Here is a 115343-nt window from a genome sequence, read left to right as displayed (position 1 = left end):
ATTACCATACGGGATTATTAATCGTATCAGCTGTTGTTATCGCTTACACATTATTCGGAGGGTTTTTAGCAGTAAGTTATACTGACTTTGTTCAGGGAGTCATCATGTTCTTGGCGTTAATTTTAGTGCCAGTTGTCGGTCTGTTCATCGTTGGTGGACTCGATGGTGCCACTGAAAGTATTCGTGAAGTGGATCCATCACGTTTAAGTATGCTTGAAGGTGCATCAGTATTAGGTGTATTATCAGCTGTTGCATGGGGACTTGGCTATTTCGGTCAACCTCATATTATTGTTCGTTTTATGGCTATATCTTCTGTTAAAGAAACGAAACATGCTCGCCGTATTGGTATCGGCTGGATGGTTTTAAGTCTATTTGGAGCATTAGCGACTGCCTTAATTGGTATTGCTTATTTCCAACAAAATCCTGGAAAAGAATTAGGGGATCCTGAAACGGTATTCATCACTTTAGGACAATTCCTATTCCATCCGTTCATTGCAGGGATTATGTTAGCGGCTGTATTGGCAGCTATAATGAGTACGATATCTTCACAATTAATCGTTACATCATCTGCATTGATTGAAGATATTTATAAAGTTGTAATTAAAAAAGGGTCAACAGATAAACAATATGTAACGCTTGGGCGAATTGCGGTATTGGCGATTTCCTTAATTGCGATGTTCATTGCATGGGAGAAAAACGCAACAATTTTAGAATTAGTTGCATATGCATGGGCTGGCTTCGGTGGAGCATTTGGTCCGATTATCTTACTTTCATTGTTCTGGAGAAAGCTAACTTCTTGGGGAGCTTTATCAGGGATGATTGTTGGAGCCATTACTGTTGTTATTTGGGGAAATAATGAAGAACTCAAAGGCTTAATGTATGAAATCGTTCCAGGGTTTATTCTATGTTTAATCGTTGCCGTAGTGGTGAGTTTAGTTACTTACCGACGCAATGAAGAAATTGAAAAAGAATTCGAAGAAACGATGGTTCTACTTAAGAGAGACAGCTAAAGATGGAAGACTGATTTAATGTGTTTCGCACATTAAATCAGTCTTTTTTTATTCCCTATTGACCGATTGGTCAGTGGGGCATATAGTATAGGAAATGAATGGTAATAGTAAACTATTTTTAGGGGGGATTTTGTGTGAATGTTATTGAAATTACTCAATTGTCAAAGAGTTATGGGAAAGCAAGAGGGATAGAAGATGTCAGTTTTGAAGTGCATGAAGGTGAGATATTTGGTTTTATAGGACCGAATGGAGCTGGGAAAAGCACGGCCATACGAACGTTATTGAACTTTTTATACCCGAGTAGTGGTTCCGCAAAAATTCTCGGTATGGATATTGTGAAAGACGCTAAAAAAATTAGACAAAGCATTGGTTACTTACCTTCCGAAGTTCACTATTATGACGATATGAAAGTGGAGGAATTATTTCGATTTTCAGCAGGCTTTTATAAAGATGATGCATTGAAGAATGCTATCAAGTTAGCAGAAAGATTTCAGCTTGATACAAGTCGGAAAATTGAAGATTTATCTTTTGGAAATAAGAAAAAAGTTGGAATCATTCAAGCGTTAATGCATCAACCAAAACTATTAATACTCGATGAGCCTACGACGGGATTAGATCCGCTCATGCAATCTATTTTTTTCGATGTATTAAAAGAGTTACAGCAGGTAGGAACGACCATTTTCTTTTCTTCACATTATTTAAGTGAGGTGCAAAAATTGTGTAATCGTGTGGCGATTATTAAAGAAGGTCGAGTCATTAAAATTGAGAATATGGATGATATGCACGCCAATCATTTCAAAAAAGTTCATCTCCATTTTAAGAATAAAGATGAAAACAAGATTCGAGTTGAAGGCGTTTTACAAGAACACATCACCGATACGACGTATGAATTTATTTTCAATGGGAATACAAAAGCCTTGTTGGAGCAACTTCGGACAGTTCCTTTTGACGATGTGACCATAGCTGAACCAACATTAGAAGAGGTTTTCATGCATTATTACGAGAGCAAGGAAGGTGAACAAAATGGTCTTTAAACGAGAATGGAGAAGAGCGCAAAAAGCACTGTGGATATGGGTATTAGCAATAGGTGGAATGTCTTTTCTAATTATGAGCATTTACCCACAATTCGCGGAAAATAAAGATCAGTTACAAGATTTATTAAAACTTTATCCTGAGGCTATGCTGAAAGCATTTAATATTGATCAACTTGGATTTGAAACTGCCCTTGGATTTTATGCAATTGAAGGCTATTTATTTGTTACGTTATTTGGTAGTATATATGCCGCGTTGTTAGCGGGAGGAATTTTAGTAAAGGAAGAAAGTGATCGGACAATCGAGTTTTTATTAGCCAAACCTATTTCTCGTATTCAAGTCGTTTTACAAAAAGCTGCTGGAGTTCTTGCTGTTCTACTTGTATTTAATGTAATGATTACAATCATTAATTATGTCGGGTTTCGTGTAGCAGGGGATGATCAAGTTGATACACAAACATTTTTAATGATTTCTCTCGCTCCTTTCATGTTACATGTAACCTTTGCGGCTATTGCATTTGGCGTATCTGCGTTTTTCCGTAAACAGCGATTGGTTACGTCCATTGCTTTAGGTATTGTATTAGGAAGTTATTTCTTAAGTATAGTGGCAAGTATTTCAGATAAACTTTCAGGATTAAAGTGGATGACACCATTTGAATATGTAACTTCTGCTTATATTATCGAACATGCAGCTATAAACCCGGTTTACATTCTTATTATGTTGACCGTCATTATAATTTCAGTAGCAGTCGCCATAATGAAATATCACAAAAAGGATTTAATTGTGTAATGAATATAGAGATTGATGATAAGCAACTAAAAATTTTCCATGCCGCAAAGCAACATTTCGTGGACCATGGATTCCATCAGACTTCTACCCAACAAATTGCAGCTGCTGCAGGTGTTTCAAAAGGTTTACTGTTTCACCATTATCAATCCAAGAAAAAATTGTATTTGTTACTTATAGAGAGTTCCATTCATTTATTAGCTACCGAAGTAGAAAATGAATGGACTTCAAGTGAAGATGATTTTTTTGTTCAATTAAAGCGATTCATTCAAACAAAAATAAAAGCTGCTATAAAATATCCATTGGAATATCAATTGTTAATACAAGCATTTAGTAACGCACCAAAATCATTAAACGACGAAATCCATCAACTAATTATGAAAAAATCTCAAGAAATGAAACCTTTAAGTGATCAGGCTATATATGGATTACTTAAAACTTATCGTTTACGAGATGGCATCGACAATTCATTGGTGGAGGATGTCATACGGACAGTACTAGACAGTTTTGCTCAACGTCTAATTTCACAATATGCTGGAAAATATAACGAATTAATTCTCAACAAAGAATCCGTTTTACTAGAGCTGGATGCTATTATTGATTTACTAAAACATGGCGTTAGTCGGGCGTAGAGAGAGGAAGAGGGTGCAAGATTTGCTCTTTTAAGTGTCGAGCTTGCTCTTTCGTAAAGGAATCTTGCGCTTTCAGCGACAGAACTTTCACTCGAAATCGAATTCTATGCACGAAAGCCCAGGAGTTTCCAACAGAAAAGGCTGTTTAGCTTTTCGCTTCGCTTTTCAGTGTGGAGGTTGGAGTGGGTTTGACACATATCTTAAGAGTTGTCACTATTTTAACGGGTATGGTACGATAGTTTTACTTTAAGGAACGGAGGTTTTCCAAATGATTGACTATAAATTCCGATGGAACACTTTGCGATGAAACTGAATAATGCAAAGAACTGCTGAGCAGTTTAATCGGGATAGGTCTGTCCATTTTGAAAACCAAACATAATTTTCAAAGAAAGAGAGCGACTCATCTGCTCTCTTTTTCTATACTTATTTATTGGTAAAAAAAGGGTTAACGATTTTCTCTCAGCAGATTATGAGGAGGACGAATGAATGGATGAGTTAAACGAACGCGCCATTATTGTTGGTGTTAATTTAAAAAAAGACGAGCATTTTGAATATGGGTTAGAGGAATTGCACAATTTAGCTGAAGCATTAAATGTCGAGGTTGTTGGAGAAGTGACTCAAAACTTAGATCGAGTGAATCCTACAACGTATGTAGGGAAAGGGAAAATGGAAGAAATTCAAGCATTTTTTGAAGAGGCTGATGCTAATTTAGTTATTTTCAATGATGAGCTTTCTCCATCTCAAATTCGAAACTTAGAGGCAACGCTTGAGTGCAAAGTGATTGATCGAACGATGTTGATACTCGATATATTTGCGCGGAGGGCTAAGTCAAAAGAAGCTCAAATGCAGGTAGAGTTAGCTCAATTACAGTACATGCTTCCACGATTAGTCGGATTACGGGCATCTTTAGGTCGACAAGGTGGAGGCACAGGTGGCGGATTTAAAAACAGAGGTGCTGGTGAAACAAAACTAGAACTCGATCGCCGAAAAATTGAAGATCAAATCGCCAAACTTCGTCGTGATTTAGAACATGTAAAAGATCAGCGAGACACTCAGCGAAAGCAACGTAAGAAAAATGAAGTACCAGTCGTTTCAATTGTTGGTTATACAAATGCAGGGAAATCAACGATAATGAATCGTTTGCTAACAAAAACAGGTCAAATTGATGACAAGCAAGTATTTGAAAAAGATATGCTTTTTGCAACACTTGAAACATCTGTGCGCCAAATTCGTTTACCAGATCAAAAGGAATTCTTGTTAACAGATACAGTAGGATTCGTTAGTAAGCTTCCAACCCATCTTGTGAAGGCATTCCGCTCCACACTGGAAGAAGCAAGAGAAGCTGACTTGTTGCTCCATGTTGTAGACGTTTCAAATGAAGAACATCGCTACATGATGCAAGTAACGAACGAAACTCTTCAAGCGGTGGGTGTTGAAAATGTACCTACACTTGATGTGTTTAATAAATCGGATTTAGCAGGTTTAAATTACCCTCATGTAAGCGGAAATAATATTTGGATTTCTGCTAAAGAGAGTGTGGGATTAGACGAATTACTCGATATGATTCGTGCGAATATTTTTGGTGATTATAAGACATGTCGAATGTTAATTCCTTATGAACGCGGTGATGTAGTGTCCTATCTTAATGACCAAGCATCTGTTCAATCCTCTGAATATGAGGAAGATGGGACGTTAATGAAAGTGGAATTAAAACAAGCCGATTATGATCGCTACCAAGAATTTGTATTAGGTAAGTAAATAAACGCATGGCCGATTTCATTGGCCATGCGTTTTTGTATGCATTGCTTTTAAATTTGTTCAAACTGGATATTATGAAGACGAGCGAATATACCATCTGCTTCTACTAAGTCTGAGTAAGATCCATCTTCAACGATGCCTTCTTTTGTAACGACGATGACTCGATCCGCATTTCGGATAGTAGCTAATCGATGAGCGATTATGAGTGTCGTTCGATTTTCTGCAAGTTCCGTTAGAGATTGCTGAATAATTTTCTCTGTCTCAGTATCGAGAGCAGAGGTTGCCTCATCCAAAATTAATATTGGTGGGTTTTTCAGGAACATTCGTGCAATAGCTAATCGTTGTTTTTGTCCACCTGAAAGTTTTAAGCCTCGCTCACCAATTTGAGTTTCATATCCGTCAGGAAGTTCAGAAATGAATTCTTCTAAATGCGCTTTTCTTGCTGCTTCCATAATTTCTTCAGGTGAAGCATCTTTTTTACCATAGGCAATATTTTCTTGTATGGTGCCTGTAAATAGAAAGACGTCTTGCTGAACTATTCCAATCTGAGAGCGAAGGGAATGCTTGGTCATATCGCGAATATCAAGACCATCAATGCTGATGGATCCTTCATTGACATCATAAAAACGCGGGATTAATGAACAAATGGTCGTCTTTCCTGCTCCTGAAGGACCTACAAATGCAACCGTTTCTCCTGCTTTTACTTGTAGGTTAATGTCAGAAAGGACAGTTTGGTGCTGATCATAACTAAAATGCACATCGTCAAAGGTAATATTACCTTGCAAATGATTCACTTTGTGAGCATGAGGACGATCCACAATTTCAGGATCTTGATCAATTAAATCCAGGAACCGTCTGAATCCAGCCATTCCTTTTGGGTAAAGTTCAAGTAACGCACTAATTTTATCCACTGGTTTTATTAATACATTAATAAATAGAACAAAACTAACAAGTTCGCCGTAAGATAAACGGTCATTCACTAAGAACCATGCGCCAACGACCAAAACTACGAGCGTCATTAGACGGGTCATCATGAAAATACTCGAATGAGTGCCAGCCATTACTTTATAAGCAACTAACTTGGCCAATCTAAATTGACCATTATCTTTTCGAAAGCGTTGAATTTCAAATTCTTCGTTTGTAAAAGACTGAACAACACGAACTCCGGAAACACTATCTTCAACTCGCCCATTTACATCTGCAATTTTTATGTACATATTCTTCCATGCATTATTCATTTTAATGTTACTGAATGTAACCAATAGAATTAGGAAAGGAATCATAATAATTGCGATAATGGCAAGCTCGGGATTGATATTGTACATAATCGCGAAGGCACCGATAAAGGTCATGATGGCGATGAAAAAGTCTTCAGGACCATGGTGTGCTAGTTCGCCAATATCAAATAAATCATTGGTGATCCGACTCATGACATGCCCAGTTTTTGTATTGTCAAAAAAGCGGAATGATTGTCTTTGTACATGAGTGAACAACTGCTCTCTCATATCGGTTTCGATATTGATGCCTAGCTTGTGACCAAGATAACTGACGATATATTGTAAAAACGTGCTGATTAAATAAACGAGAAGTAGTAGCACACTGACAGTAACAATAGTTCCCCAATCTTTAGTTGGAAGAAGTGTATCAATAAACCACTGGACAGCTAATGGAAAAGCGAGCTCCAAAATGGCTACGATAATAGCGCTGGTAAAATCGATGATAAATAACCTTCGATGGGGACGATAGTAAGAAAAGAATTTCGTAATCATGAGAGTTCTCCTTGGTGATTTGATACAAAGAATTATAACTGAAAAATAAATATAAAACGAATAGAAGCTTCTAAACACGAAAGAAAGTGAGTTATTTCAAGGCTCGAAGGTTTTTTGACAAATAAAAAAGGGAAGTATACACTGTTAAAGTTATTCTAAAATAGAGGAAAGAAGGATGTAACATGATAACAAAACAAGATATCGTCCAATCAGTTCCTCAAAAAGGATTTTTTGGACATCCTAAAGGCTTGCTTAGTTTATTCTTTACGGAATTTTGGGAGCGTTTTTCGTACTACGGTATGCGTGCGATCTTGCTCTACTATATGTACTATGAGCTAAATCAAGGCGGTTTAAATTTAGAGCAATCTACTGCAAACTCCATTATGGCGGTATATGGTTCACTCGTTTACATGTCTGGGATTATTGGCGGATGGATTGCAGACCGATTATTCGGTACAACGAAAACCGTATTTTATGGTGGTATTGCAATTATGCTTGGACATGCTGTATTAGCATTACCAGGCGGATTGACCACGCTCTTTATCTCAATGGCATTAATCATTATCGGTACAGGTTTATTAAAGCCTAATATCTCTAGTATTGTTGGTGATTTATATTCTGATAACGATGTTCGTCGTGATTCAGGGTTCAGTATTTTCTACATGGGTATCAACATGGGGGCATTTCTTGCGCCATTAATTGTCGGAACAATTGGATTAAACTATAACTTCCATCTTGGATTTGGACTTGCTGCTATTGGTATGTTCTTTGGATTAGTTGTCTTTATGGTAACGAAAAAGAAATATCTTGGTTTGGCAGGATCATATGTACCGAATCCTCTTGCTAAGGAAGATAGAAAGAAAGTATTTTCTAGAATTTTAATCGGTTTTGCAATTGTGATGCTAATTGGTTATTTCTTAATTCAACAAGGCATCATGACAATTGATTTGTTTACAATGATTGTATCGATTTTAGGTATTGTCATTCCAACGATCTTCTTCATTGTTATGTACCGTAGTTCTAAAACGAATGCAGATGAGAAATCTCGTGTTCTTGCGTACATTCCATTATTTATTTCAGCTATGGTCTTTTGGGCAATTGCTGAGCAAGGATCCATTATTTTGGCTCAATATGCAGACCAACGTACAGATTTAACAATTGGTTCTTGGGAGATTTCACCTGCCTGGTTCCAATCATTGAATCCATTATTCATCATTGCATTTGCTCCACTATTTGCATGGCTATGGGTTCGTCTAGGTGAAAGACAACCATCTACACCTAAAAAGTTTGCACTAGGACTATTCTTTGCCGGATCTTCATTCTTAGTTATGATTATTCCTGCATACTTAAACGGAACGGATACATTGGTTAGTCCGTATTGGTTAGTATTAAGCTTCTTCCTAGTAGTTATGGGTGAATTATTACTATCTCCAGTTGGATTATCTGCAACAACGAAACTTGCACCTGGAGCGTTTGCAGCTCAAACGATGAGTCTGTGGTTCTTAACGAGTGCTGCTGCGCAAGCAATCAATGCACAGGTAGTTAAGTTGTACAATCCTGAAACTGAAATTATGTACTTTGGTGTAATTGGTGCCATTGCAATTGTTCTGGCATTGGTTCTATTCTTATCAGCTCCAATCATTCAACGTTACATGCGTGGAGTTAGATAATTAATATAAAAAGAGGCTTTCCGGTTAGTCATTGAAATCTGACTAATTGGAAGCCTCTTTTTTACGACCTATGAGTTCATTCGATTCTTCACGTTTTTTTCTTTATATCTAAACAAATTTACCTATAACCGGTAAGTAATTATTGCCTAAAAATTCCCTTTCCTCCATAAAAAAATTCCAATTGAAACCTTTTCAATGTAAACTCGTAAACATAAGAACATGAATTGAAAGGATCGGTGGCTATCGTGATGAAAAAATGGTCGATGCTTCTAGCTGTCACAACTTTATCATTCGGTTTAGTGGCATGTAATGATACAGCAACCCCCACTCCGGGCACAAAAACGGAACAAACGAGTAATTTAACTCTACAAGATGTCTTTAAGAAATCTATGGAGCAATCTGAAAGTATCAAAAGTTTAAGCGCAAACATCGATATGACACAACTAATTGAAGTGCCATCACAAGAAATTTCGATGGAAACGACTTCCAAAATGGATATGGATATGGTGATTGAACCTTTAAGTTTGTATCAAAAAGGTACAACATCGATGACTATGCCAGGCATGCCATCATCTGAACAAGCGGATGATATGGAAATGGAAAGCTATATGACAGAGCAAGGATTCTATATGTTTGATAGCATGTCAAACCAATGGACGAAGTTGCCTTCAGATATGTATGAGCAAATTATGTCTATGTCACAAAAACAAGCAGATCCTGCCAAACAATTAAAAGATTTAGAAGCATTCAAAGATGACTTTACATTTGAACAAACTGATTCATCCTATGTGTTAAAGCTTGCAGCTTCAGGTGATAAATTTAATGAATTAATTCAAAAGCAGTTAGCCGATACAATGCCTGACATGATGGTAGAAGAACAAGAACTTTTAAAAGAGATGAATATCGAAAAAGTAAATTATGAAATATTTATCGATAAAGAAACATTTAATACAACAGCTTTAAATATGATAATGGATATGACGATGGTGGTTGAAGGGGAAGAGATGAAGTTGGCTCAAAATCTAAAATCTACCTATAGTAAGTACAATGAAGTTGAGAAAATAGAAATTCCGCAAGCAATCATCGATAATGCGCAGGAAATGTAATAAAACAGGCCGTCTAAGAATATCTTAGACGGCCTAATCTTTATTATTCATACTTGTTATATTAACTTTTAATAAGTAAATCCAGCAGGTGAGTTTTTAACGACTACCACTACTTTGTTTTGATCTAGTTTTTGTTCCAACTGTTCTGATTCGGGTTTAGAAAATCCTAACTCCTCGAATTGTGCACGAAGTTCGTCACCTTTTTTACGGAAAACGTTAGCAATCGAAGTACCTAACCCTTGCTCAGTAATACCAACCGTGTTCGCATCGGCCATTTCTGCAACTTGACTTGTTCGGTGATCTTCATGAGTAAGGACATAAATATCGTCTTCTAGTACACCTTTAGCTTTAATTTCTTGAATTCCGCGAATCGCTTCTTCATCCGTTAAATACTCTTTATAGGTAACACTCATTTTAAATTCCTCCTTCAAATCATTTGCTCTGACACGTTACTACTTTACCTCTCTGTACAGAATTTAAACGGAATTAGTTGAATTTCGAACGAAAGTCACATGTTTTAGACCTAGTATCAAATTGAATTTATAAAAATATGCTAAAATAATTGAACGTAAGGAGGTTGATTCGATTGAAAAAATGGTTTTTTTCTTTAGGGATTATCATGTTTATTGGCTTTGTCCTCTTGTTTTTTAATTTCACACATGAAGAAATGGTTGAATTTGATCAAGAACTTAGTGAAGCCTTCATTGGTAATGAATTCGTTCGGTTTTTCCATCATATTGGAGAACCTTATTGGATTGCATCAGCGACTCTGTTGTTAGTACTTTTTCTGCTGTTTCGACGTGAAAATTATCGTGGCATGCTCTTTGTTTTGTTTTCTGTAGGTGGAGGCAACCTTTTAAATCATTTATTAAAAGAATGGATTCAACGTGTTCGACCAGATATGCCTCATCAGTTGACAAGTTTTAGTTTTCCATCTAATCACGCGATGGTTGGATTATTATATTTATTTACATATGCGTATTTTATGACAGAAAATCACGCTTCTTTAAAATGGCGAATTGGCGTATGGATAAGTGCCATCACGCTCACATTATTGGTAGGACTTTCTCGTATAGCAGGGAATAATCATTATGGTACGGATGTTTTGGCAGGTTGGATGGTAGGTTATTCATTCTTCATTATCGTTGTCATGTGGTATGAATGGCGTACTCGAATGATGAATAAACGAAAACCACTAGCAGATTAATCAAGTCTTACGTTGAATTTTGACGTAAGGCTTTTTTTTTCTCTATTTTGGGGTATAGATTGAATGGATACCGAATTCGTTGAAAGGGTGTGGATTACATGATTTCGATTACGGACGAACTTGAAGAACTTGGTAGACAACGAATAAATGGGTTTGATGTGCAAGGCTTTGTTCGAAGTTATGGTCCTTACAACCCTTCCTTAATGTTAATAGGAGAAGCACCTGGAGAAAACGAAATAGAAACAGGAATTCCGTTTACAGGCCGTGCTGGAAAAGAGTTAATGAAATCTTTGGCTAGTATCGGTTTAAGTCGGGAAGATGTATATATCACGTCAAGTGTGAGAAGTCGGCCGTTTAAATGGGGAACTAAAAAAGAACGAGATGGAACTCTTGTTAAAAGAACGTATAATCGCGCACCTAAAGCACCTGAAATATTAGCACATGCACCATTGTTAGATTATGAAATCAAACATGTCCAACCTCGACTTATTGTCACTTTAGGAACAATCGGTCTACAACGATTACTTGGAAAGCAAGCCAAGGTTACAGAATTACATGGACAAAAATTAGAGAGATCGATTCAATATTTAGAAAAACTTGATGATGAAGGTTATAGTTGGACACAAGAAGACTATGCTATTGTTCCAACGTTCCACCCCGCTTCAATATTTTACAGACCATCATTAAGGGATTTACTTGAAGAAGATTGGCAACAAATCGGTGAGTATTTAAAGGAAATCGACGATAAGAAGTCATAGTGATTATTCCCCAAACGAAAATAAGTTGTGTTAAGGAAACTTTTCTCATACAATAAGTCCAATAGATATTATAGAAAGTAGTGGGATTATGGACGGGAATGTATTATTTGCACTTGCCTTGACGTTGTTTGCTGGACTAGCAACTGGTATAGGAAGTCTGCTTGCATTTGTAACGAAGCGAACGAACACAAAATTTCTATCTTTAGCACTTGGTTTTTCAGCAGGTGTGATGATTTATGTGTCAATGATTGAAATATTTGTGAAAGCAAAAGACTCATTAGTAGATGAGCTTGGCTCTACTCAAGGATATTGGTTGACCGTTATTGGATTCTTTAGTGGGATATTAGTCATCGCATTAATTGATAAATTATTACCTAAATCTACGAATCCTCATGAAGTGAAGGGCGTAGAAGAAATGGATATTAAGCCTACCAATGATGAATATACGAAACTCATGCGGATGGGTTTATTCACAGCTTTGGCCATTGGAATTCACAATTTTCCAGAAGGCATCGCGACTTTTATTTCTGCTATGCAAGATCCTAACTTAGGAATTGCCATTGCAGTAGCTGTTGCTATACATAATATTCCGGAAGGCATTGCAGTAGCTATCCCTATTTATTACGCAACAGGCAATCGAAAGAAAGCATTTAAGTGGTCGTTCTTATCAGGGTTAGCAGAACCTGTAGGAGCGATTGTCGCCTTTTTGATATTGATGCCTTTCCTCAATCCAATCATGTTTGGGATGATTTTTGCTGCTGTTGCTGGAATTATGGTTTTCATTTCATTAGATGAGTTATTGCCAGCGGCGCAAAAGTATGACGAAGCCCACCTTTCAATTTACGGTGTAGTTGGTGGGATGGCTGTTATGGCTTTGAGTTTATTATTATTAGCATAAGGGAAAAGTGTGTTTCTAAGAGTTCATTTAGAAACACATTTTTTTATTTACAGGAAAGTTTAAGCAATTGGATTTCAATTAAGAAAGTGCTTATCGTGTTTGCAAGCTTCTTCTTTCTCTATTGCTAGAACGATCCTATACAACTATACTGATGTGTAAAGACAAATGATGACATGTGTCAAGACAAGGGGAATGAGTATGACAACGATTAATGAAACTGAAGTGAAGTCAATTTCTCGAAATAAATTACTAGGTATAGCAGGTTTAGGCTGGATGTTCGATGCAATGGATGTGGGGATTTTATCCTTCGTAATTGCTGCACTTGCAATCGAGTGGTCTTTAACTCCTGAACAAATGGGCTGGATAGGTAGTGTGAATTCCATTGGGATGGCAGTCGGGGCATTCGTATTTGGAATCTTTGCTGACCGCGTGGGACGTAAGAAGATATTTATTATAACGCTTGTGTTATTTTCCGTCGCTAGTGGTCTTTCGGCATTGGCATGGTCTGTTGGTGTATTTATGTTCTTAAGATTTTTTGTAGGAATGGGTTTAGGTGGAGAATTACCTGTAGCATCTACTTTGGTTGCTGAAAGTGTTGAAGCAAAAGAACGTGGACGCGTTGTTGTATTACTTGAAAGCTTTTGGGCTGCTGGATGGTTAATCGCTGCTTTAATTTCTTACTTCATCATTCCAAAGTATGGTTGGCAAATAGCTTTGATTATTACAGCATTACCAGCTTTTTACGCAATCTACTTGCGTTTGAATTTACCTGATTCACCTCAATTTACAGCGAAAAGAGTAAGAGATCGTACGTTTATACAAAATATTAAAGAAGTGTGGTCTAAACCTTATGTGAAACCTACGATTATGCTTTGGATATTATGGTTTACAGTTGTCTTTTCTTATTATGGCATGTTTTTATGGTTGCCGAGTGTCATGGTAATGAAAGGATTTAGTTTGATTAAGAGTTTTGAGTATGTTTTAATCATGACGATTGCCCAGCTACCAGGTTATTTCACAGCCGCTTGGTTAATTGAAAAAGTGGGGCGCAAATTTGTCTTGGTAACCTATTTGCTGGGGACAGCCGCGAGTGCATTTGTTTTTGGAAATGCCGAAACAACAACGCTATTGATCGTTTCAGGTGCATTTTTGTCATTCTTTAATTTGGGGGCTTGGGGTGCTTTGTATGCTTATTCTCCTGAACAATATCCTGCTGTCATTCGTGCTACGGGAACTGGGATGGCCGCAGCCATTGGACGAATCGGTGGAATTTTAGGACCATTAATGGTCGGTACTTTAGTTATGAGAAATTATGATATTGGTTGGATTTTTGGCGTATTCTGTATTGCCATCGTCATTGGTGTATTAGCTGTCATTTTCTTAGGAAAAGAAACAAAACAATTAGAACTTGAATAATTTTTCTGGGACTGTCTCCTAGGTCATTTAGTGACTGAGAGATGGTTCCTTTTTCTATGTGATTAGTACCGTTACAGACGGACGCGTTCCGCGGGCATGGCTTCAGTCTCCTCGTCGCTACGCTTCTGCGGGGCCTTCAGCTCATGCTATTCCCGCTGGAGTCGCCGTCTTCCACTACTGATAATAACAAAGTGAAATTAGAAATTTGCTCATAGTATAGAAAAAAATAGTTAGAACAATTTTTTCTTATGCGCAAGTTTGATCACAAGAGATGCAAGAACTGAAAGAGACCACCTCATTTCTCCTTCAACGTAAAAGATAAGAATTCGATTTTTATTCTGAACAGTATTTAAAAATTTAGAAACTTTTCCCATATTCATCTCGTATAGTATAGAAAGGGGGATTACATATGAGTGTTAGAGAATTTAACGTTAAGATTAGTCCGAGTGAAGCGATGAATATGATTAATAATGGATTTACTAGAGGAAGCATTTCAGGAAAGTTAATTGACTACTACAAAAGATCTTTAGGCGATAATGAAGTTATTGTGTTTGTATTAGAAAAATATTTCATGAGAACGTCCAATCGAGCTTCCATGACTGTGACGATTGATAATTTTGATGGTACGACTAAGTTTCATGCGGTTGCATCAGGTGGTGGGGAAGGCGTGTTTTTCCGTTTTGACTGGGGAGCGGGAGACAGTTTTGCGAATAGTATCGAGAAGACGCTAGCAGAACACATCATAAGTTGATAGAATAAAGCTACTAAATATGCACTGCGAGGGAGAGACGGCCATGTTCAAGAGGATTGACACCGTATTTTTACCTGTGCAAGACACGTATCGTTCGATTAAATGGTTTGAAGAAAAGTGTGGCTTTACATTAAGATGGCATGATGAAGAAAATGGGTACGCAGCAATGAATATTGGTAGTGGTGATACAGCGTTTACACTCGTACGTATTTCACAGATGGGCTCTACCAAGCCTGAAAACCATGAGTGGTTCAATTTATATACAACAGATATTCATGCTACACATCAACATATGCTGAATTCAGGTGTGGAAGCTTCTCCCGTACAAAGTGGGGGGAATGTGGAGTTTTTCCAATTTAAAGATTTGGATGGCAATACGATAGGAGTCTGTTCATTTGAAGAAGATGCAGCCTGAATTTAAACGTATTTTAATCGTAGGTTCTGGAGGAGCGGGGAAGTCTACCTTATCCACTAAACTTGGAGAATTGTGGAGTTTACCCGTTATCCACTTGGATTCCCTTTTTTGGAAACCGGGATGGACACCTTCTCCAAAACCAGAGTTTATTGAACAAGTTAAAACCGAGATGGCTAAACCTAAATGGATTATTGATGGCAATTATGATTCGACTTTAGCCATGAGAGCTGAATATGCAGATCTTATTATTTTCCTCGATTTCTCAAATGTTCTTTGTGTATATCGAGCATGTAAACGAGCATGGACCTATCGTGGGACTACTAGACCGGATATGGGAACAGACTGTCCAGAAAAAATCGATTGGGAATTTGTGCGCTGGATTTGGCGATTTCCAAAGGATGCAAAACCTGAAATTGTAAAAACCTTATCTAAAACACCAGCAAAAGTATTAACACTTAAATCACCGAGGGAAGTTAATCAATGGCTTTCTTTACAATCGGCAACAGAAAAAAGAGTGAATCATCCTGTATAAAGGACGACTCACTCTTTTCAAGTTGTTTTTAAGGTCGTATAAACGACTAGACGATCCTCATAAAATGAACCTTCTTTGTTATATTCTCCAGTACAGGTAATCAAATTCAGACGACTACCGTTACTAAAGCCAAAGATTTCTCTTAAAGGAGAATCATCAACTGGGTAAATCTCTACTCGTTCAACAACGAACGTTAGCTCCTGTCCTTCATCACCAGTAACGAGCACTTCATCCCCAATTTCTAATTTTCCTATATCGTAAAATACAGCAGGTCCATTTTTGCCATCGACATGACCGGCAATTACGGAGTTACCTGGTTCACCAGGCATATATCCATTTTCAAACCATCCAGTAGATACAATATCATTCGGTACATCCATTTCACCGTTATCAAGTAGGCCAGTAGCGTCTACTGGAGCATCTACATTGATAGCAGGAATCCGTAATCGAGAAGGAGAAATCCCTTGACGTTCGTCTTTTATAAGTTTAGAAGCAGTTAGTTGGCTGTCATTTAATGTTAAAGCTATTTTTGTAGAAGAAGAGGCTTCCGTGTTGGAAACCTCTTGTTTTTCTACGGTTTGTTCCGGAGCTGCTTCTTCTGCTTGGCTAGCCGTGAGAAGAAGACTAAGTCCGAGAATTCCACCATACCATTTCTTCATATTTTTACGCCTCGTTTGAACGTCTGCGTAATGTAAATGCGCCACCTAAAGCTGCTGCTAATAAACCACCAAGTAGGAACCACTCATAAGGCATACCATCTTGGTCCGCTGTACCACCCATCCCCGTTTTAGGCATTCCGTCTGGCATAGATTGTCCACTGAATTTGTCTGGGAACTGATCAACAATTGTTTGTGATAATCCTGCTGAAGGCATTAGCATATGTGCATAAGCTTCACGCATAGAAGCATAAGAAGCTTCATAGTCACCAGCCACATATTGATCAAAAGCTGCTAATAATTGGTCTACGTGTTCAGTCAATCCTGCTTCTAAGTCTGCAGCTGGTAAACGATCTTCCGTAGCAGTAGCTAAGAATGCAGCTTGTTCAACGATATAACCATCTAATTCTTCCATTGCTTTATCTTTACCTGCTTGGTCATCATTTGCTGTAGCAGTTACATAGTCAACAAAGTATCCAATATGTGATTTCCAAATCTCTTCAAAAGCTGCTCCGCCTTCTTCACCATATACAGAAGCAACAGCTGCCGATAAGTCATCCGCGTTTGCTAATAAAGCTGCTGCTGAAGCATCGAAATCCGGGTCGCCATCCACACCATTTTGCATAGCCATTACTGCTAAACCAGCATGCTCAGTAAATACTTGGTCAAGAGCTGAACGTAAATCTGCTGCAGGAGTTACGGCCATTGAATTTTCGAATTTGTCCGGGAATTGATCAGTAATAGCTGTTGACAGACCAGCTGCTACCATTGTCATATGACCGATTGCTTCGCGTTCGTTCTTGTATGAAGTTTCATAATCGCCAGCAACATAACTATCAAATGCCCATACTAGTTGGTCAACGTGCATTTTAAGTCCAGCTTCTAGATCTGCTGCTTTTAAACGACCTTCCGTTGCTGTTTCCAAGAAAGCTGCTTGTTCAACAATGTATTCACCAAGTTGTTCAACTGCTTTATCTTTCCCAGCTTGGTCGTTAGCTCCAGTAGCTGTTGCATAATCTACGAAATAACCAATGTGAGAACTCCAAATTTCTTTGAATTGAGCTCCAGCTTCTTCTCCATATACAGAAGAAACAGCTGCTGTTAAGTTATCCGTATTTTGTCCAAGTGCGCCAGCTAAAGCATCAAAGTCTTCTGTGCCGTCAGCCCCTTTTTTCAATGTTTCAATTGCTAAAAATGCATGTTCGGTAAATAAGTGACCTAACGCTGATCGAAGTTCAGAAGCTGGAGTAGAAACACTCGTGTCTGCATTTCCTCCATTTGCTTTTGATCCGTGATCTTCTGCCATAACCGCTGTTGGAATTAATAAACTCATTGATAATGGAACTGCTAATAATCTACGTTTTTTCATTTTGAAATCTCTCCCTTTGTTTTAGTTTTTATTTGGTTTCGAATAGCTAACGAAGCTAATTTCACTTTGGATCACTTTTTTAAAAAGAATATTTAAAAATTTTATTTCTACATATAAAAAGACATCGCTTTTATTCCTTAACAGAGCAAACCGGAAAGTGAAAGAAATAGCTGACCACCTTCATATTTAGTGGAGAGCAATAGATAAGTCTGCGACAGTATTTTTACATGACAATAGAATGGGAACGAATAAAAATTATTGTGATAAGTGATACAAATGTACAAAGAAAAGAGGCTGTACAAAGTCCATCTTCACTGACTTTGTATAGCCTCAATGTATTTTATTTAAAATCAGAAGCCATTAACACATTACCTAGTGGTGTTTCACTTTCTGAATTCGGTTCATGTGAAACAGCTACTTGCGTCCAATCCTGATTCATATCTTCAGGAATAGTGAATACCACTGCACCTTCTTGTGAGTCTGATTTAAATGTGCCTGCACGTTCTGGTCCATCTTCTCCAATTAACCAAACTTGATAGACTTCATCATTGGATAGTGCCGGGAGAGAACTTGCTTGAACAACTACACGCGTTTCATCGCCATGCTTCACAATCGAAGCAGTACCTGTGGCATTACCCGCAACAGGAGTTAAATTCACATAAGCGAGTAACTGATCTACAGCTTCTCCTTGTGCGACGATATCTTCTTGCTGGTTTTTTACGATGGAAGCTAAAAAGATATTGGCACCAATTGATAACATAAGAGCCGCTGCTACTGCAGGGAACCATGAAATTACGCGCTTTTTATTAACTGGTAATAAAACCTCATCTGGCACACTTGGCTTTTCGTGTATTTCATTTGGTACTGATGTTTCACCTAATATATTACCTAATACGCGTTCCTTCATTCCTTCAGGGGGAGTTATGGAATCCGATACATAAGGCAAGTCTTCCGTTAATAATTGCCACTCAGCTAGTTCTTCTTGGCAATCCGGACAAGCTGCTAAATGCTTTTCAAAAGCATGTTGTTCAACTTCACTTAATTGGCCGTTAAAATAGTCAACGAGTCGATCACACATCTGACGTTCCATTTGGTGACATCCCCCTTTCATTCTCTAAGTGTTTTCGTAAATGTTGTAAGGCTAAACGTATTCGGCTTTTCACTGTTCCGAGCGGTATGTCGAGTTTAGTTGATATGGATTCTTGAGACAATCCATGGAAATAGAAAAGTTCAACGATGGTTCGTTGTTCTTCTTTTAAACGTGTCATTGCTTTTTTTAACACCGATCCTTTTTCTTTCCACTCTAGCATTTGTTCAGGTAACTCTTCTATAGGTACTTTCATTTGCTCTACATCTTTATCAAGTAAGCCAACTTCTTGTTGTCGCGTCTTTTTCCTCAAGGCATCTAAGGAAGTATTACGTGTCATTGTTAGAAGCCATGAAGAAAATTTGCCTTTATCTTCTGTATAAGGTGCATGTTCTTTCCAAAGCTTCATGAAGACATCTTGAACAGTATCTTCAGCAAGCTGAGCATTCTGTGTCATACGATAGGCGAAGGAGTAAACGAGTCGCTCGTAGCGGTTATATAATTCTTCGAGTGCGGATTGATCTTTATTCCTGAGATTTTCATAGAGCTGTGCATCCGTGTGCGTATTCATTTTTACCCCCCTCTGATAGAATCCTTACTTCATCATACCGAAGGCATAAAGTCTATACAACTTCTACTCTTCTAGATAACGAATGATAACTGGAAAAAGATCACTTTTTAAAAAAATAAGTTTGTTAATTCTATAAAATTATTAGTGACAATTAATGTAAGAATGTGTACCATTTGATAAAAGAAAAAGGGGATACGTATATGAATTTTAACGTACATCAAAATCCAGAAGATTTTGCAACAATTGCTGAACCTTATTTATTGAAACATGAGGATATCTACAGTTTGTTTTATGGCGTTCTGCAAGGCATAAAAAATGGGAGATACCAAGAATATTTTATGGTCTCTATTGTAGAGGATGGTAAACTTCTAGCTTTACTTCAAATGACTCCACCACATCCACTAAACTTAATCGTTATCGATGAACAGGACAAAGACAGAGTAATCGATTTTGTCGTAGATGAATTATTCAGCCGACAAATTCAAGTACCTTCAGTAGTTGGAATAAAGACGGTGATTCTTGCTTTCACAGAAAAGTGGAAATTAAAAACGGATAAAAACTCAAAAGTCTTAATGGATCAAGGCTTATACCGATTAGATCAAGTCACGCCATCTCTTGAGGGTACAACAGGTAGTTGGAGGTACTCAAACATAGAGGATGCGCCACTTATTGAACAATGGTATCAAGATTTCGAAAATGATACGGGGATTACAAAAACGCCAATTGCTCAGATTAAGGAGAGAGTGCTTCAATTTATTAAAGAAAATGAAGTATTTTTATGGGAAGATGAAGGACAAATTGTATCGATGATGAAAAAATCTAGACCATCGGAACATGGAGTTACCGTATCCTTTGTTTTCACACCTAAAGAACAACGCAAAAAGGGCTATGCAAGAACTATGGTTGCTGCAGGCAGTCAAGAATTATTAAAGACGTACGATTTCTGTGTACTTTATACGGATATGTTAAACCCAACATCCAATAAAATCTACCAAGAAATAGGCTATCGAAAAATTGCCGATTCGATTCACATCGAATTTGTTGAGAAAGAAGGAAACTAAATGGAACTAACTCAACTAAAAACGCTGTGTCAAGAGCATCCTGGTAGTACATTTGATTTCCAAGAAGATTGGCAAGCTGACCGATATATGGTCGGCGGAAAAATGTTTGCTATGATTGGCGAAAATAAAGAAGGAACGCCTATTATATCTTTGAAATGTGATCCCAATCGTTCTGAAGTTTTACGATCAGAATACAATGATATAAACCCAGGTTACTATATGAACAAAACACATTGGATTTCAATTTCACTAAACGGAGAAATATCGACTGATATGTATAAAGAATTAATTGCTCATTCTTATCAATTAGTGTTTTCTGGACTAACGAAGAAAATGCAAAGAGACATTTTAGAGGAATGCTAGGGAATGACAAGTCAACTTAAAATGAATTTGTTATAATTGGTTTAATGACTTTGAAGGGATGATGGGTGAACAATGGATAAATAATCTTATTTCTTAGCAAATAAATAAATTTGCGTAAATCGGAAATAGGATTAGTCTGCCCATTTTTCACACAACCATTGTTACTCTTCATCACTTGAGTATTATTAATGATGGTCTATTTGGGTACGTAAAATCCTTCCGAATTTAATGGAGGATTTTTTTTATTCTCCAAAATAGGGGGAATTAGAATGACTGTATTAGGTAAAATTCAGCAAGTGAAAATAGAGTACGGAGACCGGGTTATTGTAAAAAATGTCGTGTTAGATATAAAGCAAGGCAGCTGCATTGGCATTGTTGGTGGAAACGGGGAAGGTAAATCTACGATATTATCCTTGCTTGCTGGCGATCTTGAAGCAACTGAAGGAAATGTCCATTGGTATGGCAATAAACCATCAACATATTATCTTAAACAAGAAGTGGAGTCTGAATCATCCAAACCATTCGATGTGCTAAGTGGTGGTGAACAGATGAAGAGAAGATTGTCCAAAGCCTTTTCACAACATGTTCAAGTGTTGCTCTTAGATGAACCAACCAATCACTTGGATCAACAAAGTTTAGTTGAGTTGGTTAAGCAAATACGTCATTATGCAGGAACAATCTTAGTCGTTTCCCATAATCGTTCTTTTTTAGATGAAGTAGCAACAACCATCTGGGAAGTAGGACATCAACAAATAACTGCGTACGAAGGAAATTATTCTGCTTATCGGAAAGAAAAAGAAGAAAGAAAAAAAGTGCAATCGAGACTTTATGAGGAACAGCAAAAAAAGATTGCCCGAATTGATGAACAAATTGCTGCTCTTCAAAATTGGTCTTCAAAAGCACATGCTGATTCGACCAAACAAGATGGATATAAAGAGTATTTTCGTGTAAAGGCTAAAAAAATGAATGTACAAATTCGCTCCAAGCGAAAACGTTTAGAGGGAGAATTAGAGAAAGAGACAATCGAGAAACCTCTAGAAGAACATGATGTGACATTTTCCATGGAAGGTAATCGAAAACAAGGTCATCGAATAATTGAATCCAAAAACGTATCGAAGGCTTTTGGAGGCCGAATTTTATGGTCTAACTCTTCTTTTACCATCAGACAAGGAGAAAAAGTAGCCCTTATTGGACCAAATGGTAGTGGCAAAACAACTTGGCTGAAAATGCTTATGGGAGAGGAACCATTTGAAGGAGAGTTGTGGAAAACAGCTAGTCAAAATATTGGATACTTGCGCCAAACAATCGAAGACCTCCCCCTTGAGCGATCACCTGCTGAGTGGTTTCAGCCGAAAGATTATAGAGAAAGAGGACAAATTCAAACTTTAATGAAAAACTTAGGCTTTACGAAAGATCATTGGCAATTACCAATCGGCTCAATGAGCATGGGAGAGCGCTTGAAAATCAAATTAATGGCCTTCATGCTTGAGAAAAAAGACGTCTTGATTTTAGACGAACCAACGAATCATTTAGATTTACCTTCAACAGAACAGTTGGAGAATACGTTGTTAAGTTATCCAGGAACCGTTCTATTGGTTACGCATGATCGACATATGATTGAGAAGCTTTGTACTAAACTTCTTATATTTGAAGGTGAACAACTCAGAAAAATTGAAATGGGTTATCAAGATTGGTTGAGTCATAAGGAAGAATCTAAAAAAGATTTGGAATTGATGAGGCTCGAAACAGAAAGACAAGCGATTTTAGGAGAATTAAGTTTTTTGAAGAATAAGGATAGTCATTATGAAGAATTAGACCAAAAGTTTAAAGATTTAACACAGAAAATCAGATCATTAAAAGATTAGTATGAGTACGCTTTCTCTAAACTCTTAGAGAAGACGTACTTATTTTTGTAAAGCGGTAGGTATTCGTGCATAATTCTATAGTAATAAGGGTAATAAAAAAATGATATACATACGAAGCTTATAAAGGAGCTGAGGCTGTGATTCGATTCGATCAAGTAACAAAGAAGTTCCCCGATGGTACAGAAGCTTTAAAAAATGTATCATTAACGATTCCAACTGGAGAATTGACAGCAATTATTGGACCTAGTGGGTGTGGGAAAACAACATTAATGAAAATGATTAATCGTTTAGAAATCCCTACAAACGGCGATATTTTAATTGACGAAAAATCGATAAAAGAGACAGACCAGGTCGAACTAAGAAGATCAATTGGGTATGTGATTCAGCGAATTGGTTTACTCCCTCATATGACGATCGAAAAAAATGCAGGACTCGTCCCGAAATTAAAAGGGTGGTCAGATGAAAAAACACAACTTCGTGTTAGAGAGTTAATGACCACGGTTGGACTTGAACCGGATATTTACTTGCCAAGATACCCGCTTGAATTAAGTGGTGGTCAACAGCAACGAATCGGAGTAGTTCGTGCACTAGCGGGAGATCCCAATATTGTGCTAATGGATGAGCCATTCAGTGCTCTAGATCCGATTAGTCGTGAGCAACTTCAAAAAGAACTCCGAAGTCTTCAACAACGTATTCAAAAAACAATCGTTTTCGTTACTCACGATATGGATGAAGCACTTAAAATTGCAGATAACATTATTGTGATGCGAGAAGGTGAAGTCGAACAAATTGGTTCACCTGACGACCTAATTAATGAACCTGCAAATGACTTTGTTCGAGACTTTATTGGCCAAGAACGAATTAATCGTCAAAGAACTTTCGCACAACGTAAGATTCACGAACTAACTAGTTTCTTCTCACAAGCAAGAACGAGTGAACAGATCGCAGAGATTAGTTCAACCGATTCGATCGAAATTGCTATATCCATGTTAGAGAAGCCTAATGTGAATTTGCTGGCTATTCGACACAAGGATGAATTCGTTGGATATATTGATCAAACTTCATTATTAAGAGCTGTTATTGCCAAGGAAGAAGGTGGCAACCATGCTGACTAATTTTATCGAAACAATTCAAAGTCGGTCGGACTTAATTCAACAAGCATTTGTTGAACACATTTATCTTTCTTTTATTGCATTAGCTATAGGGATTGCCATTGCACTCCCACTCGGAATTTTAATCGCTAGATATCGAAAATATGCAGAGCCAGTCATTGGTGTTACAGCTATTTTTCAAACGATTCCTAGTTTAGCTTTATTTGGATTTCTTGTTCCTTTGATGGGAATAGGTTCGAATACGGCATTAATCGCACTTATAATTTATGCACTATTGCCGATTTTGCGAAACACTTATACAGGCATTATTAGTGTGGATTCTTCTATTACTGAAGCAGGACGAGGCATGGGGATGACACGGTCACAAATATTAACACAAATTGAATTCCCATTAGCTCTCCCGTTCATTATGGCCGGCATTCGAACAGCCACTGTCTTAACGGTTGGTATTGCCACATTGGCTACTTTTGTGGGTGCGGGTGGTCTTGGGGATGTCATTTACCGAGGTTTGCAATCGTATAACAATTCGCTCGTACTTGCCGGGGCGTTACCTGTAGCCCTGCTCGCAATCTCTTTTGATTTATTATTAAAATGGGTTGAAAAGAAAGCTACACCAAAAGGAATGAAAACCACTTAGGAGGAACAATGAATGAAAAAAAGACTCGTAGGATTAGTATTAGTAGCATCAATCGCTTTAGTTGGCTGTAATTCAGACAGTGGCAATGGAGATTCAGCAGAACCGATTATCGTGAGTGGTAAACCGTGGACAGAGCAATTCATATTACCTCAAATCATTGGGCAGTATATTGAAGCAAATACCGACTATATGGTTGAATATGAAGAAGGTTTAGGAGAAGTAGCTATCTTGACGCCTGCGTTAGAAAAAGGCGACATAGACGTATACGTTGAATATACAGGTACTGGTTTACAATCAGTCCTTGGAGAAAAGCTTGAGCAAGGAGAAAGTTCAGAGAAAGTGTTAGAACGCGTTCGAAAAGGATACGAAGAGAAATATGGCGTGACATGGTTAGAGCCACTTGGCTTTGAAAATACGTATACATTAGCTTATACAAAGGACAAACCATATAATGCTAAAACTTATTCGGATTTAGTGGAAGCATCAAAAAATGAAGAAATGGTATTTGGTGCACCTCATGCTTTTTATGAACGACCAGGAGATGGCTATGATGCTATGGTCGAAGTATATCCTTTTGAATTTGCTGAAACCGAAAGTTTAGATCCGAACGTGATGTACGAAGCTGTTAAACAAGGTGATGTGGATGTAATTCCTGCCTTCACTACAGACGGACGCATTGAGCGTTTTGATTTAGCGATTACAGAAGATGATTTAGGATTCTTCCCGAAATATGATGCAGCTCCAATTGTGCGTCAAGAAACGTTAGAGCAATATCCAGAACTAGAAGAAGCTTTAAATGGATTAGCAGGAAAAATTTCAGTTGAAGACATGCAAAAAATGAATGCTCGCGTAGATATTGACGGAGAAAAAGCAGAAGACGTTGCTCGTGATTTCTTAATTGAAGCGGGTTTAATTGAAGAATAAGTAAACAAAAGGCTACCCTCGGTATATCGGATTTTGTTTTAGAGTACAATTAATTAAATAGGAAAAAGGATATCAAATCGCTCTGATTTCGGTATCCTTTTTTTGTTGATTAATAGCCGGTTTTGTTCCCAAGACAAGTTTTTCTGCATATAAATTTGCACCTAAAAAGAACTTGATGTACGCAACTTTTTTATCCGTTATTCAATCCTATTTATATCAAATAATAATTTATTTAGGAATAGGGATGATTGGGGGAATGTGGTAAAATCGTAATCAAAGAAAGTGGAAAAATCTGAGAGGAGTAATATTTTGAATATCTTGAGGATGGGAGTAAATATATTAATTCCTTTACTAATTTTGTTTTTGGCTTTTGCTACTTGGATGGGTTATATTGCGGAAAACACAAGAGATTTTTATAATTATAAGTGGGTTGCAATCGCACTTTTGATAGTAGGATACATTCTACAATTTAATAAGAGGATGGTTGGATTAATACTCGTAGGATTAAGTATTTTGATGTGGTTTTTACTTTAGTTAGTTGTAGTCAAGAATCGTGTACTTATAAAAGGAAGACTTAATAAAAGAAAATGCTCAGGATTCAATCTCTGAGCATTTTTACGTTCTCATTCACATTAGGTAGACTTTTGCATGAATGTCCATAATACTTGACCCCATATTTTGTACCCGCGGTCATTTGGGTGAATGCCGTCCTTTAAAGTTGATGGTCTTGTGATATTATGAGCATTCATTTGTTCTGTCATTGCACCATGTGTATCAAAATAGGACCAGCCTTTATCCTGAATATAAGCAGCTGTCTTTTCTACATAGTCAGTAAACGTTAACCCCAATTGATTGATGGGAGGACCGAATTTATTTTCTGTACAAGGATTTGGCGAAAGGAATAATATTCGCACATCTGGCAGCGCTGTTGTGTAAAGCGAGTAAAGCTCGTCCAACGAGGCGAAAGTGTCTTCAAGCGTAACGTTTTTGTTGTGATTATTTATGACCGAGGTTTCAATAAATAACACATCCGGTTCTTCTAATAGAATCGGATCTTTCACATGATCTTCAAGTAATCGAACGGACGTATATCCCGAATGACCATGATTACTGACAGTCAAATTCTTTAGGACAGGATGCGTTTGACGTAAATTTTTTTCAATTATTCCTCGCCACGTCTTCGATTGATGGCTAGAACCAGAACCTCTGGTTACACTACTTCCTGTAACCGCCATTCTTGCTTCACCACTTATCATAGATCTGAATATTAGGTAGTCAATCATCGTTTGATCAGGATTATATTTTGGATCGTACGTTTTGATTAAGGTTTCATTTGCACTTGCTTGGTCTTGTCTTGTATCTGTTCGGGTATAGAAGAGTAAAAGTGTCCCCGCAGCAATCCAAATTAACCATTTCCATTTTTTCATGGGGGTCACTCCTTGCTTAGTTGTTTCATTAATATAATATTCAGACAATAATTAAGCAATAGGAAAATGGAAACAAACTCAATTTTTCGTTTAGGTTGTCACATTGATAGGGTATTTAATAGCATTCTTTTTCATCTTTTCCCGAGCTGCATGAACTAAATCTTCACCTAGCACATCTGAAAGTTGTAACAAGTAGATATACACATCAGCCATTTCATCGATGATGGCTTGTTTATCTTTAGCAATCGAATCTTCTGCCGATTGCCACTGAAAACATTCGAGTAATTCATTTGCTTCTAAAGAGATAGAGATGGCCAAGTTTCTTGCGTCATGATTACGACCCCAGCCGCGATCAGTGTTAAATTGATTAATTTCATTTATCAGTTCTTTCATGGAACTCCATCTCCTTCAACTAAAGTAATTACTTTCTTTTAGTATAATAAAAACAGGAGGGATAAACATGCATTTTCGACCGGTACATCCAGAATTCTTTGAAAAACCCACTCTCGAATTAGCTGAGGATCTTCTTGGCCAATATGTTGTGCATGAACATCCGGAAGGTGTTATTGCTGCAAAAATTATCGAAACAGAAGCTTACATGGGTGCTGAAGATCGTGCAGCACATAGTTTTGGCAATCGAAAAACAAAGAGAACAGAGATCATGTTTGGAAAAGCGGGTCTTGTTTATACATATCAAATGCATACACACACACTAATGAATGTTGTAAGTGGCCCAATTGGTATCCCTCAAGCGATTCTGATTCGGGCGGGCGAACCAGTTGCAGGCGAAAAATTGATGCAGAAATTCCGTGGAAACATCTCGCGTAAAAATTGGTCAAATGGACCAGGGAAATTAGCGAAAGCTCTAGGTGTGACGATGAACTATTATGGACACCATTGGTCTGAACAACCGCTCTTTATTGCGGAAGGTCCCGGAATTTCTGAAGTGGAAATCGGACCTAGAGTAGGGATACAAAATACAGGTGAAGCTGTCCATTACCCATATCGTTTTTCTGAAAAAGGACATCCGATGGTTTCCAAATACCGCTAATTACGTTTAGGAATTCAATTAGGTGGAATAGTAGGAAAGTACAAACTTTAAGGAGTGATTGGAAATGGCAAAGATTGCAACGTTAATCACAAATATGTTTGAAGACTCGGAATATATTGAGCCGTCTACAGCTTTTAATAATGCTGGTCATGAGGTTTTCACGATTGAGAAAAAAGCTGGAAACGAAATAAAAGGAAAACAAGGCGAAGCAAATGTCACGATTGATTACGGCATTGATGATGTGAAGCCAGAAGATTTTGATGCGTTATTTCTTCCAGGTGGGTTTTCACCGGATCAGTTACGAGCTGACGAACGCTTTGTCGAATTTTCTAAAGCGTTTATGGATGCGAAAAAACCAGTTTTCGCCATCTGTCATGGACCGCAATTATTAATAAGTGCAAAAGCACTTGAAGGTCGAGACGCAACTGGATTTAAATCGATTGCTCAAGACATGAAGTATGCTGGTGCTAAGTATGCGGATAAAGAAGTAGTGGTTTGTCAAAATCAACTCGTGACAAGTAGAACACCAGAAGATTTACCTGCATTTAATCGAGAATCATTAAAGTTATTAGAACAAGTATAATGATGAACAGTCCTGCTAACGCAGGGCTGTTTTTTTAAAAAGAAAAACTAAGTTTGTAAAGTGAACGGCATGTAATTCAAATAGAAAATATTGTTATCATGATTTATTTCAAAAAGACTTTAATTATTTCTTCTGCATACGATAAGCTAAGTAGATAGAGAAAATTTTGGGGTGGAAAGAATGAATGACATACTGTTAACAAACAAACAAAAGTTGGATGAAGTTTTTCGTTATTTACATACGCATCCGGAAGCAAGTTGGCAGGAAATTGAAACAACAGCTTATTTGAAAAAGTTACTTGAACAAGAAGGATTTACTGTGAAAACCTTTGATGATTGTACCGGGTTATATGTGGAAATCGGTGAAGGACCTACATGCATTGGGGTTAGAGCAGACATTGATGCTTTATGGCAAGAGGTAGATGGAGTGTTTCAAGCCAATCACTCCTGCGGACATGATGCCCATATGACAATGGCTTTTGGAGCATTGCTCCATTTAAAAGAAAAAGGCTTTCCTAAAAACGTTCGCTTTAAATGGATTTTCCAACCCGCTGAGGAAAAAGGAAAAGGTGCCGAAAAATTAGTAAGTAAAGGCATTATCGATGATATTGATTATTTATTTGGTGTGCATTTAAGACCGATTCAAGAAATTGGCGATGGTACTGCTTCTCCAGCCATTCACCACGGAGCTGCTTCTATTTTACAAGGGACAATTATTGGCCAAGATGCACATGCAGCGAGACCCCATTTAGGGGTAAATGCAATTGAAGTCAGTTCAGCAATCGTCCAAGGTCTTCAAGGGATACGCTTAGATTCAATGATTCCATATTCAGCGAAAATGACAAAACTGCATGCTGGTAGCGAGACCGGAAATATTATTCCAGGGAATGCGTCATTTAGCATCGATTTACGTGCTCAAACCAATGACATGATGACGCTTTTAAATGAAAGAGTGCACCATGTTCTCAAACAAGTGGAAGAATTATACGGTGTTGTCATTGATGTAACGGTTCACTCGAACTTGGTAGCGGCAATTGTAGATGATGATGCATGTGAGTTAATGGAAAGAGCGATTGCTGGTGTATTAGGTGAAGAATATGTGCAACCGCCGATTGTCACACCAGGCGGAGAGGATTTCCATTTTTATTCAGCTCATGTACCAACATTGAAAGCGACCATGCTAGGACTTGGGTGTGATTTATCTCCAGGGTTACATCATCCTAAAATGAAGTTTAACGAGGAATGTATTCATACAGGAAGTGACATCCTTGCACGTGTAGTGTTGTTAACAGCTGAAGAAATAAAGAAATGAGATACATTTTAACCACCTTAAACTCTCTGTTCAAGGTGGTGTTTTCATGAGAGGGCTATATAGAATACCGAATATAGATTTAGTGGAAAACATAGTTTGCACGATTTTAAGTGCATGCTGTGTTTTTTTGTTTTGGAAAATAAAGAAACTGGAAACTCCTTGGTTTTCGCTCGTAGAACGCCAGATTGAGTGAAATGTTTGTTTTTGAAAGAGCAAGGTACCCTTGTGAAAGAACAAGATTAACAAGTGAAAGAACAAGGTTTACAAACTTTAAGAAAATCACACAAAACATTAAACAATTCACTATTGATTTCATAAGTGGATGCTTATATAATGAAAATGAATATAACACATAAGGAGATGCTTATGGATTATTTAGAGCTTGAACAGTATCTAAAAGGTATTGGAGATCAAAATCGATTGCGAATTTTAACTCATCTCATGCATCAGTCGTTATGTGTGTGTGAGTTAACGGAGTTGCTTCATATGACGCAACCGGCAATTAGTCAGCATATGAAAAAGTTAAAAGAAGCGGGGATCGTTTCAGAAGAAAAAAGAGGAAGATGGACGATTTGGTCACTTCAAGTCAGACATCCCCAGTATCCTGTTTTGATTCATTTGTTGAGTTTACTTCCATCGCCTGAACGTACCGTGGATGATTTGATTAAAGAAGGAAAAAAAGTAATGTGTGAAGCATAGATGGGAGCGAAATAATGGATGTTTGGTTAGCTAGTCTTGTATTTTTGGTCACGTTGGTATTTGTCATTTGGCAACCACGTGGATTGTCAATCGGTTGGTCAGCGATGGCAGGAGCTGCAGTAGCTCTATTAGTTGGGGTTGTTAACTTTCAAGATGTGATTGACGTAACGGGTATTGTTTGGAATGCGACATTAACTTTTATTGCGTTAATTATTATTTCTCTCATATTAGATGAGATCGGATTCTTTGAATGGGCTGCTTTACATATGGCTCGATTCGCTAAAGGAAGCGGAATCCGTATGTTTTTATTAGTTACTTTATTGGGTGCAGGAGTAGCGGCTTTATTCGCCAATGATGGCGCTGCACTAATTCTTACACCGATTGTATTGGCAATGGTTCGCGCATTAGATTTTAAAGAGAAAATGATTTTACCATTTATTATGGCTTCCGGTTTTATCGCAGATACCACTTCGTTGCCATTCGTTATTAGTAACTTGGTGAATATCGTATCAGCAGACTTTTTTGGAATTGGCTTTATTGAATATGCATCTCGCATGTTCGTTCCAAATCTATTTAGTTTAGCTGCAAGTATGTTGGTGTTGTATTTGTATTTTGGAAAATCAATTCCGAAACATTTCGATGAAAAAATGGTGAAAGAACCTAAAACAGCTCTAAAAGATATACAAATGTTCCATGTGTCTTGGTATGTTCTAGGTGTGTTGTTAATTGGCTATTTCTTAAGCGAAACAATCGAAATCCCAGTTTCAATCATCGCTTCAATTGTCGCGATATTATTCTTATTAATTGCTAGACGTAGTCATGCTGTTCATACAGCTGCAGTTATTAAGGGTGCACCGTGGGCGATTGTGTTCTTTTCAATTGGTATGTATGTTGTCGTTTATGGACTTCGTAATGTTGGATTGACTTCTATTTTAGCAGTGGTGATTGAATGGTCAGCTAGTCATGGCTTATATGCAGCTACGCTAGGGATGGGCTTTATCGCAGCCATCTTATCTTCGATTATGAACAATATGCCTACAGTTATGATTGATGCATTGGCAATTGCTGAAACGAATACGACAGGCGTTACGAGAGAAGCATTGATTTATGCGAATATTATTGGATCAGATTTAGGTCCGAAAATGACGCCAATTGGATCACTTGCAACACTGCTTTGGTTACATGTGTTAAGTCAAAAAGGAGTAAAAATCTCGTGGGGTTATTACTTTAAGGTAGGGGTTATCTTAACAGTACCAACCTTATTCATTACATTAACTGGTCTTTACCTTTGGTTAACAATAATTCATTAGAAAAGGATGATTTTAAATGGAGAAAAAGATTTTGTATTTCTTATGTACAGGTAATTCATGTCGTTCACAAATGGCGGAAGCCTTAGGTCATAAACATTTGAGTGATCAATTTGATGTTTATTCAGCTGGAATTGAAGCGCATGGCCTAAATCCAAATGCGATCAAAGCAATGGATGAAGTGGGAATCGATATTCGCAATCAAACATCAGATACGATTGATACTGAGTTATTAAACCGTGCAGACTATGTTGTGACGTTATGTGGGGATGCGAATGACAAATGTCCGATTACACCTCCACATGTGACAAGATGGCACTGGGGATTTGATGACCCTGCTCGCGCAGAGGGTACGGAAGAAGAAAAGCGGGCAGTGTTCCAACGAGTTCGTGACGAAATCAGTGCACGCATCGAAGAGTTCGGAAAAACTGGTAAATAAGAAAAAGCGGCATGGAGGAGAAAATTCCACCATGTCGCTTTTTAAATAATTTTACCCATATAAAGCTCGTTAACAAATTGATCATCAATTTTTAAGGAATGAGGACGAGTTCCTTCTATGTTATAGCCCATTTTCTTATATAAGGCTATTGCACGTTCGTTGTTTTCAACAACTGTTAGTTCAATCCGTTGAATCTCGACTTCGTGAGCAAAACTCTCGGCTTTTTTCATGAGGGATGTACCCACATTCTTCCCGTAGTAAGCTGACAATACACCAATTACGAGTGCAGCTCGATGTTTTGAGCGAGGAGCAGTTCCGCCGTTAAGGACAACAAATCCAGCGAACTCACCATTTAAAATTGCGACAAACATGCCGGAATTTAGAGACCTTTTCCATTCTCCAATTCGTTTTCGAATCCCTTGAACGGTCATTTTTCGTTCATCTTTACCGAACATCATAAAATTGGATTCAGCATCAATTGCTGAATGAAGATTGATAATGGAACGAGCATCTTCAAGATCCACTGGGCGAATAATCAAAATTTCTTCGGTTTTATTTCCGGAGTGGACTTCAAATAAAGAATCTGATGTTTTCGCGAACGTAACTGAGCGTCCTAATTCAATCTCTTTTACATGATAGTCTGACTCAGTCCATGCTTGAAAATGTAAGGCAGGTGGTTTTGTTTTCTTCCACCAGCTACTATTTAAATAGGCTGCGTTCGGTAATTGTTGTCCGATAATATTTTCCATGGCTGTATATGTAAGTGTCAGTTCATTAATTGTCGATGCTGCAAAAAACGTGGCTAGAGGAATATACTTTTTTTCCATTTTTTTAGACATATTAAACCTTCTTTCTAAATTGATGCGAGTGACATCAACGGTATTATTTTACCATATATATATAACTAATGCACTACTTTATACTCATTTATTTTTGGGATTGGAAAATTATTTCCTGTAAATGATATGATACACTTTAAAATAGGGAATGTGAACTTAATATTCCAAATATTATGTAATTTAAGAGAAATAATTAATGGAAAAAACTAAGACGAAAGTCACGTGAAGGGAATTTGGAAATATGATTAGAAAACTAGTAGAGCAAGATCGTACATTAACAATGAGCTTTGTATCAGCAAAACCAGCTGAGAATTTATTCATTATCGGTGATATTGAAGGTTACGGATTTCACTCTGATATACAAACACTGTGGGGAGATTTCTCCGAATCTGGAGAACTGCGAGCAGTTTTATTAAAGTATGATCAGAACTTTATTTTGTATGCCCCTGCATCGTTTGATCACGAAGGTGTTGCTTCAGTTATTAATCAAGATTCAAACTTTACTTATTTATCAGGAATCGAAGAAATGGTGAATAAAATCACTCCATATATAAAGCGAGAACCTAAAAAACCACGTGTCATGTATTACGCTAAGTGTGAAACAGCCGATTATTTGCCTGCAATTCCAGCTGACATGTTGATTGAAAAAGCTGTGCCAGAAGATGCAGGAGCTATTATTGCTCAAATGAAGGCGATTCCTGAATTTGCTGAAGGTAATTATAGTGTTGAAAATAAGAGAATGAGCTTAGAAAAAGGCTTAGCCCGTGCATACTTTATAAAAGAAGACGATGTCATCGTTAGTTCTGCTTCTAGCACAGCTGAAAACAGTCAATCAGCGATGATTGTTGGTGTAGGTACATTAGAAAGTCATCAAAATAAAGGATTAGCTTCATACTGTATGTCGAAGCTTTGCAGGGAACTTTTAGCGGAAGGGAAAATGTTGTGTCTGTTTTATGACAACCCCGCTGCGGGCTCTATTTACAAGCGTATTGGCTTTGTTGACATCGGAAAATGGAGCATGTGGACATATTAATCTGATCGAAACTGTTGAACCCTCTACGTATACGTTGTTTAATAGAAGAAAGAGATTGATAGAGGAGTTTGAGGATAGTGCTTCACTACAAAACATATATCACATCAGAATCAGCCCCTTGGGTTTCTTTCGTTCACGGAGCAGGAGGAAGTTCATCTATTTGGTACAAACAAATACGTGAATTTAGAAAAGACCATAATGTCTTATTAATCGATCTAAGAGGTCACGGTAAATCTGCTCGTGGTCGTTGGAAAAAAGGCGACTCATTTGCGCATATTGCAGATGAAGTTAAAGACGTATTGAATGAACTAAATATAGAACAAACACACGTAATTGGTATGTCCCTAGGAACAATTGTTGCGCAAACAATGGCAGAACGTTTTCCAGAAAGAATTTCTTCGTTAATATTAGGTGGAGCAATTATTCGACTGGATATCCGTACAAAGTTACTCTTATGGACAGGGCGTATGACAAAGCGTTTTATTCCCTATATGTTGCTATACAAATTGTTCGCTTGGATTATCATGCCGAAGAAACGTCATGAAGAATCCCGAATGGTTTTTGTGAATCAAGCGAAGAAAATGTGTCAAAAAGAGTTTATTAAATGGTTTTCATTAACTAAGTTAATTAATCCATATTTATCTCGACTACAAATGAAAACAAATTCTATCCCCACTTTATTTTTAATGGGGGAAGAAGACTACTTATTTATGCCACCAGTGGAAGAATTGGTCCGTCGAAATGAAGAATTTAAATTAATTAAAATTAAAGATTCAGGTCATGTGTGTAACATCGATCAGCCTGACATGTTTAATGAGCTGTCGATTGATTTTATTTCCATGATTCAAAACAAGAAAGCTATCGCCTTTTAAGGTGATAGCTTTTTTTCAATAAATGTAGACAAAAGAGTTACAGTTTGTATAAATACCTTGAAAATTCGACTTTTGAACGTGATAAAAAAATGTTGGTTGGCTATTTCTTTCGCTTTCCGCGGACGAAACGCTAGCCTCCTCGGCTGTTAAAAACCTATGCTCCTGCGGTTACTCGTCGCAAACGAATTGTGCACAATTCGTTGCCTGTGGGGTCTAGCGTATTTCGTTTTTCCGCAGGAGTCTTCAGAAATAGCCAACCGCATTCCTAGTGAACAGTTTGCATAATTATGATTACAGTTTATAAGACATGCAGAAGAAATTCCCTAAGCAGCAGGCATAAAAATTAAAAGTTATTATCTTAAATATAAATGTATTTTTATGCCTGTTGCTTGGAATGGAGACGGCGACTCCGTGGGGAATAGCGTGAGCTTTAGACCCTGGACTGAGCTCGCGAGGGAAGCGGCTAAAGCCATGCCCCCCGGAAAGCGACCGTTGCAATGGAAAGCAATACTGTTTATTTGTCCACAGTCTGGAAATAGCAAGCACTCAATGTGGTGCTTGCTATTCTTTTTTTAAAATTTAAACTGTTGCAGGTTCAAGTGAAACAGCAGGACCGAAGAACTCAAAATGAACGCGATCAGCTGCAAAACCTAATTCATAAAGAGTGTTAATCATTGCTTTCATAAATGGTACAGGTCCACAAACATAGATATCACTAGTTGGAAGTACGTTTTCTGCTAATAACTCTTTAGTCAGCATTCGGTTTTCATCAGAATATAGAGTTAACATGGTTGTGTCTTCCATAGTTGACATCAACTTGCGAACATCTTCGTCAAATGCGTGCAAGGCTTTATTTCGTGCGCCATGTAAAAAGGCTACAGGTCGAGTTGGTGTCGTTTTGAAAATTGTTTCTAACATGCTCATCATTGGAGTAACGCCTACACCACCGCTAATTAATGTAACCGGACGAGTACTCTCGACATCTAAGAAGAAATCCCCTGCAGGTGCAGTTACTTCAATCGAATCACCAATTTGAGTGGCTTCGTGAAGATAGACTGAAACCTTCCCATTTGGATTCATTTCATTTTCTTTTTTCACAGAAATTCGATACGTGTCTTGGCCAGGTGATTGTGACAAGCTATATTGGCGATTAAATAGATACGTTTCACCAGGAATGCTAAGACGAATCGTAATGTATTGACCTGGTTTAAAGCTTGGTAGGCCAGCTCCGTCAGCTGGTTTTAAATAAAATGATGTGATGACATCTGATTCTTCAACTTTATTAACAATCGTAAAGTCTTTAAATCCATCCCATCCATTTGTTTGAGTTGCCGCTTCATTGTACATGTCTTTTTCTACTTGGATAAATACATCTGCAATTACGCCATATGCTTCTCCCCAAGCTTGAATAATGTCATCCGTTGCAGCATCACCTAGAACTTCTTTTATAGCTCCAAGCAAATGTTTGCCAACGATTGGATAATGCTCAGCTTTTATAGCTAACGAGCGATGTTTATGCGCTATTTGTTTAACTACAGGTAAGATGGCACCTAAATTATCGATATGTTGAGCTGCAGCATATACAGTGTTAGCAAGAGCCGCTTGTTGGCGACCTTGTTTTTGATTAGCATGATTAAAAATATTCAAGAGCTCTGGATGAGCTGAAAATAAATTCTTATAAAAAACCGTTGTGATTTCAGTTCCGTGAGTCGCTAGGACAGGTGCAGTAGATTTGACGATTTTGATTGTTTGAGAAGATAACATTTGTTTTTCCTACCCTTCATCATTTGATAGCTTTACCTTACGCCCGATAAAATTTTAAAGCTATATATGAAATACATCTTTAATATTTTAGACACATTTCTTTCACGGAAAAGACATACTCGGTATAATGATGATGGAGAAAGTGCGGTGAAATATGCGATTAACTATGTACACTGATTTTTCACTTCGCGTATTAATGTACGTTGGGTCAAAAGAAAGATCACAGTTGTCAACGATACAAGAAATTTCAACAGCTTATGGAATATCGAAAAATCATTTAATGAAAGTCACTTATGAATTAGGGAAACATGGCTATATTGAAACCGTTCGTGGTAGAGGGGGCGGAATCCGCCTAGCACATGATCCAATAAATATTAATGTTGGCGAAGTAGTCAAGAAGATGGAGGACGATTTCTATCTTGTCGAATGTTTTAATTGTGCTTCTAATCGCTGTGTCATAACGCCAGTGTGTAAATTAAGAAACGTGTTACATCAAGCCTTAACAGCGTATTTATCAGTACTCGATGCGTATACATTACAGGATTTATTGGTCAATAAAGAAGAGCTCGGTGCCATTTTGTTTATGAAATAGGTATGTTAAAATAAACAGCGATAAGTTTTAAATAATGGAGGATTCTCATGGGAAAAGTATTTGTAGTAGGGCATAAAAATCCAGATACAGATTCAATTGCATCTGCACTGGTCTATGCACATTTAAAGCGTCAGCTAGGAATGGATGCAGAAGCGGTGCGCTTAGGTGATGTGCAAAATGAAACATCATTTGCCCTTGAAACGTTTGGGGTTGAAGCTCCACGTTTGATTGAAAAAGCTGGAACTGAAGTTCAACAAATTATTTTAGTGGATCATAATGAAAAGCAACAAAGTGTAGATGATATAGATGAGGTACAAGTTATCGAGGTTATCGATCATCACCGAATCGCTAATTTTGAAACGGCAGATCCGTTGTATTTCCGTGCAGAACCTGTTGGTTGTACAACAACGATTTTGAATAAATTATATAAAGAAAATGGAGTAGAAATCCCTGCTAATATGGCTGGGTTAATGCTATCTGCCATTATCTCAGATTCTTTATTATTTAAATCACCTACATGCACACCTCAAGATATTGCAGCGGCAAAAGAACTGGAAGTAATCGCAGGCGTGAATGCTGAAGAATACGGAATGGCGATGCTGAAAGCTGGAGCGGATTTAAGTGACAAAACACTTGAAGATTTATTAACGCTAGATGCTAAAGAGTTCGGAATGGGTGAGTACAAAGTAGAAATCGCCCAAGTAAATGCGGTTGATGTGAACGACATTATGAATCGTCAAGTTGAATTGGAAGATTTAATCTACAGAAACATTGCGGAAAAAGGACTCGATTTGTTCTTCTTCGTCGTGACTGATATCTTAAACAACGATTCAGTTGCATTAGCATTAGGCAATCAAGCAAGCAAAGCTGAGGCAGCATTTGGCGTGCCTTTCGTTAACAACGTAGCTTTATTAAAAGGCGTTGTTTCTCGTAAGAAACAAGTAGTACCAGTCTTAACAGAAGCTTTAAGTGAATAAACAAAAGCCGGTTCTCAATTTAGAGAATCGGCTTTTTACGTATGTAGGTATCTCGGAGATATGCAGAGAGGCTGGCTCGCCTAGTTAACTTGGTTGTGAGACACGTTTGATTGATAAAAGGCGGAGTTTGATTGATAAATCGTCAGTTTGATTGATAAATTTTCAAAAGCACATCACCCCACAAAAAACCGTCTCACTAACCAAGTACACTCTGCATTGAAACACACTCTTTCAAACAGAAGCGAAGCGAAAACCAAAACCATTCAAATGGGAGCCATTTCGCTAGTCGCTTCATGTCTCTTTGCTGTGGGAGAGTCTAGTTGGGCTCGTAAAGTTATAAGCATCGTTTTTTACGTATCAAGTAAATGCCTTAAATATCGCTGTGGGTCTTTCATGAAATCTGAGGTTAACCGAACATGCTCCACTTCATCGTATGTTGTTGGGACAAGCTGATCATCTTGAATTTCAAGCAAAGTAGCTTCAGGATATGCCATTAGGATTGGTGAGTGAGTGGAAATGATAAATTGTGCACCATTTTTAACCATGTCATGCATGATAGCCAAGAATGACAATTGTTTATTTGGAGACAAAGGTGCCTCAGGCTCATCGAGAATATACAAGCCATTCGGTTTAAATCTCGCTTGGAATAAATCCAGAAAACTCTCTCCGTGCGACCTCACATCAAGGCCTTCGCCATATAAGTGACGAAGCTCAGAATACGTTCGTGCATAAGGGAGTACTTCTAGGCTAAAAGGATCTCTTCTCTTAATTTCCTCCAAAGTAATGCGTGCGCTTTCACGCATATTGGCTAATTCACGTGTGTATGTAATGAAATCAGAGGCTCGAAAGAAAAATCCATTTTTGGTTCGAACAGACCAAATCAGTTTAAGCTCCTCAGATAGATCATATGCATGAGAAAAAGACGTGTCTTTTTCTAAATACTCTCCACTAATTAAAATGCTTCCACTCGCGGCTGCGATTCCTTCTAGCAAAGTTGTTTTTCCAGAACCATTATCTCCTGCAAGGATTGTGACAGGATTTGAAAATACGAGCGATTCGAATTGCTGAATCAATGGAAGATTGAACGGGTAATCCGTTCTAGAAGAACGTTTCTTTCGAATAACTTCACGTAATATCATTAAGAACACACTCCTTTATCAAAACTTTAGCATAGATCGATCTGCTAGGCAGAATGATTGCGAGCTTTTATGGAACACTCTAAAATTGATTTTGAGGTGAATGACATGAAAATAGAAGTATGGTCAGATTATGTTTGTCCATTTTGTTATATAGGAAAAAGACGATTAGAAAAAGCAATTGCGTCATCAGGACTATCAGAAAATATTGAGATTCAATTTAAAGCTTATGAATTAGATCCAAACTCTCCAGCAACTTCAGATAAATCAACATACGAAATACTTGCTGAAAAATATAATACGACACCTGAAGCGGCCAAAAAAATGACAGCCTCGGTTAGCCAACAAGCGGAAACGGTAGGTTTAACATACGATTTCGATCGTATTAAACACGCCAACACTTTTGATGCACATCGTTTAGCAAAGTGGGCAGAGAGCCAAGGGAAGCCAGTAGAAGTGAACGAACGTTTATTAAAAGCACATTTCATTGAAACAAAAGAAATTGGTCGTCATGATGTGTTATTAGATGTAGTTGAAGAAATCGGTCTAGACCGTGAAAAAGCAGCTGAAGTTTTAGCTTCAAATGCTTTTGAAGTCGAAGTAAAGCAAGATGTTCAAGAAGGTATGTTACTCGGTGTACAAGGTGTGCCGTTTTTCGTCATCAATCGTAAATACGCTATTTCTGGAGCTCAACCAGCAGAAGCTTTTGCTGATGCATTAAAGAAAGTTGCTGAAGAAGAAGGGATAACACCAAAACTTCAGACGCTTGGTCAAGACGATGTAGGAATCTGTAAAGATGATTCATGTGATATTTAATTGATGAGAGAGCATAGTCTTTGACTTTTGAAGACGGCTCTTTTATTATATTCATATATCTTGAATTAAAGATATTTTAAATCAAGATAAAATTTAAAGCGTTAGAGGAGTTATATAAATGAACATTTTAGTCGTAAAAGCAAATAATCGTCCTTCTACAGAAGGCATTTCAAGTAAAATGCATGAAGTATTTATGAATGAATTAACGAAAGGCAAAGATTTGAATATCCAAACATTTGATGTATTTGAAGAAGATATGCCTTACTTCGGTCAAGACTTCTTTAACGCAATGGGCAAATCAGCTCAAGCTGAGCCATTAAACGACATCGAACAACGTATTTTAACTGCTGCTAATAAAGCAATGGATGCTTTCATGGATGCAGACGTTGTCGTGTTTGCCTTTCCGTTATGGAATAAAACAATTCCAGCACCATTACAAACATTTATTGATTACATTTACAGAGCGGGTGTCACATTCGCATACAGTGAAAACGGCCCAGTCGGTTTAGTTCCTGATAAAAAAGTAATCATCTTAAATGCACGCGGTGGCGTTTACTCAACTCCAGAAATGGCACCTATGGAAATGAGCGTAAACTATGTACGTCTGATTATGAATTTCTTCGGCATCACGGACATTGAAGAAGTAATCATCGAAGGACACAACCAATTCCCAGATCGTGCACAACAAATCATTGCAGACGGAATGGAAGACGTGAAAACTGTCGCATCTCGTTTAGCAACAGTAACAGTCTAAAAGGATTAAAAGAATAATGCGAAGTCGTTTCTTATACGTATTAAACGATATAAAAAAGAGGAGTGGACACAATGTCCATTCCTCTTTTTGCCGTTCTAAACCGTTTTGTCTCGTTCAAAGCCTTTATAGCGTGTACCTTGGAATGTCAAAATCCCTAAATCTTGCTCGGCCAACATACCAAATTCCGAACCATTTACTCGAAGTTCGATACGATCTCCACTTTGTACTTCAAAAGTTACGTAATAAGAAGTGCTGGCAGCAGAATTCCCATGACCGCCAGAAGTTCGCGTACGTTTCGTTATAACTTCCGCAGGGACACTAAGAATCGGAGATTTATTATTCGAGCTCCATTCACTAATACCTTTAACGAAAATAAAAATAAAAACACCAATTATAAGGACGGGGATAATAACGAACATTGCTCCAAATAAATCAAAACCACCCGAAGAATATGGATCCATCGACAAATTAAACACTCCTTAAAATACTAAGCTACTATATTGTACGAATCATTGCGAGAATAGTTTCAAGCGAGAAAAGGTGGCGACCAAACTGTGTAGATAGATTATCCTCATGAGTTTCTACACATAGCCACTCTCCCTACGACAACCCTTGCCCTAGTGCAAACTCTTTATATAATGTATGTGAATCGAATAATTCACTATGCGTTCCTCTACCCGTAATCTCTCCACCCTCTAACACCAAGATTTGATCTGCATGAAGGACAGTTGCTAAACGATGTGCGATTACTAATGTAGTGCGACCCTTCATTAATACTTGGAGTGCTTCTTGAACCAATATTTCTGAACCGCTGTCTAAATTAGAGGTTGCTTCGTCTAACAGTAAAATTTGTGGGTTGTATAACAATGCACGGGTAATCGCAATTCGCTGACGTTGACCACCGGATAGTTTCATGCCTCGTTCACCAACTAAGGTTTCCACACCTTGAGGTAACTTCTCGATAAACTCCCACGCATTGGCGGCAATCGCGGCTTCCTTCAACTGCTCGTCCGAAGGCTTTGCATCTAAGCCATAGGTCATATTGTCAAAGAGTGAACCGTTCATTAGTGGACTTTCTTGCGACACGTATCCAAGTCGTCCACGCCAATCACCAAGCGGAAATTCATTTATTGGAACATCTCCAATGAAAATCTTTCCGCTGTCGGGTTCATAAAAACGTTCGAGTAAAGAGAAAATGGTGGTTTTACCCCCACCACTTGGTCCAACAAATGCGGTGACTGTTCCAGGTGTGGTTTCAAAAGATACACCATTCAGTATTTTTTTGTCTTCATTATAAGAAAAACTAACGTTGTCGAATCGTAGTTTGTCTTCACTTTGCTTAGGAGATCCTGAAATGGTTTCATGATCAAGCTCCAGCATGAACTGAATACGTTCTGTCGCCCCCACCGCTTTTTGATAGGCAGTAAAGAAGGACGCCATTTGTGCAAAAGGCACCACGATTTGGAATAAATAAAAGATAATCGCAACGAGAGAACCTGCTGATAACTCGCCCTTAGATACTTGCATGCCTCCATAACCAAGGATGAGCACAAGAATACCCATCATTAATAAAGTCATCAAAGGTGAAATAATCGATTGAATGCGTGCTTCTTTCAGTCCGAATTGGAATAGCTCACCAATCGCACGGTCACCTTTTACACTCTCTGTTTCTTCTGCGCGATAGGATTTCACAAGACGAATGTCTGACAAAACACGTCCGAGTAAACCAGAAAACTTGGCCATTTCTTCTTGCGTACCTTTTGCCACTTTATGCATTTTACGCCCGAGCGGAATAATAATAGCCATGGAAATAGGCACACTTACTAACATAATCATGGTCATTTTCCAGTCAATGAAAAACAGGATAATAACAGAACCAACAACGGAGATAATGCCTGATACAAAAGTGACTAAATGACCTGTGATTAGCTGCTTAAGTATAGATGTATCTTGTGTAATGCGGCTCATCGTTTCGCCAGTTTCATTGGCATCATAAAAAGGAATTGGTAAACGTAGAACTTTTCTCCACAACTTTCTCCTTAAATCAGCCACAATCGTTTCACCGATAAATGTTAGTAAATAATAGGAAACTCCTCCAGCAACAGCTTGAAGTAGAAAAACGCCTAATAATAACAAGATTAATTTCCAATCGATGCTGGAAGTTGTTAACGTATCAACTAAATTTTTTGTAACTAAAGGAACGACCAAACCCGTTATTGTTTCTGCTAATGCGAGAAAGATGGCGAAGATGGTAACGCCAATAGGCCATTTTAAGGATTTCATTAATTGGAAAAAAGGTTTTGTCGATTTTTCACTTTTATTTTCCATCAAAATACTCCTTTCGTATCATCTATTGGCATAGAATTGTCTTAAACTGATATAAATATATCATAAAACACATTGACTATTTTCTGACATTGTTCGACAATGTATATGTATGGAAGGAAAAATTTAAATGGTATTTAATTACATTTAATGATACATATACAAAAAGAGACGAACGTTAGGGTGTGACGAAGTGTCAAAAAGGCAAATACAAGCTTATGTATTACTTTCATTAATTCTTCTGACAGTCGTTGCATTAACCATAATTAATTATCAAGATACAAAAGAATATGTAATTGAAACTGTAGATAATGAAACGAATGAATTGTTAAAGAACTTTACAGACGAAACGAACAAATTTTCGAATGAAAGAGTTGCAGAATTAGAACTTATCGCAAATTATTTAGTGTTATTAGATGGTAATGATGAAGAAATCATTGAGTTCTTGGCAAATCAACGTGACAAGATGCCATTTTTCACATCTTTAGGTTTCATTAACCCAGAAGGTGAAACTTTAGCTGGTGATGGATCACGTTTTAAAGTGAATCAGATTGAATCATTTGAACGCGCTTTGCAAGGTGAAGTGGTGTTTAGTGATTTATTTCCTCTTTACCAAGATCCTGACCAAATAGTAACGGCAATCCGACTCCCTGTTAAAAAGGGGGATGAAGTAATTGGCGTTCTGTCTGGTGTCGTGAATATGGGGAATATTCTAGGTTCCGTGGCAAAAGAGTCAAGTCTTCCAGGCAGTCTGTATTTATTTAAAGAAGAACAACTAGTTTTTTCGACGACAGATGAGCCATTTGATAATCGATTCAATTATGCAGCAGATATTAAAGAACAAATGAAAGTAAAAGAGAGTGGTTCAATTTTAGTTGAGGAAGATTCGGCGCATTTTGTAATGTTCCAACGTGCAGGAGCTGATTGGACAGTGCTTGTCGATTCCTATACAAACGCTCTAGATAATCGGATTTCAACGATTTTTTGGCGCAATACATTAGTTGTTGCTGTGACATTCTTGATATTATGCGGAATCTTATTTTACATACGAAGAAATGAAGTACGTGAAGACAATTTGTTGAAACGTGATTTATTAACAAACTTACCAAACCGTGTCGTACTTGAAGAAAAATTGAAAAGAGACTTGGATCCAACAAACTTTAAGAATTTCACTTTATTTTTTGTGAATCTAGACCGTTTTAAAGAAATAAACGAGCGGAATGGCTATCAAATTGGTGACAGAGTACTCTTTGAAGTAAGTAATAAAATTCAAGAGTTTGCTAATCGCAATGATTTGTATCGAGTTGGTGGAGATGAATTCGTTTTACTGGTTTCTACACAAGATGAAGAAGAATTAAAAACAATGACAACTGCTTTAGTGAAGTTAATGGGAGAACCTCTTGAGCTTTCAACGTTTGAAAGCATATGGATGACGTTAAGTCTTGGGATACGAAAATCCGAATTAGGAGATTGGCCTGACTTAATGATGCAAGATGCTACATTTGCTGTACAAGAAGCCAAGAAGTTAGGTGGAAATCGTGCAGTCTTCTTCTCTCAAGAATTAGCAAATCAGAATGAACGTGCAAGATTAATAGCAAATAATGTTGTCCATGCACTCCATAATAATGAATACTACATGGTTTACCAACCGGTGTATGAATTATCAACGCAAAAGATCAAGAGCTTTGAGGCTTTACTACGATGGGAGTCGCCATTAATTGGAGCCGTTTCACCCATTGAATTTATTCCATTACTTGAAGATAATGATTTAATCGTTCCAGTGGGTCGATGGATAATAAGACAAGTGGCACTGCAAGTAAAACAGTGGGAAAATGAGTTACATGATGGTTTCCACGTAGCAATTAATATTTCAGTCAAACAAATGATGCATCCCGATTTCATGAATGACATTAAGTCGATTATTCAAGAAGTTGGTATTTCACCTAATAGTTTAATGTTCGAGATAACGGAGACGGTCGCTGTACAAAACAGTGAATTAGCATCTGTATTATTGACGGAGCTCAACGAATACGGTGTTCAAACTGCACTTGATGATTTTGGAACGGGTTACTCATCATTATCGATTTTAAAACTTTTACCTATACAACATGTTAAAGTGGATCGTTCATTCCTAATGATTATGGAAAATGAAGGCGAAAAGTCACAAATTATTTTACAAGGAATTTTGGATATCGCCAAAAACTTGGGCATGACCACGGTAATGGAAGGTGTCGAAACAGAAGAGCAATTGTTTTTATTAAAAGAAATGGGTGCTCATAAAATTCAAGGATTCCTTATCAGCCGTCCGATGGTTGCTGAACTTGCCATCAAACTGATTGACCAAAAATGGACTTATTAAAAAATGCAATTCCTTCATTGAGAGGGAATTGCATTTTTTGATTAGGTGATAACTGCGTAAAATTCAAGTTCTTAACTTTTATACTCAATCGAAAAAGAAGTTGATCGGCTATTTCTTTCGCTTTCCGCGGAAGAAACGCCAGCCTCCTCGTCTGTTAAAAACCTATGCTCCTGCGGTTACTCGTCGCAAACGAATTGTGCACAATTCGTTGACTGTGGGTTTAGCTTGTTTCTTTATTTCGCAGGAGTCTTCAGATAGCCAATCAACTTCTAATAAGTATCAAATAAAAACAAGTAAAGACATCACCTGATTCCAAATAGGAATTAGATGATGTCTTTTTTATTAATTATTCAGCTGGGTTTGCTTGAATTTCTAGAGAAAGTTTTACGTCTTCTCCTACTAATACACCACCAGTTTCAAGTGCTTGATTCCAAGTTAAACCGAAATCTTTACGATTGATTTTTGTTTCAGCTGTAAAGCCGACAACTTCTTGTCCCCAAGGGTTAGTTCCTTTTCCTTCGTATTCAGCATCGAAAACGACAGGTTTAGTAACATCTTTAATTGTCATATCACCAGCGATATCGTATTTGTCATCGCCTTTTTTCGTGATGTTGTTTGCTACGAATTTAATTTCTGGGTATGCTTCAGCATCAAAGAAGTCAGCTGAACGTAAGTGGTTATCACGATCTGCGCTATTTGTGTTAATGCTTGGCACTTTAATGTTGAATTGAATATTAGCGCCTGTTAAGTCTGTTTCGTTTGCTTCAACATGAGCATCAAATTCACCGAAATTTCCTCGTACTTTTGACACCATCATATGTTTTACTGAGAAACCTAAAGTTGAGTGAGCTGCGTCTACGTTCCATTTTTTCATCATAATCATCCTCCAAGGGGTTTTTTTATTTCTAAGCTAACTATATATGCTGAATATCTCGATGTCAATATGTTTGAATTAAAATAGTTTTAATTCAAGATAAAATAGTTTTGATGATCAAATGTTAATAGGTTATAAATAGTAATGTAATTACTTGTCGCGTTACTTATAGTGAGTTTTCCGTTATAATGGGGGCAATAAGAGGTGATGGAATATGAAAGAAACTACTTTGTGTCCACGCTTATCGAAAGCGATGGAGTTAATAGGGAAACGTTGGACGGGTTTGATTTTGTATCAATTGTTAGATGGTCCCCAGCGTTTTAATGAAATTGAGTCTGCTTTACCTGTTAGTGGTCGACTGCTTTCAGAACGTTTAAAGGAGCTAGAAAAAGAAGGAATCGTGGAACGACGTGTGTATACAGATGTTCCAGTTAAAGTAGAATACTCATTAACCGATAAAGGCAGAGGGCTGAAAGATGCAATTGCTGGAATCGAACAGTGGTCAAAAGTATGGTTATCGTGATTTTCACTTGTCAAATCTGCGGTTAAAACGCATACTATACAATGGAAAGAGGTAACCGAAAGGATTTGGCTTTACATGACTAAACAACGTTGGTATGAAGGCTTAACAGCAACTTTAGCACATGACTGTGTCTTAATAGATGAACCACTAAACTTGCATACAATGACGAAAATGGGTGGACTCGCAGACCTTTATGTCACCCCATTAACTGAAGAAGAGACTATTTTTGTAGTTGCATATGCTCATGAAAATAATGTTCCTTTATTACTCCTTGGAAACGGATCGAACATGGTTGTTCGTGATGGTGGAGTACGTGGGATTGTATTAAATTTGCAAATGCTTAATCGTATAGAAATTAATGGAACAAGAGTCCTAGCAGAAGCAGGCGTTGATATTATTGATGTATCAAGAGCAGCGGCGAAAGAAAAGTTAACGGGTCTTGAGTTTGCGTGCGGAATTCCAGGTTCAATTGGCGGAGCAATGGCCATGAATGCTGGAGCTTATGGTGGGGAAATAAAAGATATTATTTATCAAGCAACTGTTTTGACAAAAGAAGGAGTCAAACTTGTTCTTTCTAAAGAGGAACTTGAATTAGACTACCGCAAGAGTGTTATTACAAAGCAAGGATATTATGTATTGTCTGCTGAATTCGATTTAGCTGAAGGTGAACAATTAGCAATTGATGCAAAAATCGCCGATTTAACACACTTAAGAGAATCGAAACAACCATTAGAATATCCTTCAGCAGGTAGTGTCTTCAAAAGACCTCCTGGTTATTTTGCAGGGAAGCTGATTCAAGATTGTGAATTGCAAGGTAAGGGTTTCGGTGGGGCAGAAGTATCGACAAAACATGCTGGGTTTATTGTGAATAAAAACAATGCCACTGCAACAGATTATATACAAACGATTGAAATGGTTAAATCGAAGGTAAAAGATGTATTTGGAATTGACCTCGAACTAGAAGTGAAAATCGTTGGTGAAAATGTAGAAGAAAAGCCTTGAATTCTTTTGAATTCAAGGCTTTTTTGTGCTAAATTCACCCTTCTTCCTGTACAATATAGATAACATCACAGGTTATGCAAGGAGGGACTAATGGAGAATTTCACAACTGATTTTGCCATTCTTTTAATGGGTATTTTTCTTTTAAGTGGCGTATTGATGACGAAATTGTCAGCTCGCGCAGGAGTTCCTGCCCTTATTCTCTTTATATTTTTAGGAATGTTATTAGGTAGCGATATTTCTGGACTTATCTATTTTTCAAATGCAAAAGTAGCACAAATGGTTGGTGTCTTAGCCCTTATTATTATTTTGTTTGAAGGTGGACTTCAAACTCAATGGAAACAGGTCAAGCCAGTTCTTGGCGGGTCAATTGTTTTAGCAACTGTTGGAGTTTTGGTGACTACTTCCATTGTAGCTGTTGCCGCTTATTATGTTTTAGGTATCGGATGGTTAGAAGCCTTTCTTCTGGGATCCATCGTAGGTTCTACTGACGCCGCTGCTGTATTTTCCGTATTAGCGGGTCAAAATATCAAGCAGAAACTTTCATCGACATTAGAGGCTGAATCTGGAACGAATGATCCGATGGCCATGTTCTTAACCATTGTTTTTATAGAATGGATTATGATGCCGGATACGTCCGCTTGGTCGCTAGCGGGGATGTTCTTTTTGCAAATGGGCTTAGGCGTCTTGTTTGGATTTGGACTAGGAATTTTTGCTTCTAAGACGATGAATAAAATCAAGTTAGATGCAGGTGGACTTTATGCCGTATTATCAGCTGGATTTGCTGTCTTCATATATAGTATTACCGCAGTATTAGGTGGTAGTGGTCTATTGGCTGTTTACATAGCTGCCATGATTATAGGAAACCGTGAATTAAGACATAGTCATTCCATCATCAGTTTCCACGAAGGATTTGCATGGCTTATGCAAATTGCTATGTTTGTGATTTTAGGGTTACTTGTATTCCCTAGTGAACTCGCTAACTGGGATTTAATTTGGAAAGGACTCGTATTGTCATTTGTCCTAATAGCAATTGCTAGACCTATTGCTGTCTTTATTTCAACAAGTTTCTTCCCTTACACACTCAAGGAGAAGTGGTTTATTTCTTGGGCAGGATTACGTGGAGCGGTCCCGATTGTTTTAGCTACATTCCCCATGTTAGCAGGTATGGAAAATAGCCATCTGTATTTTAATATCGTATTTTTCATTGTTTTAAGTTCAGCTTTATTACAAGGATCGACGATTCCAGTCGTGGCGAATTTATTGAAATTAAACGGTCCAGCTGTTCCGAAACGTATTCACTCGTTAGAGCTTGTATCCATGGATCGAGCAAATGCTGAGATGCTAGAAGTTGAACTTTCAGCCTCGTCTCCATTCGCTGGGCAGCTTTTACAAACGATTGGATTACCAAAGAAAACCGTCATCAGTGCAATCATTCGTGATGGTGATTTGGTTATGCCAACAGGGTCAACAAAGTTAGAGCCTAAAGACGTGTTATATATTTTGACGGAGAAAGATCAAGTGAAAAACGTGAAATTAGTGTTGGCCGAAGAAAATATGAAATAAACAAAAACTATTTAGCGTATCGTTGTTTAGATACACTAAATAGTTTTTTCTTTGTGCAGGAGAATTCTATAAATTAAGCGAATTTCATAAGAAAGAAGTCTAGGGGGAATTAGGGGAATGAAGGGGAAACGTAAACTTGGAAAGTGGTTGTTATGGATTGTAGGAAGTCTGGTCTTATTGCTCATCATTGCAGTAGTCGTCATTAACGTATACATAGGAAAATCTAAACCTCAAATTTCTGGAGAAATGACAGTCGAAATTTTAGATCAAGAAGTGACAGTGACAAGAGACGAGCAGGGGGTACCACATATTCTTGCGGAAAATGATGCGGATTTATACCGAGCGCAAGGGTTTGTGCAAGCACAAGACCGAATGTTTCAAATGGATTTAGCGCGAAGACAAGCTAGCGGGAGATTGTCTGAAGTTGTGGGAGAAGCAGCCGTGACAACGGATCAATTCTTTCGAACATTTAGCTTGAGAGAAGCGGCTAAAGATTCATGGGATGGCTATGGGGAAGAAGCGAAACAAGTTCTTAAATGGTATGCAGAAGGCGTCAATGCCTATATGGCTGAAGCGAAGGAAGCTGGAAAGTATTCTTTTGAATTTAAGTTGCTAGGTTACGAGCCGGAACCATGGACAGAAGTAGATTCCTTAACGATTGGTAAATTTATGGCGTACGATTTAGGTGGTCATTGGTCGAGTTTAGCGATTCGTCACTGGGCACTAGGGAATTTTCCTGAAGAAAAGGCTCGCGAATTGTTCATTACATATCCTGAAGACAAACCCGCTATTATCGAAGCGAACTTAGAGAATCAGGTAGAAGTGGCAGGACAGTTTATGCCGGAAGTTATTCCAAACGAGTTCAATGGAAGTAATAACTGGGTTGTCTCGGGTGATAAAACGGAGTCGGGAATGCCTTTATTAGCAGATGATCCACATCTAGGTCTGAGTACTCCATCAATCTGGTACCAAATGCATTTACAGTCTCCTGAACAAAACGTAAGTGGGGTCATTTTTGCAGGGATTCCAGGGATTATTTTAGGTCACAATGAAGAAATTGCTTGGGGTGTAACGAACGTAGGACCCGATGTGCAAGATTTGTATATCGAAACACCAAATCCGGAAAATCCGACTGAATTTGAATACGACGGCAAGTGGGAGCAAGCCACTGTTCGAAAAGAACCGATTAAAGTTAAAGACGGAGAAACAATCGATTTTGAAGTAGTAGTTACCCGTCATGGTCCAATCATTTCGAATGTCATGTTCGACGAGGAAGAACCAAGTGCTCAGTTCTCAATGCAGTGGACGGCTCTTGATCCGACATTAGAATTACAGGCTGTATTGAATATGAATAAAGCCACCAATTGGGAAGAGTTTGAAACAGCATTGGAAGATTTCCATGCACCTGCACAAAACTTTGTTTTTGCAGCGAAGGACGGAACGATTGCGTACAAAGCGAACGGAAGAATTCCGATACGTAAGTTAGGGGATGCTCAACTTCCTGTGCCAGGAAATTCAAGTGAGTATGGATGGGATGGATTCGTGCCGTATGATGAGCTACCAACTGTCGTAAATCCAGATGAAGGATTTATTGCGACTGCGAACAATCAAGTCGTAGATGAATCTTATCCCTATCACTTAACGGATTTTTGGGCTCAGTCATACCGCTATGAACGAATTGCCGAGGTTTTAAAAGAAGGCGATAAACTAACGAAAGAAGATATGATGGCCTTGCAAATGGACCAGCATAATCTTCAAGCAAGAGAATTTATAGATGACATGGTTCAATCAGTAGAAAAATTAGATACTGAAAATAAATACAGTGATCAATTGAAAGAATTAAAAAATTGGAATCAAGTAGATGAAGCTAATTCTGCAGCTCCACTCATTTTTCATAAATGGATTAAGCAGCTTCCAATGACGTTGTTTAAAGATCAGATGCCTGAAGACGTCTATGATATGCTAGCAGGAAAAGGAAATATCACTGATCAAATGATGCGTGATGGATATGCAGGTAAAGATGGTGCGTGGATAACTGAAAAAGGGGGAATTGACAAATGGGTTTATCAATCATTTGTAGATTCGGTGGCCACGATAGAAGATACGTTTGGTGAAGACGTAGGTGACTGGAAATGGGGAGATTATCATCAACTTACATTTGATCACCCGCTCGCAGGTGCTTCACCCATATTTGCGTATTTCTTAAATCCGAAATCAGTACCGGTTGGCGGATCAAATATTACTGTTCAAGCTGCTGGATTCCAAGAAGATGGATCAGTTGACCACGGTGCTTCCTGGCGATTTGTTGCGGACTTAGCTGATTTATCAAGTGCCTATCATATCGTCGGACCCGGTCAAAGTGGTCACATGAAATCTGATTGGTTCCACAACCAAGTAGACGACTGGGCTGAAGGCGAGTATCATGAAACCGTCATTAGTGGAAATCAAGAAAAAGAGCATGTATTAAAATTGAAGGCTGATTGAACTACCCCCACTTATCGACCTTACGGTCTGATTGAAGTGGGAGATTCTTGGGAACAGAGCGTACTTGTTAACGTATTTCTTTGTCAACAGAGGCTTCTCTTATTGACCAAGCTATCCCCGGAGATTCCTACGGTTCTACCCTTTTGTTTAAACCAAAACTAAGGTTCTTAAGCCTTCGGCTAGGATGTTTTTGCTGGCATTTATATCTCTATTGTGATGTTCGTGGCAAACAGGACAAGTCCAATCCCTTATTTCAAGAGATTTCTTGCCATCCTGATGTCCACAATTGGAACATATTTGACTAGACGGGAACCATCTGCTTATTTTTACGATGGTTTTACCATACCATTTCGCCTTGTATTCTAATTTCGATACAAAAGCAGACCACGATACATCAGAGATTGATTTGGCTAACTTATGATTGCGTAACATTCCTTTGGTATTCAAATCTTCGATACAGACAATATCGTGGTTTTTGATGATGTCTGTACTTAATTTGTTAAGGAAATCGTGACGTTGGTTCATTATTCTTTCGTGCAATCTAGCGACTTTTATCTTTTGCTTCTGATAGTTTTTGGCATCAAGAAGGCTTATCCCCTTGTTTTTAGCATTCAATGCACGTCTTGAAAGTTTCCGTTGTTCACGCTTTATTTTCTTTTCCGTCTTTGATGTGAACTTATTATTGTCCATCTTGCGACCATCAGAAAAAATTGCAAAGTCAGTGATACCTAAGTCTATCCCAATAGATGATTCCGTTTTCTCCAATGGTTGAACGTCTGTTTCGACCAAGATGGATACAAAATATTTGCCACTAGGATTTTGTCTAATAGTCGCACGAATAATACGCCCTTCTACTTCACGACTTTTTGCAAAGCGAACTAGACCCAGTTTCGGTAATTTTATTTTGTTGTCTACAATGGCAATGTTATTATTTGTTTTTTTAGTCGTGTAGGATTGCACCTTATTCTTTTTAGACTTGAAGCGTGGTGCTTTATTTTGTTTCTTGAAAAATCGTGAATAGGAATCAGCAAGGTTTTTAAGTGAGGATTGAAGTGCAATGCTATCAATTTCTTTAAGCCATACTAATTCCTTTTTTAAATGTGTTAATTCAGCCGAACAAGAATGGTACGTTAATCCTTTGCCAGTTTCTTTGTATGTATCGTTCCATAACCCTAAAAAGCGATTGAATACGAAACGACTGCATCCGATTGTTTTAGCAATGAGAATTTCTTGTTCTTTGGTTGGGTAGATCCGGAATTTGTATGCCTTATTGACTAACATGATTTTCACTCCTAACGATACGAATGTTTGTTCTCATTGTATCATCGTGAGGAAAGTTTTGGCTACCGCCAACCGACATCCATCTCCCACCTACTCATTAGGCTTCGCCCTTTTCATTCCTTGAGGTGGGAGTCTTCTGTCGGATAAAGATAAATAAGGACGTGTTTCAAACATGAAAAACATCATATGGGTAGGCTTAGGCGGCATGGTCGGAACACTATTACGATTTGCAGTTCTGGTTTTATTCCCATCAACGGGGTTATGGATTGCAAATATCATAGGTAGCTTTGTCTTAGGGTTTGTCTTTCATAAAATGAAAGAGGTAAAGAGAGAGAAAGCGTTATTTGTCACTACAGGCATTTTGGGCTCGTTTACGACGTTTTCCACTTTCTCGGGAGAATGGCTGGCATTTATGGAGAACAGTGTGCTAACGGGAACTCTATATGGCTTAGGAATGACTATAACGTGTATCGTGGCAGCGGCTGGTGGTTTTAAGTTAGGGGGTGGATTGAAATGACCCTTCTTTCTTTAGTTATCGGCGGAATGCTCGGTGCTATGAGTCGATATGTAGTTTCTCTGAAGATTCAAGGATTAACAGGAATTCTTTTAATTAACTGGCTCGGCTCCTTATTGATGGGAGCCAGTCTGTCTTTGGCACTTCATGAAACAGTCTGGAATCTATTTTGGCTCGTTGGGTTTTTAGGTGCATTTACCACGTTTTCCACGTTTGCGATACAGGTAGTGGAGTGCTGGTTTACAGGTAAACGCCAAGTAGCAGTTGTATATACTGTGGCTACTCTTATAGGTGGGTATTTATTTGTGTGCTTAGGTTGGTGGATCTGTAGTTTTTGGGTTTGACGAGTAAATGGTGAAAAGTGACGAGTAAATGTTCAAAAGTGACGAGTAAATTCGCAAAGTTGAAGAGTAAAATCATAAAAGTGACGAGTAAACTGATGCATCACAAAAAATGGCCAGCCCTCACTGTTTTGGGGGCTGGCTTTTCTGCATTTCCAAGTAGTGGTTGTATATGCGGTGGCTGTATTTATATGTTTGCTTAGGTTGGTGGATCTGTAGTTTTTGGGTTTGACGAGTTAATGATGAAATGTGACGAGTAATTGTTCAAAAGTGACGAGTAAATTCGCAAAGTTGACGAGTAAAATCATAAAAGTGACGAGTAAACCTATTTATCATACAAAAAGCCAGCCCTCACTAATTTAGAAGGGCTGGCTTTCCTATATCAAAAGATTCCTTTTTCAATGACTCTACCTAATCTTCCAGTGGTCGTTTCAGCATGAAGAATCGACTGGTAAACTGCTTCTTCAGTGGATTCAATGACCGCTTGGAAAAGTTCGTTCATCATGGGATGGTCATCACGTAATAGCTGTTGATGTAAAAACGGTTCTTTAGACATGTGAGGAACTTTATTGGCATTAGAAAAAGCAATGATGATATCACCACTCCCGTTATGTATATGGGTACCGGTTCGACCAAGCCCGATTGCTGCACGCTTGGCAAGACGCTTTAATTGTCTCGCATCAACAGGAGCGTCTGTTGCGACAATAATGATGACGGATCCATCTGGTTTTTCAAGTGTATCCGGCTCCCAGCTGGCCATTTTACATTCGTTAGCTCTCCCAAAATTCGTGAGAGTTAGGACGCCTGTCGTATAAGTTAAGTCATCATGTTCAGCTATTCGAGACGAACTTCCGATTCCACCTTTCACCCCGTAACAAATCATTCCTTTTCCGGCTCCGACAGCCCCTTGTTCAAACTCACCGATTGAGGCTGATTCAAGTGCTTCTATTGCATGTTCTGGTCGCACAGCCATTAAACGCATGGAATTTAAATAACTATCATTGCATTCACCGACCACAATATTCAATGAGCTTGTGGAATCTCCAATCTCTGGATTTTTCTCTAACATATATGAAAGGGTTCCTTCTAAAATAGCACCCACACTAAATGTATTGGTAAGCATAATTGGCGATTCCATGAGACCTAATTCCTCAAGTTGAATCAACCCGGCTGTTTTGCCGAAGCCATTTAATACAAAGCTTGCTGCTGGAACTTTATATTGAAACGGATCATCTGTATGGGGGAGTATGGCGGTAACTCCTGTGCAAATTGTATCCTGTTCATTCAATTTTTCTTCTAATGTGACATGACCTACTTGAACACCAGGTACATCCGTTATTAAATTTAATAATCCTTTTTTCATGTGAACTACTCCTAACATTGCAAAAAGGCTGACCATTAGTTAGGTCAGTCCTGATTGTTATTTTATTAATAAAACGGGTGAATGTACTCGTTTCGCTACTTTATGGCTGACACTTCCAAGAACCATTTCTTGTAATGTGTTTAACCCTCTACTGCCGATTACAACGATATCATACTTTTCCTGATTCGCATGTTCCACAATAACGGGTCCTGCATCACCATGTAATAGTTTAATCTCTGTATGGATACCCTTTGAAACGAACATGTCTTCAATTGGCAAGATTTTATTTCGTCGGTCTTCATGGAGCTCTTCGCTGGTCAGTTGTTGAACGAGATCTGGAGATGTTTTGTCATAATCCAATACATATAGCAGGGTAACATGAACATCTGACTGTGTACTTGCTAGAAAAACAGCATGACTTGCTGCTCGTTTTGAGTGTGAAGAGCCATCGACTGCGACCAATATTCGTTTATACATGAGTAATCCCCCCAAACAATTCGATTCTATATTCTATACGTAATTGATTCCCTAACTATTCTCTATGACAAACCTTAATTCCTTTTTTGATTGGCAAAATTAATCAGTGGGGTTGTTTTTTCGTTGTGGTGAACACGCATGTTTCGAAGCTAATGTAGCGATGCAAAAGAAGAAAAAATATTAATCAAACCATGATTTGAATATCCTTGCTAATCGATTCTAAGGAGCATATACTAAACCTAACAATCAAATGAACGTTTGAATAAGGAGTGAGAAAAGTGAAAACAGAGGTATGTGAAACGACTTGTGTCCATGAAGAGGATGTTTTAAAAGTAAAAGCAAATTTGCCTAACCTAAAAGGGATGACCGTGATTTTCAAAGCGTTAGCTGACGAGACACGATTAAAAATAGCTTATGCCTTAACGATTCAAGAACAACTATGTGTTTGTGACGTGGCTGCCATTATCCAGTCATCTACTGCAACCGCTTCTCATCACTTAAGGTATTTAAAAGATATAGATTTAGCGAAATCCGAAAAAAGAGGAAAGCTCGTTTATTATCGTCTAGCCGATGATCACGTGAGTCAGCTGGTTAAAATTGCATACGAGCATGCGAAAGAAGGTGTCTCAAATGAAAGCATCTGAACAACAAGAATACCGCTTAGAAAACTTAACTTGCGCTAATTGTGCGATGAAATTCGAAAAGAATATACAAGCTTTACCTGAAGTGAAAGAAGTTAATGTGAACTTCGGCGCTTCCAAGGTTCGTCTTGTTGGAAAAGCTACGATTGAAGATTTGGAAAAAGCGGGGGCTTTTGACGGTATAAAAGTACACCCGGTTACGGGTAAAAGAGTGATTGAAATCGTTCCGTTTTATAAGCGAAAAGAGAATGTCATAACCTTTATTTCACTTGTTTTATTAATCATCGGAACCGTTATTTCATTCCAATCAAGCGAAGCAGATCCGTTTGCCATTGGTTTCTTTGTTGCATCAATAGCTATCGGAGGATATTCGATGTTTTGGAGCGGGTTACAAAACTTATCACGATTTTACTTTGATATGAAGACACTGATGACGATTGCGATCATCGGTGCTGCCATCATAGGAGAATGGCGTGAAGCGGCAGTTGTCGTTTTCTTATTTGCTGTCAGTGAAGCATTAGAGGCTTATTCCATGACGAAAGCGAGACAGTCGATTCGTCAATTAATGGACATTGCTCCTTCAAAGGCTTCAATTAGAAGAAATGAACAAGTTATGGAATTAGGAACGGAAGAAATTGAAATCGGTGATGTGTTAATCGTTAAACCCGGTCAAAAGATCGCGATGGACGGTGAAGTGATTTTAGGGAATTCTTCCGTTAATCAATCACCAATTACAGGTGAGTCAATGCCAGTAACGAAAGTTATTGGGGATGAAGTGTTTGCGGGTACATTAAATGAAGAAGGACTACTGGAAGTCCGGGTGACGAAGCGCGTTGAAGATACGACAATTGCTAAAATTATTCATTTAGTTGAAGAAGCTCAAGCAGAAAAAGCACCCTCTCAAAAATTTGTCGATCAATTCGCTAAATACTATACACCGGTTATTATTCTAATTGCGATTGCCGTAGCGATCATCCCTGCTTTATTTGTAGGAGATTGGCAGGCATGGATTTACCAAGGCCTGGCCGTTCTTGTAGTGGGATGTCCTTGTGCTCTTGTTGTATCCACACCGGTTGCCATTGTAACTGCTATTGGAAACGCTGCGAAACAAGGTGTGCTGATTAAGGGCGGCGTTTATTTAGAAGAAATGGGTCGATTACAAGCCATTGCCTTTGATAAAACAGGGACTTTAACAAACGGTTTTCCTGAAGTAACAGATGTAGCTACAAATGGTGTCGTCAGCGAGGAAGAAATCATGCACATTGCAGCGTCGGTTGAAGCAAACTCCGCTCATCCTTTAGCACGTGCCATCATGAGCTACGCAGCAAAAATCGATGTATCTCCTGATGTAGTTGAAAACTTCCAGTCCATTACAGGGAAAGGGATTGAAGCTACTTTACAAGGAGTACCCGTATCGATCGGTAGTATGAAATGGGCGAATGAAAAGACCGCCATTACCGAAAAAGTACAAGAAGAAATAGAGGAGTTACAATCTCAAGGGAAATCAGTCATGATTATACTCCGTGAAAATATGTATATTGGTCATTTGGCGGTTGCAGATGATGTTCGAAGTTCAAGCCAATCCATTATATCTAAATTAAAAAACTTAGGCATCAAGCACGTAATTATGTTAACAGGAGATCATCCGACAACTGCACATGCGATTGCTAAAACAGTTGGTGTAACGTATGTTCGTGCGGGATTAATGCCAGAGGATAAATTAACGGCGATTAAAAGCTTAATTGCTGAGCGCGGAAGAGTAGCGATGGTTGGGGACGGAATGAATGATGCTCCGGCATTAGCAGCTGCTTCTGTAGGTATTGCCATGGGTGGAGCTGGAACAGATGCAGCTTTAGAAACAGCGGATGTCGCATTGATGGCAGACGATTTAGAAAAACTACCTTATACGATTCAATTAAGCCGAAAAGCATTGCGTATTATTAAAGAAAATATTATGTTTGCTTTAGGATTAAAAATAGTTGCGTTACTATTAATCATTCCAGGGTTGTTAACCCTATGGATTGCCATTTTTGCAGACATGGGTGCCACACTACTTGTCGTGCTAAATTCAATGAGGCTCCTAAAAATCCAAAAGTAATGCATGCTCGGAGGTTAAAAAATGAGATTAACTGAATGGACAATGGAAGAGCAAGAACAGCTCATTCATTTTATGACGACAAATAATTGGCCGTTTCATGGCAATTCAAATCCAGCTAGAGAAATCATCGAAAAAACAATAGAAGAAGGCGGATACGAATCCGATGAAGTGAAAACGTTTTGGGTGGAAAATGAAGACCAGGTTAAAGTGGGGATCGTCAAAGTGTTTGATCTGCAGGATGAAATCCCGGTTTTTGATTTACGCATAGCTGAAAGTCATCGAGGTCATGGGTATGGTCCAGCTGCTCTAAGAAAAGTAGCTGATTATGTCTTTAGTCTACCCGAAGAAAAAATTCGAGTAGAAGGACATACACGCCAAGATAATTTTGCGATGAGAAAAACATTTGAACGAGTTGGGTTTGTAAAAGAAGGACATCTTCGTAAAGCATGGTTTTCTCCAAAAGAAAAATCGTATTACGACGCGATCACATATGGAATGACGAGAGAAGATTATTTGCAAGGTACGACAACGCCTGTACATTGGGATGACTCTCAGACAGCAGTGGAAACGGATACGCAAGTGCATCCAGCGATGAGAAATTTTCCGGATGCGTTTGAATCAGAACGCTTGTTGATAAGGGCTCCTAAATTAGAAGATGCTGAGCATATTTTGGAAAGCATCAAAATGTCTCAAAAAGCATTAAAAGCTTGGATGCCATGGGCTCAAAAAATACAATCGCTCGAAGAAACAACAGAAAATGTTCGATTAGCTATGGCTGATTTTATTACGCGAAAAGATTTGCGTTTGCATCTGTTTTTAAAAGAGACGGGCGAATTTATTGGATGTAGTGGGTATCATCGTATCAACTGGAAGATTCCTAAAGTTGAAATTGGCTACTGGCTAGATAGTCGATTTGAAGGTAAGGGATATATGACAGAGGCAGCTGAACGATTAACTGAATTTGCTTTTGAAGATCTTGGAGCAAGGCGAGTGGAGATTAGATGTGATACCGATAATGTTCGAAGCCGCGCTGTTGCAGAGCGATTAAAATTCCCGTTAGAAGGTATTTTAATCAAAGAAGGTCTATCAGCAGATGGAAAATTGGTTCGAGATACATGTGTGTATGCAAAAACTAAATAATATAAAAATCCACTTGTCCCATATCGGATAAGTGGAATTGATTTTAAAATTCTTGAACTGCGTGTATACTTTAAAATCCGTACAAAAAGGGATGCCCGCATGATACGGACATCCCTTTTGTTACAGTTTTCGTTTTCCAGTCACTAATTGGAAAATTAAAATGACACCTGCAATTAATAGTAATAAGTGAATTAAACCGCCGCCGATTTTAAGTACAAGTCCTAATAACCAAATAATAAGTAATACGACGATAATCATCCATAGCATTCTACCCATTCTGATTCACCCTCTCTGCGTTTAGGCTTTGATAATTAAAAGTTACCCTTGATTTATAAACGCTAAACCAAAATACAAAAATAATCATGAAAAGGAGTGAATTCATCTGAAAAAGCCAATGTTAACAAATGTCATGGAAGAGATCATTAGTGGACTCGTGGCTGTTTTATTAAGAGGGTCTGAATATCAGACTTTCTGCAAATGCTCGAAATGTGAAATGGATATTGTTGCCCTCAGTTTAAATTCTGTGCCAAGTCAGTACGTTACATCAGACTTTGGGAGAGAAGCAGCTTTCAACCAATTAAATTCACCTGAAAATTTAGAATGGATTAATAAACGAATCATACATGCCATTCATGTCGTTGGAAAATACCCAAAACACCCTCCGCTAGAAAAGTAACCTATCCCATTCGTTGAGAAGAATTCTTGTCTATAGTACACTTATATAAGCTATGGAAAGAGAGGATTCGTGTAATGCCGACACCCAGTATGGAAGATCATATCGAACAAATATATATGTTAATTGAACAAAAAGGATATGCGCGTGTTTCGGATATTGCTGAATCTCTTTCAGTTCTTCCTTCTTCCGTTACAAAAATGGTGCAAAAACTTGATAAAGATGGATATCTTGTTTATGAAAGATATCGTGGACTTATGCTTACGCCTAAAGGCTTAAAGCTCGGGAAACGTCTTGTGAAACGTCACGACTTGCTGGAACAATTTTTGCGATTAATCGGAGTACAAGAAGATTTAATATACGACGATGTAGAAGGCATCGAACATCATTTGAGTTGGAATTCGATTGACCGAATTGCAGATTTAATTCAAGTGATGGAAGAAAACCCTCAATTTATTCAAAAGCTTGAAGAACTGAAAGAAAGTCAGCAATCTGACTAACAGGATTGAAAGGAGTGCGTTGAATGAGTGAATTAGTTTCTGGTGATATCGTTGAACTTCAAGTTAAGAAGAAGGACGAGTCTAAATGGATTCTGTCTAATGGTGAAATTGAAATTCCTATTAATAGTTCGGAGGCTCCTGAAGAAGTACAAGAAGGAGATACGATCAAAGTATTTTTATTTATGGATCGTCGTGGAAACCTAAGTGCTACTGCAGCATTGCCACAAATTACGAAAGATACATTTGGTTGGGCTCGTGTTATTAAAACGGACGACCGCGATGGAGTTTCTGTTGATATAGGAAGTTCTCGTGAAGTTATGGTAAAAGGAACTGATTTGCCTCTTATTAAATCTTTGTGGCCAAAAATTGGTGACCATCTGTACATGTCATTACGTACAGATTACAAAGGAAATTTGTTTGGTCGATTAGCAACTGAAGACAAAGTGGCAGAGTCGTTCGTAGAAGCTCCTACATCTGTTTTCAATGAAAACTTGAAAGCTCGTGCTTATCGATTATTACCAGTTGGATCATTCTTTATTTCTACACCACAAGGTTATCGTGTTTTTGTACATCACTCGGAACAAGTGGCAGAACCGCGTTTAGGCGAAGAAGTTGAAATACGCGTGATTGGTGTAAAAGAAGATGGATCGTTAAATGGCTCCATGTTACCTCGTAAGCAAGAACGTTTAGGTGATGATGCAGAAACCGTTTATCGCTACATACAACAAGCGGGCGGGAAAATGCCGTTTACAGACAAGTCATCTCCAGATGAAATTTTTGAGATGTTCAATTTAAGTAAGGCAGCTTTCAAGCGTGCTTTAGGTAAGTTAATGAAAGAAGGAAAAGTCGAGCAAAAAGACGGCTGGACCATTGTGAAATCTGTCATTTAGGTTTATAAATCCAATATTTAGGGCACAAAAAGAGAAAGAGGGTATTTCCTCCCTGAAACTTTTTGTGCTTTTTTTCGTAATTATACATAGGGTAATAAATATGTAAGTAGATACTACCCGAGAATTAAATAGATTTTTAAGATTGGAAGGAGAAAATATATGAAAAAAATAGGGTTTAAATTAGCTTCGATCTTTTTAGCCAGTTTATTAATACTACCTACTGGAGCGATGGCAAGTACAGGTTCGTCATCTAACGGAGAAGGCATTAATGAAAAATTCGGTATGCCAATCGTGGTCTACGGGGCAGACTTGACAGAATCTGAAAAAGCGAGCGTAAAAGAAAGTCTTAGCGTAGCAGATGAAGCTGAAGTAGAAGAAATCACGGTTGATGGTGACGATTTAGTCACTTACATTAAAGATGGAGACGCTTCAGCAAGAATGTTCTCTTCCGCAAAAATTACCCGTCAAGATAAAGGCAAAGGCTTAGTTATCGATATCGTAACAGAAGAAAATATCACGCAAGTAACAGCTGAGATGTATGCGAATGCCATGCTAACAGCAGGTATCGAAGACGCAACAGTTGAAGTCGCTGCTCCAAAAAAAGTAACGGGTCACTCGGCACTCGTTGGAATTTACAAAGCGTATGAAGTTAGTGGTGAAAAACTCGATACAGAACGTACAGATGTAGCCAATGAAGAACTTTCAGTCGCAACCATTCTTTCCAATGAATCAGGTGTAGATGAAGAAAAAGTAAGTGAATTATTAACGGCAATTAAAAAAGATATTGCTGAATTAAATCCAGCTTCTAAAGAAGAAGTAGAAAAAATTGTACAAGATCAATTAACAAAACTTCAAATTGAACTAAGCCCAGAGGATCGTCAACTTCTTGTTGATTTAATGGACCGCATTCGACAATTAGATATCGACTTCAGTCAATGGTCTACACAACTGGATGACTTAAGTAAAACAATTGAAGATAAATTAGGGAATATCGTTGATAACGAAGGTTTTTGGCAAGGCGTGAAAAACTTCTTTAACAACTTAATCGATTCAATCCGCGGATTGTTTAACTAATTTTGCGAAAGGGGTTGTCTCTAAAGTCATTTATCGACTTAGAGAAGGTCCCTTTTTTATACTATGAATTCCGTTTCCGACGGACGCGTTCCGCGGGCATGGCTTCAGTCTCCTCATCACTTCGTTCTTCCGGGGCCTTCAGCTCATGCTATTCCCGCTGGAGTCGCCGTCTTCCACTCCAATCTATCACTTACTTAAGATAGTGATTTACAAAATGTACATCAAAATAAATAAAATAGAATTTCAATTTCAATTTCATTTTCAATTAAATTCTATTTTTAAATTCCTTTTTTTCAAGATCCCCTTTTTGTTTTGTAGTAGGTAGAGGAGTGGATCATCTAGTCAACTAGGCTGTGAGACGTGTTTAATTGATAAAAGGTTGATTTTGATTGATAAATCGTCAGTTTGATTGATAAATGTCTAATTTGATTGATAAACCCTTCATTTTGATTGATAAATGTTCAAAAGCAAATCAATTCTATTAAAATCCGTCTCATTAACCAAGTACACTTCTCATTGAAACCCGCTTCTTTCAACAGAAGCGAAGCGAAAACCAAAACCATTTAAATGGGAGCCATTTCGCTGGCCGCTCCATGTCTCTTTGCTGTTGGCGAGTGTAAGTTCACCTAGTTAACTAGGCTATGAGACGTGTTTGATTGATAAAAGGTTGAATTTGATTGATAAATCGTCAGTTTGATTGATAAATGTCTAATTTGATTGATAAACCCTTCATTTTGATTGATAAATGTTCAAAAGCAAATCACTCCTATTAAAATCCGTCTCATTAACCAAGTACACTCCTCATTGAACACCGCATTTTTCAACAAAAGCGAAGCGAAAACCAAAACCATTTAAATGGGAGCCATTTCGCTGGCCGCTCCATGTCTCTTTGCTGTTGGAAAGTGTAGTGTAAGTCGGTTCACCTAGTTAACTAGGCTGTGAGACGTGTTTGATTGATAAAAGGTTGAATTTGATTGATAAAATGTTGAATTTGATTGATAAATGTCTAATTTGATTGATAAACCCTTCATTTTGATTGATAAATGTTCAAAAGCAAATCACTCCTATTAAAATCCGTCTCATTAACCAAGTACACTCCTCATTGAAACCCGCATCTTTCAACAGAAGCGAAGCGAAAACCAAAACCATTTAAATGGGAGCCATTTCACTGGCCGCTCCATGTCTCTTTACTGTTGGAGAGTCTAGATGGTGTGGATTACTTAGTTTAACAGGCTGTGAAACCGGTTTGATTGATTTCCATTTTCATGGATAATCCATTTGTAGTTAACCTAAACTAATCTATACTTTCTCAAACCGAGTTGAAGAAATTGTAAACCGTTAAGACTCATGATAAACTTTAAAAAACATTATCTCGAATTCGAGATATATTATGTAACGGAGGTTTTAGTATGAAATTAGCAGGCATTCATCATGTTTCTGCACTGACAGCAAATGCAGAAAGAAACCATGATTTCTTTACACGGATTTTAGGTATGCGATTAGTGAAAAAAAGTGTCAATCAAGATAACCCATCTTCTTATCATTTGTTTTATGCAGATGCAGTTGGAACACCGGGAACGGATATGACGTATTTTGATATTCCGAATGCAGCAAAAACAACACCGGGTGTTTCAAGTATTAGTAATACTTCCTTTAGAGTGAAGAGCGAGGAAGCATTACAGTATTGGCAAAAACGATTTACGGAATACCAAGTTCCATTTGAAGCTATCGTTGATCGATTCGGTAGAAAAACCATGTACTTTGAAGACTTTGAAGGATCACGACTCATGTTAGTCGTAGATGATGGAATGGGTGTACCTTATGGAATTCCTTGGGCGGGAGCAGATGTGCCAGAAGAATATGCTTTAGTTGGTCTTGGTCATGTCACACTTACTGTTCGTCGTGCAGAACAAACACAATTAGTTTTAACAGAAGTACTCGGATTTAAAATGGTTGGTTCTTATGCTTCATCACTAGATGGTATGCCAGATATTACTGTGTTCTCTGTTGGTGAAGGAGGTCCAGCTTCTGAGGTTCATATCGAAGAACGGTCAGATTTGCCGATGGAAAGACCTGGTCGGGGAAGTGTTCATCACGTAGCGTTTCGAGTTAAAACGATGGAAGAATACGATCAATGGGATGCCTTTTTACGTTCGAAAGGTTTCATGACGTCCGGAAAAGTGGATCGATACTATTTTAAATCCATCTATTTCCGCGAGCCGAATGGTATCCTCTATGAATTGGCAACGGATGAACCTGGATTTGCAACCGATGAATCAATGGACGTTTTAGGGGAGAGACTAGCATTGCCCCCATTTTTAGAACCACAACGTGATCAAATCGAAGCGAAATTGCGTCCACTAACATTAAAAGAATAAATTATGCTAGACTGAAAAAAAGGAGTGGTGAAATGGAATTCCAATTTAAAGAATTAGGTCATGATGCATATGCGTATGTGTATGAAAAAGATGGTCAAACTTTAGGGGAAATTACGTGGACATTATTAGGTGATGTAATGGTAATGGATCATACTTTTGTTTCTCCCTCTCTAAGAGGTAAGGGTGTAGCAAAAGAGTTGCTAGATCAAGCGGCTAAATTTGCTCGTGAAAAAGATTTAAAAATGGAAGCAGTTTGTTCGTATGTTGTTACTGCTTTTGAAAAGTCTTCTGAATACGAAGACATTAAGGCATAATTAAAAGGCAATCCGCTAATTATTAGTAGTGGATTGCCTTTTATGTATTCTTGTCCATTGTCATATAGTTACTCCTCACATTTGAGTGAATACAAATAAAAATCCTGTTAATACAGAAGCACCTACCATTGTGTACATGAAATCCGCTTGGTTAAATACTAATTTTTCTTTCATTGTTCATCTGCTCCTTTCAAGTTGGTGTTACTAAATATATACCCACCAATTTATACCTATAAACATGTTTATTCTAAAATTATGTAGGGAATGATGAAAATATGAAACCAATAAACAATTTGTTTCGTATTATTTAAAGTAGATTTAAAGGAGAGGTGAATGATTTGAGCAGAACTGGTGAAGTAGCTTTAGGTATTATAGGTACTATTTTAAATGTCATTTTATTAATTATCGTAACTCTAGCTGTTTTCAGTGCTAGTGCGTTGAACACAACTGAAGTTCAAAACATGATTGAAACAGAAATCATGGCTGACCCTACATTGACTCCACAAGAAATGGAATACACGAAGGATATTCTTGCTGGTGGAATGGATGTAGTAGGAGTAGTTGGTTGGGTATTTGTAGCCTTACTATTACTTAGTGTCATTCTAAGCATCATTGCTGTTGTAAAAGTATCGAAGAATAAGAGTCCAAAAACGGCGGGGATATTATTTATCTTTGCTGGATTGTTATCAGGTATTCTTTTATTAGCACCAATTTTATTCTACATTGCAGCGATTATGTGTTTTGTAAGAAAAACACCAGTGCACTATGTAGAAGATCCTTATTACCGTACGGAAGCTGAAACAGAAACACACACAACTACAACGCCGCATCAACCGTTGTAAATAAAAATAAAAACACCTGTCAAATTAATTTTTGACAGGTGTTTTTATGTAATAAACATATTTTGCAGTGCTTAATGGATGTCCTTCAAAATATTCATCGAATTCTTCTAATAGTTCGAAGCCGCTTGCTTCATAAAATAATCGACCTTTTTCATTTAAACTTTCAACATATACAAAAAGCTGATTGGCATCTTGAATTTTCTCAAGACCTGTTTGTAGCAGTTTTTTACCGTATCCGAATTTTTGATGATTCGGATGCATATAAATAGCTGTTAATTCTGCATCTCCATCTTCATCTACTCTAGTAAAGTTTGCAAAACCTACTATTTCTTCTTGATGTAAAGCTACGTACATAGAAGTCTTTTCGATTCTTTTCATTAACATCGCGCGTGAATATGCTTTTTCTACAAATAAATCTTGTATTTCAGTCGGAATGATTCCTTCATATGTGTCCTGCCAGCTTAATTTAGCGATTAACTGAACAGCTTCAATATCTTCAAAAGTCATTAATCGTATCAAGTCAATTCACCTCAAAATTCTTTCCGCTATCATACCAAATATTTCGCTTCCTTACTACACATGTGAAATAATATCACTCAAAGGGGGCAGAAAGTATGTGGAAGCAACAAGCATTTAACGAACTATCGATACACGAACTCTATTCATATCTCCAATTACGCGTCAATGTTTTTATTGTGGAACAAAACTGTCCATACCCAGAATTAGACGGATATGATGAAAAATCCTATCACTTAGCATTTGTAGAGAATAACGAACCGTTAGCTTATGCTCGAATTCTTCCTAGCGGGGTGAAATACTCACGCATCTCTATTGGACGAGTCATCGTTAAGAAAGAGGCACGTGGAAAAGGATTAGCGAAAGAGCTAATGAATGAATGTCTTCAATTCATTGAAGAAAAATGGCCAAATCAAGAGATTCAATTACAGGCACAAGCCCATTTAGCTCATTTCTATGGATCATTTGGGTTTAAAGCCATATCTGACGAGTATTTAGAAGATAACATTCCTCATGTAGATATGGTCAAATATTAAAGTGTAATCAATTTGACACATTTAAAAAGTGTAACAAGTCCTAGTTAAGGGTATTGATTGAATAGATGTTTAACAAAAAAATTGGGGGAATGATGAAAATGGCAAAAGGGAATAATCGCTCTTTATTACTCGCAGGTTTAGCAGCTGGTGCATATGCGTACTTTAGTAAACCGGAAAATCGAGAAAAAGCATTGGTTGCTTTTAATAATACAAAAACGAAAGTTAATTCATTTATAGAATCTCAAAAACATACTCAAACGAACTCTACTAAACAAGGCCATTCTGATCCTCATGATGTGGATGATAACACTATGGTGGATGAGGGTGCTATGACCAGCGTTCAATATTATAACGATGAAGTACAGAGTAAAACGAAAAACAAAGATTCAGTTAGTAATAACGAGAATGAAGAAAATACTACTACGACATTAAACAACTGATAATAGAAAGAAGGAAGGCCAAGTCTCAAATCGAGATTACAGCCTTCTCTTTTTTCGTGTGAATTTCTCATATCTGTCTTTATTATATGTTAATAAAACAATAAAAGATAGAATATTCTGATTAATTTACTAGAATCCTAAAGATCTTCTGAAATAACTAGCGTAGCGCTGACTGACAGGAATTCTTGTTCCGTTTTTCATTATTAATAAAAATGTTGAATGAGAATCCGGTTGAATTTCGTCAATAAAGTCTATATTGACGATGTAGGATCTATGACATCTGACGAATAATGTCGGCGACAGAAAGAGTTCAAGCTCACTTAAATTTAATCGGTGATACCCTTCAATTGAATCTGTCTTTACTAAGGTTTTTCTGAATTGAGTTTCTAAAAAAAGAACAGATTCTTGTTTCACAGGATACCAACATTCGCCTTTTTTAATTGTTAAATAGTTGGTTAAAAAAGAGGATGGAGGTTCTGGTAAGATGGCTGTTACTGCGCCTTTGATTTTCCCGTCTTCCCGAATGGGCATGCTCATTCCATAGTAGGGAATACCAAATACCGACGGATCAATAAACTCTGTCACTTTTTTTCCGGTGCTTAATGCTTTATGAGTAGCAGTACCTTCTTTTACAAGGTCGCCATTTTGTATATGTAAATCAATTTGATTGCTTGGTTGATAAAAGATAAATTCCTTTGTGTCTGCTATTGCGATTGAGGCGTGGCTCGGAAAAAACTCACGCATAACATTCATGACTTCTTCAATAGATGTTGAATCCAATTTGTAACCCCTCATTTGCTATATTATGTATATGTATAAAAACTAGTTTATCATAGTTCGAATTAAATCAGAGGAGGCAATTTGATTGAAAAAAGCCATGTTTATACTGAATCCATCTTCCGGAAAAGAGTTAGCAGGTACGTTTAAAGAAGAAACGATAAAAACTCTGGAGTCCATGGGCTATGATGTTGAGGTGAAAGAAACCCAGGGCGAAGGGGATGCGATGAAATTCGCACGCCAGGCATGCGATGAAACATATGACTTAGTGACAGCGATGGGTGGAGACGGTACGATTAATGAAGCGGTAAACGGAATTGCTGAACAAGCGCATCGGCCATTATTTTCATTTATTCCACTTGGAACTGTAAATGATTTTGCACGTGCTTTAGGCATTTCTTTGGACCCTCATGAAGCGATTGAATCGTTAAAAACAGCTGAACCTCATTTTGTCGATATAGCGAAAGCTTCAGATAAATATTTCATGAATATTTTAGCCATAGGGCAAGTTGCAGAAAGTGTGTCGCTCGTTTCTGTTGAACAAAAAACAAAACTTGGCACCCTTGCCTATTTAATTGAAGGATTTAAAGCATTGACTTCGAAAGATGAAACACAAGTGTATGTGCAACACGATCATGGAACGTGGGAAGGCGAAGCTGTGCTTGTTCTTGTAGCCCTTACTAATTCTGTTGGAGGCTTTGAAAAATTAGCACCGAAAGCTGAAACGGATGATGGACTTTTACACGTATTTGTTGTGAAAAGTGCTGGATTACCAGCCTTCATGCGAATGGGTACGGCTGTCTTGTTAGGTAAACTTGAGGAAGATCCAGATGTAGTGATGATTAAAACCGAAAAAGCACATATCAAAACTAATCCTGAACTGTCATGTAATTTAGATGGAGATGAAGGATGCCATACGCCAATAGACGTAGAAGTGTTAAAAGGACACTTGAATGTGCTAATTCCAATGCGAAATGAAAGATAATCTAGTACAATAGAGAAAAACAAGGTATGTAAAAATACCTATTTTCTATAAATTAATAAATATTTCACCAAAAACACATAAACCTATTTTCATAGGCGTATTTTCGTTATATAGTTAACGTAATGTAGGGTGTATTAAAAGGAAAGATGGGGAGTCTATGCAACAAATTCATTTATCAGGAACTGAAAAAATTTCCGAGAAGTACATGAAAGAGATTGAAATTTCGAGTCAGTTTGATGGTGTCGAAGATTTTTTTGAGCTGGAAAATCAGCTGTTGTATCAAATTCATCATCTAGAAACCGAAAAAGCAAAAAAGACATTACGAAGTATTATTGATCGCATCTCTTTAAGAGCGGGTAAACAAACGATCCGTGGCGTTCGTCATTACTTTACAGTATTGTCTTCAATCATGGCGAGGAAATTGTATGAAAATCAAGTCCCATCTAAAAAAGCATTCGCATTTAACACAGCTTGTATAGACATGATTGATAACGATATGAATGATGCGGCATTTTTACAATTTGCTGATGATTTAATCGATTTTTTCATCCTCGTCATTTCGGAACGAAAACAACCTTCATTCAGCCACCAAACTGTGAACAAAGTTATTTTGTTCATAAATGATGAAGTGGAGTCAGAACTATCGGTAGAAGATATCGCAAAACACTTTAATGTGAGCACAAGTCATTTGTCTCGAATTTTTAGAGAACATGTTCAAATCACATTAGTTGAATATTTAAATGTAAGACGAGTAGAAGAGTCACAATACTATTTGCGACACACGAATAAAAACATCTCGGATATTTCAAAGCAATATCATTTTTGTAATCAAAGCTACTTCACACGTATCTTTAAAAAATACACCGGTGTAACACCCAAGCAATTCAGAGACCATAAGGAACATGAATACTTTAGGTTTTCTCTACCAACAACAGGATGAAGAGTCGTTTATAACGGCTCTTTTTTCGTTGTGCCAAGTTGTATTGAATGACATAACCTTGTCACATCACTCGGAACTTCCTAGATTTTTCTAGCAAGCATTTGAATTCGACTATTAAACAAGGTATACTTCTTTATAGTTTGAAAAGATGAAGGTGAATCTATTGAAAAAGAAAATCGGATTAGTTTCAATGCTGGTCTTTGTTACACTTTTCCTAAGTGGATGTTCAGGTATTGAAAATAAAGAAGGGTACTTCTACAGCATTTTTGTAAAGCCTTTCGACTTTTTACTAAATTTCTTCGGTGATTTCTTTAATGGAAGTTTTGGACTCGCTATTATTGCCATTACAGTCTTAATCCGTTTAGTTTTAATGCCGTTGATGCTTCGAAATTATAAGCACCAACAAGGTATGAAAGTGAAAATGGACGCGATGAAGCCAGAAATGGACGAAATCCAAAAGAAAATTAAAGCTGCAAAAGACAAAGAAGAACAAATGAAATTGCAACAAGAAATGATGGGCCTATATAGAAAACATAACGTAAACCCTTTAAATATGGGCTGTTTGCCAGTTATTATTCAAATGCCAATCGTCATGGGACTTTACTTTGCGATTCTCTATTCGCCAGATGTGAAAAGTCATCAATTTCTTTGGTATAGTCTTGGACAACCAGATATCATTATGACTCTAATTGCTGGTGCTGTTTATTTCCTACAAGCTAAAGTGTCACTTTGGACTGTTCCTGAGCAACAGAAACAACAAATGAAGATGTTTGTTTATATTTCACCAATTATGATTATGTTTGTGTCATTCACTTCGATGGCGGCATTACCACTGTATTGGACAGTTGGTGGGATACTATTAATCATCCAAACATATATTGGGCGCAAATTTTATTCAAACCATCCAGAAAAAGCATTAGAAGAATAAAAAGTGGGAGCTGTCTAAAAAGTCGTATAATATGACTAAGGCAGTTCCCTTTTGTGTATGTTGGTTTATTTGCGGATAAATGCTATTTTAAATATGGATTCAAATGAATGAAGGGGTGTTAATGAATGAATCGTAAATGGATTGCAGGAATATTAATTGCAGCTGTCAGTATAGCAGCTCTTGTTTTTATTATTAAAGGAAATATCAATTTAGCCGTATTGTTTATGACTGCTTTATTTGCATTATCGAATGGTTACCGAGCAGTCAGTTTTAAAGAAAAAGGGTTTGAAAAAGAAGCAAAATGGATGAAGGGCATGTCGATCTTTTTTGTCATTGCATTTATTGTCGTATTATTAACTGTCCTCCTATAAAGTATAATTTTGAAAAATAAAGCCATCATGCTAATGACACGTCATTAACATGGAGGTTTTTTATTATGAAGAAATGGATGTTGGTAGGGTTAATTTTACTTATGGCTGGATGCAGTCAACAAAATATGATGATTCCAGTTAGTGGTGAGATTGAGCATAAGCTTGCTACTTCAATCGTAAATTCAGACGGAAAAGGGATTGGAACTGCAGAATTAACTGAAACGAAGACAGGCGTAAAAATCCGATTAATTCTCAAGGATTTAGAGCCAGGTAAAAAAGCAATCCACTTTCATGAAGTTGGAAAATGTGAACCTCCGAAGTTTACAACTGCTGGAGCTCATATGAACCCCTCAGGTAAAGAACACGGTTTTGATAATCCAAAAGGCTATCATGCGGGTGACCTGCCTAATCTGAATGTCTCGAAAGATGGCACTGTAGATTTAGAAATTATAACGCCTAATGTGACGCTTGAAAAAGGGCGGAAGAATTCATTGCTTGATGAGGATGGCAGTGCACTGATTATCCATGCAGGACCAGACGATTATGTGACTGACCCATCAGGCAATTCTGGTGATCGCATTGCGTGTGGGATTATAGATTGAGTAAAGAAAAAACACGACAACCAATTATTGGCTGCCGTGTTTTTTTGCTTTTTTATGTTTTGATTTATCTTGTTGTCTATTTTCTAATAGTTCGTCTAATTGCTGCATTAATAATAGTACTTCGAATTTTGAAATTCGTGACATCAATATTCACTCCCATTTCATGTTTTCTTGTTATAACATTCGAAATGAAAAGTTTCTTTGTGTCCGTAATTAGCAAATATAAGACTTTAGTACTGGTGTTTATTGCGTGTAAAGATGATGATGAAAATAGCAGGTATTGAACACAGTGCCATACCTAAAAAGGCAAGACCTGGACTGAAATCATATAAATAACCACCCGCAAATGTTAAAACTGCTGTACTTAAGCCCATCGCAAGTGCGGCATACATACCCTGTGCTGCAGGAATTGCATCATGTGATAAACGTTTTGAAATGAACTGCATGAAAGCATAATGTGCAACACCAAAGGAAAGGGCATGTAAAAATTGAGATAAAACAAAAACCCATACAATGGGGAAGGCTGCGATTAAAATCCATCGTATCGTTGAACCGATTGCAGCAATCATAAACATCGTCGAAATCCTTGTATTGGAAAACAAAGTGTCTGCCCGTGAGAAGAATAGAATTTCTAATAGAATCGCAACATTTAGAACGATACCGATGTAAAAACTATTCACACCGAGTTCTTGTAAATAAATAAATCCGAAATTGTAATAAGATGCATGTGCACCTTGTAAAAGGATTGCTAGAATCAGAACTACTACAAATGGTTTTGAAGAAAATAATTTCTTCCACTGTGATTTCGTATCAATTTGTAAAACCTGTTCAGGTGCTTTAGTTAAAATAGCTGGTGAAGGACGTGTATGAAGGAACCACATACTAGCTAGTCCAATCAGCATGACCCAAAGAATCGACTCTTCACTCCAAATCGCCGTCGTAGCACCTATGATTAATAAACCAACGGTATATCCAAGCGAACCAAACGATCGACTTTTTCCATAATGGATACGTTCACTCTGCATCAAAACAGAAGCGCTACTTTCCATTGCTGGCAATAAAATCGGATAAATCACACTGAACAAAATCGTGATGAGAAGTAAGAAAACAAACGAATCTGCGGGAATATATAGAGCCATCGTAAATAAAGACAGCCCAGCTGTCCATAGCATAACCTTACGAATAGACGCTTTTTTAGCTGCAGCTGGAAAAATAACGAAAGTTGATAATGCGCGTGCCACCATGCCCGCTCCCATAATAATACTAGCGTGCGGAACGGATAAGTCTTTAACAATGATTAAATAGCCTGTCCAATAAGGTAAAAATACACCCCATGTGAAAAAGAAGGCGAAGAAATTAACCGAAAGCCACTTTTGATAATTCATAATAACGAAACCTCTAATCTATTTAGCATGTCTAATGTATTATATCGGAAAAGTAAAGATGAGTGTAACGTTCCACTAAAATAATGGTAAAATGAAGATAAGTATAATGAAAGAAGGCTTCTCATGCAATCTCGTAAAAATAACAAATTCAACAAACTAAATAAAACAAAAAACAAGTGGATAACACCCCTAATCATTGGGGGAGGTTTACTCATATTACTCGTTCCAATTATTTGGTTAGGACTTCATAATTGGGATGTTGAAGAAAGCTTATCCGAAGTTGGATATTCAAAAAAAGTGGCGGATGCAACTCCTGAGCAACCTGAGAATTCCGAACCAGCAGAACCGCCAGTTAAAGAAGACTCAAAGGATAAAAATACAGAAGAAATTCCACCTAAAGAAGAACCTGCTCAACCTAATCCCGCACCTGAAAAACCGGTGAAGGAGGATCCTGTAGTGCCGATTGAAAAACCAGCAGCAAATAGCTATGATCCAGATCAAGTGCTACCTGCAAATCCAACTTTCATTCAAGGGATTCTAGTTGCGAACAAACGATATCCTCTTCCTTCCACCTATGCACCTGGTGAAAGCAAAGAAGCACGTGAAGCCTTTGAAAAAATGGCAGCAGCTGCTAGACTCGATGGCTTTGAATTGGTCGCATTTAGCACGTACCGAGCGTTTGAACGACAAGAAACGCTATATAACCAATATGTTGAAAAAGATGGGCAAGCAGAAGCTGACCGTTACAGCGCGAGACCAGGATACTCAGAACATCAATCTGGTCTAGCCTTTGATATTGGTGAAAAGAACTTCGAACAACATTGGGCTTCTCCAACATTCGGTGAAACGCCAGCGGGTGTATGGGTGGCTACCCATGCTCACGAGTATGGCTTTATCCTTCGCTACCCTATTGGTAAAGAAGAAATAACAGGTTATATGCACGAATCATGGCATTTTCGTTTTGTTGGCGTAGGACCAGCAACAGATATGTACACAAGTAAATTAACGCTAGAAGAATATTTAGAGTTATAGAGTATCAAACAAGTGTCGACCAATAAGTATGAATCAAAAACGGGTGGAGAAAATGATTGGTTTATCTCTTCTGGTTTTTGATTCTTTTATAATGATTGAAAGTTTATGCCATGAGCCGTGTGTTCATGGCATTTTTGTTTTAACTATTTTTATAGGCTACAAATGTTTTGCTGATTGAAATGGATGCGGCGACTCCGAGAGGATCAGCAGATGGTTTGTGCACCGAAAGCGAAGCGGCAGGTGCAAAAGCTTTAGACCCTGGACTGAGATATTAAAAGGTATATTGGGGAGGACGTCGAATTAAAATTGTATGTTGTTACTAGTCGATAGAGTAAGTTTAATCTTCCAGTCTGATAGCGACTGGTGCGTTCTTTCACAATAAAAGACAGTTTTTGAAATTTACAAAGCAGATTTAAAGGAGGTTTATGACAATGGTTAAATTACGTAATCGCTCTTCAATATAAAATTTTGAGGAGGGAAAGAAGATGAGAATTACTTATAGGAACAGCAAAAAAATTGATAAAGAGGACTTAGAAAAATTATATAACGACGTACAGTGGTTTGCTTATACAATAGATTTAGAACTTCTTCAACAAGCATTGTTACAGTCTTTAGAAGTAATATCTGCTTGGAATGGAGACCGGTTAGTCGGATTAATTCGTGTCATTGGTGATGGTTTATCAATTATTTATATTCAAGATATCCTTGCTTTGAATAGCTATCAAAACCAAGGAATTGCTACCCACCTTTTACAAGAGATTCTCAAAAAGTATAAAGACGTCCGTCAAAAGGTTCTTTTAACAGAAGAAGCACCTGAAGTTAGAAACTTTTATGAAAAAAATGGGTTTAAATCTTGTGATCAAGGTTCTTTAGTAGCTTTTGCTAAGCTAAATTAGGTGCAAATTGTAATATTTTTTGTTCAACATGTGCTACAAGGATCAACTAAGGGGTACTTATGTTTAATATGTAAATTAGGATTAATAAGAGCTAGAACTAGTTCTTGTTTTACACCTCTGAAAAGAGACAATGAGCTGTCTAAATAAAAGTCTCTAAAATAATACAGGTAGGAAATAATGATTCCTTTTTCTCTACCAGTTAAATGAGTGGAGTGGAAGGCGGCGGAAAACATCTGCTCCTGCATCGCTACGCTAGCTTCGTCGCAAAGACAGGACCAAATTTTCTTTGGTCCTGGTCTTTCCAGCGGGAATAGCGTGTCCAGGTGAGACCCCGCAAGAGCTTGCGATGAGGAGGCTCACGGACCGCCCGCGGAAAGCGTCCGAATGCAACGGAAATCAGTAGCTTCACCAGAATTGTTTTTATATAAAAATATAAAAAGGAAATGCCCTGAAAGTCAATTTTAGATGACTTTTTAGACACTTCCTCTTGTTCTACCTTATCGATTATCAATTGTTTCTGGATACATATCGTGATTCATCAAACGATGTGCAGCCATTTCTTCGTATTTTGTACCTGGCTTGCCGTAATTAGTATACGGATCAATACTAATCCCTCCACGAGGTGTGAATTTACCCCACACTTCAACATATCGAGGGTCCATTAACTTCACTAAATCATTCAAAATGATATTCATGCAATCTTCATGGAAATCGCCATGATTTCTGAAACTGAATAAATACAATTTAAGCGATTTACTTTCAACCATTTTCACATCAGGAATATAGCTAATATAAATCGTTGCGAAATCTGGCTGGTTTGTAATCGGGCAAAGAGATGTAAACTCAGGACAGTTAAACTTTACGAAGTAATCACGATATTGATGTTTATTATCAAATGATTCTAATACACCAGGGTTGTAAGAGAAATCATATTGTACATTTTGGTTTCCTAACAGACTGATATCTTGCAATTCTTCCTTTTGACGACCACTCATGGCTCGTTCCTCCTTTTTAAACACCGCGTTTATTTCCCCATAAAAGTGCATGTAATTGAGGCAATACTTTAGCATCGTTCATAACAACCGACTTCATCGATCGATCAATTAACCATTCAAATCGTTTCAGTAAATTAGAGACTAACGCCTGATCATCAATCGTTAACACATCATCGTTCCCAATCTGTAAAAAGAATGGAACTGCTGGATAACGTAAATGAATCATTTCGGCATAGCTAAAATCATCTTCATCAAAAACAACGACTTTTAAGCTTATGTTTGAATCTTTCAGTTTTTCAATAAAAGCATCGAGCTTATCAAAATCGGTCACCATTTTGGAACTTGGTGGCTTAGGAGAAATGGTTACCTCATCAATAGATAACAACCAATCTTGCCAAAAAGAACCTTGCGTTTCAATCGCAACTTTCCAACCTTGTTCGTGACATTGATTTACTAACTCCCCAAGTCCTTTATGAAGAGCGGGATTCCCACCTGAAATCGTGATATGTGAAAAGGCGTCGCCACCAATTTCTTTCAACGAATGAATAATATCTTCGGCTTTCATAGCGGTGCTTTTACCTGTACCATCCCAAGTAAATTTGGAATCACACCACGAACATGAATAGTCACATCCACCTGTGCGAACGAACATGGTCTTTTGTCCGATGACCATTCCTTCACCTTGTATCGTTGGACCGAAAATCTCCATTACAGGTATTTTCATAATAAGTCCTCCGGTTTCGGACGATATATGACATAACTTGTCGGTGTTTCACGAACGAAAACCTGCAAACACTTCGGTTGATGAGGACGTGTTTTTAAATGATTAGAAATTGTCGTCCATACCAGTTCTGCGATTCGTTCCGTTGTAGGAAACGTCTGTTTAAATTCAGGGTGTTCATTCAAAACAGTATGATCATAGCGTTTATGGACTAAATTTTTAAGTTCTTTAAAGTCAATCAAAAACCCCATATCATCTAATTCATCGCCAGCAATCGTGATGTTGAAGAAATACGTATGTCCATGCATGTACTGACAGTTTCCTGCATCCGCATGTGGAATGAAGTGAGCTGCTGATAAATGCATGTCTTTATTTAATTCGTATCGATACGAATGTTGAGTTTGAGGATACATTTGTTGCATCATGTTAAATCACTTCCTTGCTTCTCTTCAAGGTAAGTGGCTAATCCGTTCGCACGCAATATACAAGATGGGCAAGTGCCGCAGCCATCCCCACGAACGCCTTCATAACAAGTTAAGGTGTTGTTACGCACAAATTCAAGTGCGTCTAACTCATCTGCAAGTTTCCAAGTCGCGGCTTTATCCAACCACATGAGCGGTGTATGGAATTCTAAAGAAGAATCCATCGCTAAGTTAATCGAAACGTTTAAAGCCTTTACGAAAACATCGCGACAATCTGGATATCCACTGAAATCCGTTTCACAAACGCCAGTAATAATATGACGTGCGCCAATAGATTGCGCGTAAACTGCTGCAAATGACAGGAATAAATGATTTCTCCCAGGCACGAAGGTGGAAGGCAATTCGCCATCTTTACCTTCTGTCACTTCAATGTCACTTCGTGTAAGTGCATTAGCAGAAAGTTGGTTGATTAAACTCATATCTAAAAGTTTGAATGGCACATTCAGCTTTTCAGCTATTTCTTTGGCACAAGTGATTTCTTCTATATGTCTTTGTCCATAGTCAAAGGTAACGGTATACACTTCTTCAAATTGGGTTAAGGCCCACAATAGACACGTCGTGCTGTCTTGACCTCCACTAAATACAACAACTGCTTTTTCTTTTTTCATCTCTCATTTCTCCTTTGGAAGAATGAGTATTCGACTTCTCCAGGTTAGGTGGACAGGAAATTGAATATAAATCTCCTGAAATTTGTTCAATCAAAACAAAAAAACTGCATAGTAAATCGACAGTTTTCACCTTAGTTTTTTATAGAGGGAGTTTGCGAACCTCTTTCTATTTAGTTACATCGTACATAGTAGCACAAGTTCCCCTTAGATGATAGAACCAAAAAAGACCGCTAACGTGATGAAACCACATTTAACGGTCTTAAGGAATTACTTTCAATTATAAAATAGGTGACAATAAGCGCGAGAAAGATTCTTTCATTTTAATCAGTCTAGTGCGTTCATTATAAAGATCCATCGTCAGTTCGGTAGATAGAAGCATATCTTGCTCAAATAATTCTGCGAGTTCACGTGAAGTCTCACGATCATAAATAAATGCATTCACTTCAAAGTTTAATTTAAAGCTACGAACATCGATATTTGCAGTACCTACTGTGGATGCTTCATTGTCCACCACAATCATCTTCGTATGCAGGAAACCGTTATCATAAATATAAACTTTTGCACCTGCTTTTAATAATTGTCCTACATATGAATACGTAGCCCAGTACACAAATGCATGGTCAGGTTTATTTGGAATCATAATTCGTACATCAATTCCTGATAAGCAAGCGATTCGCAATGTATCCATAAAGCTAGCATCGGGAATAAAGTATGGCGTTTGAATATAAATATAGTCTTTGGCCATCGCCATTAACTTCAGATATCCATTTTTAATTTGTTCCCATTCTGAATCAGGACCACTGGACACAATTTGTATTCCAACTGAACCCTTCAAAGGGATAGCAGGGAAGTATCGATCTGAATACTCAATATCCGAATTCGTCGAGGCTTGATTCCAATCCAAAATGAAACGAGTTTGAAGAGGATGAACTGAACTACCTTCAATGCGTAAATGAGTGTCTCTCCAGTAACCGAATTTCCTATCTAACCCAAGGTATTCATCGCCAACGTTGAAGCCACCAATGTATCCGATTCGTCCGTCAATTACGACGATTTTGCGGTGATTTCGATAATTTAGTCTCGGATTAATGAGGGGCATAACAGAAGGAAAGAAAGCTTCTACTTCTCCACCTAAATCAACCAGTTCTTTAAAGTGTTTTTTGCGTACGCCTCGAGATCCCATATCATCAAATAAGAGGCGGACTTTTACACCTTGCTTCGCTTTACGAATCAGCACATCATGAATACGTTGACCTAAACTATCTAAACGGAAGATATAGTATTGCACGTGAATATGATCCTTCGCCTGTTCCATATCCTCTATTAAGGCATTGAACTTGGCTTCGCCATCATTAAATATTTGAACAGCATTATCTTGAGTTAACACTGCATGATTGTTGCGGAGATGCATATTAATTAAATCTTTATAATCTAAAGCGTCATCCAGTCGGAATTCAAAAGTACCTTGTTCAATGGCATCTAACTGATAATCTATTAATTTATCAATTCCAATTTTGTCGCGGCCTTCCCAACGGAATAAATGTTTCTTCCTTAATTGTCGGCCCAAAAGCAAGTATATAAGGAATCCGAGAATTGGAATAAAAAATAACACCATTAACCACGCCCATGTAGATGAAGCGTCACGACGCTCTAAAAAAATTAAAACGATTGCTAAAAATATATTTAACGTGATGATAGCTGTAATTCCAATACTGATTATATTCGCAATCATTGGGATCCTCCTGATAACTTACTTCTCATTTTTATAAGTATAGCTTATCGAAAACAAAGAAAGAAGAGTAACTCCTATCTTTGATAGTCAAGCTGAATTTAGTTTACCTCAAATGTTCAAATGACAAACTTCTTTAACTGATTCTTGGAAATATGCTCACAGTCTGAAACAAAACACAACTTGCGTCCGTCCTCTACTCAGCCTCGAGACGGATAAATTTGGAAGTCCTTTTTGATAAAGTAGACTTACAACAAAGGTCAAGGAGGAATTAATATGTTCGCAATCGTTAAATCTGAAGGTTTTTTTGGTCACGTGAAGGATGTTTATCAAGAAGAAAAAGTGTCGGTGGATCAAATTGAGCAGATCGAAATCAGCAGCTCATTTATCGATATGGAAGTTACTCAAACCGAGCAAGAGGAAATCCAACTTGTATTAATGGGGAAAGTCAGTAGCTCATTGGAAGAGGATGTGCGGATTCATTCTAAACAAAGTGGCTCAACTCTAATCATTGAAGCGAAAGTGAATGATAAAAAGTGGATGACAGGATTTAAACGAATAAGTTTAACTTTACAAGTCCAGCTTCCAATGAAATTTAATAAAGACATCGTCATGAAAGGCACATCTGGTGATATTTCTTTAGAAAAGGTTCAGCTTAACTCCGTTCAACTCCAAGCATCTTCTGGAGATATACATGTAAAAGACGTGAATGTGAGGAATTCGTTAAAAACGAAAGTGAGTAGTGGGGATGTGAATATCGCTAACGCCAAAGCACATCTCATGTCCCATCAATCTTCAAGTGGAGATGTAGAAGTGAAGCAATCGATAGCAACTGTCATTCGGGCTGAGTCAACATCTGGAGATGTAAGTATTCAAGAATGCAGTGGGAAAATGGATCTTAAATCTACTTCTGGAAATGTAGAAATTGACTTAAGTCAATTAATGGATGATATGCAATTAGCATCAACGAGTGGAGACATAAAGATTGATCTTCAACACACACCAAATGATGTAGAAGTTGAATTTAAAAGTTCGTCTGGTGACGGGCGAGTTCGAATACCCGAGATTTATTTTGAAGTGAAAAAAGACAATCATATTCGTGCTTTCAAAGGAGAAAAAGAGCCAAAGATTGTTGCACGAACTAGTTCAGGTGATTTCACTTTAAGGTAACGACATATCAGATCATAACCGAATAAGGTTGTGGTCTTTTTATGTGGTTCATATTAATCTATGTGACTCCATATATTCTCTAATAGGCTAAATTCATTTAAACTGCTATTAAGTAGATAGGAAGAAATTTCACCGAACATCGAACTTATCAGATTTTAAAACGTTAACATTCATAAACGGTAGAAGGTGATCGTATGTATTGGTGCAAAATTGCTCGAAGTGAACGTGAATTCGAGGAAATTGCTAAATTAAATTATGAGACGTTTGTGGAAGAAATCCCACAACATGCACCGCATCCGAGTGGAAAACGGCAGGATGCTTTTCATCATGAGAACACATATTTAATTGTTTTAAAGAATCAACAACTTATCGGAATGATTGCGCTTCGGGATCAGCGTCCATTCTCTCTTGATAAAAAAATAGGAGAAGTGGAACAGGCTTTACCCAAGGAAGCGCTTGAAGGTAAACTCTGTGAAATCCGATTGCTGTCGGTTCGAAAAGAATATCGAAAAGGACGAGTCTTTTTCTTACTAGCACGAGCATTTGCTGACTATGCCTATGAAAAAGGGTATGGAGCTGCTGTCATTTCAGGAACGGTCCGAGAATTAAAACTGTATCGACAATTAGGATTTGAAGCATTCGCCGATCCAGTTGGGAATGAAGAGGCGTCTTTTGTTCCCATGTATTTAACGAAACAACGCTACGAACAATCGATTGCTGCCCGTTTCCAGCAAAAGAAGCATACGTTCTTTCCGGGACCCAATGAATTAACTCAAGAGTTAAAAGACGTGTTTCAACGATCACCAATATCTCATCGTTCCTATGAATTTTCGGAACGGTTAATAAGAGTGCAAGAAAAGTTGAAGAATTTAAGTGGAACTGAATATGTTCACTTATTATCAGGAAGCGGGACTCTTGCCAATGAAGCCATGATGGCACAAATCAGTCTTTTAAAGAAGAAGGGTCTTATATTAGTGAACGGGGCATTCGGTGAGCGGTTAATGCATCAAGCGAAAAGATGGAATCTAGAGTTCGATGTATTGAATGTCGAGTGGGGTCAATCTTTTGATAAGCAAGCCATGGATAACCTCATACATAAAAATGCTTACGGTTGGTTGTTAGCTGCCCACGGGGAAACATCTACGGGTATGCTAAACGATTTAAATGAGCTGCGAGAACTTTGCAAAGAGAATGGAATTCATCTGTGCTTAGATTGCATCAGTTCTTTTGGAGCACTTTCTTTTGATTTAAAAGGCGTCTATCTAGCGACAGGTGTTAGTGGGAAAGCCATCGGATCTATGACAGGTTTAGCCTTTGTCTTTTCAAATCATTGGATCGATGAATCTGCGTGTCTACCGACGTATTTGGATCTAGGCTGTTACGCAGAAGGCAAGATACCATTTACGGTTTCATCGCAAATGCTTAAAGGATTAGAAGTCGCTTTGAAGACATATATAGATGATAATCGGTACGCAATACTTAATGAGAGATATTCCATGCTACGAGAAATTGAACAACAGCTTGAATTGGAGTTTTTGACTCAGCAAGGATACCCAATGATTGTTACATTTAAGACGAAGTCGTTACCTAAATATCTTGGGGATGATGCTCGTTTGTCAGGATTTGATTTACATGATCAAAGCCTGTATTTAAAAGAAAGAAAATGGGTTCAAATGTCGATCATTCAACCTAACTTTGAGCAGTCTTTTGAAAAGTTTCGAGAATGGTTAAGCAATTATTTAGCATATGAAAAGCAGTGACCCTTTTGAAGAGTCACTGCTTTAGTCTGTAGATAAATATATAAATGTTGATTTCCATTGCAACGGACGCTTTCCGGGGGGCATGGCTTTAGCCGCTTCCCTCGCGAGCTCAGTCCAGGGTCTAAAGCTCACGCTATTCCCCACGGAGTCGCCGTTTCCATTCCAATCAACAGAAATCCCCATTATAAAGTTGAGTAATGGCGAAACGGTAATTAATTATCTACTAAAAAATCATCTTTAAATATATGAATATGCATGTCAAATTGCTTTTGTAAGCATGGTTCTTCAAACAATTTTTCTAAGAGAGTGGTCGGCTATTTCTGAAGACTCCTGCGGAAAAACGAAACACGCTAGACACCGCAGGTCCATCCGTCAGAGACGGATGAGCCGAGGAGGCTGACGTTCCGTCCGCGGAAAGCGAAAGAAATAGCCGACCACATTCTTTTCTAATCAAGTGCAATAGATGATGAGTCGAATTTTATAATGTTATATACACTTTCAGCCTTTTGTCTACAGTCTGAAGCAGTGACCCTTTTGAAGAGTCACTGCTTTTTATTAGTACTGTATTTATCGGAAAGAGTTAAATAGGTGTTCATAATGAATTTCTTGTATGGAGTTTCAGGGAGTTCAATAATTAAATCATAAGCTATCTTTGCTTCATCCAAAGCTTTTTCAAAATCACCTAATTGGTCATGACATAACGCTCGATAAGAATGGACTTCATAAGCCATAGATAAATCATAAGGGTGATGCACATATTTAGGAACATGGTATTGTTCGAATAGTGACAATGCCTTTTTGATTTCGCCTAGACCGTACAGAGATTTTCCTTTTTCAAGTAAATAATGATTATTAGTATCCGGGTCCTCTTCGCCTAATTTCATCTCTCGTCCAATTTCCATGAACCGATCAAGAGACTCTATCGCCTTTTCATATTCATGTGAAAACGAATTATAGTAATGGGCCTCCATAAAATCTGCAATTGCTGTCGAGAATTTATTTTCAGCAAATTCACCGTACTGTCTAATTTTACTTAAGTAATAAATTCGATCTTCATCATTCCCATTAATGATTGCTTGGAAACACGCAAGACGATACAAGTCATCCATTCGGTAAAAAATTCGACGTTCCTTTGAAAAAGATAAAGCTTCTTGCATTTTGTATCGAGCTTTTTCATAATCTCCCACTGCTGAAAATAAAATGGATTCAATGTACAAATAATCTAAAGTTGTCATTGCGTCTAACGGGGAATTAATTGTTACCTGTTCTTGTAAAACGATATTCAATGCTTCGCCATATTCGTGAGCTGTAAATTGAATCATCCCTTTAAAGAGGGCGAGTGATGCACGCTGATTATGCAAATGTAATTGTTCATACAAATTCATTGCTTGATGATAATATGTTTCCCAATCTTCACGTTTCTCGTAATAGCCACAGCGACTATAAATATCGAGTAAGCGTGCAGATTCATAACTGATTGAAAGTTTGTCGACAATCGGCTGAATCAATTCAATAATCTGCTTATGTTCGTCAGACAATTCATTGTAATCTACTCTAAAAAGTTTCTCGACTTGATCTAAAACGATTCTTTTTTCAGTGTGACTAACATCTTCCATTAACTCCGAAGACTCCACACCAAGTCGTTGTGCGATATAAGATAAGCTCTCCATGGAAGGTTGAGCTTTGCCATTTTCGATTAAACTTAACATGCCTTTTGTTAGTTGGTTGCCAGCTAACGCTTCAAGCGTATACTTTTGCTGTTTTCGCAAATGTCGTATTCGTGATCCAATTGTATCCACTTAAATCGCTCCTTTATATTTAGTTTAATTATATTAAACTTTTTCTTGCAAGGGAAGTTTTTTCGTGTTATTATTTGTTTAATTAAATTAAACAAAGGGAGATTGAATAAAATGGATGAGACACTAAAGTTAAAAAAAGCCACACAACATTTATGGACTTTTACACTTAGTAAATTGATTTCAACTTTTGGAGTTAGCGTTTTTACATTTGGAATAAGTTTTTATATATTATCGATCACTGGTTCTGCAACGAGTTTCGCGCTCGTTCTTATTTGTAGTATTTTGCCTAGGGTAATTCTGGCTCCATTTGCTGGCTATGCAGCTGATAAATATTCTAAAAAGACCATAGTGATTGTGGCTCAAATATGTAGTGTTGTGGCAGTAGCCGCTTTATTGACAGTAAGTATGACGGTGGGCATATCACTAATCGCCATTTACCTTACTGAAATCGTTCTTTCCATTACTTCTTTATTTGCTGGTGTGACGTTCAGTTCTTCCATCGCTAACTTAGTTGACTCAGAACGAATTCAAAAAGCGATGTCATTTAATCAAATGTCTATGTCAATTGCTTCAATTGGTGGTCCAGCTGTTGGTGGTTTGTTATTTGGCCTTGTATCAATCGAGATGTTCCTAATTATTAATATGGTGAGTTACTTTATCGCAGTTCTCCTTGAAGCAACAATGGATTTTAATTTATTCTCGAAAAAAGTAGTGTCTGATGAAGTAGTAGAAACGAAAGAAACAATGCTTCAAAACATGAAAGCTGGGATTACGTATTTAAAACAACATCCTATATTAAAGGTAGTTATTTGGGTTGCATTGGTTATTAACTTCTTCTTTGGAGCGTTTACAGTGGGGTACGCTTATATTTTAGTGGATGGATTAAAAGTTGAATCCGCTCATTTTGGAATTACGGAAGGTGCACTTTCTGTAGGAATGCTTATTACCTCCATTTATTTATCTACACGGAAGGAAGTCAAATTCCCTTTACTGGTAGTGAAAAGAGGAATATTAATTATGGGGCTATTAATGGGATTAGCTACTTTGCCGTTAATGATTGAGCTACCGTATATGGGGATTGTTGGTTTCTATATTGGCCTAATGTTGTCATTTGGGATTTGCTTAATTTTCGTTAATACGCCGATCGGAGTTATGATGCAAAAAAGAATTGAAGAAGAGTACAGAGGACGCGTTTTTGGTTTATTAGAAACGATGTCCATGTCATTACTTCCGTTAGCGATGGTATTATTCGGATTCCTATTTGATATCGTGCCAGCGGAGTACATTTTGATAAGTTCAAGCGTTGTCATGATAGCAGCTGTCGCGTATATGCTACGCCCAGTTATTATTCGCAAAGCACATCCAGAAATGAATGACAAATCGATTCAAGCGAGCATCGTCGAACCAGTAATTGCATCAAAATAAAACATCCAGCTTCCTCAGTTAATCGAGGGAGCTGGATTTTCATTTTTTAATGACTTGTGTGATTTTCGGAATAAAACAATGAGTCCGATTGAAAGAATAGCTAAAATTGCCGATAGCAAGTAAATTTGATCAGGCTTGACGATGAAAATCCATGTGAATAGCAGTGGACCGATTATGCGTCCCATATTGTCCATGGAGTACGTCATTCCAGCAGCTGTTCCATACATACCACCAGACTCTTTTGTGGTTAAAGAGACTAATACCGTTCGAGCTAGTGCATTACCCGCAGTAAACACACTTAGTGCGAAACCAGCCCACAATAAGCTTTCGGTAAATAACAATAAAACTAAACCGATAGCTGTAACCACTTGAGCACCCATAATCCATTTTGTTTCTTGACCATTTTTCACTCGACGAACAACACCACCTTGAATGATGGCATCAACTAATCCACTCGCCATAAACAAATATCCAAGTTGGAGAGGAGTAATGGAAATTTTATCGATTTGGAATAATTGGAACGTAGCTTCTAAGCCTGCCAGTAAGAAGGTAACCATAAACGAAAACAGGAACAAGTAACGGATTCGGTACTTCCATAATAGACTGGCACCTTTAGGGACGATTGCCCTTTTTCTAGCTTCACCACGCGTTTCAGGTTCCTTTAAGATAATCGATGCATAAACAAGCAACGCCAAAGTTAAACCGGCAGAAGCAACGAAAGGCAATTGAAGTGAAAACTCACCTAGAATTCCACCAATTGCAGGACCAAAGATGAATCCTAAACCAATGGACATACCAAGCAAGCCCATATATTTATTGCGTTCTTCTTCCGTAGTCATATCCGCAACAAATCCAGTAACTGCCGTATACAAAGCCCCAGAAAAAATACCACCAACAATTCTGGACACATAAAGCATTGGCAATGTTTCAATAAAACCTGCAAAGATAATAAAACTCATACTAAACCCAGTTAAACCGATTAAAATTAATCTCTTTCTGCCTGTACGGTCAGATAACGCACCCCATAGCGGAGCTGTAAAAAAGGAAGCAAGCGCATAAATAGTAAGTAAACCACCCACATGTACCTCGCTATATCCCTGATCTAAAATAACTTCAGGCAAAATCGGAATGATAATGCCAAATCCTAAATACACAAAAAATTGTATGGACATTAATAATAAAATGGCTTTCTTCATTTAAAAGAACCTGCTTTCTCAACTCATAACCTTAATGTCCATTTTACTCGCAATCAAGCTCGCAAACAACAAGGGTGGGGTAGAAAACTTTAAACGAGAGGGAAATGTTTTTGAGGGAGGGGGAGAGACTCGTGGCTAAACCCCAAAAATGAGGCGAACGCCAATAAATGCAGGTCTATCGGCAACAAACCAGACCGTAACGACAGATCATTCAGTGCTTGCGACAGAATATCGCACCCGAACGCCATATTATAATCACCAAACGCCATATTATCGCCAACCAACTCGCCAGCATACCAATAAAAAAGAAGCCTCTGCCAAAGCAGAAGCTCCCTCCATAATCATATTCCTATTTCTTCGCGCGTTGAAGACGTAATGCATTCAGTACAACCGATACCGAACTAAACGCCATCGCCGCTCCAGCAATCCAAGGGGCTAGTAGTCCAGCAGCCGCAATAGGAATCCCTACTGAATTATATGCAAGTGCCCAAAAGAGGTTTTGTTTAATGTTTCGAACCGTTAGACGGCTCATCTCAAGTGTATCCGCAACTCGCAATAAATCTCCTTGCATTAGGGTTACATCTGCTGCGTCCATTGCGACCGCCGCTCCAGTACCCATCGCGATTCCAACGTCAGCAACAACTAATGCTGGTGCGTCATTAATGCCATCACCGACCATTGCTACTTTACGACCTTCTGCTTGAAGTGATGAGATGACATCTGCTTTTTTAGCAGGCAAGACACCTGCCACAACATGTTCAATACCAACTTGTTGAGCAATGGCTTGTGCCGTATTTTCTTGATCTCCTGTCAGCATCACAACATGAATGCCCATTTCTTTTAAGGAAGCAATCGCTTCTTTAGACGTTTCTTTGATTTGGTCTGCAATTGCGATGGTCGCAACTTGTTGGCCGTCGACGACCATATACATCACCGTTTTACCTGAGTTTTCAAATGTAGAAGCTAAGTCTAACTTAGTCGACACATCAATTGAGTGATCCATTAAAAGTTTTCGTGTCCCCATGATTACTTCTTTTGCATCAACCGTCGCCACAATTCCATGTCCAGGAATCGCTTTAAACGATGTACTCTCAACAAGAGGTAAATTCATTTCTTGACCATACAATGTAATGGCATGAGCAACTGGATGTTCGGATAGTTGTTCTGCACTTGCAGCTAAACCGATCAGCACTTCACGATCGAAGGATTCAAGTACTACAAAATCAGTTACTTCAGGTTTTCCTTTAGTGATTGTTCCAGTTTTATCGAAAACGATAGTATTAATCGATTTTGTATTCTCCATTGCTTCCGCAGTTTTGAATAAAATCCCTAATTCTGCTGATCGACCAGAGCCGGCCATAATCGAAGTAGGAGTAGCAAGACCGAGTGCACATGGACAAGCGATAACGAGTACAGCAATCGTACTTTCTAAGGCTGCAGCAAAGTTTCCAGGATCGACAACAAAGAACCAGCTGATGAACGTGATGACCGCAATACCCACAACGATCGGTACAAAAATCCCTGAGATTTTGTCAGCTAATCTTTGGATCGGCGCTTTTGAACCTTGTGCTTCTTCAACTACACGGATAATCGATGACAGAACCGTTTCTTTTCCTACCTTAGTTGCGGTCATGCGAAGTGCGCCATTTGAATTGATCGTAGCCGCAAAAACTTCGTCTTGTGGTCCTTTTTCAACAGGCAAACTTTCGCCAGTTAACATCGACTCATCTACAGCTGAAGATCCAGAAACAATGACGCCATCAACAGGAATAGAGGCACCTGGTTTAATGACTAATACATCATTTTGTTGTACTTGTTCTACTGGAATTTCTACAACTGAACCGTCTCGCTCAACGAGAGCAATGGCTGGTTGGAGATTCATTAGTTTTTTTATTGCGTCAGACGAATGTCCTTTGGCACGAGCTTCAAACACTTTGCCTAATAAAATCAATGTAATCAACACAGCGCTTGTTTCAAAATATAGACCTAACATATGAGTTTCATTGTGTTGCAAGCTTTGGATGACTAAATAAACACTGTAAAAATAAGCAGCAGAAGTTCCAAGTGCCACCAACACATCCATATTGGCACTCTTATTTTTCAACGCATAATAAGCACCTTTGTAAAAAATCCAACCAATCCAAAACTGAACAGGTGTTGCGAGTGCCCATTGCACAAAGGGATTCATTAATACCTCAGGTACGTAAAGATTAGACGTGAAAGAAAAATGTCCAACCATTGTCCATAATAGAGGAAGAGATAAGATAGCCGAGATCCAGAATAATCGAGTTTTCTTTTGAATATCAGCCTTCTTGTAATCAACTGTTTCAGCAGTGTCATCTTGCTTGAACGTTGCGTCATACCCCATGTCTTGAATTTTCTTCACAATTTCGTTTGGAGAAGTTTGATTTGGATTAAATGTAACTTTACCTGTTTCCAGTGCTAAATTAATGTTGGCAACGGATACACCATTGAATCGATTCAAGCCTTTTTCAATTCTCGTTGAACAGGCAGCACAGGTCATTCCTTGAATCCGTAAATCGATTTCTTCAGAGACAACGTCATAACCAAGAGACCGTACTTTTTCTTCCACTTGCTGTGAAGTTAGTAATTTATCATCATATTGAATATGTGCTTTTTCTGTCGCGTAATTAACAGAAGCGGAAGTGACGCCTTCCATTTTCTGAAGACCTTTTTCGATTCGATTTGCACAGGCTGAACAGGTCATTCCAGTAAGTGATAAATCTTTTTTAATTTCAGGCATACAATTTCCTCCTTCTGCATACCATAACGGGGTATGCAAAATGTTAAAACAAAGCTTGCACCCAAGATGGTTGCAAGCTTGTCATTTTTTATTGGTACTTTTATTCGTTTCCGACCGTGTAACCTTGGTCTTCAATCGTGCTTGTAATTTGTTCGATTGCTACAACATCTTTGTTAAACTCAACATCCACAGTCCCATTTTCTAAATGAACTTGAACATTATCAACACCAGAGATTGCTGAAACACTATTTTCGATAGATTTAACACAATGCCCACAAGACATACCTTCTACATTTAACGTTACGTGATCGACCATTTTTGTTTCCTCCTCTTATTTTCTCATTAATTTTTGTACGGTTGTAAGTAATTCGTCTAATACTTCTACATCTCCTGCAGCCAAACGATCTTTCACACAGCCTTTTAAATGACCATCTAAAAGAACTTTAGCAACACTATTCAAAGCAGATTGAGTAGCGGACAATTGTGTAATGATGTCATCACAGTAAATGTCCTTTTCAACCATACCCTTAATTCCGCGAATTTGTCCTTCAATTCGATTTAATCGAGTCGTTAAATCTTTTTTTACGGAATCCGGATGGTGACTTTTTCTACAAGATGGATCTGATTCGAGTTCGGTCATGAATGAAACTTCAGGTATTTGGGATGTCATATCTAAGTACCTCCCGATCTTTTCTTTACTATAATGTACCACCTAGGGGTATGTAAAGCAAAAAGAATTATGTATTTATACAACCTTATAAAACGGCTGTTCTTGAGGGATATTAACATGGTCTAAAACGCAACATAGTTCGATTGACCAATAAAAAAACCGAAACTTAGTGATAAGTTTCGGGAGATTGTTCTTCGTTATGTCGAGGTTCAGAAATTTGGTGAAGAGCTAATGATGCATCAGCAGCAGTTTCAGCAGGGACTGCAATATCAGCAAGTGCAACGAAGCCGATGAGATGATCATTTTTGATGACTGGGATTCGTCGAATCTTATGTTGCGCCATAATTTCTGCGGCTTCTTCAGTAGTAGCATTCGGTCCGACAGAAATCACTTCTCTCGTCATGACATCTTTCACATAAGGGTGTCCGGGTTTAGCAACAGCCCTTGTTACAATATCACGGTCAGTAATCATACCAATAACTCGTTGCTGTTCCATTACTGGCATACAGCCAATGTCTAAGGCGCGCATGCTTTGTGCAATTTCATGTACCAAATCATTTGGAGAGCAAGTCACAATGTCTCGAGTCATCACATTTTCGATTTTCACATAATAACCTCCTTTAATAACGTTTAGTATGGTTTACATTAGGTTAAAATATGTAACATAAATGAAAGATTTAAAAGAGTGAAATCGTGTTATTATATAGACGTGAAGATAAAAGTCAAATAATTTAATCGATTTAAATGAAACTTTTTTGAATTTGATGCGTTAAATAAAGCAGAGGAAAGGTAGAGGTGGACTGAATGGCGAAAGAAGTAGATTTGAAAAGAATCGTTTCCAATTTGTCTAAACTAGGCGTTTCCGTGACAATGACCAAATCTCGCCTAGAAATGCTGAAAGCACTTGCACCACCAGCGCAATCACCACAGTCTCAAGGTTAAATTCAAAAGTGAATAGAAATCAGTACTGTTCAGTAATCGTTAAAAAAACGAAAACTAAACAGTATTTTTTTTGTGCAAAAAATCAAACCAATCTAAGAATGATGGCTCGAAAGTGCGTCTTTTATTGGAATCAAATTCGTTTCTACTAAATAAAAAAAGCCGACCAGTCATTCAGGGATCACTGAATTTCTGGACAGCTTATTTAGATTTTATTCATCATCATCTGAACCGAACATATACGTTCGGTGGTGGAATTTCATACTAAATACTAAGCCTAACGCCAACATATTTCCCATGAGAGAACTTCCCCCGTAACTAATGAACGGAAGCGGGATCCCTGTGATTGGTAACAATTGAATTGTCATCCCGATATTTTGGAAAACATGGAAAGTGACCATAGCGATAATACCAGCACAAACATAGGTAGAAAAAGGATCTTTTAACTGTAACGTTATTTTCGTTAAATGATAGATTAATAGGAAAAATAAACTGACGACGATACTTGCGCCGATAAAGCCATATTCTTCACCGATAACACTAAAGATGAAATCCGTATGATTCTCGGGAATATAAACTTCTCTATTTTGAAAACCTTTACCGAAGATTTCACCAGAGCCAATGGCGTTTAAAGAATTGATTAAATGATACCCTTCAGCAGAAGCATAAGATTCAGGATCTAGCCATGAATAGACTCGTCCAAACTGATAGGGCTTAAAGCCGAATTTTTCTTGTAAAAATTCTTGCATAAAGACAGCCATCCATAAAAGGAATCCACCCACAATTGCGGTACCTGCAAAAATAGGTAATATAAGTTTCCAAGTAATGCCGCCCACTATAATTAAAGCAGCAGTGATAGCAATAAATACAAGAGATGTACCTAAATCGGGTTGTTGCATGATGAAAATCAACGGGAAAATAGCAGTTGCAACAATTTTGCCAAGAAGAAGTAAGTCCGTTTTAAGTGATTTCATCGGGAATTTTTCATGATGAGAACTGATCAAACGTGCGGCTGTTAAAATGAAAAAGGTTTTCATGAACTCAGAAGGTTGTATACTACCCAGACCAGGCAAGTGGAACCAGCTCTTTGCTCCACCACGTAATTCACCAATTTGCCCTTTTCCTTCAGGCATAAAGATTAAAATGATTAGCAAGAAAATCCCTACTGCGTAAAGACCCCACGACATTTTCTTATATTGTTCGGGTTCGAAAAACATAGCAAACCCAATAATGACCGCACCAACTACATACCAGAATGCTTGTCTAGGAATAAAATTCATCCCATACTGTCCAGTTGTTTGTGCTGAAGAGATGGCGAATAAGCTTACGATTAAAAATAAAAATAAGATAAAAGCGAGCGTCCAGTCAAAACGGTCCGCAAAACTTTTCTTTGTTTCCATATATGTCACCTAAATTTCTAATTGAAGTCAATTTGTTGTTTCATTATACCGTAACTTCGTCTGTTTTGCTTGTGCAGTTAGTCATGACGAATCTTTCGCTCAAATGTTTCATTCTTCATAAAGACTGCTTATAATAAAGGGAGAAATGGAGTGATGATCATGGTGAAAAAAGCACGTGATGCAGAAGATTATATTCACCATATTTATATACATATGAATGAGACAGACCAATTCGTTATTTTCAGTGGTTTGACGCTGGAACAATTTGTCTTATCTGCAGGTCCCATGCAGAATTTATTGCTCCTGAAACATCAATACGAAGACGGGTCATTTAATATGCATACACAATTCGAGTTTGTTCCCGCTGATGAAATTCGTTCATTTCTCAAAGAGTTTGTCGATTCCCCAACCGATTTGAGATTTATTGATTTTGCTGAAGAACGAAAATTGAATACGTTAACGCCACAGGAACAAGCTGAACTTTTATATATGGGTCACAAGAAAGAGGCCATTCGACCACCATTTTATTATCAGCTTCAAAATCGCTTTGTTTATTTGGCGAATGAAGAAGAGAGTATGACAAAAATCTATTTTAGAGAATTAGTCGATTCCGAAGAGTTGGTTGTAAATGTTATGAACAATTATGTAAAAGATAAAGAAAAAGGTTCTGCTTTTTGGAGACGCAAAACAAAACAAAGCTTTCCTATTATGACAGTCGAAGATGTTAAGGCCTTGCGTCCGTTATTAAAAGAAGGTGTTCTTATATCTTTATATAAACAAGAAAAACCTAAATCTATCTATGAAGTTGAAGTGCGTTTATTACCGGAAAATGTTTTTCCTGATGAAGTATGGGACGAATTAACCTCCATTTTAGGAGAACGTCCAGAGGAGACTATACGTTTCCACCTACAATCTCTTGCATAAATTAGTGCAAGGGATTGTTTTTTAATTTCAATTCATGGGTATGGTTAGTTCGTGATAAACTTAACGTATCCAACAACTGGAGGTATATAGATGAAAAAGAGAATTGGCTTATTATACGGTGGTAAATCAGCAGAACATGAAGTGTCGCTGTCGACTGCACGTGCAGTTACGCAAGCGTTAAATTTTAGTGAATATGAAGTGTACCCTATCTACATCACGCAAGAAGGCGAATGGAGAAAAGGCCTAGAACTTCAAGCTCCTGTCGAGTCTATTGAACAATTACAAATTGAAAGTTCAACGGATGAAGAGTTAGCAAATAATATTACGAACTTTTTAATCAGTGATTCAGATTCAACTGATGAAGAATCAACTTTAGATGTGATTTTCCCAGTTCTTCACGGCCCAAATGGTGAAGACGGTACCGTTCAAGGATTGCTAGAAGTATTGAACCTTCCTTATATCGGAAATGGTGTTTTGGCTTCAGCTGCTGGGATGGACAAAGTAGTCATGAAGCAACTATTTGCACAAGTTGGCTTAAAACAAGTACCTTACGTGCATTTTATTCGAAGAGAATGGCAAAATAATCAACAGAAATGGCTTGATGATGTTGAACAAACATTAAATTGGCCAGTTTTTGTGAAACCAGCAAACTTAGGTTCAAGTGTTGGAATTAGCAAAGCGACAAATCGTGAAGAGTTTATTGAAGCCGTGAATTTTGCATTGAAATATGATCGCAAAATTGTCGTTGAGCAAGGCATTAAAGCGCGTGAAATCGAAATGGGCGTTCTTGGTAACGACGAGCCTAAATGTTCGGTGGCTGGTGAAATCAAACCATTGAAAGATTTCTATGACTACCAAGCGAAATACAAAGATGGCAATACAGCGATGATTATTCCTGCAGAGATTTCTACAGACATCGAAAAGACGATGGAAGATATGGCGATTAAAGCATTCAAAGTGTTAGATTGTGCTGGCTTAGTTCGTGCAGATTTCTTTGTGACGGATGATCATGAGGTATTAATTAATGAAGTGAATACACTTCCTGGATTTACTCCATTTAGCATGTTCCCACTTCTATGGCAGCATACGGGTGTAAGCTATCCGGAATTAATTAATCAATTAATCGAATTGGCAATTGAGCGTCACGCTGAAAAACAACAGCTTCAATACAAAATGGATTGAGTGTGGAATAAATGAAAAAACAATTAAGTCAAATAGCTAAGTGGTTAGAACAAGATTTAGATCAAAATTTAGACGTGATCGTAACTGGGGTATCCATTAACACCAAAACGCTTCAACCTGGCGACTTATTCGTTCCTTTTAAAGGCGAACGTGTAAATGGCCACCAATATGTGCAACAAGCCTTTAGTCAAGGAGCTTCTGCAGCTCTTTGGCAAATTGATGAGCCCAATCCGCCTAGCGATCTACCTATTATTTTAGTAGAAGATTGCGAAAAAGCGTTGCAACAAATGGCTAGATTATATCGCTCGGAACATAAAGCGACGTTCATTGGAATCACAGGGTCAAATGGTAAAACATCCACAAAGGATTTAGTGGCGGGTGTATTGTCTCCATTTTTCCGCGTTCAAAAAACAGCTGGTAATTTTAATAATAATTTAGGCTTACCTTTAACGATTTTAGATTTAGACAAAGATACTGAATTTGCCGTATTAGAAATGGGTATGAGTGGCTTTGGAGAAATCGAGTTCTTATCCCATTTAGCGGAACCTCATTATGTAGTCATTACGAATATTGGGGAAGCCCATATGCAAGATCTGGGTTCAAGGTCTGGAATTGCAAAAGCTAAGTTTGAAATAGTGGAGGGTCTTCAATCCGGTGGCAAACTTTTCTTTGATGGAGATGAGCCTTTATTGGAGCCATTTGTTAAAGCATTTAATGGTGACGCAGTTTCCTTTGGATACGAACAAAAGAATGCTCTCTCTGCTTTAAACATTCAAGCAACTGAAAAAGGGAGTCAGTTTGATGTAACAGGTTTGCTGACAGGTTCGTACTCCATTCCTGTGCTAGGTAAACATCAAGTGAAGAATGCTTTAGTTGCGATTTTAATTGCTCATGAAGCGGGGCTGAGTGGGGAGCAGATTCATCAATCGTTAGCGCAAGTATCTTTAACAGACATGCGGATGCAAGTTATTCCAGCATCTAATGAAGCATTGTTTATTAATGATGCCTATAACGCTGCTCCAACTTCCATGAAAGCAGCTTTAGAATTTTTAACGGATTCTAAAATTCGCCCAGAGAAGTGGGTTGTCCTTGGAGATATGTTGGAACTAGGTGACAATGAAAAGCAATTCCATCAAGAAGTAGCTAAGTTCCTTTCTATAGAATCAATTCAAGGAATTTGTTTATATGGACCTAGAATGAAGCACTTATATGAAGAATTACAACATAACTGGCCAGAAGATCGATTGTTGTGGTCAGAGACTGATTACGAACCAATTATTCAAAAATTACGCGAAGAAGCATCGTCGAATAGCATGATTTTAGTTAAAGGGTCTCGAGGTATGGCATTAGAAAAAGTGATTGAACCTTTTAAAAAAATTTGAACACATGGTTTATGAAAGAATGAATCATACTAGTTGAGAAGAGGTGTAGGAGATGAAAACAGGAGTGTTGTGCATACATGGTTTTACTGGTGGTCCATATGAAGTACAACCATTTGTGGATTTCCTCAATCTTAAAACAGACTGGGTTGTCAAAACACCGACGTTGCCCGGTCATGGTCCTACACTTTCTTTAAAAAAAATGACAGCTGAGAATTGGATGATGGAGGCTGAGCAAGCACTTCGTTTATTACAAAAAGAAGTGGATCGAGTCGTTATTGTAGGCTTCTCTATGGGAGGATTAATCGCCTTATATTTAGCACAGCGTTATAAAGTGGACCGTGTGGTGTTATTAAGTGCAGCTGCAAAATATATAAGTGGTGGACAACTATTAGAAGATGTCAAAGAAATCATGACTGACATGTTACACCGAAAGCTAGCGACGAATACATTTTATCATTTATATGAATATAAACTGACCCACACCCCACTTAAAGCAACAATTGAATTTTTGAGAATTGTAAAAATGGTCGAGCCTTATTATGCCTCCATTAAAACGCCAGTATGTATTGTTCAAGGTCGAAAGGATGGCATCGTACCATTTGCGACAGCGGAATACTTGTTCGAAAATCTTGGGAGCACAGAAAAAGAATTGATTATTTCTGAAAGCGGAAAACATCATATTTGTTATAGCGACGACTGTGAAGATTGGTTCGAACGTGTGATGTTATTTCTAAAACCCCAAGAGAAAACTAATAATTGTGACTGTGGCTGATTAATTGCATATGGTGGCAAATCATGTTAAAGTGTTTAGAGCAATGGATACATTTTGTAAAGTCTCTTCGCTTGTTGAAGAGGACTTTTTTTTGAACATAACGGTTTGTTCAATTTTTAAGGGTAGGATGTTTTGTTAGGATTATCAAAACTGCGAGTCGCACCTAAACCCATTAAACGCTCGTTTAGTGGATGTTAAACTGGCCGCTTTCGAAAACGTGTATTTTGCGTTTTCCAACATGCTTCCCTCTGATCGAACCGCTCGGCAAAAGACCGGGCTTTCCTTTAAATATAAGTCCCCTCTGATTAAACTACAGAGAATTTTAAGTAACGGAAACGTTCCTCGTATAGGCTCGAATTTGCCGCAACTTCATCTGAAATGTAACCATTTGTCAAATGTAAAGAAAAAGGAGATTAAATTTTGACAAATTTTTCAGAATTAAATATTAGTGCATCAACATTAAAATCCGTAAAACGTATGGGTTTTGAAGAAGCAACACCAATTCAAGAAGGTACAATTAAATTCGGTATGGAAGGCCGCGATATTATCGGTCAAGCACAAACGGGTACTGGTAAAACAGCTGCGTTTGGTATTCCATTAATTGAAAAAATTGATCCTAAAAACAACAACATTCAAGGTCTAATTATCGCACCAACTCGTGAATTAGCGATTCAAGTTTCAGAAGAAATTTACCGAATCGGTCAAGACAAACGTGTGAAAATTTTATCTGTTTACGGTGGCCAAGAAATTGGACGTCAAATCCGTGCATTGAAAAACAATCCACATATTATTGTGGGTACACCTGGTCGTCTTTTAGACCATATTAACCGTCGCACTTTGAAATTGGATAACGTTCAAACGCTTATTTTAGATGAAGCGGATGAAATGTTAAACATGGGCTTCATTGAAGACATCAACACAATTATGGAAAGTGTTCCGGCTGAACGTCAAACGTTGTTATTCTCAGCAACTATGCCTAAACCAATCCAAAAAATTGCAGAGAAATTCATGAAAAACCCTGAAATTGTTAAGATCCAATCAAAAGAAATGACAGTTGAAAACATCGAGCAATTTTTCGTTAAATCGCATGAGCGTGAAAAATTCGATATCTTATCTCGCGTAATTAACGTTCACCAACCGGAATTAGCGATCATCTTTGGTCGTACGAAACGCCGCGTTGATGAATTATCACATGCATTAAGCATCCGTGGTTATATTGCTGAAGGTATTCATGGTGATTTAAGCCAAGCGAAGCGTATGTCTGTATTAAAACAATTTAAAGAAAACAAAATTGACATCCTAGTTGCTACTGACGTAGCTGCACGTGGACTTGATATTACAGGCGTTACTCACGTTTATAACTACGATATCCCACAAGATCCAGAAAGCTATGTTCACCGTATCGGTCGTACTGGCCGTGCTGGTAAAAGTGGTGTGGCAGTAACTTTTGTTACTCCACGTGAAATGGGTTACCTACGTATCGTTGAAGAAACAACGAAAAAACGTATGTCACCATTACGCCCACCAAGTTCTGATGAGGCTCTAGTTGGTCAACAACGTCTAGCTGTTGAGTCACTTTCTGAAATGGTTAGCAAAAACAATATTGGTGATTACCGTTCATTCGCAACGGAATTACTTGAAAAACATGAAGCGGTTGATATTATTGCAGCAGCATTAAAATCAATGACTCGTGAGCCAAGTGATACACCAGTTTCAATTTCTGAAGAACGCCCATTGCCATCTCGTAAAGAGGGCGGCGGTGGTCGCAGCGGCGGAGGCTATAAAGGCAATCGCAGCGGTGGTGGTGGACGTAGTTCATCAGGTTCTTCTAGTCGCGGTTATGATCGTAGTGGATCACGTCGCAGCAGCGGTCCTCGTGATGGATCATCTTCATCTCAAGGTACTAGCAAAGGTGGACGTCCACGTACATCTTCACGTCGTGAAAGCTAAATTGAATTTCAAATACCACAGTCCTAACCGACTGTGGTATTTTTTTGTTTTGAGAAAAAACAGTGCATACTACTTCTTCAGATTGTAGACAAATAATTATGTTGATTTCCATTGCTGCGGACGCTTTCCGCGGGCAAGACTTCAGCCGCTTCCCTCGCGTTGCTCAGTCCAGGGTCTTCAGTTCTTGCTGATTCCGCCGGAAAGATTGGAACCATAGTTCTAATCTTTGCGACGAAGCTAGCGCAGCGATGCAGGAGCAGATGTTTTACGCCGCCTCCATTTCAATCAACAGAAATCGGTATAAAACTAGATATAACAATGTGCGTTTTTACTCATATAAGGTTAAACACAATTGATTTTATAACTGCCAAATACAATTTTAGTTCAGGGACATGTCTACTAAAAAATTACTTAAACATGCATGCCTCTATAAACTATTTGGGAGGAAAGTGGTTGGCTATTTCTGAAGACTACTGCGTTTCGTCCGCGGAAAGCGTAAGAAATAACCAACCACCTTCTATTTCAATCAAGTTAATCTAAATCCACGCTGATAATTGAAAAATAATTGGGTAAAAGTGCATGAAACATGAAATTGAGTGGAAGATATCAATGTGAGAGAGAAAGATCGTCTGCTGAAGGAGAAAGATAGGCAAATGAAAGAGCAAGCTTTCCTAAATAAGTGTTTACACGTAATTTAATATCCAGAAAATATCCTAATCCCGTTTCTAATGAAACATTTTTCCTGTAATATCGTATGCATAGAGAAAGAAGGTGTTTGAATGAGAAATGAGCCCGTCAATCGAATTTCAGTTAAAGGGTTAAAAGTGTGGAGGATATATGGTGTCATGCACACTGTCATTATTGTTCTTTTAGCGATTGGTGCGAGTGCATTAAATTGGTGGCTTGAAGGACCGATGTGGATTTACATAGTAAGTATTGTGATTCCGGTAGCATATGGATACATATTCATTTATTTATTCCCAAAGCTGAGATGGTTGCGTTGGAGATATGAAGTGAGAGAAGAAGAAATTGAATTACAGCATGGGTTGTTTGTGGTGAAACGGACGTTGGTTCCGATGGTTCGAGTTCAACATGTTGATACAGAACAAGGTCCAATTTTAAGGAAGCACGACCTAGCATCTATAACGATTTCAACTGCTGCGACAAGTCATACGATTCCTGCTTTAGTAACGGCCGAGGCAGATGAACTTAGATCACGAATCTCTACCTTGGCAAGGGTGGCTGAAGATGATGTCTGATGAGCGTTTTAAACTTCATCCCATCTCGGCCGTCATTAATTTTGTAAAAGGGTTGAAAGACTTAATTTTCCCGTTCGTCATTGTTTTTGTAGCAAATGGCTTTCAAGGCGGAGGGGAAGGGGGATGGACGAGTTATATCCCGTATATCCTAGGTGCTCTTGTTTTAACGCTCGTTTTAACAAGTGGCATTATTAAATGGAAGCGTTTTGTGTACTGGTTCGAGGATGACGAACTTCGTATTGAGTATGGTCTATTTGTGAAAAAGAAAAGATACATTCCATTTGAGCGTATTCAAAGTGTCAATTATACAGAGGGTATTTTTCATCGCCCGTTTAAATTAGTTAAATTAAAAATAGAAACTGCGGGTTCTGGTGTTTCTGATGAAGCTGAGGCTGAACTGACAGCTATTACAAAAAGTGCAGCAAGTCGGATTGAAAAAGAGTTAGCAGATGCCAAAAGAAGAAAATCCTCATCTAAATTAAGTGAAGTACAATTAGTAGAAGAGGATATGTCTTTGGAAGAATCTACAGTTAATACGAAGAGAATCTACCAAATGACTAGTAAAGAATTGCTAGTTTTAGCTACAACTTCTGGAGGTATAGGGGTCGTACTATCAGGTTTAGCGGTATTTGTTTCTCAATTCTCGGAACTAATTCCTTATGAACGTATTTATGATGAAGTAGTTGTGTTTTTGAAATTTGGCGTCTTAATGGTCGCGGTTAGTGTCTTCGTCTTTCTGTTAATTACGTGGATATTATCAGTAGTTTTAACAACATTAAACTATCATCAATTTACGATATGGCAAGAAGATGACCAAATCATTTTAACTCGAGGATTACTAGAGAAGAAAAAAATTACGATCCCACTTGGACGCGTTCAAGGAATACAAATCGTAGAAAATCCTCTCCGACAGTTATTTGGTTACTGCACAGTCACTGTGGAAAGCGCAGGGGGTTCTCTTTCTGAAAAGGACCAAAAGATTCGTTTATTTCCGTTAATAAAAAAGAGTGAAGTGAAAAAGTATATTGAAGAACTTTTCCCTAATGTGGAGGTAAATCATTCTTGGATTGCTTCACCTGCAAAAGCAAAGCCGTTCTACTATCGAATTGATTTCATATGGATGATTCCTGTAATTGGTGCCGTCAGCAATTTTTATTATCCTTATGGGTTACTTTCATTGCTTCTCGTTCCAATCATGATGCTTGTTGGAATTTGGCAACATCGTTCAGCCGCATTTTCGATCTTGGGTAATCAACTGTCTTTGCGTTATAGAGGAATTAGTTTGTATACGTTCATTTTAGAGAAAAAACGTATGCAAAAATTTGAAATCAAACAAAGTCCTTTTCAAAAAAGACGTGCTTTGGCCTCTGTAGAAACTACCATCAAATCTGGATTATTAGGCGCTACCGCTAAAGTAGAGCATTTAAACTTAGAAGATGCTGAACAAATCATGACGTGGTATGAACCGAAAAATAAGTAAGTAAAAAGGTGTCCCTAAAGTAATGAAAATTTACTTTGAGGACACCTTTTTATGTATACAATATTTGTGAATTCTAAATTGTTTTTGGCAGTAGATTGTAGTGGAAGACGGCGACTCCAGCGGGAATAGCATGAGCTGAAGGCCCCGGAGAAGCGAAGCGACGAGGAGACTGAAGCCATGCCCGCGGAAAGCGTCCGTCTGGAACGGAAATCCCTACACAAAAACGGGACTATCTCTCTCAGTCACGAATTGACTTTTGAGACAGCCCTGCCTGTTTTAGATAGACAAATGACAATGCCTTATTTCTTTCTCATTTTCCAACTAATGATTCGTTTAGGATGGAAGTAGCTTAAACCAATTAAAAATCCAACAACTAATCCAGTTAAATGGGCGGTAATATTTATGTTTGGTTGTAAAAATGTCATAATAACACTGATAACGATAATTGGAACGATAATACCTTTTAGTTGAGGCATTGTATTTCTTGCGTAATAAACCAATGCTGCGAAAGCACCGAAAATACCGTAAATCGCTCCACTTGCACCTACATGATTATAAGCTAGGTCTTGTAGTAAAAACGTGACCATTGTTCCAAACAATCCTGCCATGAAATAAATCGTAAGGAAGCGTACCTTGCCAGCTAATTTTTCAAGTTCAGGTCCGAATAAATACAATGAGAACATATTAAATAACAAATGGAGTAACCCGCCATGTAAAAACATTGGCGTAACAAATCTCCACCATTCACCCTCAGAAATTAAAGCATTTGAACCAAGGCCAAAGTAAAATACAAAATCACCAATGATAGGTAAAATCGTTAATACATAGATCATGATATTCAAAGCAATTAGTGTGGAAACCACAGGATAAAATTGCATGTATTGTTTAAAATTTTCTCTTCTAGTAAACATGTATCCACCTCTTATTTGTATGAATAGTATTATACCGTTTAATTCAGTTATTTTGAAAGGAGAAGTCTGTAATGATTACTGGAATAGGATTAGATGTGACAGAAATAGAAAAAATACGGACCATTCATGCACGTACCGTAAAATTTGTGGAACGAATTTTAACTCAAAAAGAAATAAAAAAATTTTCTTCTTTAACCGAACATCGACGAATCGAATTTTTAGCAGGAAGATTTGCAGCTAAAGAAGCTTTCGCGAAAGCTTTAGGGACTGGTATAGGTAAAGATTGTAGCTTTCAAGATATCGAAATATTACCGGATGAATTAGGTAAACCTGTACTTTATTTTAAAGAAAATGAAGTGAACGGATTTGTAAGTATCACACATACAAAACAATTCGCTGCCGCTCAAGTTGTTTTGGTTGAATAATCCCTGTCCCTTTCTCATAAGATGTCTCAACGGACCGAAAAGAGAAAGGATGAACCGATGTGCGCAGCCGTTTAACCGCAGGAATTTTGTTATTGATGATGATGTTTGTATTAGCCGCTTGTGGTGCAGATTCCAAAGAGGATGTTTTGAAAAAGCTTAGCAACAAATGGGTAGACACTAAAGGATATGAGCTCGATGCAAAAATGGAGATTAAAACTGGGTCCGAACCACGTCTCTATGAAGTGGATGTATGGCACACGAAACCGGATTTATATCGAGTGAAAGTGACTCAATCTGGAGAAGACATGTCTCAAACGATTGTACGAAACAAAGAGGGAGTCTTTGTTACAACGCCTTCCTTAGGTAAAACCTATAAGTTTCAAAGTGAATGGCCAGAAAAAAATAGCCAAGCATATTTAATTGGCTCCCTTGCTAAAGACATCAAAGAAGATAAGGCAGCTGTCATGACGGAAAATAAAACTTCTTATGTATTTGAAACAAAAACAAGAAATAGTCACCAAAAAATGTTGCCAACTCAAAAGATCCATATTAGCAAAAAAACATTGTTGCCGACAAAGGTTTCTATTTTGAACGATCAAAAAGAAGAACAAATTTTAATTACTTTTGATAAGATTACTTTAGGAACTTCAAGAAGTGCTTCAGAATATAAAGCAGACAGTCCAACTGATGTAACTGATGACAATGAAACAGCTAAGGTAGAACCAAAAACGACGTTTGAAACACACTACCCATCAATACCATGGGAAAGTGTAACGATGATAGATGAAAAAATCATGAAAAACGAAAACAAAGATCGCGTCATTTTAACGTATGGTGGAGACAAAGAGTTTACGATTATTCAATCTCCAGTTAGTTTCGTGGATGGGGCACTGTTGCCAGTTACTGCTCCAGGCGATCCTGCTGATTTAGGGTTTGCGATTGGTGCGATTACGGATAAATCCATTACGTGGGAACAAAATGGCGTTCAATTCTATTTAGCTTCTGACTCTATGTCACGTGAAGAAATGATGATGGTTGCTGGTTCAATGACCACTCAAGATTTGAAATAAATATAGTTGCAGCTCGTCGCATCTGAAAATGAGGAATATATATGGATTTTTATAGACCAACTTTTGCAGCAATTGATTTGAATGCGATAAAAATGAATATACTGAACCTACAAACGCATATAAACAAGCCATTAGAGATTATTGCGGTTGTAAAAGCGAATGCCTACGGTCATGGAGCTGTAAAAGTTTCCAAGGCCGCCATGGAGGCAGGAGCGAGTATGCTTGCGGTGGCAACTCCAGATGAAGCGATTCGGTTGCGAAAAGAGGGCATCGAATCGCCTCTTCTTGTAATGGGGGCATCTCCACCTACGTTTGCTAATGTCGCAGCTGAATTAAATATCATGGTTACAGTATTTGATGAAATGTGGATCAACCAAATCCCGCCTCTATCTCAGCGTCTGAAGATCCATTTAAAACTGGATACTGGAATGGGGCGTTTAGGGATTTATTCCGAAGATCATTTACAATCCATCATTCAACTAATTCATCAACGAGATGATATTGAACTTGATGGCGTATTCACTCATTTTTCAACTGCGGATGAGGAAGATCAAAGCCATTATAAAGAACAAATGTCGAAATTTAAGGACTTCCTTCAGTTATTTAATGACAAGCCCAGAGTGGTGCATGCCGCCAATAGCGCAGCTGCACTCATTCGGAATGAATCATTATTTGATGGGGTTCGCTTCGGCATCTCTTTATATGGATTGTCACCTTCAGCATATGTCAGTGGAATTTTGCCGTTTCCTTTAACACCTGCCATGTCCTTGCATACAGAAGTTGCATTTATTAAACGTGTGCCTGAAGCAACAGCCATCAGTTACGGTGCGACCTATCGTACGCAACAAAGTGAATGGATCGCTACCTTACCTATAGGATATGCAGATGGACTGTTAAGGGGACTAAGTGGGCAAGAAGTTTTAATTGGTGGAAAAAGAGTGCCGATTGTCGGTCGGATTTGTATGGATCAGTGTATGATTCGTTTAGATGAAGAAGTCCCAATCGGAGAAAAAGTAGTTCTTTTAGGCAGACAAGGCAACGAAATAATTCATGTAGAAGAATGGGCAGAAAAACTAAACACCATATCCTACGAGGTCCCTTGTATCATCACTGAACGAGTACCTCGGGTATATATTCCTTGAATTTCGACACCATCCGACGTAACTAAAAAATATTGTCAGATATTTTCCTTATTTGTCTTCTCATTGTCGTTTTAGAATGGTAAGATAAAAAAGTATTGAAAAGAGGGACGGGTTTTGTCGGAGGTGTTAGCTGTGAATGAGAAAAAAGAGACAAAGGAAGTTGTAGTTAAGCTTCCTAGACAAATTGTGCGCAATCTTGTAGAGCAGAAAGAGCAACAACTGGCTGAGCCAGGAGAGTTTGTTTATATTTCCACAAAAAGAACAAGTAAGCATCTTCAACCAAATCTTATACGAGAAGCCATGATTAAAGGCTACGTCGAGATGTCGCATATTAACTTATCCATCGCAAGTGAATGCTTGCATTTGGAATACGAAGCGGAGCATACTGTGGAGCGTCTCGTAAGCGGAGGATGAAAATTTGAACGTAAAACGCGGTGACGTTTTTTTCGCTGATCTATCGCCTGTGGTCGGTTCTGAGCAAGGTGGAACTCGACCCGTTTTGGTGATACAGAACGATATTGGAAATCGGTTCAGCCCAACAATCATCATTGCGGCAATCACGGCGCAAATTCAAAAAGCAAAATTACCAACGCATGTAGAAATCAATGCTAAAAAGTATGGGTTTGAACGGGATTCCGTTATTTTGCTCGAACAATTGCGAACGATTGATAAGTCGCGACTAACTGATAAAATTACACAATTAGATGATGTCTTGATGGATGCGGTCGATGAGGCGCTAGAAATAAGTCTGGGCCTTGTTAAATTTTAATCATACATAACCCTAAAAAACACCAAACGGACTGTCTACCGTATGGTGTTTTTTTACATCCGATTAAAAAACGTGTGTACTTTTCATTTTTCCTATACAATATAAAATAGATATAAATTTGTCACGGGGAGGCTTTTGGAACTAGATGAACAAACAGATGGCTACATTCATTCAAGATAATTTAGAAGAAATCATATCAAGATGGCAAGAGTTGATGAAAGATGATTCAGAAGAACGGTTCTTCCAAATCATGTCGCAAGACGTTATCGATAAAACGAGCCGCGAATTTGCGGAGCTAATGATTTCGAACCTTTACGAAGGTGAAACAAATTATGAAAATCGATTAAAAGATTTCACGAACAAAGTTGTCCGATTCGGTTGGTCGATTTCATTTGTTATGAAAGCAATTACGCACTTTACAACAGTGGTCTATACAATGCTTGAAGAGAATGGAACGATTAGAGAAGAAAACATGAAAGAATATGTGATGACTTTCGCTGCTTGGATTACTCCAATGCGAGACGGAATCGTTGAAACATACGCAAAAACTTGGGAGCGAACAGTTCAGTTGCAAAAAATTGCGTTGCAAGAACTTTCAGCTTCATTAATCCCCGTGTTCGACAAAATTTCGGTTATGCCATTAGTTGGAACAATCGATACAGAACGAGCAAAACTAATAATGGAAAACTTATTAGAAGGTGTTGTTAAGCATCGTGCCGAAGTAGTACTACTAGATATTACAGGGGTTCCTGTTGTTGACACGATGGTTGCTCATCATATTATTCAAGCAGCAGATGCTGTTCGATTAGTTGGAGCGAAATGTATGTTAGTTGGAATCAGACCGGAAATTGCGCAAACAATCGTAACTCTTGGTATTAACTTAAAAGATTTCACAACAACTAGCACATTACAACGTGGAGTTGAACAAGCTTTAGCTTGGACTAATCGTCAAATCGTGGAGGTGGAAGAAGATTGAATTTACGCATTCCCATACTTAAATTAAAAGATGTACTTATTGTATCTATTCAATGGGAATTGGATGATCAAACAGCTCTCCAATTTCAAGAGGATTTATTAACTAAAATGCATGAAACTAGTGCTAGAGGTGTTGTCATTGACTTAACACCGATTGACTTCATAGACTCATTTATCGCTAAAGTATTAGGAGACGTTATTGCTATGTCTGGCTTAATGGGGGCGAAAGTTGTAATTACTGGGATTCAACCAGCAGTTGCCATTACACTCATTGAATTAGGAATTAGACTAGAAGATGTAATGACGGCTTTAGACTTAGAAAATGGTCTTGAAAAACTCCAACAAGAATTGGAGGCCTAGAAATGGGTTATCAGTCTTCTGTAGAAATTTTAACGGAGTGGGATATTGTTGCTGCAAGACAGCTTGGACGAAATGAGGCAAAAGAAGTTGGATTTGGCACAGTCGACCAAGCGCGTATCACAACAGCAATTAGTGAACTCGCTCGTAATATTTACTTATATGCGGGAAAAGGGAAAATTGAAATTGAACGTATAACAGAAGGCGGTTTGTTTGGAATCATTATCATCGCATCAGATGAAGGTCCGGGGATACCCGATGTTCGAAAAGTGATGGAGGATGGATTCTCTACTTCAGGCGGTTTAGGAGCTGGAATGCCAGGAGTTAAACGTTTAATGGACGATTTCAAAGTGGAAACTGTTCTAGGTGAAGGAACGGTTATTAAAGCGACAAAATGGATTAGGTAGGGAGGTCTTACTTAAATGCCTCAAGAAATTGAACGGCAATATAAAGAAATCATGCGTCAATATGTTATGCGACAAACAGAGCAGAACTTATATGCGGGTCAAAATTTCAGCCGTCAATTGATTCAAAAGAACATTGCCCCTGAAGATGTGATCAGTATTCACAAAGCCGCTTTAGAGGAAATGCAACCTGAATTACCAGTGAATGTTTGGCATTCATTTGATTTATTAATTGAAATGATGATTCGTTATGGTCTTGCTCTTAAAGAACATCAAAGCCTTCTTCAACGTCAAGAAGAGATGAAGTTGGAAATGGATTTGGCAGCAAATGTTCAAAAAACATTATTAAAGACAACTGTTCCCAAGATAAAGGGACTAGAAATAGGGATGATATCTGTCCCAGCTAGACAAATGAATGGGGATTATATTTACTTCTTAAGTGATAACACGGAATATGCTGGAGTTGCCGTTGCCGATGTAATTGGTAAAGGTATTCCAGCAGCTTTGTGCATGTCTATGGTTAAGTATGGGATGGATAGTCTTCAAGATTCACATACGGATCCTGCGATCGTTTTAGATGTAATTAACCGTATCGTTGAAAAAAGTGTAGATGATGATATGTTCATTTCTATGTTTTATGGCAGATATAATGTAACAAACTCGGTCTTTACATATGCATCTGCAGGTCATGAACCTGCTCTTTTTTTCGACTCAGCAACCGAAACTTTTTCGGAATTGCATGCTAAAGGATTGCTATTAGGTGTAGTTCCTAATGTCACGTACAAACAACATGATATTACCTTGAAGACCGGTGATTTAGTTGTCATGATGACGGATGGTGTGACGGAATGTAGAACCGAAGAAGGTTTTATTGAACAAGACATCATTTTGTCTCTAATCAGTTCTTTACGAGATGAACCTGCACAAGTCATAGTAGATACTGTCTATAAAGAGTTGGAAAAAATGCAGGATTTTGAACTGCGTGATGATTTTACGCTAGTAATTTATAAAAAAACGGATTCTAATGTTTGAAACTGGCAAGTGAGTGGTATGGTAAGTTATAGGAAATTAGATGTATATATAGATGGACGGGGTGTCAATTAGATGAATATTCAAGTTGTATTTAAAAATGATAACGATTTAGTAAAAGGATTTATTAGTGGAGAGATCGACGCATTTACAGCACCAATGCTACGAGAAAAATTATCGACTGTAGAGTTAAAAAAAGGTTTACAAGCTGAACTTAACTTGTCAGATGTTTCGTATATGGACAGTACTGGATTAGGTGTCATCGTAGCATTCTTCAAAAATGTGAATGCGAATGAAGGTCATGTGAAATTAACAGGATTATCACCTCGTCTAAAAAGATTGTTTGATATTACGGGTCTTGGTGAAATTATGGATATTGAAACAGATGATAAAGGTGGTAGCGAGTCATGAGACCTTTCGATTATGTAGAAATAAGAGTTCCAGCAAAACCTCAATACGTTGGGGTAGCGCGTTTAACGATATCCGGTTTAGCTAGTCGCGTAGGTTTTACTTATGACGACATTGAAGATTTGAAAATTGCTTCAAGTGAAGCGATTACAAATGCGGTTCAACACGCTTATGCTGGTGTGGATGAAGGCGAAGTTGTAGTTGGTTGTGCTTTATATGAAGATCGCATTGAAATCATGGTTGCCGATCATGGGAAAAGTTTTAATTTCGAAGAAACAAAAGCCAAAGTTGGTCCTTACCACGAACAGCAAGAAGTGGAATTCTTAAGAGAAGGAGGACTTGGGCTGTATTTGATTGAAACGCTAATGGATGAAGTAAAAGTCCATCACCAAGAAGGCGTAACAGTATTCATGACAAAGTATGTCGGAGAAGAGCAGGTGGAAGAGAATGTCGAAACTATCTCCTCCTAATCAGCAAACAAAAGAACAAATTTTAACATGGATACAAGCTTATCAAGAACATGGTGATGGAGACGCACAAACTAATTTAGTTTTAAATTATCAACGTTTGGTTGAATCGATTGCACGAAAATATTCAAACGGAAAGTCATATCACGAAGATATCGTTCAAGTTGGTATGCTTGGACTTTTAGGTGCCATCAAACGATATGATGCATCTTTCGGTAGAACGTTTGAAGCATTTGCTGTTCCAACCATCATTGGTGAAATTAAACGATTTTTACGTGATAAAACATGGGCGGTGCACGTTCCTCGTCGAATAAAGGAACTTGGTCCGCGCATTAAATCTGCTGTAGAAACACTAACAACTGAACTTCAACGTTCTCCAAAAGTGATTGAAATTGCTGAGTATTTAGAAGTGGATGAAGATGACGTATTGGAAGCAATGGAGATGGGCAAGAGTTATCAAGCTCTTTCAATGGACCATTCCCTTGAGTCGGATTCAGACGGCAGTACAATTACTTTGTTTGATGTCATTGGGAAACAAGATGACGAATACGAGAAAACAGATCAAAGAATGTTAGTGGCAAATGCATTGAGTGTCCTTTCTGAGCGTGAAAAAGAAGTGATTCAGTATACATATATTGATCAGTTAAGCCAAAAAGAGGCTGGCGAAAAGTTAGGCATTTCACAAATGCATGTTTCTAGATTACAACGTAAGGCAATTAAAAAACTGCAAGATGCGATATTAGCAGCTGGTGGTGTATCATAATGGATTCAATCCGACATCCGTATCTAGAAGTATTCGTCTATCAAGAAGCCAAAGAAGGAAACCATGAATGTGGAGATACTTACTTTACGTTTATGAATGATCAGTACTTTTTATGTGCCATCGCGGATGGTTTAGGTAATGGTCCAATAGCAAGACAATCTTCAGAAATCATTCCAATGATTTTAGCTGAATATCATCATGAAACAATTGATGAACTTCTCCTCAGAAGCAACGAATTAATGATGCACAAAAGAGGTGCAGCAGTTGCAATTGTGAAGGTGGACTTTGCCGCTAAGACAATCGAGTACAGTTGCGTCGGCAACATCAAATTTTATATGACACGTAGAGATGATGAAAAAATGATTTACCCATTACCAGTAATGGGTTACTTATCAGGAAGACCTCAAAAACTTAAAACTCAAAAATATATATACAAACCAGGTGACTTATTCTTACTACATTCTGATGGTGTTGTGATGAACAATCCGAAAGAAACGATGAGAAAAAGATCTGGAGCATTCGATTTACATCAAACTTTAATTAATACAATCGAACATGGTGATGATGCAACATTCATCGCAGGAAGCCTTCTCCAGTAATTCGGAGAGGGTTTTTTTATGTGAAATCTGAATCGATTTACCCTTTGATGTGCACTAAATGTTTGCCTAGTGATAAAATGTAGAGGGAACACTGAAAGGGTGAATCATATGGATGCAAAACAAATGATGCAACGAATTGCTAAAGAAACAAATGTAAGACCCCAACAAGCGCAACAAGTGATTAACTTGCTTGAGGAAGGAAATACAGTTCCTTTCATCGCTCGATACCGTAAGGAAGCAACGGGTTCATTAGATGAAGTGCAAATTAAAGCGGTTGAAGACCGCTATCGATACATACAACAATTAGAACAGCGTAAAGAAGAAGTCACACGATTAATCGAAGAACAAGGCAAGCTTACAGATGAGTTATCAAACTCCATTCAAGCCGCTACCGTTTTACAGCGTCTAGAAGATTTATATCGTCCGTATAAACAAAAGAGAAGAACGAAAGCAACGATTGCAAAAGAAAAGGGTTTGGAACCGTTAGCAGCCTTATTATTCACTTTTTCAAATACAAAACCTGAAGATCTAGCAAAAGACTTTGTAAATGAAGAAAAAGAAGTGATGAATGTTGAGGAGGCTTTGCAAGGGGCACGTGAGATTCTCGCGGAACAATTTGCCGATGATCCTAAAATTCGAGAAAGTCTTCGTAACTTAACGCGTTCAGAAGGCTCCATTGTATCGGTCGTAAAAAAACAAGAGGCTGATGAAAAGAGCGTCTTTGAAATGTATTACGACTATGCAGAACCGGTAAAGAAAATCGTACCTCACCGAGTTTTAGCATTAAATCGAGGCGAAAAAGAAGATATTTTAAAAGTTTCTTTGAATGCTCCAACTGAAAGAATCCTCAGTAAAATGCGTGATGAATGGATTCCTTCAAATAGTTCGTCACCAAGTATTCCGCAAGTCATGGAAGCAATTGAAGACTCTTACAAACGTTTAATAGCACCATCTGTCGAACGTGAAATACGTACAGAGCTGACAGAAAAGGGAGAAACACAAGCGATTCATATCTTCTCCGAGAATCTAAGAAATCTTTTACTACAACCTCCAATGAAAGGGAAAGTTGTACTAGGGGTTGACCCTGCCTATCGAACAGGATGTAAATTAGCAGTAGTTGACGATACGGGTAAACTTCAAGAAGTATCGGCTATTTATCCGCATCCCCCAAGGGCGGATGTAGCAGCTTCAACGAAAAGTATTTTAGACGTCTTAAAGCGCTACCCAATCTCAATCATCGCCATTGGTAATGGTACAGCTTCAAGAGAAACTGAGCAGTTTATAGTTTCTTGCTTAAAGCAAATAGACCGAGAAGTATCTTACGTTATTGTGAATGAAGCGGGAGCCAGCGTTTATTCAGCATCTGATACAGCGCGAGCGGAATTCCCAGATCTTCAAGTTGAACAACGAAGTGCCGTTTCAATTGCGAGACGACTTCAAGATCCACTATCAGAATTAGTGAAGATTGAACCTAAAGCAGTAGGGGTAGGGCAATATCAACATGATGTATCCCAGAAAAAATTAAATGACTCATTAACATTTATAGTAGAAACGGCTGTTAACCAAGTAGGAGTTAACATCAATACAGCCTCTGCCTCACTATTACAATATGTTTCGGGTCTATCAAAAACGGTAGCCGAAAACGTTTTGAAAATGAGAAATGAAAACGGCAAGTTTACATCTAGAGCGCAATTGAAAAAAATTCCACGTCTAGGTGCAAAAACATATGAACAAGCAATTGGTTTCCTGAGAATTCCGGATGCTAAAAATCCATTTGATGCAACTGGTATACACCCAGAGAGCTATCATATTGCCGATGAAGTCTTGAAAACTGTAGGCTTAACGAAATCAGATATCGGTTCAAAGGAAGCAGAGATTAAATTAAATGACCTGCCAATAAAAGAATTAAGTGAAAAATTGGATGTTGGAGAAATTACTTTACGAGATATTGTAGATACAATGAAGAAACCATCTCGTGATCCTCGTGATGAGTTCCCACAGCCTTTATTAAAAACGGATGTTCTTCAAATGGAGGACTTAGCGAGTGGAATGGAACTTCAAGGGACAGTACGAAATGTTGTCGACTTTGGTGCCTTTGTAGACATTGGAGTAAAACAAGATGGACTTGTTCATATTTCCAAGCTTAAAAAAGGATTTGTTAAACATCCTCTAGACGTAGTTTCACTAGGAGACATTGTGACCGTTTGGGTTGAACAAGTTGAAAAATCTAAAGGGCGTATTTCTCTAACCATGCTTTCGCCTGAAAAACAAAATTGATTACAAAACCTGCCCATGATGTATAAAATGGGCAGGTTTTACACAATGTAAAGGATGATGGTCTTGAATGATAAAGAATTACACGAATTAGTCAAAAACATTTCGGAAACTGTTTTTGGTAAGGAGTTTAAGCACTTAGCCTACTTTAATGCTCGCTTAAGAACTACAGGAGGACGTTATATGCTTCGTTCTCATAACATTGAAATCAATCCATTAGCGTTCCAGCTTCACGGAAGAGATGAACTAGAAGGAATTATCCGTCACGAACTTTGTCATTATCACTTACATATAGAAGGAAAGGGATATAAACATCGTGATTTGGACTTCCGGGAATTAATGAAACAAACAAATGCACCTCGATTTTGTGCAAGTTTAGGAGTTGCGAAAAGAAGAGTAAACAAGATTCAGCATACATATGGATGCAAAATATGTGGTCAATTATATAGACGGAAAATTCGTTTAAATACGCAGAAATATCGGTGTGGCAAGTGTTCAGGGGCATTATTAAAAGTTGAATAATAATTGTTTGGATTAATTCGCTAAAAGAGGTTGACGATTGTGGATGAGGTCACTATAATAAGAAAAGTCGATTACATTCAAACATTATTCCGAAGTAGCTCAGTGGTAGAGCAACCGGCTGTTAACCGGTTGGTCGTAGGTTCGAGTCCTACCTTCGGAGCCATTATTTGGCCCCTTGGTCAAGCGGTTAAGACACCGCCCTTTCACGGCGGTAACACGGGTTCGAATCCCGTAGGGGTCACCAACTAATTTATCTTTTAACTTCTACATACTTTAACTTTCTAATTATGAAAAAAAGGTGGAGCGAATCGCCAAACGAAGATGGCGATTAACATCGACGGAGGCTTTAGCCGAGGAAGATGTCCACTATGATAAGTGCGTGGTAAATTAGTGTTTATAATTTGATAACGTCGCGGGGTGGAGCAGCACGGTAGCTCGTCGGGCTCATAACCCGAAGGTCGCAGGTTCAAATCCTGCCCCCGCAACCAACTGGTCCCGTGGTGTAGCGGTTAACATGCCTGCCTGTCACGCAGGAGATCGCGGGTTCGATTCCCGTCGGGACCGCCATTTTT

At 38.0% G+C, this 115343-nt stretch carries 118 protein-coding genes, 4 tRNA genes and 1 riboswitch (1 of these 123 running past the window's edge); of the genes, 88 read left to right on the top strand and 34 right to left on the bottom strand.

Annotated features, from left to right (window positions below; genetic code table 11):
* The 5 genes from putP to hflX all read left to right on the top strand — a co-directional run.
* Positions 1–1010, top strand: partial view of a sodium/proline symporter PutP gene (gene putP, locus AC3EA5_RS16840; protein WP_488609363.1) — the 3' portion only. It extends 475 nt beyond the left edge of the window; only the last 1010 of its 1485 coding nucleotides appear in the window; its start codon lies beyond the left edge, outside the window; its stop codon occupies positions 1008–1010.
* A gap of 134 nt (positions 1011–1144) precedes the next feature.
* Positions 1145–2044, top strand: coding sequence for an ABC transporter ATP-binding protein (locus AC3EA5_RS16835; RefSeq protein ID WP_488609362.1), 900 nt, complete (start codon positions 1145–1147; stop codon positions 2042–2044).
* Entirely contained in the window at positions 2034–2831 is a 798-nt protein-coding gene (locus AC3EA5_RS16830; protein ID WP_488609361.1) for a DUF2705 family protein, read from the top strand. The genes AC3EA5_RS16835 and AC3EA5_RS16830 overlap by 11 nt, the downstream gene beginning before the upstream one ends.
* The gene (locus AC3EA5_RS16825) at positions 2831–3460 is read left to right on the top strand and encodes a TetR/AcrR family transcriptional regulator (RefSeq protein WP_488609360.1); all 630 of its coding nucleotides are present in this window, start codon (positions 2831–2833) and stop codon (positions 3458–3460) included. Before AC3EA5_RS16830 ends, AC3EA5_RS16825 begins: the two co-directional genes overlap by 1 nt.
* 486 nt (positions 3461–3946) lie before the next feature.
* Positions 3947–5218, top strand: a complete 1272-nt coding sequence (hflX, locus tag AC3EA5_RS16820; RefSeq protein ID WP_488609359.1) for a GTPase HflX — start codon at positions 3947–3949, stop codon at positions 5216–5218.
* A 50-nt stretch (positions 5219–5268) separates the two neighbouring features.
* Here the strand turns inward: hflX and AC3EA5_RS16815 are convergent, their stop codons facing one another.
* Positions 5269–6987, bottom strand: coding sequence for an ABC transporter ATP-binding protein (locus tag AC3EA5_RS16815; protein WP_488609358.1), 1719 nt, complete (start codon positions 6985–6987; stop codon positions 5269–5271).
* Positions 6988–7169: 182 nt separating this feature from the next.
* Between AC3EA5_RS16815 and AC3EA5_RS16810 the strand changes: the two genes are divergently transcribed.
* Positions 7170–8657 (top strand): peptide MFS transporter, encoded by a 1488-nt coding sequence (locus tag AC3EA5_RS16810; protein WP_488609357.1) that lies wholly within the window; start codon positions 7170–7172, stop codon positions 8655–8657.
* 248 nt (positions 8658–8905) lie between these two features.
* Positions 8906–9763, top strand: a complete 858-nt coding sequence (locus AC3EA5_RS16805) for a DUF6612 family protein (protein WP_488609356.1) — start codon at positions 8906–8908, stop codon at positions 9761–9763.
* A 68-nt stretch (positions 9764–9831) separates the two neighbouring features.
* On the opposite strand, the gene AC3EA5_RS16800 is transcribed toward AC3EA5_RS16805, so the two are convergent.
* Positions 9832–10176: a YflT domain-containing protein gene (locus AC3EA5_RS16800; RefSeq protein ID WP_488609355.1), complete on the bottom strand. Its 345-nt coding sequence runs from the start codon at positions 10174–10176 to the stop codon at positions 9832–9834.
* Between the two features lie 173 nt (positions 10177–10349).
* On the opposite strand from AC3EA5_RS16800, the gene AC3EA5_RS16795 reads away from it, so the two are divergent.
* The 7 genes from AC3EA5_RS16795 (at position 10350) to AC3EA5_RS16765 (ending at position 15740) form a co-directional block, all read left to right on the top strand.
* Positions 10350–10970, top strand: coding sequence for a phosphatase PAP2 family protein (locus tag AC3EA5_RS16795; RefSeq protein WP_488609354.1), 621 nt, complete (start codon positions 10350–10352; stop codon positions 10968–10970).
* 98 nt (positions 10971–11068) lie between these two features.
* Positions 11069–11728: a uracil-DNA glycosylase gene (locus AC3EA5_RS16790; RefSeq protein ID WP_488609353.1), complete on the top strand. Its 660-nt coding sequence runs from the start codon at positions 11069–11071 to the stop codon at positions 11726–11728.
* Positions 11729–11816: 88 nt separating this feature from the next.
* Complete coding sequence (zupT, locus tag AC3EA5_RS16785; RefSeq protein ID WP_488609352.1) at positions 11817–12626, top strand: zinc transporter ZupT; 810 nt, start codon at positions 11817–11819, stop codon at positions 12624–12626.
* A gap of 198 nt (positions 12627–12824) precedes the next feature.
* Positions 12825–14042, top strand: coding sequence for an MFS transporter (locus AC3EA5_RS16780; protein ID WP_488609351.1), 1218 nt, complete (start codon positions 12825–12827; stop codon positions 14040–14042).
* A 409-nt stretch (positions 14043–14451) separates the two neighbouring features.
* The gene (locus AC3EA5_RS16775; protein WP_488609350.1) at positions 14452–14793 is read left to right on the top strand and encodes a DUF6054 family protein; all 342 of its coding nucleotides are present in this window, start codon (positions 14452–14454) and stop codon (positions 14791–14793) included.
* Between the two features lie 43 nt (positions 14794–14836).
* Entirely contained in the window at positions 14837–15208 is a 372-nt protein-coding gene (locus AC3EA5_RS16770; RefSeq protein WP_488609349.1) for a VOC family protein, read from the top strand.
* Positions 15198–15740: a P-loop NTPase family protein gene (locus tag AC3EA5_RS16765; protein WP_488609466.1), complete on the top strand. Its 543-nt coding sequence runs from the start codon at positions 15198–15200 to the stop codon at positions 15738–15740. The genes AC3EA5_RS16770 and AC3EA5_RS16765 overlap by 11 nt, the downstream gene beginning before the upstream one ends.
* A gap of 17 nt (positions 15741–15757) precedes the next feature.
* Here AC3EA5_RS16765 and AC3EA5_RS16760 read toward each other — a convergent pair whose 3' ends face one another.
* The 4 genes from AC3EA5_RS16760 to AC3EA5_RS16745 all read right to left on the bottom strand — a co-directional run bounded on the left by AC3EA5_RS16760 (position 15758) and on the right by AC3EA5_RS16745 (position 19423).
* Positions 15758–16399 carry a class F sortase gene (locus tag AC3EA5_RS16760; protein WP_488609348.1) on the bottom strand — a complete coding sequence of 214 codons (642 nt, stop codon included), beginning with the start codon at positions 16397–16399 and terminating at the stop codon, positions 15758–15760.
* Between the two features lie 4 nt (positions 16400–16403).
* A complete protein-coding gene (locus tag AC3EA5_RS16755; RefSeq protein WP_488609347.1) occupies positions 16404–17765 on the bottom strand; it encodes a GVDTG sorting domain-containing protein in 1362 nt (453 codons plus the stop codon).
* A 340-nt stretch (positions 17766–18105) separates the two neighbouring features.
* A complete protein-coding gene (locus AC3EA5_RS16750) occupies positions 18106–18855 on the bottom strand; it encodes an anti-sigma factor (protein ID WP_488609346.1) in 750 nt (249 codons plus the stop codon).
* Positions 18836–19423 (bottom strand): RNA polymerase sigma factor, encoded by a 588-nt coding sequence (locus AC3EA5_RS16745; RefSeq protein ID WP_488609345.1) that lies wholly within the window; start codon positions 19421–19423, stop codon positions 18836–18838. The genes AC3EA5_RS16750 and AC3EA5_RS16745 overlap by 20 nt, the downstream gene beginning before the upstream one ends.
* Positions 19424–19623: 200 nt before the next feature.
* Here AC3EA5_RS16745 and AC3EA5_RS16740 point away from each other — a divergent pair, with 200 nt between their 5' ends.
* From AC3EA5_RS16740 to AC3EA5_RS16715, 6 genes are all read left to right on the top strand, one after another.
* Positions 19624–20484, top strand: coding sequence for a GNAT family N-acetyltransferase (locus tag AC3EA5_RS16740; RefSeq protein WP_488609344.1), 861 nt, complete (start codon positions 19624–19626; stop codon positions 20482–20484).
* Entirely contained in the window at positions 20485–20847 is a 363-nt protein-coding gene (locus AC3EA5_RS16735) for an MmcQ/YjbR family DNA-binding protein (RefSeq protein WP_488609343.1), read from the top strand.
* Between the two features lie 269 nt (positions 20848–21116).
* On the top strand, positions 21117–22712 hold the full coding sequence (gene abc-f, locus AC3EA5_RS16730) for a ribosomal protection-like ABC-F family protein (protein WP_488609342.1): 1596 nt from the start codon (positions 21117–21119) through the stop codon (positions 22710–22712).
* A 137-nt stretch (positions 22713–22849) separates the two neighbouring features.
* Positions 22850–23827 carry an ABC transporter ATP-binding protein gene (locus AC3EA5_RS16725; RefSeq protein ID WP_488609341.1) on the top strand — a complete coding sequence of 326 codons (978 nt, stop codon included), beginning with the start codon at positions 22850–22852 and terminating at the stop codon, positions 23825–23827.
* Entirely contained in the window at positions 23820–24461 is a 642-nt protein-coding gene (locus tag AC3EA5_RS16720; protein ID WP_488609465.1) for an ABC transporter permease, read from the top strand. Before AC3EA5_RS16725 ends, AC3EA5_RS16720 begins: the two co-directional genes overlap by 8 nt.
* A gap of 12 nt (positions 24462–24473) precedes the next feature.
* Positions 24474–25385, top strand: coding sequence for an ABC transporter substrate-binding protein (locus AC3EA5_RS16715; protein WP_488609340.1), 912 nt, complete (start codon positions 24474–24476; stop codon positions 25383–25385).
* A 632-nt stretch (positions 25386–26017) separates the two neighbouring features.
* Here AC3EA5_RS16715 and AC3EA5_RS16710 read toward each other — a convergent pair.
* Entirely contained in the window at positions 26018–26812 is a 795-nt protein-coding gene (locus AC3EA5_RS16710) for an SGNH/GDSL hydrolase family protein (protein WP_488609339.1), read from the bottom strand.
* Between the two features lie 90 nt (positions 26813–26902).
* The gene (locus AC3EA5_RS16705; protein ID WP_488609338.1) at positions 26903–27205 is read right to left on the bottom strand and encodes a nucleotide pyrophosphohydrolase; all 303 of its coding nucleotides are present in this window, start codon (positions 27203–27205) and stop codon (positions 26903–26905) included.
* 67 nt (positions 27206–27272) lie between these two features.
* On the opposite strand from AC3EA5_RS16705, the gene AC3EA5_RS16700 reads away from it, so the two are divergent.
* The 6 genes from AC3EA5_RS16700 (at position 27273) to arsC (ending at position 32202) form a co-directional block, all read left to right on the top strand.
* Complete coding sequence (locus tag AC3EA5_RS16700; RefSeq protein WP_488609337.1) at positions 27273–27863, top strand: DNA-3-methyladenine glycosylase; 591 nt, start codon at positions 27273–27275, stop codon at positions 27861–27863.
* 64 nt (positions 27864–27927) lie between these two features.
* Complete coding sequence (locus tag AC3EA5_RS16695; protein ID WP_394188230.1) at positions 27928–28446, top strand: type 1 glutamine amidotransferase domain-containing protein; 519 nt, start codon at positions 27928–27930, stop codon at positions 28444–28446.
* A gap of 180 nt (positions 28447–28626) precedes the next feature.
* Complete coding sequence (locus AC3EA5_RS16690; protein WP_488609336.1) at positions 28627–29757, top strand: M20 peptidase aminoacylase family protein; 1131 nt, start codon at positions 28627–28629, stop codon at positions 29755–29757.
* A 333-nt stretch (positions 29758–30090) separates the two neighbouring features.
* Positions 30091–30456, top strand: coding sequence for an ArsR/SmtB family transcription factor (locus AC3EA5_RS16685; RefSeq protein ID WP_488609335.1), 366 nt, complete (start codon positions 30091–30093; stop codon positions 30454–30456).
* 14 nt (positions 30457–30470) lie between these two features.
* A complete protein-coding gene (locus AC3EA5_RS16680; RefSeq protein ID WP_488609334.1) occupies positions 30471–31766 on the top strand; it encodes an arsenic transporter in 1296 nt (431 codons plus the stop codon).
* A gap of 16 nt (positions 31767–31782) precedes the next feature.
* Complete coding sequence (gene arsC / locus AC3EA5_RS16675) at positions 31783–32202, top strand: arsenate reductase (thioredoxin) (protein WP_488609333.1); 420 nt, start codon at positions 31783–31785, stop codon at positions 32200–32202.
* A 41-nt stretch (positions 32203–32243) separates the two neighbouring features.
* Here the strand turns inward: arsC and AC3EA5_RS16670 are convergent, their stop codons facing one another.
* Entirely contained in the window at positions 32244–33041 is a 798-nt protein-coding gene (locus AC3EA5_RS16670; protein ID WP_488609332.1) for a GNAT family N-acetyltransferase, read from the bottom strand.
* 241 nt (positions 33042–33282) lie between these two features.
* Between AC3EA5_RS16670 and AC3EA5_RS16665 the strand changes: the two genes are divergently transcribed.
* Together AC3EA5_RS16665 and AC3EA5_RS16660 are read left to right on the top strand one after the other, a co-directional pair.
* Positions 33283–34074 (top strand): GNAT family N-acetyltransferase, encoded by a 792-nt coding sequence (locus tag AC3EA5_RS16665; protein ID WP_488609331.1) that lies wholly within the window; start codon positions 33283–33285, stop codon positions 34072–34074.
* Between the two features lie 77 nt (positions 34075–34151).
* Positions 34152–34946 (top strand): alpha/beta fold hydrolase, encoded by a 795-nt coding sequence (locus AC3EA5_RS16660; protein WP_488609330.1) that lies wholly within the window; start codon positions 34152–34154, stop codon positions 34944–34946.
* A 579-nt stretch (positions 34947–35525) separates the two neighbouring features.
* Here AC3EA5_RS16660 and hmpA read toward each other — a convergent pair.
* Complete coding sequence (gene hmpA / locus AC3EA5_RS16655) at positions 35526–36710, bottom strand: NO-inducible flavohemoprotein (RefSeq protein ID WP_488609329.1); 1185 nt, start codon at positions 36708–36710, stop codon at positions 35526–35528.
* Positions 36711–36864: 154 nt separating this feature from the next.
* Between hmpA and AC3EA5_RS16650 the strand changes: the two genes are divergently transcribed.
* A complete protein-coding gene (locus AC3EA5_RS16650) occupies positions 36865–37302 on the top strand; it encodes an Rrf2 family transcriptional regulator (protein ID WP_488609328.1) in 438 nt (145 codons plus the stop codon).
* Between the two features lie 47 nt (positions 37303–37349).
* Positions 37350–38279, top strand: a complete 930-nt coding sequence (locus AC3EA5_RS16645; RefSeq protein WP_488609327.1) for a manganese-dependent inorganic pyrophosphatase — start codon at positions 37350–37352, stop codon at positions 38277–38279.
* 350 nt (positions 38280–38629) lie between these two features.
* Here the strand turns inward: AC3EA5_RS16645 and AC3EA5_RS16640 are convergent, their stop codons facing one another.
* Positions 38630–39418 carry an AAA family ATPase gene (locus AC3EA5_RS16640; RefSeq protein ID WP_488609326.1) on the bottom strand — a complete coding sequence of 263 codons (789 nt, stop codon included), beginning with the start codon at positions 39416–39418 and terminating at the stop codon, positions 38630–38632.
* A gap of 105 nt (positions 39419–39523) precedes the next feature.
* Here AC3EA5_RS16640 and AC3EA5_RS16635 point away from each other — a divergent pair, with 105 nt between their 5' ends.
* On the top strand, positions 39524–40231 hold the full coding sequence (locus tag AC3EA5_RS16635; RefSeq protein WP_488609325.1) for a DsbA family oxidoreductase: 708 nt from the start codon (positions 39524–39526) through the stop codon (positions 40229–40231).
* A gap of 118 nt (positions 40232–40349) precedes the next feature.
* Positions 40350–40985 (top strand): FMN-dependent NADH-azoreductase, encoded by a 636-nt coding sequence (locus tag AC3EA5_RS16630; RefSeq protein ID WP_394188243.1) that lies wholly within the window; start codon positions 40350–40352, stop codon positions 40983–40985.
* Between the two features lie 95 nt (positions 40986–41080).
* Here the strand turns inward: AC3EA5_RS16630 and AC3EA5_RS16625 are convergent, their stop codons facing one another.
* Positions 41081–41446, bottom strand: a complete 366-nt coding sequence (locus tag AC3EA5_RS16625; protein ID WP_488609464.1) for a DUF2500 domain-containing protein — start codon at positions 41444–41446, stop codon at positions 41081–41083.
* A 139-nt stretch (positions 41447–41585) separates the two neighbouring features.
* Entirely contained in the window at positions 41586–43313 is a 1728-nt protein-coding gene (locus tag AC3EA5_RS16620; protein ID WP_488609324.1) for an ABC transporter ATP-binding protein, read from the bottom strand.
* A 190-nt stretch (positions 43314–43503) separates the two neighbouring features.
* Between AC3EA5_RS16620 and AC3EA5_RS16615 the strand changes: the two genes are divergently transcribed.
* Positions 43504–45669, top strand: a complete 2166-nt coding sequence (locus AC3EA5_RS16615) for a bifunctional diguanylate cyclase/phosphodiesterase (protein ID WP_488609323.1) — start codon at positions 43504–43506, stop codon at positions 45667–45669.
* Between the two features lie 346 nt (positions 45670–46015).
* Here the strand turns inward: AC3EA5_RS16615 and AC3EA5_RS16610 are convergent, their stop codons facing one another.
* On the bottom strand, positions 46016–46543 hold the full coding sequence (locus AC3EA5_RS16610; protein ID WP_488609463.1) for a YceI family protein: 528 nt from the start codon (positions 46541–46543) through the stop codon (positions 46016–46018).
* Between the two features lie 214 nt (positions 46544–46757).
* On the opposite strand from AC3EA5_RS16610, the gene AC3EA5_RS16605 reads away from it, so the two are divergent.
* The 4 genes from AC3EA5_RS16605 (at position 46758) to AC3EA5_RS16590 (ending at position 52115) form a co-directional block, all read left to right on the top strand.
* The gene (locus AC3EA5_RS16605) at positions 46758–47066 is read left to right on the top strand and encodes a winged helix-turn-helix transcriptional regulator (RefSeq protein WP_394188247.1); all 309 of its coding nucleotides are present in this window, start codon (positions 46758–46760) and stop codon (positions 47064–47066) included.
* A gap of 75 nt (positions 47067–47141) precedes the next feature.
* On the top strand, positions 47142–48068 hold the full coding sequence (gene murB / locus AC3EA5_RS16600) for a UDP-N-acetylmuramate dehydrogenase (RefSeq protein ID WP_488609322.1): 927 nt from the start codon (positions 47142–47144) through the stop codon (positions 48066–48068).
* A 90-nt stretch (positions 48069–48158) separates the two neighbouring features.
* Positions 48159–49631: a potassium/proton antiporter gene (locus AC3EA5_RS16595; RefSeq protein ID WP_488609321.1), complete on the top strand. Its 1473-nt coding sequence runs from the start codon at positions 48159–48161 to the stop codon at positions 49629–49631.
* Positions 49632–49748: 117 nt separating this feature from the next.
* Entirely contained in the window at positions 49749–52115 is a 2367-nt protein-coding gene (locus AC3EA5_RS16590) for a penicillin acylase family protein (protein ID WP_488609320.1), read from the top strand.
* A gap of 147 nt (positions 52116–52262) precedes the next feature.
* Here the strand turns inward: AC3EA5_RS16590 and tnpB are convergent, their stop codons facing one another.
* A complete protein-coding gene (gene tnpB / locus AC3EA5_RS16585) occupies positions 52263–53396 on the bottom strand; it encodes an IS200/IS605 family element RNA-guided endonuclease TnpB (protein WP_488609319.1) in 1134 nt (377 codons plus the stop codon).
* A gap of 172 nt (positions 53397–53568) precedes the next feature.
* Here tnpB and AC3EA5_RS16580 point away from each other — a divergent pair, with 172 nt between their 5' ends.
* Together AC3EA5_RS16580 and AC3EA5_RS16575 are read left to right on the top strand one after the other, a co-directional pair.
* Positions 53569–53913 carry a fluoride efflux transporter FluC gene (locus AC3EA5_RS16580; RefSeq protein ID WP_488609318.1) on the top strand — a complete coding sequence of 115 codons (345 nt, stop codon included), beginning with the start codon at positions 53569–53571 and terminating at the stop codon, positions 53911–53913.
* The gene (locus AC3EA5_RS16575) at positions 53910–54254 is read left to right on the top strand and encodes a fluoride efflux transporter FluC (protein WP_488609317.1); all 345 of its coding nucleotides are present in this window, start codon (positions 53910–53912) and stop codon (positions 54252–54254) included. The genes AC3EA5_RS16580 and AC3EA5_RS16575 overlap by 4 nt, the downstream gene beginning before the upstream one ends.
* A gap of 379 nt (positions 54255–54633) precedes the next feature.
* Here the strand turns inward: AC3EA5_RS16575 and AC3EA5_RS16570 are convergent, their stop codons facing one another.
* Positions 54634–55614, bottom strand: a complete 981-nt coding sequence (locus tag AC3EA5_RS16570; protein WP_488609316.1) for a P1 family peptidase — start codon at positions 55612–55614, stop codon at positions 54634–54636.
* Between the two features lie 57 nt (positions 55615–55671).
* Positions 55672–56091, bottom strand: a complete 420-nt coding sequence (locus AC3EA5_RS16565; protein ID WP_488609315.1) for a universal stress protein — start codon at positions 56089–56091, stop codon at positions 55672–55674.
* Positions 56092–56369: 278 nt separating this feature from the next.
* On the opposite strand from AC3EA5_RS16565, the gene AC3EA5_RS16560 reads away from it, so the two are divergent.
* From AC3EA5_RS16560 to AC3EA5_RS16550, 3 genes are read left to right on the top strand one after another with little or no spacing between them, the layout of a single operon-like run.
* Positions 56370–56735 carry an ArsR/SmtB family transcription factor gene (locus AC3EA5_RS16560; protein ID WP_488609314.1) on the top strand — a complete coding sequence of 122 codons (366 nt, stop codon included), beginning with the start codon at positions 56370–56372 and terminating at the stop codon, positions 56733–56735.
* A complete protein-coding gene (locus tag AC3EA5_RS16555) occupies positions 56722–58830 on the top strand; it encodes a heavy metal translocating P-type ATPase (protein ID WP_488609313.1) in 2109 nt (702 codons plus the stop codon). Before AC3EA5_RS16560 ends, AC3EA5_RS16555 begins: the two co-directional genes overlap by 14 nt.
* A gap of 21 nt (positions 58831–58851) precedes the next feature.
* Positions 58852–59970, top strand: coding sequence for a GNAT family N-acetyltransferase (locus tag AC3EA5_RS16550; RefSeq protein WP_488609312.1), 1119 nt, complete (start codon positions 58852–58854; stop codon positions 59968–59970).
* A 120-nt stretch (positions 59971–60090) separates the two neighbouring features.
* On the opposite strand, the gene AC3EA5_RS16545 is transcribed toward AC3EA5_RS16550, so the two are convergent.
* Positions 60091–60246, bottom strand: a complete 156-nt coding sequence (locus AC3EA5_RS16545) for a lmo0937 family membrane protein (RefSeq protein WP_394188258.1) — start codon at positions 60244–60246, stop codon at positions 60091–60093.
* A gap of 133 nt (positions 60247–60379) precedes the next feature.
* Between AC3EA5_RS16545 and AC3EA5_RS16540 the strand changes: the two genes are divergently transcribed.
* The 7 genes from AC3EA5_RS16540 (at position 60380) to AC3EA5_RS16510 (ending at position 66641) form a co-directional block, all read left to right on the top strand.
* Positions 60380–60646 (top strand): late competence development ComFB family protein, encoded by a 267-nt coding sequence (locus AC3EA5_RS16540; RefSeq protein WP_488609311.1) that lies wholly within the window; start codon positions 60380–60382, stop codon positions 60644–60646.
* A 74-nt stretch (positions 60647–60720) separates the two neighbouring features.
* Positions 60721–61143, top strand: a complete 423-nt coding sequence (mntR, locus tag AC3EA5_RS16535) for a transcriptional regulator MntR (RefSeq protein WP_394188260.1) — start codon at positions 60721–60723, stop codon at positions 61141–61143.
* A gap of 23 nt (positions 61144–61166) precedes the next feature.
* Positions 61167–62033 (top strand): CvfB family protein, encoded by an 867-nt coding sequence (locus AC3EA5_RS16530; RefSeq protein WP_488609310.1) that lies wholly within the window; start codon positions 61167–61169, stop codon positions 62031–62033.
* A gap of 159 nt (positions 62034–62192) precedes the next feature.
* Positions 62193–63107 carry a DUF1002 domain-containing protein gene (locus tag AC3EA5_RS16525; RefSeq protein ID WP_488609309.1) on the top strand — a complete coding sequence of 305 codons (915 nt, stop codon included), beginning with the start codon at positions 62193–62195 and terminating at the stop codon, positions 63105–63107.
* Between the two features lie 1409 nt (positions 63108–64516).
* Positions 64517–65485 (top strand): ring-cleaving dioxygenase, encoded by a 969-nt coding sequence (locus AC3EA5_RS16520; RefSeq protein WP_488609308.1) that lies wholly within the window; start codon positions 64517–64519, stop codon positions 65483–65485.
* A gap of 32 nt (positions 65486–65517) precedes the next feature.
* A complete protein-coding gene (locus AC3EA5_RS16515; protein WP_394188264.1) occupies positions 65518–65799 on the top strand; it encodes a GNAT family N-acetyltransferase in 282 nt (93 codons plus the stop codon).
* Between the two features lie 338 nt (positions 65800–66137).
* Positions 66138–66641, top strand: coding sequence for a DUF4064 domain-containing protein (locus AC3EA5_RS16510; RefSeq protein ID WP_488609307.1), 504 nt, complete (start codon positions 66138–66140; stop codon positions 66639–66641).
* A gap of 24 nt (positions 66642–66665) precedes the next feature.
* Here AC3EA5_RS16510 and AC3EA5_RS16505 read toward each other — a convergent pair whose 3' ends face one another.
* Positions 66666–67148 (bottom strand): GNAT family N-acetyltransferase, encoded by a 483-nt coding sequence (locus AC3EA5_RS16505; protein ID WP_488609462.1) that lies wholly within the window; start codon positions 67146–67148, stop codon positions 66666–66668.
* Between the two features lie 107 nt (positions 67149–67255).
* On the opposite strand from AC3EA5_RS16505, the gene AC3EA5_RS16500 reads away from it, so the two are divergent.
* The gene (locus AC3EA5_RS16500; RefSeq protein ID WP_488609306.1) at positions 67256–67693 is read left to right on the top strand and encodes a GNAT family N-acetyltransferase; all 438 of its coding nucleotides are present in this window, start codon (positions 67256–67258) and stop codon (positions 67691–67693) included.
* A 98-nt stretch (positions 67694–67791) separates the two neighbouring features.
* Positions 67792–68133 (top strand): hypothetical protein, encoded by a 342-nt coding sequence (locus tag AC3EA5_RS16495; RefSeq protein ID WP_488609305.1) that lies wholly within the window; start codon positions 67792–67794, stop codon positions 68131–68133.
* 129 nt (positions 68134–68262) lie between these two features.
* Here the strand turns inward: AC3EA5_RS16495 and AC3EA5_RS16490 are convergent, their stop codons facing one another.
* A complete protein-coding gene (locus AC3EA5_RS16490; protein WP_488609304.1) occupies positions 68263–68913 on the bottom strand; it encodes a LytTR family DNA-binding domain-containing protein in 651 nt (216 codons plus the stop codon).
* Between the two features lie 85 nt (positions 68914–68998).
* Here AC3EA5_RS16490 and AC3EA5_RS16485 point away from each other — a divergent pair, with 85 nt between their 5' ends.
* From AC3EA5_RS16485 to AC3EA5_RS16465, 5 genes are all read left to right on the top strand, one after another.
* On the top strand, positions 68999–69895 hold the full coding sequence (locus AC3EA5_RS16485) for a diacylglycerol/lipid kinase family protein (RefSeq protein ID WP_488609303.1): 897 nt from the start codon (positions 68999–69001) through the stop codon (positions 69893–69895).
* Positions 69896–70052: 157 nt separating this feature from the next.
* Positions 70053–70835, top strand: a complete 783-nt coding sequence (locus AC3EA5_RS16480) for a helix-turn-helix transcriptional regulator (RefSeq protein WP_394188270.1) — start codon at positions 70053–70055, stop codon at positions 70833–70835.
* Positions 70836–70998: 163 nt separating this feature from the next.
* Positions 70999–71763, top strand: a complete 765-nt coding sequence (yidC, locus tag AC3EA5_RS16475) for a membrane protein insertase YidC (protein ID WP_488609302.1) — start codon at positions 70999–71001, stop codon at positions 71761–71763.
* 125 nt (positions 71764–71888) lie between these two features.
* A complete protein-coding gene (locus AC3EA5_RS16470) occupies positions 71889–72134 on the top strand; it encodes a hypothetical protein (protein WP_488609301.1) in 246 nt (81 codons plus the stop codon).
* A 65-nt stretch (positions 72135–72199) separates the two neighbouring features.
* A complete protein-coding gene (locus AC3EA5_RS16465; protein WP_488609300.1) occupies positions 72200–72736 on the top strand; it encodes a superoxide dismutase family protein in 537 nt (178 codons plus the stop codon).
* A gap of 230 nt (positions 72737–72966) precedes the next feature.
* Here AC3EA5_RS16465 and AC3EA5_RS16460 read toward each other — a convergent pair whose 3' ends face one another.
* Complete coding sequence (locus AC3EA5_RS16460) at positions 72967–74121, bottom strand: MFS transporter (protein WP_488609299.1); 1155 nt, start codon at positions 74119–74121, stop codon at positions 72967–72969.
* A gap of 123 nt (positions 74122–74244) precedes the next feature.
* Here AC3EA5_RS16460 and AC3EA5_RS16455 point away from each other — a divergent pair, with 123 nt between their 5' ends.
* Positions 74245–75153 (top strand): M15 family metallopeptidase, encoded by a 909-nt coding sequence (locus AC3EA5_RS16455; protein WP_488609298.1) that lies wholly within the window; start codon positions 74245–74247, stop codon positions 75151–75153.
* Positions 75154–75638: 485 nt separating this feature from the next.
* Positions 75639–76049: a GNAT family N-acetyltransferase gene (locus AC3EA5_RS16450; protein ID WP_488609297.1), complete on the top strand. Its 411-nt coding sequence runs from the start codon at positions 75639–75641 to the stop codon at positions 76047–76049.
* Between the two features lie 497 nt (positions 76050–76546).
* On the opposite strand, the gene queF is transcribed toward AC3EA5_RS16450, so the two are convergent.
* From queF to cls, 5 genes are all read right to left on the bottom strand, one after another.
* Positions 76547–77044 (bottom strand): preQ(1) synthase, encoded by a 498-nt coding sequence (gene queF / locus AC3EA5_RS16445; protein WP_488609296.1) that lies wholly within the window; start codon positions 77042–77044, stop codon positions 76547–76549.
* 16 nt (positions 77045–77060) lie between these two features.
* Entirely contained in the window at positions 77061–77771 is a 711-nt protein-coding gene (queE, locus tag AC3EA5_RS16440) for a 7-carboxy-7-deazaguanine synthase QueE (RefSeq protein WP_488609461.1), read from the bottom strand.
* Positions 77765–78190, bottom strand: a complete 426-nt coding sequence (gene queD / locus AC3EA5_RS16435; RefSeq protein WP_488609295.1) for a 6-carboxytetrahydropterin synthase QueD — start codon at positions 78188–78190, stop codon at positions 77765–77767. Before queD ends, queE begins: the two co-directional genes overlap by 7 nt.
* Positions 78187–78855 carry a 7-cyano-7-deazaguanine synthase QueC gene (queC, locus tag AC3EA5_RS16430; protein WP_394188279.1) on the bottom strand — a complete coding sequence of 223 codons (669 nt, stop codon included), beginning with the start codon at positions 78853–78855 and terminating at the stop codon, positions 78187–78189. Before queC ends, queD begins: the two co-directional genes overlap by 4 nt.
* Positions 78856–78980: 125 nt before the next feature.
* Positions 78981–79024, bottom strand: a riboswitch (PreQ1 riboswitch).
* Between the two features lie 108 nt (positions 79025–79132).
* Positions 79133–80587, bottom strand: a complete 1455-nt coding sequence (cls, locus tag AC3EA5_RS16425; RefSeq protein ID WP_394188280.1) for a cardiolipin synthase — start codon at positions 80585–80587, stop codon at positions 79133–79135.
* A 273-nt stretch (positions 80588–80860) separates the two neighbouring features.
* Between cls and AC3EA5_RS16420 the strand changes: the two genes are divergently transcribed.
* On the top strand, positions 80861–81754 hold the full coding sequence (locus AC3EA5_RS16420) for a DUF4097 family beta strand repeat-containing protein (protein WP_488609294.1): 894 nt from the start codon (positions 80861–80863) through the stop codon (positions 81752–81754).
* A 194-nt stretch (positions 81755–81948) separates the two neighbouring features.
* Positions 81949–83514: a GNAT family N-acetyltransferase gene (locus tag AC3EA5_RS16415; protein WP_488609293.1), complete on the top strand. Its 1566-nt coding sequence runs from the start codon at positions 81949–81951 to the stop codon at positions 83512–83514.
* 542 nt (positions 83515–84056) lie between these two features.
* Here the strand turns inward: AC3EA5_RS16415 and AC3EA5_RS16410 are convergent.
* Positions 84057–85313, bottom strand: a complete 1257-nt coding sequence (locus tag AC3EA5_RS16410) for a helix-turn-helix domain-containing protein (protein ID WP_488609292.1) — start codon at positions 85311–85313, stop codon at positions 84057–84059.
* Between the two features lie 111 nt (positions 85314–85424).
* Here AC3EA5_RS16410 and AC3EA5_RS16405 point away from each other — a divergent pair, with 111 nt between their 5' ends.
* Positions 85425–86738 carry an MFS transporter gene (locus tag AC3EA5_RS16405; RefSeq protein ID WP_488609291.1) on the top strand — a complete coding sequence of 438 codons (1314 nt, stop codon included), beginning with the start codon at positions 85425–85427 and terminating at the stop codon, positions 86736–86738.
* A 14-nt stretch (positions 86739–86752) separates the two neighbouring features.
* Here AC3EA5_RS16405 and AC3EA5_RS16400 read toward each other — a convergent pair whose 3' ends face one another.
* The 5 genes from AC3EA5_RS16400 to AC3EA5_RS16380 form a co-directional block, all read right to left on the bottom strand.
* Positions 86753–87934, bottom strand: a complete 1182-nt coding sequence (locus tag AC3EA5_RS16400) for an MFS transporter (protein ID WP_488609290.1) — start codon at positions 87932–87934, stop codon at positions 86753–86755.
* A gap of 349 nt (positions 87935–88283) precedes the next feature.
* Positions 88284–90698, bottom strand: coding sequence for a heavy metal translocating P-type ATPase (locus AC3EA5_RS16395; RefSeq protein WP_488609289.1), 2415 nt, complete (start codon positions 90696–90698; stop codon positions 88284–88286).
* Positions 90699–90798: 100 nt separating this feature from the next.
* Positions 90799–91014: a copper chaperone CopZ gene (gene copZ, locus AC3EA5_RS16390; RefSeq protein ID WP_488609288.1), complete on the bottom strand. Its 216-nt coding sequence runs from the start codon at positions 91012–91014 to the stop codon at positions 90799–90801.
* A 15-nt stretch (positions 91015–91029) separates the two neighbouring features.
* A complete protein-coding gene (locus AC3EA5_RS16385) occupies positions 91030–91368 on the bottom strand; it encodes a metal-sensing transcriptional repressor (protein WP_394188288.1) in 339 nt (112 codons plus the stop codon).
* A gap of 166 nt (positions 91369–91534) precedes the next feature.
* Positions 91535–91975, bottom strand: a complete 441-nt coding sequence (locus tag AC3EA5_RS16380; RefSeq protein WP_488609287.1) for a CBS domain-containing protein — start codon at positions 91973–91975, stop codon at positions 91535–91537.
* A 197-nt stretch (positions 91976–92172) separates the two neighbouring features.
* On the opposite strand from AC3EA5_RS16380, the gene AC3EA5_RS16375 reads away from it, so the two are divergent.
* Complete coding sequence (locus tag AC3EA5_RS16375; protein WP_394188290.1) at positions 92173–92310, top strand: Lmo0850 family protein; 138 nt, start codon at positions 92173–92175, stop codon at positions 92308–92310.
* 209 nt (positions 92311–92519) lie between these two features.
* On the opposite strand, the gene AC3EA5_RS16370 is transcribed toward AC3EA5_RS16375, so the two are convergent.
* Positions 92520–93707, bottom strand: coding sequence for an FtsW/RodA/SpoVE family cell cycle protein (locus AC3EA5_RS16370; RefSeq protein ID WP_394188291.1), 1188 nt, complete (start codon positions 93705–93707; stop codon positions 92520–92522).
* Positions 93708–93866: 159 nt separating this feature from the next.
* Here AC3EA5_RS16370 and AC3EA5_RS16365 point away from each other — a divergent pair, with 159 nt between their 5' ends.
* The 7 genes from AC3EA5_RS16365 to AC3EA5_RS16335 all read left to right on the top strand — a co-directional run bounded on the left by AC3EA5_RS16365 (position 93867) and on the right by AC3EA5_RS16335 (position 102656).
* On the top strand, positions 93867–94631 hold the full coding sequence (locus tag AC3EA5_RS16365; protein ID WP_488609286.1) for a hypothetical protein: 765 nt from the start codon (positions 93867–93869) through the stop codon (positions 94629–94631).
* Positions 94632–94721: 90 nt separating this feature from the next.
* Complete coding sequence (locus tag AC3EA5_RS16360) at positions 94722–95813, top strand: D-alanine--D-alanine ligase (RefSeq protein WP_488609285.1); 1092 nt, start codon at positions 94722–94724, stop codon at positions 95811–95813.
* Between the two features lie 11 nt (positions 95814–95824).
* A complete protein-coding gene (locus tag AC3EA5_RS16355; RefSeq protein ID WP_488609284.1) occupies positions 95825–97195 on the top strand; it encodes a UDP-N-acetylmuramoyl-tripeptide--D-alanyl-D-alanine ligase in 1371 nt (456 codons plus the stop codon).
* Positions 97196–97247: 52 nt separating this feature from the next.
* Positions 97248–97967, top strand: a complete 720-nt coding sequence (locus AC3EA5_RS16350) for an alpha/beta hydrolase (protein WP_488609283.1) — start codon at positions 97248–97250, stop codon at positions 97965–97967.
* Between the two features lie 420 nt (positions 97968–98387).
* Positions 98388–99917: a degradosome RNA helicase CshA gene (gene cshA / locus AC3EA5_RS16345; RefSeq protein WP_394188296.1), complete on the top strand. Its 1530-nt coding sequence runs from the start codon at positions 98388–98390 to the stop codon at positions 99915–99917.
* Between the two features lie 779 nt (positions 99918–100696).
* Positions 100697–101176: a PH domain-containing protein gene (locus AC3EA5_RS16340; protein ID WP_394188297.1), complete on the top strand. Its 480-nt coding sequence runs from the start codon at positions 100697–100699 to the stop codon at positions 101174–101176.
* Positions 101169–102656 (top strand): PH domain-containing protein, encoded by a 1488-nt coding sequence (locus tag AC3EA5_RS16335; protein WP_488609460.1) that lies wholly within the window; start codon positions 101169–101171, stop codon positions 102654–102656. The genes AC3EA5_RS16340 and AC3EA5_RS16335 overlap by 8 nt, the downstream gene beginning before the upstream one ends.
* Positions 102657–102955: 299 nt before the next feature.
* On the opposite strand, the gene AC3EA5_RS16330 is transcribed toward AC3EA5_RS16335, so the two are convergent.
* Complete coding sequence (locus AC3EA5_RS16330) at positions 102956–103567, bottom strand: rhomboid family intramembrane serine protease (protein WP_488609282.1); 612 nt, start codon at positions 103565–103567, stop codon at positions 102956–102958.
* Positions 103568–103638: 71 nt separating this feature from the next.
* Between AC3EA5_RS16330 and acpS the strand changes: the two genes are divergently transcribed.
* The 19 genes from acpS (at position 103639) to AC3EA5_RS16235 (ending at position 115338) form a co-directional block, all read left to right on the top strand.
* A complete protein-coding gene (acpS, locus tag AC3EA5_RS16325) occupies positions 103639–103992 on the top strand; it encodes a holo-ACP synthase (RefSeq protein WP_488609281.1) in 354 nt (117 codons plus the stop codon).
* A 59-nt stretch (positions 103993–104051) separates the two neighbouring features.
* Positions 104052–105062 (top strand): LolA family protein, encoded by a 1011-nt coding sequence (locus AC3EA5_RS16320; RefSeq protein ID WP_488609280.1) that lies wholly within the window; start codon positions 104052–104054, stop codon positions 105060–105062.
* Positions 105063–105103: 41 nt separating this feature from the next.
* Positions 105104–106204: an alanine racemase gene (gene alr / locus AC3EA5_RS16315; RefSeq protein WP_488609279.1), complete on the top strand. Its 1101-nt coding sequence runs from the start codon at positions 105104–105106 to the stop codon at positions 106202–106204.
* 114 nt (positions 106205–106318) lie between these two features.
* Positions 106319–106618: a transcriptional regulator gene (locus tag AC3EA5_RS16310; protein ID WP_488609278.1), complete on the top strand. Its 300-nt coding sequence runs from the start codon at positions 106319–106321 to the stop codon at positions 106616–106618.
* 4 nt (positions 106619–106622) lie between these two features.
* The gene (locus AC3EA5_RS16305; protein WP_394188303.1) at positions 106623–106973 is read left to right on the top strand and encodes a type II toxin-antitoxin system PemK/MazF family toxin; all 351 of its coding nucleotides are present in this window, start codon (positions 106623–106625) and stop codon (positions 106971–106973) included.
* Positions 106974–107118: 145 nt separating this feature from the next.
* On the top strand, positions 107119–107949 hold the full coding sequence (locus AC3EA5_RS16300) for an RsbT co-antagonist protein RsbRA (RefSeq protein WP_488609277.1): 831 nt from the start codon (positions 107119–107121) through the stop codon (positions 107947–107949).
* Entirely contained in the window at positions 107946–108308 is a 363-nt protein-coding gene (locus AC3EA5_RS16295) for an STAS domain-containing protein (RefSeq protein WP_488609276.1), read from the top strand. The genes AC3EA5_RS16300 and AC3EA5_RS16295 overlap by 4 nt, the downstream gene beginning before the upstream one ends.
* 2 nt (positions 108309–108310) lie before the next feature.
* A complete protein-coding gene (locus tag AC3EA5_RS16290) occupies positions 108311–108712 on the top strand; it encodes an anti-sigma regulatory factor (RefSeq protein WP_394188306.1) in 402 nt (133 codons plus the stop codon).
* 15 nt (positions 108713–108727) lie between these two features.
* Complete coding sequence (locus tag AC3EA5_RS16285; protein ID WP_488609275.1) at positions 108728–109741, top strand: SpoIIE family protein phosphatase; 1014 nt, start codon at positions 108728–108730, stop codon at positions 109739–109741.
* A gap of 72 nt (positions 109742–109813) precedes the next feature.
* Positions 109814–110149: an anti-sigma factor antagonist gene (locus tag AC3EA5_RS16280; RefSeq protein ID WP_488609274.1), complete on the top strand. Its 336-nt coding sequence runs from the start codon at positions 109814–109816 to the stop codon at positions 110147–110149.
* Positions 110146–110616: an anti-sigma B factor RsbW gene (gene rsbW / locus AC3EA5_RS16275; RefSeq protein WP_394188309.1), complete on the top strand. Its 471-nt coding sequence runs from the start codon at positions 110146–110148 to the stop codon at positions 110614–110616. Before AC3EA5_RS16280 ends, rsbW begins: the two co-directional genes overlap by 4 nt.
* Positions 110594–111376, top strand: a complete 783-nt coding sequence (gene sigB, locus AC3EA5_RS16270) for an RNA polymerase sigma factor SigB (protein WP_488609273.1) — start codon at positions 110594–110596, stop codon at positions 111374–111376. The genes rsbW and sigB overlap by 23 nt, the downstream gene beginning before the upstream one ends.
* Entirely contained in the window at positions 111376–111975 is a 600-nt protein-coding gene (locus AC3EA5_RS16265; protein WP_488609272.1) for a PP2C family serine/threonine-protein phosphatase, read from the top strand. Before sigB ends, AC3EA5_RS16265 begins: the two co-directional genes overlap by 1 nt.
* 108 nt (positions 111976–112083) lie before the next feature.
* A complete protein-coding gene (locus AC3EA5_RS16260; protein WP_488609271.1) occupies positions 112084–114252 on the top strand; it encodes a Tex family protein in 2169 nt (722 codons plus the stop codon).
* A gap of 63 nt (positions 114253–114315) precedes the next feature.
* On the top strand, positions 114316–114771 hold the full coding sequence (locus tag AC3EA5_RS16255; RefSeq protein WP_488609270.1) for a SprT family protein: 456 nt from the start codon (positions 114316–114318) through the stop codon (positions 114769–114771).
* A gap of 88 nt (positions 114772–114859) precedes the next feature.
* A tRNA-Asn gene (locus AC3EA5_RS16250) sits at positions 114860–114934 on the top strand.
* A gap of 6 nt (positions 114935–114940) precedes the next feature.
* Positions 114941–115015: transfer RNA gene (locus tag AC3EA5_RS16245), tRNA-Glu, on the top strand.
* A gap of 167 nt (positions 115016–115182) precedes the next feature.
* A tRNA-Met gene (locus tag AC3EA5_RS16240) sits at positions 115183–115259 on the top strand.
* A 3-nt stretch (positions 115260–115262) separates the two neighbouring features.
* Positions 115263–115338 (top strand) — tRNA-Asp (locus AC3EA5_RS16235).
* Positions 115339–115343: the final 5 nt, after the last annotated feature.

This window comes from Paenisporosarcina sp., from assembly GCF_057785155.1.
The sequence above is the reverse complement of the archived record's forward strand: the minus strand, read 5'-3'. Positions and strand labels throughout refer to the sequence as shown.

Coding starts and splice junctions, on each gene's coding strand:
- AC3EA5_RS16830 (WP_488609361.1), top strand. CDS start 2,034: ATGGTCTTTAAACGAGAATGGAGAAGAGCGCAAAAAGCACTGTGGATA.
- AC3EA5_RS16825 (WP_488609360.1), top strand. CDS start 2,831: ATGAATATAGAGATTGATGATAAGCAACTAAAAATTTTCCATGCCGCA.
- hflX (WP_488609359.1), top strand. CDS start 3,947: ATGGATGAGTTAAACGAACGCGCCATTATTGTTGGTGTTAATTTAAAA.
- AC3EA5_RS16815 (WP_488609358.1), bottom strand. CDS start 6,987: ATGATTACGAAATTCTTTTCTTACTATCGTCCCCATCGAAGGTTATTT.
- AC3EA5_RS16810 (WP_488609357.1), top strand. CDS start 7,170: ATGATAACAAAACAAGATATCGTCCAATCAGTTCCTCAAAAAGGATTT.
- AC3EA5_RS16805 (WP_488609356.1), top strand. CDS start 8,906: ATGAAAAAATGGTCGATGCTTCTAGCTGTCACAACTTTATCATTCGGT.
- AC3EA5_RS16800 (WP_488609355.1), bottom strand. CDS start 10,176: ATGAGTGTTACCTATAAAGAGTATTTAACGGATGAAGAAGCGATTCGC.
- AC3EA5_RS16790 (WP_488609353.1), top strand. CDS start 11,069: ATGATTTCGATTACGGACGAACTTGAAGAACTTGGTAGACAACGAATA.
- zupT (WP_488609352.1), top strand. CDS start 11,817: ATGGACGGGAATGTATTATTTGCACTTGCCTTGACGTTGTTTGCTGGA.
- AC3EA5_RS16780 (WP_488609351.1), top strand. CDS start 12,825: ATGACAACGATTAATGAAACTGAAGTGAAGTCAATTTCTCGAAATAAA.
- AC3EA5_RS16775 (WP_488609350.1), top strand. CDS start 14,452: ATGAGTGTTAGAGAATTTAACGTTAAGATTAGTCCGAGTGAAGCGATG.
- AC3EA5_RS16770 (WP_488609349.1), top strand. CDS start 14,837: ATGTTCAAGAGGATTGACACCGTATTTTTACCTGTGCAAGACACGTAT.
- AC3EA5_RS16765 (WP_488609466.1), top strand. CDS start 15,198: ATGCAGCCTGAATTTAAACGTATTTTAATCGTAGGTTCTGGAGGAGCG.
- AC3EA5_RS16760 (WP_488609348.1), bottom strand. CDS start 16,399: ATGAAGAAATGGTATGGTGGAATTCTCGGACTTAGTCTTCTTCTCACG.
- AC3EA5_RS16755 (WP_488609347.1), bottom strand. CDS start 17,765: ATGAAAAAACGTAGATTATTAGCAGTTCCATTATCAATGAGTTTATTA.
- AC3EA5_RS16750 (WP_488609346.1), bottom strand. CDS start 18,855: ATGGAACGTCAGATGTGTGATCGACTCGTTGACTATTTTAACGGCCAA.
- AC3EA5_RS16745 (WP_488609345.1), bottom strand. CDS start 19,423: ATGAATACGCACACGGATGCACAGCTCTATGAAAATCTCAGGAATAAA.
- AC3EA5_RS16740 (WP_488609344.1), top strand. CDS start 19,624: ATGAATTTTAACGTACATCAAAATCCAGAAGATTTTGCAACAATTGCT.
- AC3EA5_RS16735 (WP_488609343.1), top strand. CDS start 20,485: ATGGAACTAACTCAACTAAAAACGCTGTGTCAAGAGCATCCTGGTAGT.
- abc-f (WP_488609342.1), top strand. CDS start 21,117: ATGACTGTATTAGGTAAAATTCAGCAAGTGAAAATAGAGTACGGAGAC.
- AC3EA5_RS16715 (WP_488609340.1), top strand. CDS start 24,474: ATGAAAAAAAGACTCGTAGGATTAGTATTAGTAGCATCAATCGCTTTA.
- AC3EA5_RS16710 (WP_488609339.1), bottom strand. CDS start 26,812: ATGAAAAAATGGAAATGGTTAATTTGGATTGCTGCGGGGACACTTTTA.
- AC3EA5_RS16705 (WP_488609338.1), bottom strand. CDS start 27,205: ATGAAAGAACTGATAAATGAAATTAATCAATTTAACACTGATCGCGGC.
- AC3EA5_RS16700 (WP_488609337.1), top strand. CDS start 27,273: ATGCATTTTCGACCGGTACATCCAGAATTCTTTGAAAAACCCACTCTC.
- AC3EA5_RS16695 (WP_394188230.1), top strand. CDS start 27,928: ATGGCAAAGATTGCAACGTTAATCACAAATATGTTTGAAGACTCGGAA.
- AC3EA5_RS16690 (WP_488609336.1), top strand. CDS start 28,627: ATGAATGACATACTGTTAACAAACAAACAAAAGTTGGATGAAGTTTTT.
- AC3EA5_RS16685 (WP_488609335.1), top strand. CDS start 30,091: ATGAAAATGAATATAACACATAAGGAGATGCTTATGGATTATTTAGAG.
- AC3EA5_RS16680 (WP_488609334.1), top strand. CDS start 30,471: ATGGATGTTTGGTTAGCTAGTCTTGTATTTTTGGTCACGTTGGTATTT.
- arsC (WP_488609333.1), top strand. CDS start 31,783: ATGGAGAAAAAGATTTTGTATTTCTTATGTACAGGTAATTCATGTCGT.
- AC3EA5_RS16670 (WP_488609332.1), bottom strand. CDS start 33,041: ATGTCTAAAAAAATGGAAAAAAAGTATATTCCTCTAGCCACGTTTTTT.
- AC3EA5_RS16665 (WP_488609331.1), top strand. CDS start 33,283: ATGATTAGAAAACTAGTAGAGCAAGATCGTACATTAACAATGAGCTTT.
- hmpA (WP_488609329.1), bottom strand. CDS start 36,710: ATGTTATCTTCTCAAACAATCAAAATCGTCAAATCTACTGCACCTGTC.
- AC3EA5_RS16650 (WP_488609328.1), top strand. CDS start 36,865: ATGCGATTAACTATGTACACTGATTTTTCACTTCGCGTATTAATGTAC.
- AC3EA5_RS16645 (WP_488609327.1), top strand. CDS start 37,350: ATGGGAAAAGTATTTGTAGTAGGGCATAAAAATCCAGATACAGATTCA.
- AC3EA5_RS16640 (WP_488609326.1), bottom strand. CDS start 39,418: ATGATATTACGTGAAGTTATTCGAAAGAAACGTTCTTCTAGAACGGAT.
- AC3EA5_RS16635 (WP_488609325.1), top strand. CDS start 39,524: ATGAAAATAGAAGTATGGTCAGATTATGTTTGTCCATTTTGTTATATA.
- AC3EA5_RS16630 (WP_394188243.1), top strand. CDS start 40,350: ATGAACATTTTAGTCGTAAAAGCAAATAATCGTCCTTCTACAGAAGGC.
- AC3EA5_RS16625 (WP_488609464.1), bottom strand. CDS start 41,446: ATGGATCCATATTCTTCGGGTGGTTTTGATTTATTTGGAGCAATGTTC.
- AC3EA5_RS16620 (WP_488609324.1), bottom strand. CDS start 43,313: ATGGAAAATAAAAGTGAAAAATCGACAAAACCTTTTTTCCAATTAATG.
- AC3EA5_RS16610 (WP_488609463.1), bottom strand. CDS start 46,543: ATGAAAAAATGGAACGTAGACGCAGCTCACTCAACTTTAGGTTTCTCA.
- AC3EA5_RS16605 (WP_394188247.1), top strand. CDS start 46,758: ATGAAAGAAACTACTTTGTGTCCACGCTTATCGAAAGCGATGGAGTTA.
- murB (WP_488609322.1), top strand. CDS start 47,142: ATGACTAAACAACGTTGGTATGAAGGCTTAACAGCAACTTTAGCACAT.
- AC3EA5_RS16595 (WP_488609321.1), top strand. CDS start 48,159: ATGGAGAATTTCACAACTGATTTTGCCATTCTTTTAATGGGTATTTTT.
- AC3EA5_RS16590 (WP_488609320.1), top strand. CDS start 49,749: ATGAAGGGGAAACGTAAACTTGGAAAGTGGTTGTTATGGATTGTAGGA.
- tnpB (WP_488609319.1), bottom strand. CDS start 53,396: ATGTTAGTCAATAAGGCATACAAATTCCGGATCTACCCAACCAAAGAA.
- AC3EA5_RS16580 (WP_488609318.1), top strand. CDS start 53,569: ATGAAAAACATCATATGGGTAGGCTTAGGCGGCATGGTCGGAACACTA.
- AC3EA5_RS16575 (WP_488609317.1), top strand. CDS start 53,910: ATGACCCTTCTTTCTTTAGTTATCGGCGGAATGCTCGGTGCTATGAGT.
- AC3EA5_RS16570 (WP_488609316.1), bottom strand. CDS start 55,614: ATGAAAAAAGGATTATTAAATTTAATAACGGATGTACCTGGTGTTCAA.
- AC3EA5_RS16565 (WP_488609315.1), bottom strand. CDS start 56,091: ATGTATAAACGAATATTGGTCGCAGTCGATGGCTCTTCACACTCAAAA.
- AC3EA5_RS16555 (WP_488609313.1), top strand. CDS start 56,722: ATGAAAGCATCTGAACAACAAGAATACCGCTTAGAAAACTTAACTTGC.
- AC3EA5_RS16550 (WP_488609312.1), top strand. CDS start 58,852: ATGAGATTAACTGAATGGACAATGGAAGAGCAAGAACAGCTCATTCAT.
- AC3EA5_RS16545 (WP_394188258.1), bottom strand. CDS start 60,246: ATGGGTAGAATGCTATGGATGATTATCGTCGTATTACTTATTATTTGG.
- AC3EA5_RS16540 (WP_488609311.1), top strand. CDS start 60,380: ATGGAAGAGATCATTAGTGGACTCGTGGCTGTTTTATTAAGAGGGTCT.
- mntR (WP_394188260.1), top strand. CDS start 60,721: ATGCCGACACCCAGTATGGAAGATCATATCGAACAAATATATATGTTA.
- AC3EA5_RS16530 (WP_488609310.1), top strand. CDS start 61,167: ATGAGTGAATTAGTTTCTGGTGATATCGTTGAACTTCAAGTTAAGAAG.
- AC3EA5_RS16525 (WP_488609309.1), top strand. CDS start 62,193: ATGAAAAAAATAGGGTTTAAATTAGCTTCGATCTTTTTAGCCAGTTTA.
- AC3EA5_RS16520 (WP_488609308.1), top strand. CDS start 64,517: ATGAAATTAGCAGGCATTCATCATGTTTCTGCACTGACAGCAAATGCA.
- AC3EA5_RS16515 (WP_394188264.1), top strand. CDS start 65,518: ATGGAATTCCAATTTAAAGAATTAGGTCATGATGCATATGCGTATGTG.
- AC3EA5_RS16505 (WP_488609462.1), bottom strand. CDS start 67,148: ATGACTTTTGAAGATATTGAAGCTGTTCAGTTAATCGCTAAATTAAGC.
- AC3EA5_RS16500 (WP_488609306.1), top strand. CDS start 67,256: ATGTGGAAGCAACAAGCATTTAACGAACTATCGATACACGAACTCTAT.
- AC3EA5_RS16495 (WP_488609305.1), top strand. CDS start 67,792: ATGGCAAAAGGGAATAATCGCTCTTTATTACTCGCAGGTTTAGCAGCT.
- AC3EA5_RS16480 (WP_394188270.1), top strand. CDS start 70,053: ATGCAACAAATTCATTTATCAGGAACTGAAAAAATTTCCGAGAAGTAC.
- AC3EA5_RS16470 (WP_488609301.1), top strand. CDS start 71,889: ATGAATCGTAAATGGATTGCAGGAATATTAATTGCAGCTGTCAGTATA.
- AC3EA5_RS16465 (WP_488609300.1), top strand. CDS start 72,200: ATGAAGAAATGGATGTTGGTAGGGTTAATTTTACTTATGGCTGGATGC.
- AC3EA5_RS16460 (WP_488609299.1), bottom strand. CDS start 74,121: ATGAATTATCAAAAGTGGCTTTCGGTTAATTTCTTCGCCTTCTTTTTC.
- AC3EA5_RS16455 (WP_488609298.1), top strand. CDS start 74,245: ATGCAATCTCGTAAAAATAACAAATTCAACAAACTAAATAAAACAAAA.
- AC3EA5_RS16450 (WP_488609297.1), top strand. CDS start 75,639: ATGAGAATTACTTATAGGAACAGCAAAAAAATTGATAAAGAGGACTTA.
- queF (WP_488609296.1), bottom strand. CDS start 77,044: ATGAGTGGTCGTCAAAAGGAAGAATTGCAAGATATCAGTCTGTTAGGA.
- queD (WP_488609295.1), bottom strand. CDS start 78,190: ATGATGCAACAAATGTATCCTCAAACTCAACATTCGTATCGATACGAA.
- queC (WP_394188279.1), bottom strand. CDS start 78,855: ATGAAAAAAGAAAAAGCAGTTGTTGTATTTAGTGGAGGTCAAGACAGC.
- cls (WP_394188280.1), bottom strand. CDS start 80,587: ATGATTGCGAATATAATCAGTATTGGAATTACAGCTATCATCACGTTA.
- AC3EA5_RS16420 (WP_488609294.1), top strand. CDS start 80,861: ATGTTCGCAATCGTTAAATCTGAAGGTTTTTTTGGTCACGTGAAGGAT.
- AC3EA5_RS16415 (WP_488609293.1), top strand. CDS start 81,949: ATGTATTGGTGCAAAATTGCTCGAAGTGAACGTGAATTCGAGGAAATT.
- AC3EA5_RS16405 (WP_488609291.1), top strand. CDS start 85,425: ATGGATGAGACACTAAAGTTAAAAAAAGCCACACAACATTTATGGACT.
- AC3EA5_RS16400 (WP_488609290.1), bottom strand. CDS start 87,934: ATGAAGAAAGCCATTTTATTATTAATGTCCATACAATTTTTTGTGTAT.
- AC3EA5_RS16395 (WP_488609289.1), bottom strand. CDS start 90,698: ATGCCTGAAATTAAAAAAGATTTATCACTTACTGGAATGACCTGTTCA.
- copZ (WP_488609288.1), bottom strand. CDS start 91,014: ATGGTCGATCACGTAACGTTAAATGTAGAAGGTATGTCTTGTGGGCAT.
- AC3EA5_RS16385 (WP_394188288.1), bottom strand. CDS start 91,368: ATGACATCCCAAATACCTGAAGTTTCATTCATGACCGAACTCGAATCA.
- AC3EA5_RS16375 (WP_394188290.1), top strand. CDS start 92,173: ATGGCGAAAGAAGTAGATTTGAAAAGAATCGTTTCCAATTTGTCTAAA.
- AC3EA5_RS16370 (WP_394188291.1), bottom strand. CDS start 93,707: ATGGAAACAAAGAAAAGTTTTGCGGACCGTTTTGACTGGACGCTCGCT.
- AC3EA5_RS16365 (WP_488609286.1), top strand. CDS start 93,867: ATGGTGAAAAAAGCACGTGATGCAGAAGATTATATTCACCATATTTAT.
- AC3EA5_RS16360 (WP_488609285.1), top strand. CDS start 94,722: ATGAAAAAGAGAATTGGCTTATTATACGGTGGTAAATCAGCAGAACAT.
- AC3EA5_RS16355 (WP_488609284.1), top strand. CDS start 95,825: ATGAAAAAACAATTAAGTCAAATAGCTAAGTGGTTAGAACAAGATTTA.
- AC3EA5_RS16350 (WP_488609283.1), top strand. CDS start 97,248: ATGAAAACAGGAGTGTTGTGCATACATGGTTTTACTGGTGGTCCATAT.
- AC3EA5_RS16340 (WP_394188297.1), top strand. CDS start 100,697: ATGAGAAATGAGCCCGTCAATCGAATTTCAGTTAAAGGGTTAAAAGTG.
- AC3EA5_RS16335 (WP_488609460.1), top strand. CDS start 101,169: ATGTCTGATGAGCGTTTTAAACTTCATCCCATCTCGGCCGTCATTAAT.
- AC3EA5_RS16330 (WP_488609282.1), bottom strand. CDS start 103,567: ATGTTTACTAGAAGAGAAAATTTTAAACAATACATGCAATTTTATCCT.
- acpS (WP_488609281.1), top strand. CDS start 103,639: ATGATTACTGGAATAGGATTAGATGTGACAGAAATAGAAAAAATACGG.
- alr (WP_488609279.1), top strand. CDS start 105,104: ATGGATTTTTATAGACCAACTTTTGCAGCAATTGATTTGAATGCGATA.
- AC3EA5_RS16300 (WP_488609277.1), top strand. CDS start 107,119: ATGAACAAACAGATGGCTACATTCATTCAAGATAATTTAGAAGAAATC.
- AC3EA5_RS16290 (WP_394188306.1), top strand. CDS start 108,311: ATGGGTTATCAGTCTTCTGTAGAAATTTTAACGGAGTGGGATATTGTT.
- AC3EA5_RS16285 (WP_488609275.1), top strand. CDS start 108,728: ATGCCTCAAGAAATTGAACGGCAATATAAAGAAATCATGCGTCAATAT.
- AC3EA5_RS16280 (WP_488609274.1), top strand. CDS start 109,814: ATGAATATTCAAGTTGTATTTAAAAATGATAACGATTTAGTAAAAGGA.
- rsbW (WP_394188309.1), top strand. CDS start 110,146: ATGAGACCTTTCGATTATGTAGAAATAAGAGTTCCAGCAAAACCTCAA.
- sigB (WP_488609273.1), top strand. CDS start 110,594: ATGTCGAAACTATCTCCTCCTAATCAGCAAACAAAAGAACAAATTTTA.
- AC3EA5_RS16265 (WP_488609272.1), top strand. CDS start 111,376: ATGGATTCAATCCGACATCCGTATCTAGAAGTATTCGTCTATCAAGAA.
- AC3EA5_RS16260 (WP_488609271.1), top strand. CDS start 112,084: ATGGATGCAAAACAAATGATGCAACGAATTGCTAAAGAAACAAATGTA.